Origin of the sequence: Onishia taeanensis (assembly GCF_900100755.1) — a bacterium.
GTDB classification, from domain to species: Bacteria; Pseudomonadota; Gammaproteobacteria; order Pseudomonadales; family Halomonadaceae; genus Onishia; species Onishia taeanensis.
In genome coordinates this window covers 1-115343 of sequence record NZ_FNCI01000006.1, presented here as the reverse complement: position 1 = coordinate 115343, position 115343 = coordinate 1, and the positions used below count along the sequence as shown (strand labels likewise).

Annotated in this window: 101 protein-coding genes (1 of these 101 running past the window's edge); 41 read left to right on the top strand and 60 right to left on the bottom strand. The window is 62.3% G+C overall.

Annotated features, from left to right (window positions below):
* The 3 genes from BLR71_RS09950 to BLR71_RS09940 all read left to right on the top strand — a co-directional run.
* Nucleotides 1-260, top strand: the 3' portion of a protein-coding gene (locus BLR71_RS09950) for a malonyl-CoA decarboxylase (protein ID WP_092525619.1). It extends 1102 nt beyond the left edge of the window; the window shows 260 of its 1362 coding nt (coding positions 1103-1362); its start codon lies beyond the left edge, outside the window; it ends in the stop codon at nt 258-260.
* Nucleotides 257-1780: a malonate--CoA ligase gene (locus tag BLR71_RS09945; RefSeq protein ID WP_092525617.1), complete on the top strand. Its 1524-nt coding sequence runs from the start codon at nt 257-259 to the stop codon at nt 1778-1780. The genes BLR71_RS09950 and BLR71_RS09945 overlap by 4 nt, the downstream gene beginning before the upstream one ends.
* A 181-nt stretch (nt 1781-1961) precedes the next feature.
* Nucleotides 1962-2597 carry a methylated-DNA--[protein]-cysteine S-methyltransferase gene (locus BLR71_RS09940; protein ID WP_092525615.1) on the top strand — a complete coding sequence of 212 codons (636 nt, stop codon included), beginning with the start codon at nt 1962-1964 and terminating at the stop codon, nt 2595-2597.
* Between the two features lie 64 nt (nt 2598-2661).
* On the opposite strand, the gene BLR71_RS09935 is transcribed toward BLR71_RS09940, so the two are convergent.
* Nucleotides 2662-3162: a metallophosphoesterase family protein gene (locus BLR71_RS09935; protein ID WP_092525613.1), complete on the bottom strand. Its 501-nt coding sequence runs from the start codon at nt 3160-3162 to the stop codon at nt 2662-2664.
* Nucleotides 3163-3185: 23 nt separating this feature from the next.
* Nucleotides 3186-3515 (bottom strand): hypothetical protein, encoded by a 330-nt coding sequence (locus tag BLR71_RS09930; protein ID WP_092525611.1) that lies wholly within the window; start codon nt 3513-3515, stop codon nt 3186-3188.
* Nucleotides 3516-3708: 193 nt separating this feature from the next.
* On the opposite strand from BLR71_RS09930, the gene recC reads away from it, so the two are divergent.
* From recC to recD, 3 genes are read left to right on the top strand one after another with little or no spacing between them, the layout of a single operon-like run.
* Nucleotides 3709-7365, top strand: coding sequence for an exodeoxyribonuclease V subunit gamma (gene recC, locus BLR71_RS09925; protein WP_092525609.1), 3657 nt, complete (start codon nt 3709-3711; stop codon nt 7363-7365).
* Nucleotides 7362-11420 (top strand): exodeoxyribonuclease V subunit beta, encoded by a 4059-nt coding sequence (gene recB, locus BLR71_RS09920; protein ID WP_092525607.1) that lies wholly within the window; start codon nt 7362-7364, stop codon nt 11418-11420. Before recC ends, recB begins: the two co-directional genes overlap by 4 nt.
* On the top strand, nt 11417-13669 hold the full coding sequence (gene recD / locus BLR71_RS09915) for an exodeoxyribonuclease V subunit alpha (protein WP_245696408.1): 2253 nt from the start codon (nt 11417-11419) through the stop codon (nt 13667-13669). Before recB ends, recD begins: the two co-directional genes overlap by 4 nt.
* Nucleotides 13670-13864: 195 nt before the next feature.
* Here the strand turns inward: recD and BLR71_RS17435 are convergent, their stop codons facing one another.
* From BLR71_RS17435 to BLR71_RS09900, 5 genes are all read right to left on the bottom strand, one after another.
* Nucleotides 13865-14608, bottom strand: a complete 744-nt coding sequence (locus BLR71_RS17435) for a hypothetical protein (RefSeq protein WP_139172592.1) — start codon at nt 14606-14608, stop codon at nt 13865-13867.
* A 168-nt stretch (nt 14609-14776) separates the two neighbouring features.
* Nucleotides 14777-15463 carry a DUF4145 domain-containing protein gene (locus tag BLR71_RS09910; protein ID WP_092525605.1) on the bottom strand — a complete coding sequence of 229 codons (687 nt, stop codon included), beginning with the start codon at nt 15461-15463 and terminating at the stop codon, nt 14777-14779.
* Nucleotides 15464-15541: 78 nt separating this feature from the next.
* Nucleotides 15542-15820 carry a hypothetical protein gene (locus tag BLR71_RS17430; protein ID WP_139172590.1) on the bottom strand — a complete coding sequence of 93 codons (279 nt, stop codon included), beginning with the start codon at nt 15818-15820 and terminating at the stop codon, nt 15542-15544.
* 251 nt (nt 15821-16071) lie between these two features.
* On the bottom strand, nt 16072-16515 hold the full coding sequence (locus tag BLR71_RS09905; RefSeq protein WP_092525603.1) for a GNAT family N-acetyltransferase: 444 nt from the start codon (nt 16513-16515) through the stop codon (nt 16072-16074).
* Between the two features lie 106 nt (nt 16516-16621).
* Nucleotides 16622-17503 carry a LysR family transcriptional regulator gene (locus tag BLR71_RS09900; RefSeq protein WP_092525601.1) on the bottom strand — a complete coding sequence of 294 codons (882 nt, stop codon included), beginning with the start codon at nt 17501-17503 and terminating at the stop codon, nt 16622-16624.
* 93 nt (nt 17504-17596) lie between these two features.
* Here BLR71_RS09900 and BLR71_RS09895 point away from each other — a divergent pair, with 93 nt between their 5' ends.
* Together BLR71_RS09895 and BLR71_RS09890 are read left to right on the top strand one after the other, a co-directional pair.
* The gene (locus tag BLR71_RS09895; RefSeq protein WP_092525599.1) at nt 17597-18661 is read left to right on the top strand and encodes an NAD(P)H-dependent flavin oxidoreductase; all 1065 of its coding nucleotides are present in this window, start codon (nt 17597-17599) and stop codon (nt 18659-18661) included.
* A gap of 129 nt (nt 18662-18790) precedes the next feature.
* Nucleotides 18791-19786, top strand: coding sequence for an ion transporter (locus BLR71_RS09890; protein ID WP_092525597.1), 996 nt, complete (start codon nt 18791-18793; stop codon nt 19784-19786).
* A gap of 57 nt (nt 19787-19843) precedes the next feature.
* Here BLR71_RS09890 and BLR71_RS09885 read toward each other — a convergent pair whose 3' ends face one another.
* Nucleotides 19844-20881, bottom strand: a complete 1038-nt coding sequence (locus BLR71_RS09885) for a DUF2235 domain-containing protein (RefSeq protein WP_092525773.1) — start codon at nt 20879-20881, stop codon at nt 19844-19846.
* A gap of 280 nt (nt 20882-21161) precedes the next feature.
* On the opposite strand from BLR71_RS09885, the gene BLR71_RS09880 reads away from it, so the two are divergent.
* Nucleotides 21162-22178, top strand: coding sequence for a TauD/TfdA dioxygenase family protein (locus BLR71_RS09880; RefSeq protein WP_092525595.1), 1017 nt, complete (start codon nt 21162-21164; stop codon nt 22176-22178).
* A gap of 188 nt (nt 22179-22366) precedes the next feature.
* Here the strand turns inward: BLR71_RS09880 and BLR71_RS09875 are convergent, their stop codons facing one another.
* The 4 genes from BLR71_RS09875 to BLR71_RS09860 all read right to left on the bottom strand — a co-directional run bounded on the left by BLR71_RS09875 (nt 22367) and on the right by BLR71_RS09860 (nt 26244).
* Complete coding sequence (locus tag BLR71_RS09875) at nt 22367-23002, bottom strand: LysE family translocator (protein ID WP_092525593.1); 636 nt, start codon at nt 23000-23002, stop codon at nt 22367-22369.
* Between the two features lie 139 nt (nt 23003-23141).
* Complete coding sequence (locus BLR71_RS09870) at nt 23142-24947, bottom strand: sensor domain-containing diguanylate cyclase (protein ID WP_139172588.1); 1806 nt, start codon at nt 24945-24947, stop codon at nt 23142-23144.
* 131 nt (nt 24948-25078) lie between these two features.
* Nucleotides 25079-25423, bottom strand: coding sequence for a DUF427 domain-containing protein (locus BLR71_RS09865; protein ID WP_092525589.1), 345 nt, complete (start codon nt 25421-25423; stop codon nt 25079-25081).
* Between the two features lie 131 nt (nt 25424-25554).
* Nucleotides 25555-26244: a nucleotidyltransferase family protein gene (locus BLR71_RS09860; protein ID WP_092525587.1), complete on the bottom strand. Its 690-nt coding sequence runs from the start codon at nt 26242-26244 to the stop codon at nt 25555-25557.
* Nucleotides 26245-26503: 259 nt separating this feature from the next.
* On the opposite strand from BLR71_RS09860, the gene BLR71_RS09855 reads away from it, so the two are divergent.
* Nucleotides 26504-27274 (top strand): DUF1499 domain-containing protein, encoded by a 771-nt coding sequence (locus BLR71_RS09855; protein WP_092525586.1) that lies wholly within the window; start codon nt 26504-26506, stop codon nt 27272-27274.
* A gap of 185 nt (nt 27275-27459) precedes the next feature.
* Complete coding sequence (locus BLR71_RS09850) at nt 27460-27747, top strand: sll1863 family stress response protein (RefSeq protein ID WP_092525584.1); 288 nt, start codon at nt 27460-27462, stop codon at nt 27745-27747.
* Between the two features lie 142 nt (nt 27748-27889).
* On the opposite strand, the gene BLR71_RS09845 is transcribed toward BLR71_RS09850, so the two are convergent.
* Nucleotides 27890-29371, bottom strand: a complete 1482-nt coding sequence (locus BLR71_RS09845; RefSeq protein WP_092525583.1) for an MFS transporter — start codon at nt 29369-29371, stop codon at nt 27890-27892.
* A 360-nt stretch (nt 29372-29731) separates the two neighbouring features.
* On the opposite strand from BLR71_RS09845, the gene BLR71_RS09840 reads away from it, so the two are divergent.
* The gene (locus BLR71_RS09840) at nt 29732-30259 is read left to right on the top strand and encodes a YgjV family protein (RefSeq protein ID WP_092525581.1); all 528 of its coding nucleotides are present in this window, start codon (nt 29732-29734) and stop codon (nt 30257-30259) included.
* Between the two features lie 94 nt (nt 30260-30353).
* Here BLR71_RS09840 and nfsA read toward each other — a convergent pair whose 3' ends face one another.
* Nucleotides 30354-31085, bottom strand: coding sequence for an oxygen-insensitive NADPH nitroreductase (gene nfsA / locus BLR71_RS09835; RefSeq protein ID WP_092525579.1), 732 nt, complete (start codon nt 31083-31085; stop codon nt 30354-30356).
* 166 nt (nt 31086-31251) lie between these two features.
* A complete protein-coding gene (locus BLR71_RS09830; RefSeq protein ID WP_092525577.1) occupies nt 31252-31884 on the bottom strand; it encodes an SDR family oxidoreductase in 633 nt (210 codons plus the stop codon).
* A gap of 262 nt (nt 31885-32146) precedes the next feature.
* Between BLR71_RS09830 and BLR71_RS09825 the strand changes: the two genes are divergently transcribed.
* The 3 genes from BLR71_RS09825 (at nt 32147) to BLR71_RS09815 (ending at nt 35682) form a co-directional block, all read left to right on the top strand.
* Entirely contained in the window at nt 32147-32362 is a 216-nt protein-coding gene (locus tag BLR71_RS09825) for a DUF3820 family protein (protein WP_092525575.1), read from the top strand.
* Nucleotides 32363-32641: 279 nt separating this feature from the next.
* Nucleotides 32642-34327 carry a methyl-accepting chemotaxis protein gene (locus BLR71_RS09820; RefSeq protein WP_092525573.1) on the top strand — a complete coding sequence of 562 codons (1686 nt, stop codon included), beginning with the start codon at nt 32642-32644 and terminating at the stop codon, nt 34325-34327.
* A gap of 149 nt (nt 34328-34476) precedes the next feature.
* Nucleotides 34477-35682 carry an EAL domain-containing response regulator gene (locus BLR71_RS09815; RefSeq protein WP_092525571.1) on the top strand — a complete coding sequence of 402 codons (1206 nt, stop codon included), beginning with the start codon at nt 34477-34479 and terminating at the stop codon, nt 35680-35682.
* 6 nt (nt 35683-35688) lie between these two features.
* Here the strand turns inward: BLR71_RS09815 and BLR71_RS09810 are convergent, their stop codons facing one another.
* Both BLR71_RS09810 and BLR71_RS09805 read right to left on the bottom strand, forming a co-directional pair.
* Nucleotides 35689-37899, bottom strand: a complete 2211-nt coding sequence (locus BLR71_RS09810) for an ATP-binding protein (RefSeq protein WP_175491648.1) — start codon at nt 37897-37899, stop codon at nt 35689-35691.
* Nucleotides 37900-37915: 16 nt separating this feature from the next.
* On the bottom strand, nt 37916-38425 hold the full coding sequence (locus BLR71_RS09805) for a putative pterin-binding protein (protein WP_092525771.1): 510 nt from the start codon (nt 38423-38425) through the stop codon (nt 37916-37918).
* A gap of 139 nt (nt 38426-38564) precedes the next feature.
* On the opposite strand from BLR71_RS09805, the gene BLR71_RS09800 reads away from it, so the two are divergent.
* A complete protein-coding gene (locus tag BLR71_RS09800; protein WP_092525567.1) occupies nt 38565-39272 on the top strand; it encodes a response regulator transcription factor in 708 nt (235 codons plus the stop codon).
* Between the two features lie 75 nt (nt 39273-39347).
* Here BLR71_RS09800 and BLR71_RS09795 read toward each other — a convergent pair whose 3' ends face one another.
* The gene (locus tag BLR71_RS09795; RefSeq protein ID WP_245696407.1) at nt 39348-39812 is read right to left on the bottom strand and encodes a hypothetical protein; all 465 of its coding nucleotides are present in this window, start codon (nt 39810-39812) and stop codon (nt 39348-39350) included.
* 348 nt (nt 39813-40160) lie between these two features.
* Between BLR71_RS09795 and BLR71_RS09790 the strand changes: the two genes are divergently transcribed.
* Complete coding sequence (locus tag BLR71_RS09790) at nt 40161-41060, top strand: hypothetical protein (protein ID WP_092525566.1); 900 nt, start codon at nt 40161-40163, stop codon at nt 41058-41060.
* A gap of 216 nt (nt 41061-41276) precedes the next feature.
* Here the strand turns inward: BLR71_RS09790 and BLR71_RS09785 are convergent, their stop codons facing one another.
* Both BLR71_RS09785 and BLR71_RS09780 read right to left on the bottom strand, forming a co-directional pair.
* Nucleotides 41277-42245 carry a magnesium transporter CorA family protein gene (locus tag BLR71_RS09785; RefSeq protein ID WP_092525564.1) on the bottom strand — a complete coding sequence of 323 codons (969 nt, stop codon included), beginning with the start codon at nt 42243-42245 and terminating at the stop codon, nt 41277-41279.
* A 155-nt stretch (nt 42246-42400) separates the two neighbouring features.
* Complete coding sequence (locus tag BLR71_RS09780; protein WP_092525563.1) at nt 42401-43114, bottom strand: DUF3581 domain-containing protein; 714 nt, start codon at nt 43112-43114, stop codon at nt 42401-42403.
* A 573-nt stretch (nt 43115-43687) separates the two neighbouring features.
* Here BLR71_RS09780 and nhaD point away from each other — a divergent pair.
* The 5 genes from nhaD to BLR71_RS09755 all read left to right on the top strand — a co-directional run bounded on the left by nhaD (nt 43688) and on the right by BLR71_RS09755 (nt 50849).
* Nucleotides 43688-45109: a sodium:proton antiporter NhaD gene (nhaD, locus tag BLR71_RS09775; RefSeq protein ID WP_245696412.1), complete on the top strand. Its 1422-nt coding sequence runs from the start codon at nt 43688-43690 to the stop codon at nt 45107-45109.
* 421 nt (nt 45110-45530) lie between these two features.
* The gene (locus BLR71_RS09770; protein WP_245696406.1) at nt 45531-45971 is read left to right on the top strand and encodes a hypothetical protein; all 441 of its coding nucleotides are present in this window, start codon (nt 45531-45533) and stop codon (nt 45969-45971) included.
* On the top strand, nt 45940-47154 hold the full coding sequence (locus BLR71_RS09765) for an OprO/OprP family phosphate-selective porin (RefSeq protein ID WP_245696405.1): 1215 nt from the start codon (nt 45940-45942) through the stop codon (nt 47152-47154). The genes BLR71_RS09770 and BLR71_RS09765 overlap by 32 nt, the downstream gene beginning before the upstream one ends.
* A 52-nt stretch (nt 47155-47206) precedes the next feature.
* Nucleotides 47207-50041 carry a bifunctional diguanylate cyclase/phosphodiesterase gene (locus tag BLR71_RS09760; protein ID WP_092525560.1) on the top strand — a complete coding sequence of 945 codons (2835 nt, stop codon included), beginning with the start codon at nt 47207-47209 and terminating at the stop codon, nt 50039-50041.
* Nucleotides 50034-50849: a PEP-CTERM/exosortase system-associated acyltransferase gene (locus BLR71_RS09755; protein WP_092525558.1), complete on the top strand. Its 816-nt coding sequence runs from the start codon at nt 50034-50036 to the stop codon at nt 50847-50849. Before BLR71_RS09760 ends, BLR71_RS09755 begins: the two co-directional genes overlap by 8 nt.
* Here the strand turns inward: BLR71_RS09755 and BLR71_RS09750 are convergent.
* The 12 genes from BLR71_RS09750 to ltnD all read right to left on the bottom strand — a co-directional run bounded on the left by BLR71_RS09750 (nt 50846) and on the right by ltnD (nt 63233).
* Entirely contained in the window at nt 50846-51931 is a 1086-nt protein-coding gene (locus tag BLR71_RS09750) for a DUF3541 domain-containing protein (protein ID WP_092525557.1), read from the bottom strand. The two genes, BLR71_RS09755 and BLR71_RS09750, sit on opposite strands and share 4 nt — an antisense overlap.
* Nucleotides 51932-51990: 59 nt before the next feature.
* Entirely contained in the window at nt 51991-52728 is a 738-nt protein-coding gene (locus BLR71_RS09745) for a trimeric intracellular cation channel family protein (RefSeq protein WP_092525555.1), read from the bottom strand.
* Nucleotides 52729-52813: 85 nt separating this feature from the next.
* Nucleotides 52814-53701 carry an NAD(P)-dependent oxidoreductase gene (locus BLR71_RS09740; RefSeq protein WP_092525553.1) on the bottom strand — a complete coding sequence of 296 codons (888 nt, stop codon included), beginning with the start codon at nt 53699-53701 and terminating at the stop codon, nt 52814-52816.
* An 89-nt stretch (nt 53702-53790) separates the two neighbouring features.
* The gene (locus BLR71_RS09735; protein WP_092525551.1) at nt 53791-55251 is read right to left on the bottom strand and encodes an aldehyde dehydrogenase family protein; all 1461 of its coding nucleotides are present in this window, start codon (nt 55249-55251) and stop codon (nt 53791-53793) included.
* A gap of 98 nt (nt 55252-55349) precedes the next feature.
* Nucleotides 55350-56624: a TRAP transporter large permease gene (locus BLR71_RS09730; RefSeq protein ID WP_092525549.1), complete on the bottom strand. Its 1275-nt coding sequence runs from the start codon at nt 56622-56624 to the stop codon at nt 55350-55352.
* Nucleotides 56621-57181, bottom strand: a complete 561-nt coding sequence (locus tag BLR71_RS09725; protein WP_092525763.1) for a TRAP transporter small permease — start codon at nt 57179-57181, stop codon at nt 56621-56623. Before BLR71_RS09725 ends, BLR71_RS09730 begins: the two co-directional genes overlap by 4 nt.
* 64 nt (nt 57182-57245) lie before the next feature.
* Nucleotides 57246-58247, bottom strand: coding sequence for a TRAP transporter substrate-binding protein (locus BLR71_RS09720; protein WP_092525547.1), 1002 nt, complete (start codon nt 58245-58247; stop codon nt 57246-57248).
* 59 nt (nt 58248-58306) lie between these two features.
* Complete coding sequence (gene denD, locus BLR71_RS09715) at nt 58307-59269, bottom strand: D-erythronate dehydrogenase (RefSeq protein WP_092525545.1); 963 nt, start codon at nt 59267-59269, stop codon at nt 58307-58309.
* A gap of 124 nt (nt 59270-59393) precedes the next feature.
* Complete coding sequence (gene otnI, locus BLR71_RS09710) at nt 59394-60188, bottom strand: 2-oxo-tetronate isomerase (protein ID WP_092525543.1); 795 nt, start codon at nt 60186-60188, stop codon at nt 59394-59396.
* Nucleotides 60189-60280: 92 nt separating this feature from the next.
* Nucleotides 60281-60928, bottom strand: coding sequence for a 3-oxo-tetronate 4-phosphate decarboxylase (gene otnC, locus BLR71_RS09705; protein WP_092525541.1), 648 nt, complete (start codon nt 60926-60928; stop codon nt 60281-60283).
* A complete protein-coding gene (gene otnK / locus BLR71_RS09700; RefSeq protein WP_092525539.1) occupies nt 60925-62283 on the bottom strand; it encodes a 3-oxo-tetronate kinase in 1359 nt (452 codons plus the stop codon). The genes otnC and otnK overlap by 4 nt, the downstream gene beginning before the upstream one ends.
* Nucleotides 62280-63233 (bottom strand): L-threonate dehydrogenase, encoded by a 954-nt coding sequence (ltnD, locus tag BLR71_RS09695; protein WP_281241766.1) that lies wholly within the window; start codon nt 63231-63233, stop codon nt 62280-62282. The genes otnK and ltnD overlap by 4 nt, the downstream gene beginning before the upstream one ends.
* A 348-nt stretch (nt 63234-63581) precedes the next feature.
* Between ltnD and BLR71_RS09690 the strand changes: the two genes are divergently transcribed.
* Nucleotides 63582-64610: a LacI family DNA-binding transcriptional regulator gene (locus BLR71_RS09690; protein ID WP_092525537.1), complete on the top strand. Its 1029-nt coding sequence runs from the start codon at nt 63582-63584 to the stop codon at nt 64608-64610.
* A 56-nt stretch (nt 64611-64666) separates the two neighbouring features.
* Here the strand turns inward: BLR71_RS09690 and BLR71_RS09685 are convergent, their stop codons facing one another.
* From BLR71_RS09685 to BLR71_RS09670, 4 genes are all read right to left on the bottom strand, one after another.
* The gene (locus tag BLR71_RS09685) at nt 64667-66244 is read right to left on the bottom strand and encodes a glycoside hydrolase family 32 protein (protein ID WP_092525535.1); all 1578 of its coding nucleotides are present in this window, start codon (nt 66242-66244) and stop codon (nt 64667-64669) included.
* A 118-nt stretch (nt 66245-66362) separates the two neighbouring features.
* Nucleotides 66363-68387, bottom strand: a complete 2025-nt coding sequence (locus BLR71_RS09680; protein ID WP_245696404.1) for a DNA recombination protein RmuC — start codon at nt 68385-68387, stop codon at nt 66363-66365.
* A gap of 55 nt (nt 68388-68442) precedes the next feature.
* Nucleotides 68443-69414, bottom strand: a complete 972-nt coding sequence (cysK, locus tag BLR71_RS09675; protein ID WP_092525533.1) for a cysteine synthase A — start codon at nt 69412-69414, stop codon at nt 68443-68445.
* Between the two features lie 57 nt (nt 69415-69471).
* Nucleotides 69472-70815, bottom strand: coding sequence for a DUF2252 domain-containing protein (locus tag BLR71_RS09670; protein ID WP_092525531.1), 1344 nt, complete (start codon nt 70813-70815; stop codon nt 69472-69474).
* A gap of 185 nt (nt 70816-71000) precedes the next feature.
* Here BLR71_RS09670 and BLR71_RS09665 point away from each other — a divergent pair, with 185 nt between their 5' ends.
* From BLR71_RS09665 to BLR71_RS09640, 6 genes are all read left to right on the top strand, one after another.
* Nucleotides 71001-71210: a hypothetical protein gene (locus tag BLR71_RS09665; RefSeq protein ID WP_092525529.1), complete on the top strand. Its 210-nt coding sequence runs from the start codon at nt 71001-71003 to the stop codon at nt 71208-71210.
* Between the two features lie 124 nt (nt 71211-71334).
* Nucleotides 71335-71808 carry an NfeD family protein gene (locus BLR71_RS09660; protein ID WP_092525527.1) on the top strand — a complete coding sequence of 158 codons (474 nt, stop codon included), beginning with the start codon at nt 71335-71337 and terminating at the stop codon, nt 71806-71808.
* A gap of 2 nt (nt 71809-71810) precedes the next feature.
* Entirely contained in the window at nt 71811-72860 is a 1050-nt protein-coding gene (locus BLR71_RS09655) for an SPFH domain-containing protein (RefSeq protein WP_092525525.1), read from the top strand.
* A 447-nt stretch (nt 72861-73307) separates the two neighbouring features.
* Nucleotides 73308-74732: a sensor domain-containing diguanylate cyclase gene (locus tag BLR71_RS09650; RefSeq protein WP_175491647.1), complete on the top strand. Its 1425-nt coding sequence runs from the start codon at nt 73308-73310 to the stop codon at nt 74730-74732.
* 193 nt (nt 74733-74925) lie between these two features.
* Nucleotides 74926-75375 (top strand): DUF2946 domain-containing protein, encoded by a 450-nt coding sequence (locus tag BLR71_RS09645; RefSeq protein ID WP_281241765.1) that lies wholly within the window; start codon nt 74926-74928, stop codon nt 75373-75375.
* Between the two features lie 98 nt (nt 75376-75473).
* A complete protein-coding gene (locus BLR71_RS09640) occupies nt 75474-76862 on the top strand; it encodes a PepSY-associated TM helix domain-containing protein (RefSeq protein WP_092525519.1) in 1389 nt (462 codons plus the stop codon).
* Between the two features lie 19 nt (nt 76863-76881).
* On the opposite strand, the gene zapE is transcribed toward BLR71_RS09640, so the two are convergent.
* From zapE to BLR71_RS09610, 7 genes are all read right to left on the bottom strand, one after another.
* Nucleotides 76882-78048, bottom strand: coding sequence for a cell division protein ZapE (gene zapE, locus BLR71_RS09635; RefSeq protein WP_092525517.1), 1167 nt, complete (start codon nt 78046-78048; stop codon nt 76882-76884).
* Between the two features lie 188 nt (nt 78049-78236).
* Nucleotides 78237-79592, bottom strand: coding sequence for an N-succinylarginine dihydrolase (gene astB, locus BLR71_RS09630; RefSeq protein ID WP_092525515.1), 1356 nt, complete (start codon nt 79590-79592; stop codon nt 78237-78239).
* On the bottom strand, nt 79589-79714 hold the full coding sequence (locus BLR71_RS18005) for a hypothetical protein (protein WP_281241764.1): 126 nt from the start codon (nt 79712-79714) through the stop codon (nt 79589-79591). The genes astB and BLR71_RS18005 overlap by 4 nt, the downstream gene beginning before the upstream one ends.
* 32 nt (nt 79715-79746) lie before the next feature.
* Entirely contained in the window at nt 79747-81216 is a 1470-nt protein-coding gene (gene astD, locus BLR71_RS09625; RefSeq protein ID WP_092525513.1) for a succinylglutamate-semialdehyde dehydrogenase, read from the bottom strand.
* A 115-nt stretch (nt 81217-81331) separates the two neighbouring features.
* Nucleotides 81332-82378 (bottom strand): arginine N-succinyltransferase, encoded by a 1047-nt coding sequence (gene astA, locus BLR71_RS09620; protein ID WP_092525511.1) that lies wholly within the window; start codon nt 82376-82378, stop codon nt 81332-81334.
* The gene (locus tag BLR71_RS09615; RefSeq protein WP_092525509.1) at nt 82378-83442 is read right to left on the bottom strand and encodes an arginine N-succinyltransferase; all 1065 of its coding nucleotides are present in this window, start codon (nt 83440-83442) and stop codon (nt 82378-82380) included. Before BLR71_RS09615 ends, astA begins: the two co-directional genes overlap by 1 nt.
* A gap of 65 nt (nt 83443-83507) precedes the next feature.
* Nucleotides 83508-84722 carry an aspartate aminotransferase family protein gene (locus BLR71_RS09610; protein ID WP_092525507.1) on the bottom strand — a complete coding sequence of 405 codons (1215 nt, stop codon included), beginning with the start codon at nt 84720-84722 and terminating at the stop codon, nt 83508-83510.
* 259 nt (nt 84723-84981) lie between these two features.
* On the opposite strand from BLR71_RS09610, the gene BLR71_RS09605 reads away from it, so the two are divergent.
* Nucleotides 84982-85776, top strand: coding sequence for an SDR family NAD(P)-dependent oxidoreductase (locus BLR71_RS09605; protein WP_092525505.1), 795 nt, complete (start codon nt 84982-84984; stop codon nt 85774-85776).
* A gap of 51 nt (nt 85777-85827) precedes the next feature.
* Here BLR71_RS09605 and BLR71_RS09600 read toward each other — a convergent pair whose 3' ends face one another.
* Nucleotides 85828-86748 carry a LysR family transcriptional regulator gene (locus BLR71_RS09600; protein ID WP_092525503.1) on the bottom strand — a complete coding sequence of 307 codons (921 nt, stop codon included), beginning with the start codon at nt 86746-86748 and terminating at the stop codon, nt 85828-85830.
* A 149-nt stretch (nt 86749-86897) separates the two neighbouring features.
* Between BLR71_RS09600 and BLR71_RS09595 the strand changes: the two genes are divergently transcribed.
* From BLR71_RS09595 to BLR71_RS09565, 7 genes are all read left to right on the top strand, one after another.
* Nucleotides 86898-88880, top strand: a complete 1983-nt coding sequence (locus BLR71_RS09595) for a ligand-gated channel protein (protein WP_092525501.1) — start codon at nt 86898-86900, stop codon at nt 88878-88880.
* Nucleotides 88881-88974: 94 nt separating this feature from the next.
* A complete protein-coding gene (locus BLR71_RS09590) occupies nt 88975-89292 on the top strand; it encodes a DUF2218 domain-containing protein (protein WP_092525499.1) in 318 nt (105 codons plus the stop codon).
* Nucleotides 89292-90221 carry an ABC transporter substrate-binding protein gene (locus BLR71_RS09585; RefSeq protein ID WP_092525497.1) on the top strand — a complete coding sequence of 310 codons (930 nt, stop codon included), beginning with the start codon at nt 89292-89294 and terminating at the stop codon, nt 90219-90221. Before BLR71_RS09590 ends, BLR71_RS09585 begins: the two co-directional genes overlap by 1 nt.
* A gap of 23 nt (nt 90222-90244) precedes the next feature.
* Nucleotides 90245-91294 carry a FecCD family ABC transporter permease gene (locus BLR71_RS09580; protein WP_092525495.1) on the top strand — a complete coding sequence of 350 codons (1050 nt, stop codon included), beginning with the start codon at nt 90245-90247 and terminating at the stop codon, nt 91292-91294.
* A gap of 81 nt (nt 91295-91375) precedes the next feature.
* Nucleotides 91376-92515: a FecCD family ABC transporter permease gene (locus BLR71_RS09575; protein WP_092525493.1), complete on the top strand. Its 1140-nt coding sequence runs from the start codon at nt 91376-91378 to the stop codon at nt 92513-92515.
* Complete coding sequence (locus BLR71_RS09570; protein WP_092525491.1) at nt 92515-93393, top strand: ABC transporter ATP-binding protein; 879 nt, start codon at nt 92515-92517, stop codon at nt 93391-93393. The genes BLR71_RS09575 and BLR71_RS09570 overlap by 1 nt, the downstream gene beginning before the upstream one ends.
* A 42-nt stretch (nt 93394-93435) precedes the next feature.
* Nucleotides 93436-94065: a class I SAM-dependent methyltransferase gene (locus BLR71_RS09565; protein ID WP_092525489.1), complete on the top strand. Its 630-nt coding sequence runs from the start codon at nt 93436-93438 to the stop codon at nt 94063-94065.
* 7 nt (nt 94066-94072) lie between these two features.
* Here BLR71_RS09565 and BLR71_RS09560 read toward each other — a convergent pair whose 3' ends face one another.
* The 3 genes from BLR71_RS09560 to rluF all read right to left on the bottom strand — a co-directional run bounded on the left by BLR71_RS09560 (nt 94073) and on the right by rluF (nt 96909).
* Nucleotides 94073-95050: a GlxA family transcriptional regulator gene (locus tag BLR71_RS09560; RefSeq protein ID WP_245696403.1), complete on the bottom strand. Its 978-nt coding sequence runs from the start codon at nt 95048-95050 to the stop codon at nt 94073-94075.
* The gene (locus BLR71_RS09555; RefSeq protein ID WP_092525487.1) at nt 95034-95591 is read right to left on the bottom strand and encodes an isochorismatase family protein; all 558 of its coding nucleotides are present in this window, start codon (nt 95589-95591) and stop codon (nt 95034-95036) included. Before BLR71_RS09555 ends, BLR71_RS09560 begins: the two co-directional genes overlap by 17 nt.
* A 109-nt stretch (nt 95592-95700) precedes the next feature.
* Entirely contained in the window at nt 95701-96909 is a 1209-nt protein-coding gene (rluF, locus tag BLR71_RS09550; RefSeq protein ID WP_092525485.1) for a 23S rRNA pseudouridine(2604) synthase RluF, read from the bottom strand.
* On the opposite strand from rluF, the gene BLR71_RS17425 reads away from it, so the two are divergent.
* Entirely contained in the window at nt 96908-98119 is a 1212-nt protein-coding gene (locus tag BLR71_RS17425) for a LysR family transcriptional regulator (RefSeq protein WP_175491646.1), read from the top strand. The genes rluF and BLR71_RS17425 overlap by 2 nt on opposite strands.
* Nucleotides 98120-98138: 19 nt before the next feature.
* Here the strand turns inward: BLR71_RS17425 and BLR71_RS09535 are convergent, their stop codons facing one another.
* The 3 genes from BLR71_RS09535 to fabV all read right to left on the bottom strand — a co-directional run bounded on the left by BLR71_RS09535 (nt 98139) and on the right by fabV (nt 101745).
* The gene (locus BLR71_RS09535) at nt 98139-99170 is read right to left on the bottom strand and encodes an aldo/keto reductase (RefSeq protein WP_092525481.1); all 1032 of its coding nucleotides are present in this window, start codon (nt 99168-99170) and stop codon (nt 98139-98141) included.
* Between the two features lie 223 nt (nt 99171-99393).
* Complete coding sequence (locus BLR71_RS09530; protein WP_175491645.1) at nt 99394-100368, bottom strand: GlxA family transcriptional regulator; 975 nt, start codon at nt 100366-100368, stop codon at nt 99394-99396.
* A 177-nt stretch (nt 100369-100545) separates the two neighbouring features.
* The gene (fabV, locus tag BLR71_RS09525; protein ID WP_092525479.1) at nt 100546-101745 is read right to left on the bottom strand and encodes an enoyl-ACP reductase FabV; all 1200 of its coding nucleotides are present in this window, start codon (nt 101743-101745) and stop codon (nt 100546-100548) included.
* Between the two features lie 139 nt (nt 101746-101884).
* Between fabV and BLR71_RS09520 the strand changes: the two genes are divergently transcribed.
* The gene (locus BLR71_RS09520) at nt 101885-102280 is read left to right on the top strand and encodes a DUF7079 family protein (protein WP_092525477.1); all 396 of its coding nucleotides are present in this window, start codon (nt 101885-101887) and stop codon (nt 102278-102280) included.
* 115 nt (nt 102281-102395) lie between these two features.
* Here BLR71_RS09520 and BLR71_RS09515 read toward each other — a convergent pair whose 3' ends face one another.
* From BLR71_RS09515 to BLR71_RS09495, 5 genes are read right to left on the bottom strand one after another with little or no spacing between them, the layout of a single operon-like run.
* Nucleotides 102396-102890, bottom strand: coding sequence for a glutathione peroxidase (locus tag BLR71_RS09515; RefSeq protein WP_092525475.1), 495 nt, complete (start codon nt 102888-102890; stop codon nt 102396-102398).
* Between the two features lie 19 nt (nt 102891-102909).
* Nucleotides 102910-105234: a transglutaminase TgpA family protein gene (locus BLR71_RS09510; RefSeq protein ID WP_092525473.1), complete on the bottom strand. Its 2325-nt coding sequence runs from the start codon at nt 105232-105234 to the stop codon at nt 102910-102912.
* Nucleotides 105231-106394 (bottom strand): DUF58 domain-containing protein, encoded by a 1164-nt coding sequence (locus BLR71_RS09505; RefSeq protein WP_092525471.1) that lies wholly within the window; start codon nt 106392-106394, stop codon nt 105231-105233. The genes BLR71_RS09510 and BLR71_RS09505 overlap by 4 nt, the downstream gene beginning before the upstream one ends.
* Nucleotides 106395-106397: 3 nt before the next feature.
* The gene (locus BLR71_RS09500; RefSeq protein WP_092525470.1) at nt 106398-107327 is read right to left on the bottom strand and encodes an AAA family ATPase; all 930 of its coding nucleotides are present in this window, start codon (nt 107325-107327) and stop codon (nt 106398-106400) included.
* Nucleotides 107324-107863 carry an NUDIX hydrolase gene (locus BLR71_RS09495; RefSeq protein ID WP_092525468.1) on the bottom strand — a complete coding sequence of 180 codons (540 nt, stop codon included), beginning with the start codon at nt 107861-107863 and terminating at the stop codon, nt 107324-107326. Before BLR71_RS09495 ends, BLR71_RS09500 begins: the two co-directional genes overlap by 4 nt.
* Nucleotides 107864-108028: 165 nt before the next feature.
* On the opposite strand from BLR71_RS09495, the gene BLR71_RS09490 reads away from it, so the two are divergent.
* Nucleotides 108029-109681: an acyl-CoA dehydrogenase family protein gene (locus BLR71_RS09490; RefSeq protein ID WP_092525466.1), complete on the top strand. Its 1653-nt coding sequence runs from the start codon at nt 108029-108031 to the stop codon at nt 109679-109681.
* Nucleotides 109682-109754: 73 nt separating this feature from the next.
* Here BLR71_RS09490 and BLR71_RS09485 read toward each other — a convergent pair whose 3' ends face one another.
* The 4 genes from BLR71_RS09485 to BLR71_RS09470 form a co-directional block, all read right to left on the bottom strand.
* Complete coding sequence (locus BLR71_RS09485; RefSeq protein WP_092525464.1) at nt 109755-111014, bottom strand: EAL domain-containing response regulator; 1260 nt, start codon at nt 111012-111014, stop codon at nt 109755-109757.
* Nucleotides 111015-111120: 106 nt separating this feature from the next.
* On the bottom strand, nt 111121-111729 hold the full coding sequence (locus BLR71_RS09480) for a LysE family translocator (RefSeq protein WP_092525462.1): 609 nt from the start codon (nt 111727-111729) through the stop codon (nt 111121-111123).
* Between the two features lie 202 nt (nt 111730-111931).
* On the bottom strand, nt 111932-112753 hold the full coding sequence (locus BLR71_RS09475) for a DODA-type extradiol aromatic ring-opening family dioxygenase (protein WP_092525460.1): 822 nt from the start codon (nt 112751-112753) through the stop codon (nt 111932-111934).
* A 127-nt stretch (nt 112754-112880) separates the two neighbouring features.
* Nucleotides 112881-113351, bottom strand: a complete 471-nt coding sequence (locus BLR71_RS09470) for a DoxX family protein (RefSeq protein WP_092525458.1) — start codon at nt 113349-113351, stop codon at nt 112881-112883.
* A gap of 161 nt (nt 113352-113512) precedes the next feature.
* Here BLR71_RS09470 and BLR71_RS09465 point away from each other — a divergent pair, with 161 nt between their 5' ends.
* Complete coding sequence (locus tag BLR71_RS09465; protein WP_092525456.1) at nt 113513-114457, top strand: LysR family transcriptional regulator; 945 nt, start codon at nt 113513-113515, stop codon at nt 114455-114457.
* A 119-nt stretch (nt 114458-114576) separates the two neighbouring features.
* Here the strand turns inward: BLR71_RS09465 and BLR71_RS09460 are convergent.
* On the bottom strand, nt 114577-115343 hold a 767-nt coding region (locus BLR71_RS09460), incomplete at its 5' end, for a methyl-accepting chemotaxis protein (RefSeq protein ID WP_245696402.1).

Sequence of the window (115343 nt, the reverse complement as noted above, 5' to 3'; positions counted from 1 at the left end):
AGGGATTGCCACTCAACCCCGTGGCCCGTTTCCACCTCGGCAACGGCGCCCAGCTACACCGCATCAACTGGCTGGGCGACACCTCGGGCAAGGGCCTTCACCAGGCCGCGGGTCTGATGGTCAATTACCTCTATGTGCTTGAAGACATAGAGCGCAACCACGAGAAATACACCACCCAAGGCACGATCGCCTGCTCGTCGGGCGTGCGCGACCTCGACCGGCGTGCCCGCAAACTGCTCAAGGGAGACACCGTAAAATGAGCCACAACCTGTTCGACATCTTCGCTCAACGCATGCGGGCGCGCGGCGACGCCGATTTCATCACCACCCGCGACGGCCGCGGCTACAGCTATGCACAGGCCCTCGAGGTCAGCGCTCGACTGGCGGGCGCGCTGGTCGCACTCGGCGTGAGTCCGGGAGACCGGGTCGCCGTGCAGGTCGACAAAAGTCCCGAAACCATTCTGTTGTACCTGGCCACCCTGCGTGTCGGCGGCGTCTACCTGCCGCTCAATACCGGCTATACCGGCGAGGAAATCCGCTACTTCCTCGGCGATGCACAGCCGGCGCTATTCGTCTGTCGCCCGGCGGTCGAAGGCGAAGCACGACGCATCGCCGGCGAGACCGGCTGCCCGCAGGTGGCCACCCTGGGCATTGAAGCCGACGGCAGCCTGATGACGGCCGCCGCCGCGGCAACCCCATACGAGGATATTCAGGCCCGGGAAGGCGAAGATCTGGCCGCCATTCTCTATACCTCCGGCACCACCGGGCGCTCCAAGGGCGCGATGCTTACCCACGACAACCTGGGCTCAAACGCCAAGGCGCTGGTCGACGCCTGGCAGTTCTCTGAGGCCGACCGGCTGATTCATGCCCTGCCGATCTTCCACACCCACGGGCTCTTCGTGGCCTGCAACGTGGTGCTGATGTCCGGCGCCAGCATGTGCTTCCTGCCACGCTTCGACGTCGAGGCGATCATCGACGAGCTGCCAGCCGGCACCACCATGATGGGCGTCCCGACCTTCTATACCCGTCTGCTTCAGGACCCGCGCCTGACTCCTGAACTGACCGCCAAGATGCGACTATTCACCTCGGGTTCGGCACCGCTGACCGCCGACACCCACCAGGCCTTCGAAGCCCGCACCGGCCATGCGATTCTCGAGCGCTACGGCATGACCGAAACCAACATGAACACCTCCAACCCCTACGAGGGCGACCGGATCGCCGGCACCGTCGGCATGCCGCTGCCTGGGGTGGAGATTCGCATCACCGACCGCGAGAGCCACACCGCCCTGCCTCAGGGCGAGATCGGCATGCTCGAGGTCCGCGGCCCCAACGTCTTCGTCGGCTACTGGCGCATGCCGGAAAAGACCAAGGAAGAACTGCTCGAAGATGGCTTCTTCGTCACCGGCGACCTGGCGATGATCGACGAGCGCGGCTATGTGCATATCGTCGGGCGGGACAAGGACCTGGTGATCTCGGGAGGCTATAACGTCTATCCGAAAGAGGTCGAGCAGGTCATCGACGAGCTGGATGGCGTGGTCGAATCGGCCGTGATCGGCGTGCCGCATCCTGACTTCGGCGAAGGCGTCACGGCGGTGGTGGTAAAAGAACCCGGCGCCACGGTCGATGAGGCCGCGGTACTCGGTTCGCTGAGCGGGCATCTCGCCAAGTACAAACAGCCCAAGCGGGTACTGTTCGCCGACGCCCTGCCCCGCAACACCATGGGCAAGGTGCAGAAGAAGCAGCTGCGCGACGACTACCGCGACCTGTACAACAACGCCTGATCGGCTCCGCCCCGAATCGGGATATAAAAACTCACCGAGGCCGCCCCATGAGGCGGCCTCGTTGGTTGTCGAGAGGAAAGACGCGAGCCAACCACCAGCAGCCAAGGCCAGTTTCCGCTATGGTCTCGGTAGCGCTTACCCAAGATCCTTCTCAAGAACGATCCTCTCAGGAGCCACTGTCATGTCCTCTGCCCCCACTGCCTCCCGCTCGCTCTTTGATCAACCGGATGCCCGTCTGGACGAGCATCCGGAAAAGCCCAGTGATGAGCGTGACGATGATCGTTCCAAGGGCCAGGGCATAGACGCCCGCAGTGACCTCTTTGCAGGTCAGGCCCTCGACTACTATCGACCGCCGGAGAGCGAAGCCCTGGGGCTGGTCCGGCTGCGCGCCAGCGACACCGGCCTCACCGAGATCGTCTTCGTGACCGAGGCAGATGCAAGCGAGACGCCCCGCCCCAATGCCCTCACCGATCGCGCCCGTGCCCAGCTCGAGGAATACTTCGACGGCCTGCGCCAGACCTTCGACCTGCCCTTGGCACCCAAGGGCACCGACTTCCAGCAGCGAGTCTGGCAGGCGCTTGCCACCATTCCCTTCGGCGAGACCCGCTGCTATGCCGAGATCGCCGAGCAACTGCGCTGCAAGGGCGGCCAGCGTGCGGTGGGCCGCGCCAACGGCCAGAACCCGCTGGCAATCGTAGTGCCCTGCCATCGGGTAATCGGCAGCGACGGCCGCATGACCGGCTACGCCGGCGGCATCGGCCGCAAGCAGTGGCTACTGGCGCACGAGGCCGGCGAAATTCCCTTCGACTTGGGGTGAGGGTCTGCCGCCCCAATAGGCACCTGTCGGCGAGAAGGCGAGGCATCGCCACGGGAGGTGACGGCTACAGCGGCAGATGCAGAATGGCGCCGCGCAGGGCCGAAGCATCGGCCCACAGCTTGCCAAGCGTCAGCGGCAGCGAGAAGCGGCGCCGGCCGGCGCCGCCAGGATTGAACAGCAGCCGGCCGTCGCGCCACTCGTTGCGCGCCTTGTGGGAATGGCCGTGGAGTACGGCATCGCATGGCGTATCGGCATCGAAATCGGCGATGTCGTGCACCAGATGCAAGCGCCAGCCGTTAACCGTGAGATCGCGGTACCAGGGAATCCCCTCGGCCCAGTCCGCCGTGTCGACGTTGCCGCGCACGGCGAACACCGGCGCCAGTTCCTCCAGCCGCGAGAGGATCGCCGCATCACGGTCGCGACTCCCCACGTCGCCGAGATGCAGGATCAGTCCACAGCCCTCGAGCATCGAGAGCGCCTCATCGCGCAGCGTGCCATGGGTGTCAGCGATCACACCGATAGGGACGTCGGTAGAAGTATCTAGCTCAACGTGATCGTTATCCATGCATCCGCGTCCCGTCAGACAATTCAAGTGCGCTCCAGCGCCACATACCAATCAGCATAGGGCGTGTTCTCCACCTTGCACTGGGTATAGTCCGGGGCTCCATCCTGCCACCACACCGGCCCGCGCTCGCCCAGTGCTCGCTTGGCCTCATCGACCTGATCGCGAGCCTTGCGTTCGAGCTCAGCGTCCCGCTCACGCTTCGCCTGTGCCACGCTGCGTCGTGCCCCCATCAGGCGCTGTACCCAGTGCTGACGTTCCACCTCGGGAAGATCGGGATTCGTGCACCGCCACAGCCGGCCTCGAACCACGATGTAGCGGCCATCCGGCGTAGTCAGTGGCTTCGATGGGCTCATGAGGGGACTCCCGGTCAGTTTGAGAAAAAAGCAGGTGAAAAACGTCGCTCACGCGCTAGGCTCGCCAGGCAATGCAGGCATGCCTTCTCGACGCCTAGCCAGCGTTGATGTTCATCCGAAACTCGCCCCGCTTCATACCCCCGGCGATTTACGGCACCATTGACCTCCGTCTCACCGCCGCGAAGGAATCGCCATGCCCCTTAGTCTCTCTCAGGGAACCGAGCTCAGCCCCGGCTTCATGGTGATCCACGGCAACCGCCTGGAAACGCTGCGCGACCTGGCGGTGGAATGGCTGCGGACCCATCCGCTGGGGCCGCTGGAAGACGAAGTGATTCTGGTGCAGAGCAATGGCATCAGCCAGTGGCTGAAGCTGGCGCTGGCAGCCGACCCGCCCGCCGGGGCCGGCATCGCCGCGGCGATGGACGTCACCCTGCCGGCCCGCTACTTGTGGCAGGCCTATCGTGCAGTGCTGGGGGCCGAGGCCGTGCCACCGGCCTCGCCCCTGGACAAGCCGCGCCTGATCTGGCGGCTGATGCGCCTGCTGCCAGAACTTACCGATGACGCCACCTTCGCGCCTCTGGCGCGCTTCCTGGCCGACGACGATGACCTGCGCAAGCGCCACCAGCTCGCCGAGCGTCTGGCCGACCTGTTCGACCAGTACCAGGTCTACCGCGCCGACTGGCTCGCCGCCTGGGCCGAGGGCCGCGACGAGCTGATCGACGCCCGCGGCCAGGCGCGGCCGCTCGCCGAGGACCAGCGCTGGCAGCCGGCACTGTGGCGGCGGCTGCGCGATGACATTTCTCAAGGACTGGGCGAAAACGGCCTCGCCACCAGCCGTGCCTGGGTGCATACCCGCTTCCTCGAAGCCTGCCGCGAACTGACGCCCGACGCGCTGAACAAAGAGACGCGCCCCGCCGGGCTGCCGCGCCGGGTAGTGGTATTCGGCATTTCCTCGCTGCCGCGCCAGACACTTGAGGCCCTGGCCGCGGTGTCGAGGGTCACCCAGGTGCTGCTCTGCGTGCACAACCCCTGCCGCCACTACTGGGCGGACATCATCGAGCACAAGGACCTGTTGCGGGCTGCCCGCCGGCGCCAGCGCCATCGCCCCGGCATGCCGCTCGAACTCGACGACACCCAGCTGCACCTGCACGCCCAGCCGCTGCTGGCCGCCTGGGGCAAGCAGGGCCGCGACTATCTGCGCCTGCTCGACGAATTCGACGACCAGGACGCCTACCGGGCGCTGTTCGACGCCGAGGCGCTGCGTATCGATCTGTTCGACTCCCCCGCCGAAGATGAGACCCCAGGGCTGCTGCAGCAACTGCAGGATGACATCCTCGAACTGCGGCCGCCTCAGGAGACCCGCGACACCTGGCCGGCGGTAGACCCGGCCCAGGATCACAGCCTGCGCTTCCATGTCGCTCACAGCGCCCTGCGCGAGGTCGAGATCCTTCACGATCAGCTACTGGCCGCCTTCGACGCCGACCCCACGCTGCGCCCGCGAGACGTACTGGTGATGGTGCCGGACATCGACACCTACGCCGCCGCCGTGCAGGCGGTATTCGGCCGCCTGCCTCAGGACGACCCGCGCCACATTCCCTTCACGCTCTCCGACCAGACCAGCCGCCACCGTCAGCCGCTGCTGGTGGCACTGGAAGCGCTGCTGCATCTGCCGGAATCGCGGCTCACGGTCAGTGACCTGCTCGACCTGCTGGAAGTCCCCGCCCTGCGCGGGCGCTTCGGCCTGGCCGCCGACGACCTATCGGTGCTGCGCCGCTGGATCGAAGGCGCCGGCATCCGCTGGGGGCTCAATGCCGAGCAGCGCGCCCGGCTCGACCTGCCCGGCGGGCTCACCGCCAACACTTGGGCCTTTGGCCTGCGCCGGGTGCTATTGGGTTATGCCGTCGGCGATACGTCAGACGGTCCCTGGCACAACATCGAGCCGTTTGGTGACATCGGCGGCCTGGAGGCGGCGCTGGCCGGCCCGCTGATGGACCTGCTTGACGCGCTAGAGGCCCAGTGGCGCGCGCTCTCCGAGCCCGCCGACGTGGCCACCTGGTGCCGCCGCCTGCGCGACCTGCTGAGCGAGTGCTTCGCCGCCGAGGACGAGGCCGATCTCGCCACCCTCAACCGCCTGGGCGAGCTGCTGGAAGACTGGCAGGAGACCACCGAGGATGCCGGCCTTCATGAGGCGCTGCCGCTCTCGGTGGTGCGCGAGCACTGGCTCGGCCAGCTCGACGAGGCCAACCTCTCCCAGCGCTTCCTGGCCGGCGCAGTGAACGTCGCCACCCTGATGCCGATGCGCGCCATCCCCTTCCGCCACGTCTGCCTGCTGGGCATGAACGACGGCGAATACCCACGCGTGCAGCGCCCGCTGGACATCGACCTGATGGGCCGCGACTACCGCCCCGGCGACCGCTCGCGCCGCGAGGACGACCGCTACCTGTTCCTCGAGGCACTGCTCTCGGCCCGCGACAGCCTGATGATCAGTTGGGTCGGCCGCAGCATTCACGACAACGAGCCGCGCCCGCCCTCGGTGCTGCTCGGCCAGCTGCGCGATCACCTCGCCGCCGGCTGGGAACTGGCAGGCGTGGACGAGTACGCCGGCCAGGCCCTGGTCGACGCCCTGACCACCGAGCATCCCCTACAGCCGTTCAGCAGGCACTACTTTACGGGGGAGCGAGGCCTGTACACCTACGCCCATGAATGGAGAGCGATCCACGCCGGCCGGCCATCTGCCGAAGCCGCCGTCGACGGCGAGCTACCACCGATAGAGATCGATACGGCACTGCCCCTGGCGCGCCTTTCCGGCTTTCTCAAGGACCCGGTCAAAGCCTTCTTCACCACCCGGCTCGGCGTCTACCTGGAGCGCGAAGCGCTGGAAAGCCCCGACCACGAACCCTTCGCCCTGGACGGCCTGGACCACTGGCAGCTTCAGCAGGCGCTGATCGAGTCCGGGCGCCGTGCCGTGGACGCAGCCGAACCACCGACTCCGGCCATCCACGACACCCTGGAGCGCCTCACGCGCGAGGGTCGCCTGGCCATGGGCGGCTTCGCCGAGCTGATGCGCGAGCAACTGGTCGAGCCGCTGGACAAGGTGCTTGGCGACTACGCCGACCAGCTCGAAGCCTGGCCCCACGCCTGGGAGACGCCGGCCGCCGTATCGCTGGAGCTGGCCACCAACGAAGGCACGCTGGCCGTGGAGGACTGGCTGGACGGCCTGCGCGAGAACGAAGAAGGCGAGCGCTGCCGGCTGGTGCTGATGACCAGCAGCCTGGTCAACAAGGGCAAATACAACTGGAAGCACTGGCTGGCCCCCTGGGTCGCGCATCTGGCCGGCCAGATCGCTCTTGGCCCCATGACCACGGTGCTCATCTCCCGCGCCGGCGGCGGCACCCTGGCACCGCTGGACGCCGACACCGCCCGCAAGCATCTGGAGGCCATCGCCCGCGCCTGGCGCGCCGGCATGACCGCCCCGCTGCCGCTGGCCCGGGATACCGCCTTCGCCTGGCACGAGAAGGGCGGCGACGAGAGCGCTATGGCCCGGGTTTTCGGTGATGAAGGCTCTTCACAGACAGACAAGGCAGAAGAAGCCGACCTCAAAGCCTGGAAGGCCGCCATTCAGGTGTTCGAGGGCAACGACTACACGCCCGGTGAGCGCGACCGCGACCCGTATCTAGCCCGCCAGTGGCGCGACCTCGAATGCCTGGTGCGCCACCGGGCCGCCGGGCGGCACTTTACCGAGCTGACGAATGCGCTCTACGCCCCGCTACACGATGCCGTAAAGGCCAAGGGTGGCGGCGATAAAAAGAACGAAAAGAACGGTGGCAAGGGCCAGGGAGGCACAAAATGAGCCATATCGTCACCCAGGCCGCCGAGACCCCACGCCTCGACCCGGTCGCTCTGCCGCTGACCGGCAGCCGACTGATCGAAGCCAGCGCCGGTACCGGCAAGACCTTCACCATCGCCCTGCTCTACCTGCGCCTGGTGCTTGGTCCCAGACTCTCAAACAAAGAGCACGAAGCCGACGCGGCCAGCTTTCCCCGGCCGCTGACGCCGCCGGAGATTCTGGTGGTCACCTTCACCAACGCCGCCACCCAGGAGCTGCGCGACCGCATCCGCGCGCGGCTGGTCGAGGCAGCAGACGCCTTCCAGCCAATCGACGAAGACGGGGCGCCGGGGGCAGGTCAAAGCGGAGGTCATTCGACAGGGATGTCGAATGTAGCGTCCAGGGAAGGATTCACAGCGCCTCCGCGAGGACCTGCCACCGACATAGCGCCGCAAGAGACAGGCGACCTCTTCGCCGAACCGGCGGTGGATAACTCGCAACCTGAAGAAGATGCGCCTCCCAGCAGCGATCCGCCGGGCGGCGACCCGCCGGGCGGCGATCCGCTGATCGCCCTGCGCGACAGCTACCCCCGCGAGAGCTGGCCAACCTGCGCCCGCCGCCTGCGGCTGGCCGCCGAATGGATGGACGAGGCCGCCGTCTCCACTATCCACGCCTGGTGCCACCGCATGCTGCGCGAGCACGCCTTCGATAGCGGCAGCCTGTTCGCCCTGGAAATGTCGCTGGACCAGTCGGAGATGGACCTGGAGATCGCCCGGGACTACTGGCGCAGCTTCTACTACGACCTCGACCCCGAGGCGCTGCAGATCATCGCCCGCTACTGGACCACCCCGGACACCCTCAACGACACCGCCGGCCGGCTGCGCACTCACGCGAGCGCCCTGCCCGCCGCACCGCCGCCCTTCGAGGCACTGGCCAACTACCGCGAGCAGCGCGCCGCGGCACTGGCCGAGCTCAAGGCGCCTTGGCCGGCCTGGCTCGACGAGCTGGAAGAACTGCTCGAGGGTGCCGCCAAACGCAAGGCGTTCAACGGCCAGAAGCTCAACGCCCGAAGCCGCGCCAACTGGCTCGCCGCCCTACGCGACTGGGCGAATGACCCGGAACTGGCCAAGCCGGCGCTGACCGATGCCGCCTGGAAGCGGCTGACGCCCGAGGGCATCGCCGAGATATGGAAGGCTGACTCTTGGGAAAAAGACAGGGCACCGATCCTGCCGGCGTTGGAGGCCCTGGAAGCGCTGCCGGACAAGCTCGCCGAGCTACCCGACCCCTTCGCCGACCTGCTCGCCCACGCCGTGCACTGGATGGCCGCGCGACGCGAGACCGTGCAGCGCCGCCGCGCCGAGCTCGGCCCCGACGACCTGCTGCATCGGCTGGATGCCGCCTTCGCGGGTGAGGCCGGCGAGACCCTGGCCAAGCGCATCCGCGAGCAGTTCCCGGTCGCGCTGGTCGACGAATTCCAGGACACCGACCCGGTGCAATACCGGCTGTTCGCCCGCGTCTATGAGCTGGCCCAGAATCGTGGCGCCGCTGATGACGGTGAAACGAGCGCGGCTTCGGGCGCTGACAAAAGCGCGGCTTCGGGCGCTGACGAAAGCGCATTGCTGTTGATCGGCGACCCCAAGCAGGCCATCTATGCCTTCCGCGGCGCCGATATTCACACCTACCTTCAGGCCCGGCGCGACACCGCCGGCCGCCACGTCACCCTGGGCACCAACTTCCGCTCCGCCACGCCAATGGTCGAGGCAGTCAACCGAGTGTTCGAACATGGTGAGCAGAGCGACGCCGGCGCCTTCCTGTTCAGGCGCGGCGACGACAACCCGGTGCCGTTTGCCCCAGTGGACGCCAACGGCAGGAAGGATGCCCTCACCCGACACGGCGCGCCCCAGCCGGCGCTGACGCTCTGGCATCTGAACACGGAAGACGCCCTGTCGAAGTCGGCCTACCTCCACGAGCTGGCCGGGCGCTGCGCTACCGAGATGGCCAGCCTTCTGCGCGAGGGCCAGGCCGGTCAAACGGGCTTTATCCAGACGAACACCAAGCAAGACGGAGCGCTTAAGCCGCTGGCGCCGTCGGATCTGGCCGTGCTGGTCAACAACGCCGGCGAGGCTCGCGCCATCCGGGCCGCCCTGCTGGCCCGCGGCATCCGCAGCGTTTACCTCTCCGATAAGGAAGGCGTGTTCGAGACCGAGGCCGCCGCCGAGCTGGAGGTGTGGCTGGCCGCCTGCGCCGCGCCGGACGACGAGCGCTGCCTGCGCGCCGCCCTGGCCACACCCAGCCTCGGGCTGTCGCTTGCCGAGCTCGACGCCCTGAATGGCGGCCCCCAGCAGGACGAGCTGGCCTGGGAGGCGCGGGTGATGCAGTTCCGCGACTACCACCGCCAGTGGCAGCGCCGTGGCGTGCTGCCCATGCTGCATCGGCTGCTGGCCGACTTCGCGGTACCCGGCCGTCTGCTGGCGGTGCCCGAGGGCGAGCGACGGCTCACTGACCTTCTCCATTTGGGCGAATTGCTGCAGGAGGCCAGCACCGAGATCGACGGCGAGCATGCCCTGCTGCGCTTTTTGGCCGAGTCCCGCGCGCACCCGCAGGCGCAGTCCGACACCCACCGCCTGCGCCTGGAGAGCGACGCCGACCTGGTGCAGGTCGTGACCATCCACAAGTCCAAGGGGCTGGAGTACCCGCTGGTGTTCCTGCCCTTCATCGCCGCCTTCCGCCCGGTAAAGGCCGGCGACCTGCCGCTACGCTGGCACGACGATGATGGCCACCTGCGCCTGACGCTGTCCGCCGACGAGGCGACCCTCGCCCGCGCCGACCACGAGCGCCTGGGCGAGGATCTGCGCAAGCTCTACGTCGCCCTGACCCGCGCCCGCCACGCCACCTGGCTCGGCCTGGCGCCGTTGGAGGCCATTGAGCGCAGCGCCGTTGGTCATCTGATCGCCGGGGGCGAGACGCTGACGCCGGATAACCTACGAGCGGCCCTCGAAGCGCTGGCCGACCAGACCCCTGGCGATGGCGCCCAGAGAGTCACGGTGCAGGACGCTCCCGAGGCCGATGCCACGCCGGTGGAGCTCGCCAGCGATGAAACGCCGCTGGGTGAGGCCCGCGCGCCCACCCGAAAGATCCGCGAGCACTGGTGGATCGCCAGCTACTCGGCGCTGCGTACCGGCGCCACCCCGGATGATGGCAACGCAGAAGCCACCGACGAGGCCGAGCCCTCGCCCGAGCCCACCACCGCCGATGAGGCGACGGCCATGGAGGTGATCCACGAGCCCTTCGATGCCAACGCCGCCACGGTGAGCGAAGGCTCGCTTCACCGCTTCCCCCGCGGGCCCTCGGCGGGCACCTTCCTGCATGGCCTGCTGGAATGGGCCGGCGAAGAAGGCTTCGCCAAGGTGGCCGAGGACGAGGCGCTGCGCGCCGATACCCTGGCCCGGCGCGCCAACCGTCGCGGCTGGGAAGGCCAGATCGAGGCGCTTTCGCAGTGGTTGCCGGAGCTTTTGACCACACCGCTGCCAGTGCCGGCCCCGGGCGATGGCGAGGCCGCACCGCTGCGCCTCGCCGCCCTGAACGGCGCCACCGACTACCGCGTCGAGCTGGAATTCTGGTTCGCCGCCCATAAGGTCGACACCCGCAATCTGGACGCCCTCGTAAGCGCTCACACACTCGGTGGGCGCCCAAGGCCCGCGCTGGAGCCCGATACGCTGAACGGTATGCTCAAGGGCTTTATCGACCTGGTGGTGGAACACCAGGGGCGCTTCTATGTGCTCGACTGGAAGTCCAACCACCTGGGCGCGGACGATGCCGCCTACACCGAGGCGGCGATGGCCGATGCCGTGCTTGAGAAGCGCTACGACGTGCAGTACTGCCTCTACCTGCTGGCCCTGCACCGGCTGCTGAAAGCCCGGCTGCCGGACTACGATATCGAACGCCATCTGGGCGGAGCGCTTTACGTCTTCCTGCGCGGCACCCGCGCGCCCTCTCGCGGCGTGCACGCCGAATGCCCGCCAAGCGAGCTGATCCTCGAGCTCGATGCCCTGTTCAGTGCCGAGGAGGCCGCCGCATGATGCCGACATCTTCCAACACCTCCCCGATCACTACCGACGCCCCGGAGACCGCGCTTATTCAAGCGCCCGAAAACGCGCTTATTAGAGCGCCCGAAAATGCGCTAGCCGATCACGCGGTGCTGTTCGCCCTGCTCGACCGCTGGGTGGAGCGCGGCTGGCTGCGCTCACTGGACCGCGCCTTCGCCGCCTTTCTGCATCGTGAGGCGAACCGCGAAAGCGGGAATGATAAGGAAAGCGGAGTGAGTGAGGCCTCACCTCTGCTATTGCTCGCAGCGGCACTGGCCAGCCATCAGCTCGGCCGTGGCCATGTCTGCCTGGACCTGGCCCAGACGCTGGCAACGCCGGACCTGGCGCTCTCGCTGCCGCCGGAGGGCGACAGCCTGGAAGACCCGCCGCCGCTGCCCAGCCGGGTGATGGCCGCGCTCGACCTCGCCGCCTGGCGCGCGGCGCTGGCACAGCCCGAGCTGGTGGCCGAAGGCCCCGGCAGCACGCCGCTGGTGCTCGCGGGCAGCCGAGAGCGCCCACGCCTCTACCTGCGCCGCTACTGGCAGCACGAGCAGGATATTCACAGCCGGATTGTCGCAAGGCTCGGGGGAACGGACAACGACGACGCCCCGGACGCGGCCCGCCTTCGCCCGATTCTCGATGCACTGTTTCCCGAGCCGACACAGCCCGCACCCATCGATTGGCAGAAGGCCGCCTGCGCCCTGGCCGGCCGCTCGCGCTTCGCGGTAATCACCGGCGGCCCCGGCACCGGCAAGACCACCACCGTGGTACGCCTGCTCGCCCTGCTTCAGGCTCAAGCCTTCGGAGAAGGTGAGGGTACAAGAGAGCAGGCCCTGCGCATCCGCCTGGCCGCGCCCACCGGCAAGGCCGCCGCGCGGCTTAACGAGTCCATCGCCGGCCAGGTAGCCAGGTTCAACCTCAACGGCCTGGCCGATGACCCCGAGCGGCTGCGCGAGGTGATTCCCAAGGAGGTTTCCACCCTGCACCGGCTGCTCGGCTCGCGCCCTGACACCCGCCGCTTCCGCCACGACCGCCACAACCCGCTGCCGCTGGACGTGCTGGTGGTAGACGAGGCCTCGATGGTGGACGTGGGCATGATGGCCGCGATGCTCGAAGCGCTGCCGCCCTGGGCGCGGCTGGTGCTGCTCGGCGACAAGGACCAGCTCGCCTCGGTGGAGGCCGGTTCCGTGCTCGGCGACCTGTGCGCCCGGGCCGAAGGCGGCCACTACACCCCGGCCACCGCCGAGTGGCTGGCCCAGGCCACCGGCCAGCCGCTGCCCGAGAACACCCTGGACGCCGACGGCCAGCCGCTGGATCAGGCCATCGCCATGCTGCGCGTCAGCCACCGCTTCACGGCAGATAGCGGCATCGGCCAGCTGGCCGCCGCCATCAATCTGGAAGCCGAGCCCGCCGACAAGCGCAAAGCCATCGGTGACGCCCTCAACCACGGCTTCGCCGACCTTTCGCACCTGAAGCTTTCCGCCGACGACGAGCGCGGCCTGGCACGCCTAGCAGTGACCGGCTGCCCCGAGCGTTTTCCCCATGCCGGCCAGGGGCGACTAAGTCGCGACGGAACGCTGCCGCCACCGGTGGGCTATCGCCACTTCCTTAGCGTGATGGCCGAGCGGCGCCCGACCGACGACGCCACTCAGGAAGCATTCGATGACTGGGCCCGCGCCGTGCTGGCAGCCCACGGCGACTTCCAACTGCTGTGCGCATTGCGCCGCGGCCCCTGGGGCGTGGAAGGCCTGAACGAACGGGTGCGCCAGGCGCTGGAGCGGGAGAAGCTGATCGACAGCCAGGACGGCCGCCAGCGCTGGTACCCCGGCCGCCCGGTGCTCGTCACCAAGAACGACTACGGCCTGGGGCTGATGAACGGCGATATCGGCATCACCCTGGATATGCCGCGTCCAAGCGCCGCGAATGGCGAAACCAACCGCCGCCTGCTGCGGGTGGCCTTCCCCGCCGGTGATGGCACCGACCGCATCAAGTGGGTGCTGCCCTCGCGCCTGCAATCGGTGGAGACGGTGTTCGCGATGACGGTGCACAAGTCCCAGGGTTCGGAGTTCACCCACGCCGCCCTGGTACTGCCCGACGCCCCGAACCCCATCCTCACCCGGGAGCTGGTCTACACCGGCATCACCCGCGCCCGCCACTGGCTGACGCTGGCAGAAACCGGCCGCGGCCAGCTGATGGACGCGGCGCAGCGAAGAGTGATGCGGGTGAGTGGGCTGGGGGGCTGATAGCAAGGGTTCCTTGCCCAGGCCAATGTTTAGGTCAGTTTTCGGCCAATAGCAGTCGTTGATACTTCGCTAATATTAACGCCCTGTTAAGGTGTGGGCTATGCAATGCCGATGCCCAGACCACCTCAAAAACGAAACGCATAGTAAAAATGCCAAGCATTGCGAATTACTCTTAAGCAGTTTGTTAGGTTTGGCTCAACGCAGTTCGCCAGAAAGTTCTTTCCATGCCTCCTCAGCGGATATAGGCAACTTCAGTTGATGCTCTACTTCGGACGAAAGGCTAATAAACCTAGAGCCCAAGTCTTCGGGCTTTACATTAAGTTCTTTACACATTTTTTCTATGTAGCCCAGTACGCCAGGAGCTAAAAAAGCAGATTTAGGGTCGAATGGAGGAAGCATCTTCAATATCTCAGGGTCCTTTGTACCGCAATTATTCGGACCATTCAGATCTATAAAGCAAACCTCAAGATATGTATCCAAAGCTTCAGATAGCTTGCCTTGTTTCTTTAGAACATCTCCCATTCCCAACCGAGCATTGCGATATAGCCCCCATTTATACTCTGATGCTAATTTAGGTAATGAAGCCTTTAATTGCTGCCACTTTACATCTAAGTCTGTTGGGGAATCGATGCCTTGGCTCATGAGCTGATTTTTTATTGCTTCTCTATCGCGATTTTCCGCCAAGAATTGTTCATGAGCTCCATTCTCAATTGCCCACTTTTTTTCTATAAGTTCAATTTGGTCTTCACGCACTAAAACCTTAACTCGTTCTTCAGGACAAGTTCGAACAAATATAAATTCGCTGCAGCTAGGGCATTTTTTCTTTCGTCCTGGCATCTTATCCAAAGCAATACTGCAATGCGGACAAACTGGCTCTTTGTTTCCTACTCGAGGTATCTCTATCGTCTCATTTCCCTCAGTACGACTATTGCCAAACACTCTAAATATCCTAGATAAGAAACTCATAACTTTCCCTCAAAAAGTCTGACGCCCGCTTAAGTGGTGAGCAACGCTACCACTGCATCCAATCATGCGCCGTAAACACAAAAGCTAAGTAAAGCAAAAACCGCCGAGCGTTGCGAATCCATCTTAAAGCGTTTTTTATGTTTATTCTGGCATAGACTCAATATATTGCTTTGTTAGCACGTCACTAACTATCCAATTACTAACGAGCTCTATCAAAACCTTTAGGTCACTAATATCTTGAGATGCCCATTTACGAACATAGTGCGCTTCATCGTTCCCTAGCCAAGTTGCTCTTTTTGCACAAGCTATAACATTGGCATCTTTTACAAATGATGTAATGCAGTTCATGAGCTGTACTTTCTGAATTGATTCACTCTTTTCGGGATTTGCATGAACACAATAGTCTTTAATTAAGTGTTCTAAAGCTTTTCTGTAGCCAATACCACAAACCTGACTCAGCCCTAAGTTTTCAGCATGAGCTGCTTGACTGAATATTTCTACAAACAACGGAGATATATTCTCTATTTCTTCGTGTTGTGCTACCGGCTTTAAACCTGTCGGCACTACCTCAGAAAGACTATAGAAACCATTAATAGCTCCCTCTGTTTCTGATTTCATAGAGTATCGGGCTATTATTAGCCTCTTACACATTTGGGCAGGGCACTGAAGCACCCACTCAAATTCAGTTGCCATCATATATTTAGCATTTTGAATCCAGTTCACTAAGCCTGTATCTACAGGCTCAATTTGTGCGCCACATTCTGAGCACGATGATACAAACTCATTGATTCGAATATTCTTATTACCAATATTGGCTTGATGTATCATACTTCTCAATTTCCTCGATAAACATAACTGTTAAGTATTTCAACGAGCACGCGCGTTCAATATTCTTATGCTGCCAAATCAACCCATTGATTTTTTGTGCATTTTCGTTGGCGTGGCTATATAACACCAATAGTCGCGCTTGCTGCCTTTGCCGGCATGTCCGCTTTGGGTCGATAGCAGACCTAACCCTACATTCTCTCGCGGCAACTTTTTTGAAAGTTCAGGCCGGTGTGGATAACCACGCTCGCACAGTTCGATTGCGTTGCGGGAATCAGTAATCAAGGAATCGCCAGCAAGGTTTCGCACCCGCAGGAAATGCGAATGAAAGGTAATGCGAGGTTCGGTGTGATCGGCCATCGGCAGTTCCCTTGCGAATCGGCTGATCCATCAGCCTAGAACGAGGGAGTCAGAATGTCACCGTTTGGCGACAATTTCACTTAGGCTTTTGATCAACGTCAGTCTCATGAGAATAGCCCGCGCAACATCAACCGAGGCATCGGAAGCTTTGCGCTAACGCCACTTGCGCATCATGAGGGTGGCGATAATGGGCTGTGGAAGATTATCGGGATGAGCAAGGCGCAGTGCAGCGGCGCCGCTGACGCGGCACATCACGGCGTATTTTCGAGTTCCATATGCAGCAATGGGTAGGGCTTATCCAGGCCGTCGAGCGGGGAGCGGTCGGTGACGGAAAACCCCTTGTGCCGGTAGAAGCCCAGCGCCTGTGGGTTCTGTTCGTTGACGTCTACCTTGGTGGCGCCCTGGGCTGTCACCGCGTCATCCAGTAGCAAAGAGCCGATGCCCTCCCCGCGGGCCTGCGGTGCGATGAACAGCATCTCGATATTGCCATCGTGCACGCCACAGAAGCCTAGGATTTCACCACCCCCGTCTTTGACGCACGTTAAATCGACCGCGCCGAAATACTGCTCGTAAATAAGCGGCTTCAGCTCCAGCAGGTCCTGTTCGCGCAAGAAATCATGGGTTGCCCTGACCGATGCCTCCCAGACATCCAGCAACTCACGATAGTCTTTTTTCCCTACGCTCTCGACGTTCATCAAACATTCCCTTGTTGCTTCTTTTACCGCTACTGCGCCAATAAAAGACGCCATGCCGCCTGCCGGTGTCAAATAATGGCGGAGCGCAGCCAAGCCGACGCGCGCGTCATGCGTCCCCCAAGAGCTGACCCGCGAACGCGTGGAACGCAGGCGTCTCGTAGCCGCGCCGCCACAGCAAACGAGTGGTGATGGTACCCATCTCCAGCGTGGTCAGGTCATCCGAAACGCCGCTCAGCTCCAGCACGCTGCGAGGCAGCAGGGTGACGCAGGCGCCCGCGGCCACGGCCGCCACCATCGCGTGGTAGGACCCGAGTTCCTGGATGCGCCACTCGCTTCCGGCGACGATGCCGAGCCGTTGCTCCGCCATAGCCCGATACGTGCAGCCCGGCTTGAAGGCCGCCAGGGTGCGGGTGCGAATACGGGTGCTCAGCTCCGCCGTCGAGTTGGCCCCGGCATCGGTGGGCGGCAACAGCAGCAGCAGCGATTCCTCCCATACCAGCGCGCTTTGCAGCCCCATCTCGATCAGGGCTTTCTCATTCTCGAGCTCGGTGGGCAAAGCCACGAAGGCGCAGTCCAGCCGCCCGTCGCGCACCTCTTCCACCAGCAGGCCGGTGGGGCCGGTGCTGACCTCGAGCCGGGTCGCCGGATGGGCGCGGTTGAAAGCTGCCAGCGGCGCCGGCAGCCGGCTAGCCGCCGTGCTCTCCATACTGCCGATACGCAGGCTGCCGCCACTACCGGCGCCCACAGCCTGCCGGGCCTCGTCCTCCAGCGCCAGCAGGCGCTGTGCGTAGGTCAGGAAACGCTGGCCCGCCGTCGAAAGCGTGATGCGCTTGCCGAGGCGAATGAACAGCGCCGCGTCCAGCTCCGCCTCCAATTGCTGGATGCGCGTCGTGACGTTGGAGGGGGCACGCCCGAGCCGCGCGGCGGCGCGGGTCACGCTCAGCTCACCGGCGACGGCCTCGAATATTTTCAGGGTTTCCAGGTCCATATGATTCGCCTTTTGGAATCTATTAACCTATTTTATTCTTAATATGAGAATGAATAAAAGCCATCGTTTCTCGCGCTCGTGGAGGCCGTTCACATGACATCGTCGAATCCCCTGACCGACCGGCTGGGCATCCAGCCCATCATCCAGGCGCCCATGGCCGGCGTGGCCACGCCGGAACTGGCGGCAGCCGTGTCGAATGCCGGCGGCCTGGGCTCCCTGGGCATCGGCGCCAGCGGCGTCGACCAGGCCCGGACGATGATCGAACAGACCCGGGCGCTGACGTCACGCCCGTTTAACGTCAACGTCTTCTGTCATGCACCCGCACAGCGCGATGCGGCCCGGGAGTCGGCCTGGCTCGCGTATCTGGCGCCGCTGTTTCAGGAAAGTGGCGGTGAGCCGCCAGCCGAGCTCGATGAGATCTACCGCAGCTTCGTGGAGGATGATGCGGCCTTCGCGATGCTGCTCGAGACGCGGCCCGCCGTGGTCAGCTTTCACTTCGGCTTGCCGTCCGAGGCGCGAATACGCGCGCTGCGCGAAGCCGGCATCTACACGCTGGCGACGGCGACCAACCTGCAAGAGGCTAGAGCTATTCAGGCGCGTGGCGTCGACGCGATCGTGGCCCAGGGCTATGAGGCGGGCGGGCATCGCGGCTGCTTCGATCCGCAGGCCGAGGATGAACGGCTAAGCACGTCTGTGCTCGTTCGCCGGCTGGTCAGCGAGACGACACTACCGGTCATCGCGGCCGGCGGTATCATGGACGGCCAGGGCATTCGCTCTGCCCTGGCGCTGGACGCCTGTGCCGCCCAACTGGGAACTGCTTTTATCCTGTGCCCCGAATCAGCAGCCAACGAAGGCTATCGCTCGACCCTCAAGAGCGAACGTGCCGAAATGACCCGCATGACGTCGGCGCTGTCGGGGCGGCCGGCACGTGGCATCCTCAACCGCCTGATTCGCCATGCCGAAGCCACACCCGAGGTAGTGCCGCCCGCTTACCCCGTGGCGTACGACGCGGCCAAGCGGCTCAACGCGGCGGCGGCCGGCCTCGGCCATCATGAATTCGCGGCGCACTGGGCCGGACAGGGCGCGCCATTGGCGCGCGAACTCCCCGCCGGCGAGCTCGTGAATCGGCTGCTTCAGGAATGGCGAAACGGCACCTGACGTCATGGGCACGGTGAACGCCTGAATACGATGCGGCGTTGGCTTCGAGGAGCACGCCTAGGGTGTAGACGGCAGGCGGAGGCTATAGGATGGGCAACAACCCCTCGGCATCGAGTTCAAGGAGGCACCATGCCTGCCACCCGCACGACCTCGCCGGTCCTGGAACGGGCCCACCTGGTGTGGGATCTGTTCATCATCGCGCTGGTGATCGTCAACCTGTCGCTGCTGCTGTTCGATAGCCTCTTCCTGCTACCGCCGCTGAATGCTGCCTTCGAGGCCGTGGCACCGGGCCTGCATGGCGCTTATGAACAGAACATCCACGCCAACTTCCTCAGCATCGACCTGGCATTCGTGAGTATCTTCTTGCTCGATGTATTGCTGGGCTGGGCGGTGGCCATCGCCGAGCGGCACTACCACCGCTGGTTCTTCTATCCCTTCGTACATTGGTACGACGTGCTGGGCTGCATCCCGCTGGGTGGCTTTAGGTTGCTGCGTATCCTGCGCGTCATCTCGCTGCTGCATCGGCTGCAACGCATGGGGCTGATCGATGTGCGGCGCTGGTATCTCTACGGCGTGGCCGCCAAGTACGTGGATATCCTGATGGAGGAGCTGACCGACCGTATTGCCATTCGCATGCTCGATAACGTGCAGCAAGAGCTGCGTTCCGGCGATGGTCTCTCATCTTCGGTGGTCGAGCGTGTGGTAGAGCCCCGCAAGCAGGCGCTGATCCGCGAGGTCAGCCAGCGGCTGGAGGCCATGGCGGGCGATGCCTACACCAACAATCGAGACGACACCCTGCGCTATGTGCGCGGTCTGGTCAGCCGCACCCTGGCGGAAAGCCCAGAGCTCAAGCGGCTCTCGCGGCTGCCGCTGGGCAGCCAGCTAACGCGCGGCCTCGAAGGGTCGATTTCCGATCTGGCCTGCCACCTGATCGACGAGGCGCTGGCGGGGCTGAAGTCGGCGGAGTTTTCATCGCTGGTGGAGCACCTGGCCGAGAGCGGCTTCGATGCCTGGCTGCGCACCGATCCCAAGACCGAACAGATCACCGAGCAGGTGCTGGTGGATATGCTGGAACTGCTCAAGGAGCAGATCGCGGTGAAGCGCTGGCAGCAGCATTACGAATAGCGATGCGGCCTGACCTGGCGAGCGTGGCATGGCCGCGTGCCATCGTCACGCCCGCGGTCAGGCGCCCACGTCCAATTGATCCCAGCCGTAACGGTCGACCAGTATTTTCAGTTGGGGAGGCCTATAGCTGGGGTCGGCTTCGTAGCGGCGCCTGACACTGGGATGGATGAGGGTGGGCTTGTCTGAGACGATCAATTCCCGCTGCAACGGGGGCTTCAGCCGATAGACGTGTTTGCGGGATTTGTGGAGCTTGCCCTGCTCCCCTGGCGTTAGGCTATCCCGTAGATGCCGCTCCACCATCAGGCCAGCACCTTCGGCTTCGGTTAGCATCCACTCGAGGGGCGTATCAGAGGCGCGAATGCCCGTTTCCTTGTCTGGCGGGTAGGAGCCCCCAACGTCGGTATGCACGCCGGCAAACCAGACCTGCTTCATGTCGACCCCCGCTCTGGGCAGCCAGATGGTGGGCTCGAAGTCTTCGCGCTTCTCATCGATGGCCAGGGCCTGTCGCACTATCGAGGCGTTGGCACCGATCTTGGTATCGTAGAATTCGTCATCCCGCTCGAAGAGCCCCATCAGGCTATGGGGAATGCCCAACGCGCCTACGGTGTCCCAGGCGCCGATGAAATGCACCTGCCGCGACGCATGGCTATGGCGGGCCCGAAACGCCATGGCGGCTTCTCCGCGGGGATGGTTCTTCGCGCTGGGGCTCTTGTAGATCTTCCAGGCTTCTGTCACCAAGCGCGCATCCTGGCGTTTGAGAATGCCGCAGTTGTTGATCAGCCCGCTTATGGCTCGCACGGTGTAGGCACCACGGCTGAAGCCAAACAGAAAGATTCGGTCGCCCGGAGCGTAGTTATGCAGGATATAGCGATAGCCATCCATGATGTTCTTCTGGATGCCCTTGCCGGTCACTCCCGCGCTCAGGCTATCGTGGTATGAGCCAAGCCCCCAGTCGTAAAAGACATGCTGCTTCAGGTCATCGCCTTCCGGCTTGATGGCTCGGGAGAGCCGCAGCACATTGGTGGGAAAGTCCTGTTTCAGGTCATCCTCGGGGCGGTTCCAGGTGCCGTCTGCGCAGACCACAATATTCGCCATCTCCCCATCCTCGCTGGCCACTGTCTCCTTCAGTGTAATTTGCCCATGAAAATCGCCAGTGCCGGTCACGGATCGCGAGTCACCGGTGGCCATTCACTCTCTATCTGCCGGTCGTTTGGTACTGCTGCAGCACTCTGAGAGAATAAGGCCACATTCATCCCGTGCGGCCTTTAATGGTTGGCCTAAAATGGTTGCCCTGCCCTAGCGAATGGGCTCATCGCGCCAGGTCGCTTTCGTGACCCAGCGACCGCCGCGCGGGAACAGTGATAGGAGGTTAGCCATGACGACTAACCCATCGACCATTGCGCCCCTCGATCCCACCCGCATCGCCATCATCGAGCAATTCGGTGGCTCCATCACACCACTCGACCCGCTAGGCGCCGAGGTGCGCGGCATCGACTTATCGGCCCAGGACGCGCCGCCGCAAGAGGTGATCGAGGCGCTCGAGCAGGAAATGGCCAACCGCGGTTTTCTGGTGTTCAAGAACGACACGCCGCTTGAGCCCGATGACTTCCTGCGCGCCAGCTGCTGGTGGGGTGGTAAGGAGCTGCACAGCACCCATGGCGTGCACCCGGCCACCCCCAAGGGCAATCGGCATATCTTCCGCCTGTCGAACGATGAGCGTCATGGCATTCCTGGCGTGGGGCCACAATGGCACAACGACGGCAGCTTCAACCCGGATACCTTCTCGCATTCGGGCTACCACATCATCCGGCCGGCCGAGAAAGGCGGCGGCACCTACTTCGCCCATCAGGGTGCCGCCTATGACGCCCTTCCGAAGGATCGGCAGGCCTACTGGAGCCGCCTCGCCTCAGTGAACTCTTCTTCTGGCGTGGTGCACCCCGTGGTACACGAGCACCCCATCTCCAAGCGCAAGTGCATCTGGCTGCACCTGGGCATGACGGGAGCGGTGATCGAAAAGCTCCCCGACGAGGAGGCCTTTCGTCTGCTGACCGCCGATGAACTGACGCAGCTGTGCCATGAATACAACGACATCCTGAATGCGGGGCTTGAGAACGGCTACGCCGCCGAATTCGAGTATCAGGAAAACGACTGCGTGTTTATCGACAACCTGGCCGTCGCGCATCGGGCGGCTCCCGGCGCCCACCTACCCGCCGAAGAGCAGGGCCTGCGCATCATGCACCGCAGCACCGTTCGCGGCACCCAGGACCTCGCCCCCGGCTTCGGCTTGCCGCAGCATGTCGACATCCATGGCCCCAGCCCGCTGGATGACGGCGTTTGGCAAGGCGGCGGCATCGGCTTTCGCTGGGAAGATGGTATTCCCATGCAAAACTAGCCCACCCTTGCGGCGTTCAACGCAGGGCGGGCTAGTCGGTGTCTCGGATGTGAAGGTGAGCTCTTTGACGTAGCGCTTATCGCTCTTCTGGGCAGCCTTGAGCAGGTAACGCTGACTCAAGGCTGCCCAATGGCGGGCAGGAGACCAGTGCACTGGTCATGCGAAAGAGCGATCACCTGTCCTTGGTATCACTGCTTACTCGCGGCGAGGCGCATCCCCAGAGAGATAAATACAGCGCCGAGGCCTCGGTCCATCCACAAACCGACCTGGCGGTTGCGTTTCAAGAAGTCGCCTAACCGTGCCCCCATCATAATCAGCGGCGGTTCTATAAAGGCGGCCACAAAGATGATCAGGCTGCCATGCAGGAATAGCTGGGCGCCAACGGGTCCGGCCCCTTCAACGACGAACTGGGGCAACAGGGCGAGGAAGAAAATCGCCACCTTGGGATTCAGGGCGGACACCAGCACGCCTTGCCAATAGATCGAGTGCTTGCTTACGTCACCAGCGCCTTCTTTTGAGATGAAGGCATCACCGCGCGACAGCAGCATTCTGATGCCAAGCCATATCAAATAAACCGCACCCACCCATTTCACGATGGAAAACGCCAACGCGGATGTTGCAAGGATCGCCGAAAGCCCGGCAGCGGCCATCACCACATGCAACGACGCGCCTGTCCAACTGCCCAGCATCGCCACAAGCCCCTTCTGGCGCCCATGGCGCAGGGTCTGGCCCAGAATGAAGGCGATATCCGGCCCTGGCGATAAATTGAGCAATACCGCCGTTGATAAGAAGGCCATCCAGTGAACAACCGTGTAGTCAAACATCCCGCCCTCCCCTGGCTATTTCTGTGCTTATGTCAGCAACAGTAACACCAGTGCTACAGGCTCTGCAGGACGTCGTTCCAGCAGCCGGCTTAAAGCGGCACGATATAGAGTGCACAAACCGTGGGCGGGCCTAATGAGATTAGTGCGACAACGGGCCGGCCTGCTGGACTTGGTGACGACCGCCCACCTTGGCTTTGTATAGCGCCTCGTCAACGCGTCGTACGAAGTCCCGCTCGGCTTCTTCTGGATCGAACGCTGCCACCCCAAAACTTGCACTGATTCGCCCCACGGCCGCGTAGGGGTGTTCATACAACGCCTGGCGCAGCCGCTCTGCGAGAGCCAAGGCATCCTGCAATGAGGTTTCCGGCGTCAGGATGGCGAACTCTTCCCCTCCCCAGCGACTGACGATGTCACTGTCGCGAACCTCGTTTTGCAAGGTCTTTGCCACACCGCGGAGGACGTCATCGCCCACGGCATGTCCGTGGTTGTCGTTAATGGACTTGAAGTGGTCCAGGTCCAAGAAGATTAGTGATAACGGGCGGCTGTAGCGTCGAGCCGTCGCACAGGAGATAGCAAGCCGATCATCAAACCCCTGGCGATTGAATGCCCCCGTCAAGTAGTCCTGCTCGGCGCGCTTGAGGTCGCTGATATCACGAACCATTGAGAAAAAGCCCTGAACATCGCCTTGGGCGTTGCGCACCGGCGTATAGTCCACCTCTACCGGCGTAACGGTGCCATCCGGATGCGTATAGCGATTCTCAAATGTGACTCGCTCGCCTGCCAGTGCCGACAGCATGTAAGGACGGTTTGATTCGAATGCCTCTTGGCCCATGACCTCAGCCACTCGCCTACCGACCAACTGCTCGGTCGGGAGGTTATACCAGCGGTTGTAGGCGACGTTGATCTCGACATAGCGCAATTGATTATCGACGTACGAAATCATAATGGGCAGCGAATCCACCAGCAGGCTGCGCCGGTCGCGCTCACCCTTGAAGAGGCGGGCATCGGAAAGCGAAGAAGCAAGCACGTGGCTTGCCATATTGAGCAGTTGCAGGTCGCCCTCGTTAAAGGCGTGTGGACGACCTGAATAGACCTTGAGCACACCGAAGCAGTGCTCCTGATGGACAAGTGGTACCAGAAAGCCTGAACGGAAGCCGACTTGGTCGGCGGCGTCCCTTGCCACGCGAGTATCCTCATGGGTATCGCGACAGTAAATCGATTCGCCCTGGCGATAGCAGAGGCCGGATAGGCTGCCCGAAATCGGCAAACGTATCCCCGGTGAGCCGGCGACCCTACCGCTGGTGGCGGTATACACCATCTCGCTATCTTCGGGTTCCTCAATCGCGGCGCCATCTGCGCCTGTCACCGCTCGCGCTATATCGGCCACCCGATCGCGCAGCGCCTGTAAATCCAAACCGGCGGTGCTCACGCGGGTCTGGATCTCGGCCAGGGTCTGCAGTTGCTGGCGTTGCTGCTCGAGGTTGCGGATTGCCGACACATCGCGCAGAGAGGCAATGAAATAGCGCGGCTCGCCCTCAGCGGGAAAAGGGCGAATAGTCCATTCCATACGAAACGGACGGCCGTCCTTGCGGTAGTTCACGGCCTCGCCTTCAAGCACTTCACCCACCGAACCCGCCGACAGCCGCTGTCGCAGGGTTTGCATCACGCCGCCGTCGGCTTCCTCGCCCTCAAGCAGCGCTGGCGTTTGCCCCAATAGCTCCTCAGCGGTATAGCCGGTTAGATCAAGAAAGGCGTGGTTAGCGTAAAGGATGGCCGGGCCAGGATGTGCCTGTCGACTATCAGTAATCAGAACCGCTTCACGAACGGTTTCGACGGTGGTTTTCAACAGCTCCTGGTCGTTTATAACGAAATTCATTGCCTGCCTATAGCCTGTCTGGACCGGATTTTGGATGGTAGCACCGCCCATTGAGTACTTGTTCGACAAGGGCTTCCAGGAAGCAGTTTCCTATAGCGATTCGATGCTGTTGCGCGTTTGGCGCTCGATATCGGCTAACAAACGACCGATTGCGGCGTATTTATCGGAAGTTGCGCTTAGAAATTGCGGCCAAGCAGCCATCACTCAGTCTGCTGCGTCACTTTCTTAGTATCAAACGCCAAGCGCCCGGCAATTGCCTGCATTTGCTCAACCGGCTGGTCATAGCTCCAGGCAACGTCGGTAATGCTCGAAAGCGAATAATAGGTGGAATCCCCCTTGAAGGGGCAATGGGTCACGGTGGAGGACGTCGACAGCTGCGACATGTCCACATCCTCTTCCGGGATGTAGTGGCGGTTTGGATAGCCACGCTCACGCAGTTCGATGGCATCTTTCGTGTCAGCGATCAGGGTGTCGTCTGAATAGATGCGTACCCGGCGAGTGTGGGGGTGCAGGGTGATGCGGGCAGTGTTTGCGGTATCCAGCACTACGCAGGCCCTCTGTGAGATTTCGGTAAGCCTCTAGGCTATCAGGATGTCTGCCTCTGTCACCCCGTGCCTTAGCATGGCGTTATCAACTCTCTAGTCGTTACCAACTCTCTAGTTCATGCCAGGCTGATTCAGGAAAAGAGGGCCAAGTCGACTACCTGGTCGATATCCAGATGTATGCCGGGATCGTCGACTTCAAGCGCAACGTAGTGCTCACGATGTGCGCGGATCACATCTTTCGCGCCCTCGTGACGGTTCTTGCCTGCCATGAGGTTGGCAAGCTCAGGCCAGAAAGCGCGGCCGAACAGCACCGGATGACCGGGCCTGCCAGCATGAACCGGACGCAGGATAAGCTCGCGCCCGGCTTCACGCTGCAAGGCCTTCAGTGTGGCGAAACGCAGGGCCGGCATGTCGCCAAGTAGGATGGCGGCAGCCTGAACGTCAGCCAGTTCAGCATCTTGCTCTAGCGCTGCGAAGGCGTCACCAATGCTCGCGCCCAACCCTTTGCTGGCATGAGGCGCGCGTAAAATGGAAGTTGTGGCCGCAAGCCCGAGAGCTCCAGGGTCATCGTCTTCACGCAGCACCACTCTAATGTCCGGGAAAACGGCCGCAGTAGAGGCCAGGGTAGCGGCGAGCAGACCTTGGCCATTCGGCAGGCTGGCCAAGCGCTTGTCGGCGGTGCCGAAACGGCTTGAGGTGCCGGCGGCCATGATCACGGCAACGCTCTTCCTGGCGTTTTGCTTTTCCCTCTGCCTTCCGCTCTGGTCGGTGCGCTGGGTGCCCGGATCGTTGCGCGGATGCGAGTCTGGCGTGGCATTCATGGCAGCTTGGGGGTGTCTCCATCAGTCAGGAATGGCAGGGGCTAGCAGCTAGACTAGCGCGCTGGAGTTTATACTGGCCGAACCGCTGACTAGCGCCAAGCAAACCGTCACCGGCAGGTGAATAGGCGTAGGAGCATTCCTGCACGTATGCTGAAGCCGTTGATACATCAGCAATTACACGAACACCATGACATCGCCCACAGCGCATAGCTAAAGCATCATCAATGCGTTGCGGGTGACAAACCGACAAGGAGTCATTATGGCATCCTCGACATTCAAGTCGCGACCGCGCGGCGGAGCTTGGCCGGTAAGGATCGCCTGGCTGGGGGTGGTGCTATTGGTGGCCGCGGCGGCGCTGATGGCGGGCTCAGGCAGCGCTTACCGCTGGGACTGGGTGTCGCTTGGCAGTTCGTTCTCGATGCTGCGACAGGGCGCACACCTGGCGATAGGCGCAGGCGCGTTGGGGCTGGTCACAGCGCTGGTTGCGGCCTTCTGTCGACGCTGGCGGCCGGCACTGGTGGGGCTACTGACCAGCACAGCGGTGGTGGCGATGATCGCCCTACCCGCCCAGATGATGCAGCAGGCACAATCGGTGCCGCCGATCCATGACATCACCACCGATCTCGAGCACCCGCCCGCCTTCGAGGCACTGGCCGCAGCGCGGGAAGCCGCTCCCAATGGAGTGGCCTATCCGCAACGCTTTGCCGACCAACAGCGCGCCGCCTATGGCAGGCTGCACGCCATTATCCTTCCCGTACCGATGTCGGATGCCATGGTGGCGGTCGAGGCCACGGTGGCGGCCAAAGGCTGGAAGGTCGCGGCTGCAAGCGACTCGAGGCTAGAGGCCACCGCCACTACGCGCTGGTTTGGCTTCAAAGACGACGTGGTGATCCGCCTGACACAGGAAGCCAACGGGATACGGGTCGACATGCGCTCGGCCTCACGGGTCGGCCAGAGTGACCTGGGTACCAATGCCGCGCGCATCCAAGACTTCCTACACGACCTGGCAGCGCGAGTAGCGGCGAACTAGCCCCAGCGGTGCCACGTCGTAGAGCAGTCCAGGCAACCGGCACGACATGGGTAGCTGGCCGTGGGACACATCGTTGGCCTTGCCATCACCCGGGCTAGGTATGTCACTGTAAATGGTCACCGCCTTGTCGCCTGAACGCGCTATCTTCAAGGTTCTCTATACCGGCAAAAGGAAAGGAGTTTCCCATGAGCGAGAAAAATGCCTACGAGCAGAAGCTGCGTGCCAAGCTGGATGAGCTTCAGGCCGAGCTGGACAAGATGAGGGCAAAAGCCCGCGGCGCCGAGGCCGACGCACGCATCGATCAAGAAAAGGAGGTCGACCGGCTAGAGGCAAAGCGCGAAGAAATGCGCGAGAAGCTGGATGAGCTTCGCAACTCGAGCGACGATGCCTGGGACGACGTCAAAGCCGGTGCGGAACGCGCTTGGGACTCTCTTAGCGATTCCCTGGAGAAGGCGCGCTCACGCTTCAAGTAATCCGCACCCTACTTGCGGTAGCGCCCCGTGTGGCGCTACCGCCCCTCCAGGCGCTTCCGCCACGACAGCCAAGGCCACATCGTGATGCGAATGTAAGCAGCACGAGCATGCTGCTGGCCGCTTCCACCAGTGCCTAAAACCGCTAGGAGCTGCCTTTGTCGGTGGTCCTCTGCGAACCACCGGCTTCTTCGTCTGAAGAGGGCTGGGCCGAGGCGGATGGTGCTTTCTTGGCGTCGGCCTCATCGGTACTTGCCTCTGGTTGAGCAGAGTCAGCATCACCGCTAGTAGCGCTGGCTTCTTCCTCGGCTTCCGCAGCGGCAGCTTCCTCAGCGGCAGCTTCGGCTTCAGCCTCTTCGGCTTCCTCGACAATATCCGCCTCGGGATGCAGCGGCTCGCCCTCTTCGTCTTGCAGCTGGTAGTCGTAGGCGGCCTGGAGGCCGGTGTCTTCATCGCCTTCCTCCTCTTCTGCCTGGGCAATGTAGCCCGGGTAGAAGGGGGAAAGAATGGCGACCAGAATGCCGAGCGCAGCGAGCATGGCGAATGCATTGGCGTAGTCAAATGCATGCACCAACATACCGACAACGGGCGAGCCGGTGGCCTGCCCCACAGAAACGGCCATGAACGGCAATACCGGCCCCACCGACAGTCGGCCAGGCAACAGGCGAATGCCGGTCATCAAGTAGAGGCCCGTCAAACTCATATAGGCCAGGCCGAAGACCAGTGCAGAAAAGGCCGCCAGCAATGGCTGACCTGGACTTGCTGCGAGCAAAGCGAGGCTGGCCGCCAGCATCATCAACATTAGCGCATGGGTGATGGGAGGATTGTTACGGTCGGCCAAGTCGGCCACCACGGCTCCGCCCAAGCCAGCAACACCCACCGCGAACCACAGCCACCCGGTGACGCCTGACGACAGGCCACCCAGGGTGACCACCAGATCGGGCGCGAAGATCCAGTAGGCCGCTGAGACGAAGCCCATAAGGAAAGCGAACAGCGAGAGCCTTATCAGCCGCGACCAGGGTAATTCGTTGACCGGCGGGGGCGGTGCGGCATTCGCCGGCATGATCCGTGATACCGAGGGCAGCAGAAACCATGCGGCGATTACGCCGATGGCTGCCAACACCGCGAAGGAGATATAGGCGAGGCGCCAAGCGCCGGTCAGAAACAGCACCGTGGGTACGGCAACGACCACACCGATGCTGGTGCCCGCATTCATGACAGAACTGACACGCCCGTGCAGCGAACGCCTGACCAGCGCCTGCATGGCCGCCGTGAGCGCCGGCATCATCAAGCCGGTACAAATACCGCACGCAAACACCCCTGCTCCCAGCATCAGCGCACTATTCGACTGACTGATCAACGCCAGCCCGGCGACGCCAAAGGTCCCGGACAGCACCGCCGCGTTGCGGGCACCGAGGTGGTCGGCCGCGAACGGGGCAACCAGCGTGGCCAGCAGAAAGCTGATGAGGGGCAGCGAGCCGATGATACCGATCACGGACGCCGAGAGTTCCAGCTCATCGCGAATGGGCGGCACGAACAGACCAAAGGCAAAACGCGCAAGCCCGAAGCTGATCGCGATCAGCGCTGCACCAAAGAGCGCAAATCCTGTACTAGAAAGCGGCTTCATTCGGACTCCTTTTGGCAAGCATCAACAGTGGCGGCTCTCTGGCTTCAGCGTCCGCGACTGCAGCGCTGATCACCCGCTCTAGTCAAGCAGCATACGCAGCGACCGACTATCGCAGGCCCGACGGTAACAGACTTACTTCCGCCTTGGCCCGAGGCTAAACCAACGATTGGGCTATTGCCCCTGGCGTTAGCCCATGCATCGATGCCAAGCGTGCTCTCTCAGACCCAGCAGGCCCCATCATCTCTTCGTCTAGTGACCGCCAAGGCCCACACCATCTCGCCATCAGCGTGATAGCATGGCCTCGCTTTTATTACCCAGAACACTCCCCGCTTCGGAAGCGGGGGTTGCTTGGAAGGTTGCATGGAAGAGATCAGCTCAACATGGCTATTGGGTCAAGGCGTCAGCCTGGTGGCCTTGGCCCTCTGTCTCGTCGCTTTTGCCAGCAAACGCGATGACAAACTGTTCGTGTTGCTGCTGTTCGCCAACGTCGCCTTCGCCGCCCAGTTCGCGCTGTTCGGAAGTTGGGTAGCGGCAGGCATTTCGGCGCTGATCGTGCTGCGCATCGCACTGGTGCGCCGTTTTCCACGCAACGTCAGGCTGATGCTCGGGATGCTAGCGGCCACCTCGGCGGTGGCTCTGCTGACCTGGAGCGGCCCGCGCGACATCCCCGCTCTGATGGCGGGACTGCTGGGTACCTGGGGAATGTTCATGCTAAGCGGCATCGCCATGCGCGCCGCCCTGGCGGCGGCCGCATTATGCTGGGTCGCCAGCAACCTGCTGGCGGGCTCGATTGGCGGCACCATCGCCGAAAGCCTGATCTTCGTGACCAACGTGGTCACCATTATCCGCCTGCGGCGAGATGCCCATCTGCGCTATATCCACGGCTGACGCTGAGGCCCTTCAAGACCCTGTCTCATCCAGTCGTGGATACAATCGCTAAAACAGTCACTAAGGCTGTTATAGAACCGTCGCTTAGCAAGCCTCACTTCATCTCGAAGCCGCGTTCGATCAGGAAGTCGCGCATGTGGGGGCGCAGCTTGGTATCGAAGAGCGGCGTAAGGTTGTGGGACCAGTCGGCATCCTTGTTACCGCCGCTGCGCTCGCGGTAGTAGCGATGCATGGTGTCGTCGAAGGCCGCGACTTGCTGCTGATCATCGTCGTAAACATCTTCCTTGAGAATCGCCTCGACCGGCAGCCGCGGCTTGATATCCGGGGTCTGGGCCGGATAGCCAATGCACATGCCAAATACCGGATAGACGTGCTCGGGCAGGTGCAGCAGATCGCTAACGGCCTGGGGATTGTTACGGATACCGCCGATATAGCAAATGCCCAGCCCTTCGGATTCGGCGGCGACCGCTACGTTCTGAGCCATCAGGGCAGTATCGACGCTGGCCACCAGCAGTTGCTCGGTCATGCCGCGCACGACATTGGCACCGGTGCGCTCAGAGGCTTCAGTGGGTCGTTTCATATCGGCGCAGAACACCAGGAAGTCAGAGGCGTCGGCGACATAGGCCTGTCCGCCGGCCAGTTCGGCAATTTTTTGGCGGTTGGTAGGGTTCTTCACATGGATAACGCTGTACGCCTGAACATGGCTGGAGGTGGCGGCACTCTGGCCAGCACGGACAAGCTCCAACAGCAGCTCGTGGGGGATCTTCTGCTCGGTGAACTTGCGGATCGAACGGTGGGATTTCAGCAGCTCGATGGTAGCGTTCATGGGACCTCGTGATAGGCGATCAGGGATTGGGTAGACCCATAGTGGCAGCAAACGCATGTGAAAATAAATAGCATGCTTATTATATTCTGACACCAATCTCAGTAATCCAGCGCTTACTTGGCGACAAGCCTCCTCCGACCAGGCAAGCAGATGACGTAACTCGCGACTAGCGGAGTGCGGCGCCGATCTCGCGCTCGCCGTCGAGCAGATAGAACTCGCGATCGATAAGGTCGCTTGCCTTGACCAGGTGCACCAGCGCATGGGCGACATTGGCCCGCGAGACAGTGTTCTCACCGCCGGTTTCCTCGAGCGAGGTAGCCACTCGCTCGCTGGCGGCTTCATCAGTCAACCGCCCGGGTTTGAGAATCAGGTAGGGCACGCCGGCACTTCTCAAGTAGGCATCGGCGGCGAACTTGGCGGCCATGTAGGGGCGCAGCTTCTCCGGGGCTTCCTGCGGGTTTTCGGCACGCAGGGCGCTGACCATTAGAAAGCGCTGGATGCCGAACTCACGACTGGCGTCAACGGCGCGAGTGGCCGCGTACAAATCGATCAGCAGGGTTTTGTCGGGCCCCGTATGGGGGCCGGAGCCGGCCGTGAACAGCACCTGATCGCAGCCTTCGAAGGCATGGCGAAAGTCACCTTCTAGATCGGCGATCACGGTGTCGATGCCCTGTTCGGTAAACCAGGCACGCTGGTCTTCATGGCGGATCATGGCCTTGATGGGCAGGCCGGCCTTGGCGGCAATCGCGCAGAACTGGTGGCCGATCTGGCCGTTGGCACCGATCACTAAGGTGGTCATGCTAATCTCCTATCGGTTCTTGTGCTCGCTAGGTAGCGACTATTAGGTTCCTAATCGTCGCTATTATCAGCATTCTCAACATGCGGGTGCCTGCTGGCAACAGGTCGGCAAGACACGACGAAGCTGGAGAAAGAAGGCTCGCTGACGTAAGCTCGCCGCTCGCTTAGGTGAGCCAAGGCCTTATCCCAGCTAAGCCTGTTCCCGCCCCTGCCACGCCTTCATGGGCACCGCACCCCATCGCTGGCCTTTCGAGGAAAATGCCGTGAACCCCGAAGATCTGGAACGCTTGGTGACACTGAAAATGCCCTTTGGCAAGCACCAGGGCACCCTGATCGCGGACCTACCCGGCGGCTACCTCAACTGGTTTGCCCGGGAGGGTTTCCCTAATGGCGAGATCGGTCGCCTACTTCAACTGATGCAGGAGATTGACCACAACGGGCTCAGCGGGCTACTCGATCCGCTGCGTCGCCAAGGCTGATCCAGCAGCTGTAGCACTCATACCGATACGTAATAGTGACGGCCAAGGTGGCGTCGAAAACGCAGCCTAGCACTCACCTGCCTCAGGTTTTTCATCACGTCAGACTAATGCCCACACCAGTTGCCGGCCGAGGCCCAGGAGTGGCAATACCCCCCAAATGTAAACAAGCGTCAAAGATAAGGTCAGTATGTAGACGGGTTGCAAAGGCCGCAGTACTTTTCACCGGGTAGTCGCACCCAAAAGGCTTACTTAAAAGCCAGACTTCTCGAGATACATAAAATGAAAAAAGCCTTAAACCGTATTAGCGTCAAATACTCCGTTGCCTTTACTGCGGTAGCAATATCCCTGCTAATCGTTTTCGCCCTTAACTTCTTCCTCGTAAGCTCGATGAAGAAGCATATGGTAGAAATCGGTAACGACTTTACTCGCGCCATTTTCCTCATCACCAATGCGGATCGCGACCTGTATCAGGCCCAGATGAGTGTACTGGAGTACATGCGAGAAGAGCCGGGTACTGAAAATGCTGAAAAATCCATCAGCGACTTCCAAGAAAACACGCAACAGGTTCAGGACCGCCTCAATGAGTTCTCAAGCGTCATGGTGAACCATCCTGAGATCACCCAATTATTGAACGGTAGCGAAGAGAAGTTCACGCAATGGTTGGCGCAAGCCAAGAATGTCATCACGCTTCATGCACAAGGTAATGATAGGGCCGCCGATAGCCTTCTGGATGGACAGGCCGCTGCCTCCTTTGCGGATTTCAGAGGTTTCTTGAATTCTGCTGGCGAATCCATCATGCCGCAGATCCTGGAAATGGAAAAAAGCGCCATCAGTAAGATAAATACTCATCAGACTTCCACATTCACGTTCGTCCTGCTGGTCTTCATCGGTGCCGTTTCACTAGCGCTCATTGGGCCGCAGATGATGTCGAAAGCGATTCGCCAAATTACCGGGCGTATCAAAGAGATTGCTGAGGGCGATGGGGACCTGACTGCCCGAATCAACACCAAACGCAGCGATGAAATCGGCGATCTAGCACTACAGTTCAATGCCTTCGTCAGTCGCATCGATAAGACTCTTCAGGCCGTGAGCACCAGTACCAAGAGCGTACATTTTGCATCGGATGAAATTGCCAAGGGCAGTCAGGATCTTGCATCACGCACCGAACAAGCGGCTTCAAGCCTGCAGGAAACATCGGCTTCTATGGAAGAAATCACCGCAACCGTTGCTGTCACCTCAGATGCTGCGACAGAGGCGAATCAGCTGGTCCTTTCAACCGTAGATGTCACTCGCCGGGGTCAGGAAGCCATGGACCAGGTTAAGAAAACCATGGAGGAAATCAGGACGTCGGCCTCTCAGATCAGCGAAATCATCACGCTGATCGACGGGATTGCCTTCCAAACGAACATTTTGGCACTCAACGCTTCGGTCGAGGCGGCACGCGCCGGGGAGCATGGCCGAGGATTTGCGGTTGTTGCTCAGGAAGTACGTACGCTGGCCAGTCGCTCCAGTGACGCCTCCCGAGACATTCGTGAATTAATCGACACCTCGGTCACTCGTACTCAAACAGGGGTCGACCTAGTCCAAAGTACCGGCAAAACAATGAATGAGATCGTTGACAGCATCGAGCGCGTGACTCACGTGATCGGTGATATTACGGCCGGCGCGAAAGAGCAAAGCTTGGGTATCATGCAGATCAATACTGCAATCAACCAGCTCGATAACATGACACAACAGAATGCATCGCTGGTTGAAGAGTCCAGCGCCGCGGCGGGCGAAATGCGAGAGCAAGCCGAGCGACTCAATAGTTTGATTGCCTCCTTCAAGCTGAGCAATGATCAAGTCGACACCCTGCCAGTACCGTCGGTCCCAACGGTGTCACAGCGTCACAGTGCACCGCAAACTGTGCGCCGGCCCACCCTGCCTCAGGCAAGAACATCCGAGCTAGAGTGGGAGGCATTCTAATCGATAACAGATATCATGTTGTCGCCAACCTCGAAGTGGGTTGGCGTCAACATGTCACTACAGTGGAACATAAATATTAGTATCGCCCATATAGCCCGCGCAGTAATGGCTCTCTCTTCCAGAGGCAGCATAAAGAAAGGATCTATCTAGTGATCAAGCGTGCCGTAATCGTCGATGACGATATCGAAATACAGATGGTCAGCAGTCACTTGCTAAAAAAGAGAGAGTACGAGGTGGCAACTGCCAGCGGTCTGGGCGATCTCGTCTGCCACCCCGAGCTTCTGGAGGCTGACTTGATGTTGCTGGATTACGACTTAGGTGATTTCAATGGATTGGATGTCATTGATTATCTAAGCAACCTTAGGTTAGACATGGCCATCATATTAATTAGCAGCTGTGATCCTGAGATGGCTAGCCACATCTTGAAAGAAGGTGCGAGGAAACGGCTCAATATCCTCGGTTTCTTACCCAAGTCAAAATTGCTGACCGAACTGGATCACTTTATTGGCCTCCCACACAACATGGCGCGACAAGTCACCGCCAGCGACCTCGCACTAGCGATGCAGAGTGGTCACCTATTCACAGCTTACCAACCAAAGTACGACCTGGCATCGCGGAAAATAACGGGAGTGGAAGTGCTGGCAAGATGGAAAGACCCAGTTCTTGGCATCATTCCCCCCGACTGCTTCATCCCCCTGGCCGAACAGAGCGGTCAGATCGTCGACCTCACCTGGTACGTGATCAAGCGGGCCTTCGCGCAGCAGGAGCGCTGGCGTAGGAATGGCTCGGAGTTGAATATCGCCATCAATATTCCTGCACAGCTACTCAAGGTGCCCAATCTACTTGATACCTTCGATCGTATGGTGGCATCGCGGGCCAAAGGCCTAGAGGGTGTAACGCTGGAATTGACAGAAAACACCGGCATCGAGTGTTACCGATATGCTCGCCACATTTTGCAAGCCTTACGGGAGCGGGGGTGCCGTTTGTCGCTGGATGACTTTGGTACCGGCCATTCATCACTGACCCAGCTTCACCAGCTTCCATTCGATGAACTGAAGTTGGACCGTAGCTACGTGTCACATTGTGATGAAGAGCACGACGCTACCGCTATCACCCTATCCGCGATAGAGCTGGCTAAGCGCTTGGGTCTGAAGGTGGTGGCAGAGGGCATAGAGACACCTGGTCAATTAGAGCGCCTGCGGCTGGCGGGCTGTGACGAAGGACAAGGTTATTTATGGGCGCCAGCAATGCCAGAGGCAGAATTCAACGCTTGGCTGAGCAACCAGTCTATTGAACAACGCCCGCTGGCAGTCAAGGCCAACGCCGTCACCACAGCCCTTGGCGGGCAGCGATGAATCCTCTTAAGCAGATAGCAAGTTGGCTTCCATCAGCGCTTCATAAGCCCCGTCTTTTAGACTACGCAGCGCATCGAGTTGACACTGCAGCTCTTCGCGCGAGGTGTCAGGCGGGGCCTCTTCCAGCCCCCCTGCCACCTTAGCGATAGCCACGAACCCCAAGGCCGCGGAGGCGCCTCTTAACGAGTGCGCCTCACGCTCCAACGCCTGCCGATTACCGGCATCGAGGTAATCTTGCAGGTCCTCGAGGCGCGCTTCGAGTCTCATCAAATAGGTTCGCATCAAGCCCTCGAGAGCAACGGGATCCAAGGTGTAACGCAGTTCCTCACAAATCGACGCATCCAGCAGGTCGCCGTTTAATGGTGCCTCTTTATCCACGTCGCGCGCCTCGCTGGCCGCTTCGGCCGCAGGCATCGTTGATGCCCGCTCAAGATACTTGCTCAACATCGTCAACATGGCTTCACGAGTAAAGGGCTTACTGAGTACGTTATCCATCCCGCTACGAAAACAGCTTTCCAAAGCGGCAGGCATTACATTTGCCGTCATGGCGATAATAGGTAAGTGTTTTCCGTTCTCTCGTGACCGCCAACGGCGCGTTGTTTCCAGGCCATCGAGAACCGGCATTTGCATGTCCATCAGGACGAGATCAAAAGCCTCTTCTTCCATCCTCATTAGCGCTGCAGCGCCATTATCCACCACCACTACGTCCTGCCCCATTTGCTCAAGCATGGCCTCAACCAGCGTCTGGTTGATGGGGTTATCTTCAACGACCAAGATCTTATGCCGAAGCAGGCTGAGCTCGTTTAAATCGCTACGTTTCTCCGTATCGCTGCGCGGCACTTCAGGTAAGACAACGTCGAACCAAAACTTGCTGCCTATATCGAGCTGACTCTCGACATGTATGGTTCCGCCCATGGCAGTGACAAGCCGCTGGCAAATTGCGAGCCCCAGCCCTGTGCCTTCATGACGACGACTAATCGATGCATCTACCTGCGTAAAAGGTGTAAACAACCGCGCCTGATCCTCCGGCGCAATGCCGCATCCCGTATCTCTTACTTCAAAACGAATCGAGGAACCGGCGCCAGCCATGACCGAAAGTGTGATCGCCCCCTCCTGGGTGAACTTCATGGCGTTATTGCATAAATTCATCAAAACCTGGCGAAGGCGATTGACGTCGCCGCTAACATATTGCGGAACGCTATCATCGATATGATAGTTGAAGGTCAACGATGGGCAATTACAGCGTAGCTGATAACCAGCACAGAGTTGTGCCAAGAAATTCTTTAGATCAAAGGGTTGCTGGTCAAGCTCGAGTGGCCCCGATTCCATCTTGGTGTAATCGAGGACATCGTTGATAACCGCCTGCAGCCCATCGGCACTTTGCTTTAGTGCCATTAGATAGTTGCAGCCCCGAGCAGACATAGGCTCGTCAGAGAGCAGGTCGGCCATGCCGATCACGCCGTTAAGTGGCGTGCGAACCTCATGGCTCATTATCGCCATGAACTCCGACTTGGCACGGCTCGCCTCTTGGGCCAGCATGGCGACTTCATTCAATTCGTGAGTCTGTCGCTGCAACAGCCAAGCCTTCTCACCACGTGCCCGGCCTTCGCGTATTAGAGCATGGACGAGAACACCACCCGAGACGAGCAACAACAGAGCCAGCGCTATCACCAGCGCATAGAGCCGTAGCAGTCCCCTTTGTTGATGCGCACGCGTCGCCACCACCTCGTCGCTGACATCAAGAAGAATACGGGAGGAAATATCCTGAAGCGACACGCTTTCTTGCCGCAGATGATAGAGCAAATCTTCGGAAAGTGAGGTGGCACTATCTGGAAGCGAGGCAAGCCGATCATCCATGGACTCAATCAGTGAGTAGGCCTTACTCACCAACTCAGGCAAGCCGTCCATGGCCCTTATTTCCTTGCCAATCTCGCCGTACTTAAACAGTCTGACACGACTAAAAAGTATGTCGAACCGGAGCATTACATCATCTAGGTCGAATGCACCCACGCCGCCTATAGACAGCCGAAACTCTCGCACTTCTCTATCAAACTGGTAGGACGCCCAGGTAAGGTTTTCGTCCAATCTATTCTGCAGTGTTTGATGACGCTGGAATATAACACCACCCGCAAACAACAGCAGGAAAAAGAAAATAACTGCCGCCACGGTGGCCACCCTGTATCGCCTGGAAAAAAGCGACTGCATGGTGATGGCCATTTTGGGCGGCACTAGATCATTTGAGGTCAATGCGCTTAACCTGCCAAACTGAACGATGTACCGTAATATCGTTGCGTAGTTCAGGTCTCTCATCGAATGGATAAATAATAAAGATCGGCCCCTGATCGCGTACTCTCAATGCACGGCCATTGGCTGACATGGCCAACAAAACATCATACGTCATGAAATCGTCTACTGGGACGTCGACTGCATAGTCGTTCAGCGCCGTAATGTGCATGTTAGTTGCCTCGGCGCCCACGGCCTCGAGAAGATCACGCCCAAGTGGACCCACAAAGCTTACTTCCCCGTCATGCCAAGGCGTGTGCGTCACGGTTTCATGCTGTGGCAGCGCCTTGAGCATCTCACGGTCGAAGTGAGCCTCATCCCCCACATTGGTATTGCCGAGTTTGCCACTGACGACGAGAATGACAGGGCCAGTGGGCGCCTCAAGGGCCTGGACGTCTTCGGCAAAGATAACGGAAGCGCTTAGCGCAGCAGAAAAAAAGAATTTTGTTAGGATTTTCATTGATTTATGTCTTTTCCCTAGGAAAGATATTTTCAATATCGGCACTAAGATGAAAAACTTTAAAGCGACCTGCCAACGTATCAACCAGCGCTCCTTACACTAGAATGCTCTATCAAAGCTATGTCATAGGAAGTGACCGATGCGCATTGGCGTTCTAGAAGATGACGACATCCAGCAATCCTTCATAGAACTGTGTTTGGCCAAGGATGGGCACGAGATATCGCTTTTCCAGCGTGCCAGCGAGCTGCGGCGCGCCTTGCAACACCAGTCCTTCGACCTCCTGATCATCGACTGGCGGCTACCTGATGCCTGCGGTATGGATGTGACCAAGAACCTCCGCCAGCATGATGGTTGGCGCGGCCTCATCCTGTTCATCACGGCCAGTCAGAATGAAGAAGACGTCGTAATGGCCCTGGAGCATGGCGCAGACGACTTCATTGCCAAGCCACTGCGGCCAAGAGAGTTAAGTGCCCGCATCAATGCCCTAGGCAGGCGCGCGGGAATAATAGCGGAAGATACTGCCGCTAAGGTCGGGAGCTATCACTTGGACCACCAGCAGCGCTGCATACGCTTTGAAGAGCACGCCGTTACTCTGACCGATAAGGAATACCGTTTGGCAACGCTGCTGTTCACACATGCCAACGAGTTGCTCTCACGTGCACATCTGCTCGAAGTCGTCTGGGGTATGCAAGGCGATATTTCGACCCGCACCATCGACACGCACATCAGCCGACTCCGCCGCAAGCTCAGCCTGGACGGTAGCCACGGTTTCCGACTCCGGAGCATTTATCAGTGCGGCTATCGAATGGAGTCGGTGTCTGTGTCATCGGTGGGCAATCCTGCCTAGATAAGCCTCCCAATCTCCACATACGAGGTCGGCCGACCCGGGCCGGTACCCGGGACGGCAAAGAGAATACAGCGGTTATTCGAAGCTTGCGCAAACCGGGGACATGGCAGAGGGATTATGGCTTTCGACATGTGTCGTTGACCCATCACCCACCTCGATGGGGATATGCCACTGATGATCATGCTGCATGCCGTCGCAGGTGCCGACGGTGCCGCCACCAAAGTTCGAGTCAATCCAGTAGTCGACTGCATAGCTATCGCCAGCCTGCAGCGCATCGGGGTAGGTAAACGAGAAGGCCGGATCGCCGTCGGCGGAAACGGTGCCGGACTGCACGGCAAGCACCTCGCCCGACACGGTATCGACGAGGGCAGCCTTGATCGCCTGGCCGCCGTGTGGTCCGTTGAAGCTGGCATCTCCCTGGAAGGTGAGACTTTGACCATCGGCGGCCAGCGCTGACGTGGCGAACGAGGCAGTGGCCATGACTATCGCGGCGATCAGCAATGAAGCGGCTGAGCCCAGCGTGAGATAATTCCTATCCATGATGCAAATCTCCCGAAGCATGAGGACATGAGGAAGAGGCCCGAACGGGCCTGTCCACAGCATAGTGGCTTACCCGGCCTCTTGCCGGTCCATAACTGTCCGCAGGTACAGGGCGAGAGATGCAAGATGAGTAAAATGATGGAGGCCACAAGTGGACCAGTGGTGCGCCACCCTTCAATGGCTTAGAAAGCCCAACTTCGGGTAATCGTTAAGGCTAGGGATTCAGGTCATTGATTGGGAACAATCCATCACGAAAAGCCTTGCAAAGCGTGACATTCTCAGCATTTCTGACCATATTATCCCCCGGTGTGCCTCGTCATCACTCTCTCATTGCAAGGAAATGCATTCATGATGTCCGCTTCACGTTGTGCCGTCTTCGCCGCCGTCCCGCTCCTGTGCCTGGCCAGCTCCGCCCAGGCCCTGAACTGGCAGGCAGCGCCGCTCTACGAAACCATCGAGTTGAAATCAGGTTTCCAGCCTGATCCTCACCAGGTCAGTATCAGTGCGGGCGGCGACACCGACGCCTCCGAAGCCGGCCCCAACTGCAGCGGCTTCGTGAACGGCGAAACACCGGATTTGGACATCAATTTCGAAGCTGGCGAGTACCCACTCACCATCTATGTCGAGTCCGCATCGGACACGACGCTGGTAGTCTATGACGCCAACGGCAACTGGCACTGCAACGACGACTACTCGACTGCCAGCGGCAATAATCCGGCGCTGCAGTGGAATTCAGCGCCGTCCGGCAACTATAACGTCTGGGTTGGCACCTTTAACCCCGGCGAAATGCCCGAGGCGGTCGTCAAGATCTCCGAGCGGGACCCGGAATGGACGGACATGTCAGGCGGTTCTGCTTCGAGCACTGCGCAGGTCAACAATAGCGGCGACATCGAATGGGGCGACAATACCAGCCGGTGGGCGAATGATGGCGAATGTGATGATCCACGCTTCGTAGGCGAAGGCGCTCATTCACTCAACGTCGACGAGGATCGCTATCACGATGCCGTCGATTGCCAGAGCCTCTATGAACAGGGACGTATTACGCTCGCGTCGAGCGGCGATACGGTCAACAGCTCAAGCGACATCCAATGGGGTGACAACACCAGCCAATGGTCCAACGACGGTGAATGCGACGACCCGCGCTTCGCCGGCCCCGGTGTGAATTCTAACAACCTCGCCGAAGATCGCTATCACGACGCCGCCGACTGCCAGAGCCTCTATGGCCAGGGCCAGATCTACTTGAAATAACATAAGCACCGGCCATGTAAAGCGGCCGTGCCTTGATGCTACCCGCGCCAGGTCCCCGGACCTGGCGCTTTGCTTTTACGCCGGTTATTGCAGCCAGATCCATCTACTGTCAGAGCTTTTTTTCAAAACTATTTCCAGAACTTATTCCAGAACTTTCCCACGACTCTCTTCACGACTTTTTCAGGATTCTGCTTCTGCTTCCAGAACCCAAAAGAACTACATCCAGCCCTTGCGGCGGAACAGCCACACCAGACTGGTCGCAATCACGGCCATCACGCCAAGGAGAGCGAAATAGCCATAGCGATAACCAAGCTCGGGGATATAGGAGAAATTCATCCCATAAAGCCCCGCCAGGAAGCCCAGTGGAACAAATATCGCCGTGATAACGGTGAGTACGCGCATGGTGATGTTGAGCTGGTGTGACGAGATGGAAATATAGCCGTCTATCAGGTCGCCGCAAATGTCGTAATACATCTGCGTCAGGCTATATAGGCGCTCGAAACGCTCATGAACATCGTTGACGGCGTGAAGGGTGTCGGCATCTTCCCGAGGCAGATGATCGTAATCATAGGCCATCACCTCCTGGGTGATCGCCTGGTGATAGTTGAAGATTCGCCGCATCTTCAACAGCCGCGACTTGTAGCTGATGATCCGCTTCATCAGGGTATCGTTGCCCGCTTCGATCAGGTCATCCTCGAGATCGCTGAGCTGGGTTTCGAACTCGAGCAGGCTCTCGAGATAGAACCCCGCCGAAAGGTGCATGATCTTCAACGCCAGTTGCCCGGGTGATTGCCCCAGCAGCTTACTGCCGTCCTGCCCCCACATGCGGTCAATGCTCATGGCAAGGCTTGGGTGCAGGCTGATCAGGGAGCGATCACCGATAAAGAAGGAGACCTGCTGAGGCGCATAGTTAAGCTCGGCGTCAAAAGACGATATGCCCCGATAAATGATCAGGGTATGCGTCTCGAATTCCTCGACCTTGGGAGGATGACGCTCCCGCTGGGCATCGATGATCGCCAGCGGATGGCAGTCAAAATCCTCGAGCAGGACTCGCTGCTCCTCAGGTGACACACCCTGTAGATCAACCCAGATGCGACTGTTCGGTTGCTCTCGCCAATCGGCGATTAACTCCTCTCCTCCCGTGCGTGAATGACCGTCGGTGTCGAGCAGTAGCGTGCGAATCATGAGACACGATCCTTCCTGGAGAATGGAAAGGTGCCAAGATAAGCCAGTCCTCATGACTTTGCACTGTATGACGAACGCGCCGACAGCCCGGCGCGCAATCGTGAAAGAAGGTGCTCGCCCCTTTACAGGGAAACTTCACCTGAGAGGCAGTCTTATCAGACGGCTGCCTCGTAAGCCGCCTTGAGGCGATAGAACTCGCAGACGATCTCATCCATGGCGGCGGTGTCGTAATCACGTAGACCGCTGACCACCAGCTTCTTGGAGCCCCTACCAATATTGTGGCCGCAGGCAGTGAGTCCGAACTCCAGGAGGGCCTCACCGCGTTTGCCGAGTACTTCGAAAGACGAGTCCTGAAGCTCAAGGCCCGGATCTTCGACGTCGAGGCGATCCAGCGAAAAACCCATGCTGTCGTAGATCACCAGCGGACGCTGGGGGTTGAACATGACGCCGTGCGTCTGCATCAGCGGCTTGAGGTAATGCGGGAAATTCTTGCCGGAAAATGCCACATACCGCCGCGTGAAGGCGGCGATCACCTCTTCGTCGTGCGTCAAACCTCCGCTGCGCTCGACTTCCAGGTACACCTTGCCCTGCTGGTCGGTGACGCGAATAGAGCCATCATCATGCTCCTGGAAATCCAGCGCGACCTCTGCCCCCACCATGCTGCGAAAATGAAAGGTCATGCATTGAGACAAGCCGAACTTCGACAAGACCAACGCAAAGAGCAGATCCCCCGGCACACAGAAGCGCCGCGCATCCGGGTTGTGGATCGGGTTGTAGTCTCCGGCGACCTGCTTGGCAAAATGGCTGGCTTGCTCCGCACTGATGCTAATGCGGCCGTCGTGGACCTGATGGAATTTGTCGAGAAACATGCGTCGTCTTATTACACCTCAAGAAAAGATTAGGCTTCGCCCTTCCCGGGGCGATAGCGGTCACGACAGTCCAAGGACAGCGGACATCCTGTTTACCTGACGCCATTGGCCGTCAAATTGTCGGTGATGAGCGACACCATTGTCTCACCTAGTCCCATGCTGCGCAGAAGCCCGCACGCTGTACCGTATCACTAGACTTCGCGGGGGCTAACGTAACATGTTGTCAAAAATTCGCCTATCGCCGCGATGCAAGTTGACCACCGACCCGCCAACCCGCCCCTTCTTCAACACCGCTATCACCGACATGGTTAGCGAAAATGCACAAAAACAGTGCGCTAGGGATCTCTGGTATTCAGAATTCCCGTTCGAATGTTGTTTTGCCACCCGAAAGCTTGCGCAGAATCGTGACGTAGATCATGCACGCAGGTTAATTGCCGCTATGCATCGAAGGTCTCTAATTGGTAAGGCTACGGGGCATGATAGCATCGTACAGAATCGTTATTTAAACCAAAGCCGATACAATAAATTATGAACAATAAATCGCCTTTTTCTTGGCAGTACTACCTTCCCATCATGGCATTCGCCCTGCTTTGCCTGGTCTTCAGCCCTTCGGTGCTGGCCATGTCCGGTGAGCTGGATTTAACCGATTCGGCCGTTGGCATGTTCACCGTCGCTATTTTCATTCTTGCGTATGTGCTTGTCATGCTTGAAGAAAAGCTGCACATGCGCAAGTCGAAGCCTGTACTGGTGGCCGCAGGCGTCATCTGGGGGCTCATCGGCTGGGTCTACGTCAGTAACGGCATGCCGGACGCGGCCGAACATGCATTCCGGGCCACGCTACTCGAATTCTCGGAATTGATGCTGTTCCTGCTGGTTGCGATGACCTACATCAATGCCATGGATGAACGCGGGGTATTCGATGCGCTGCGAGGTTGGATGCTGGAACGCGGCTTCAGCTACCGCAGCTTGTTCTGGCTGACGGGCGGCCTGGCCTTCGTGATTTCTCCTGTCGCCGACAACCTGACTACCGCCTTGTTGATGTGCGCCGTTGTCACCAAGGTAGCCGAAGGCAATCACCGCTTCATCAACCTGTGCTGCGTGAATATCGTGGTGGCCGCCAATGCCGGTGGTGCCTTCAGCCCATTTGGTGATATCACGACCCTGATGGTTTGGCAGGCCGGGCTGGTGGAGTTTTACGAATTCTTCGAGCTATTGGGGCCGTCGCTGACTAACTTCCTGGTACCGGCAGTGGTGATGAGTTTCTTCGTCCCGAAATATCACCCCAAGGCTCACGGTGAGCACATAGAGATGAAGCGTGGTGCGCGGCGAATCGTGCTGCTGTTCCTGCTGACGGTGGCAACAGCAGTGGCCTGCCATACTGTCCTACACCTGCCGCCCGTGCTTGGCATGATGACTGGCTTGGGCTATCTGCAGTTCTTTGGCTATTACCTACGCCGCACTCTGCCTCGCGAACTGGAACGCCAACGCAGTCATTACCGACAGCGCGGGGACCTCCAAGCACTGGAACGCCTGGGCAGTGTCGTGCCATTCGACGTATTCAACCGTATCGCCCGAGCCGAATGGGATACGCTGCTGTTCTTCTACGGGGTAGTGATGTGCGTTGGAGGCCTAGGCTTCATGGGATACTTGGCGATGCTTTCGGAAGTGCTCTACAGCCAGTGGGATGCCACCTGGGCCAATGTGTTTCTGGGCCTGATCTCAGCAGTGGTCGATAACATTCCGGTCATGTTTGCGGTACTAACCATGGAACCAGAGATGTCGCATGGTCACTGGCTACTGATCACCCTGACCGCTGGCGTCGGCGGCAGCCTGCTGTCAGTCGGTTCGGCCGCTGGGGTAGCGCTAATGGGCCAGGCCCGTGGCTCTTATACCTTCCTTGGGCACCTGAAATGGTCGCCCATCATTTTCCTGGGTTATGTGGCTAGCATTCTCGTCCATCTGTGGCTAAATTCTGGCAGCTTCGCTCTCCAGTAAGCGGCTCAGGCCGCCAGCCCTCGCTGGCGGCCTCTTGCTCCTACCACCTTCCCTTTCCATGATGCACTTTTCCGTGTACTGATGTGCCAGTGGACTCTCCAGCTCAGGCTGCGGTCGACATAGCCAATCCATCAGGCGTGCTTTAAGATGCCAGGGTGGGCATCATTAATGAAAAAAATAATATTTCAAGTTGTAACAGAACCTGATCGCCAAAGCCTGACCAATGCGATATGAGGAGTGAAAGGTTTATCAATCAGTCGACGTTACATTTAGCTCGCTGTACAAGCCTTCCTCCCGGTCCAATCACTTGTTCTTTCGGCAACCACAAGAGTGACGCTGCCAAGGCAGTGCTTGAACAGCAAAGTGCTCGACCAGGTTCCATTAACCATTCGGGTGAACCATGTCGCGAATGAGGTCTGGTATGGCGCTCAGCTTGGTGCGTTGGGGGCTAACGTGCTTGACCATGATACTCGCCCCTAGCTGCATTGCTGAGGATGAACAGCCCGATATCGTCATGGTCGCGAACCAAGACGTCAGAACGACATCGCTGAACCAGGATACTGCCCGAGCCATGTTCGCCATGCGTCAACGCACCTGGCCAAACGGACAGGCATTGAGGGTCTTCGTGCTGCCAAACGGCCATCCGGTGCATGACCGCTTCGCTAAGCAGAGCTTGTCGGTTTACCCTCACCAACTTCAACTGTCCTGGGATCGTGTGGTGTTTTCAGGAACCGGACAGGCCCCCACGCAGGTAATGTCACAATCGGAAATGCTAGAGCGCATCGCCACTACCCAGGGAAGCCTGGGGTATCTCGATAGGGAGCATCTGGATGATCGTGTCCACGTCATATCAATGGAGTAACGTAGGGGCACGACTCCTGGGTGTCATCGGCATTTTGAGTCTCCTCGCAACAGCTAAAAATGCAGATGCCCAAGATATAGGCGATACGCTACAAGTACATGGCTTTCTTAGTCAGGCGCTAGTGATTACCGATGACAACAATTTCTTTGGCCCCAGTAGCGAAGGCGGTGGTAGCACCCAATTTACCGAGGTCGGCGTCAATTTTTCCGTGCGTCCCCACGAGGATATTCTGGTCGCCGCGCAGGTGCTAAGCAGGCGCGCAGGCGGCAATGGCAGTGAGGGTCAACCGAAGCTTGATCATGGGGTAGTAGACTATCAAGCCCTGTCTGGTCAGGAACGAAGCGCTGGAATACAAATTGGTCGCTTCAAGAACCCATTTGGCTTCTACAATCAAACGCGCGATGTGTCTTTCACGCGGCCCAGCATACTTCTTCCACAATCAATCTATTTTGATAGGACCCGTTCACTCGGTTTGGCAGCGGATGGCATAAGTTTTTACGAAGAAGAGAGACTTTCAAAGGGAGTTGTAAGGCTACAAGCTGGCATTGGCGTTCCACAAACCGATAATGACCTCGAAAGACAGGCTTTTCCAAAAAGCAATAGAACATCGATTGATGGCAACACATCATTTATCGGGCAAATTCTATATGAACATAATGGAGGCGGATTTCTAGCTGCCTTAAGCATAGCTGACGTATCAGGTGATGTTAGAGCATACAGTGACAGAGGAAAGTTATTTTTCCAGCCCACTGTACTGTCAATACAGCTAAATCGAGAAAAATGGAGCATCACCTCAGAATATGCCATCAGAAAAATTGAGTCTCGAAACTTCGATAACGAAATAATAAACTCAAAAGTTATAGGTGAGAGCTGGTACCTACAGTACACCAGAAGATTTAACAGCAATTGGAATGGCTTCTTACGCTACGACACCATGGTCGCAAACCGTAATGATCCTTCTGGACGCGACTACGAGGAAGCTGGCTCTGGGCCCGGACACTCACAATACGCCAGAGATTGGACTATGGGGGCACAATGGAAGCCGCATCCACAACTACTGCTATCCGCAGAATATCATCATGTAGACGGAACAGGCTGGTTATCCGTTCAGGAAAACCCCAACCCAGTTGACACAGACCGATACTGGAATATGTTTCTGATGCAGTTATCGCTGCGATTCTAAATCAGCCGGCACTGCAAATTAGCATATTATGCAAGGATGACATTGCCCCCTTATGGACAGCTTGAAGAAAATTCGACCCAAGCTTGGACTGACATGGCGCGTCATTGCCTTGACCAGCCTACTGTTGCTCGGTTTGACAACGGCCTTTACCTTCGTAAGCCGAGACAACTTACTGCGACAATTTAATGATTCTCGGAATGACCAAGTTCAGCGCCAAGCCAGGGAAATTCGTCAAGCCCTCAACCATTCTATGGATAGCTTGCGACAGATTGCAGCATTAAACGCCTCTCTCACCTCAGGTCTTGGAAATGCTCTAAAGCAGGCTGATAGAGCAACCATCGCCAGCTCTTTCAACAACAAATGGCCAACGCTGCAACTGGAAGCAGGCATCGACGAACTAGTTATACTAGACGAGACTGGCCAGCAGCTTGTTAAATGGGGATATAGTCAGGCAGGCCATAACTTACCCTTCGCAGAGTGGGGGAAAAATGTGATTGCCTCCGACATGCCTTTCACGACATTACGTTGCTTCGCCGACTGCCGGCAGTATGCAGTGGCTCCTATTCTAGTAGATGGCAAAAGTCATGGTGCCGTCCTGATATCACGCTCACTAGCTGATGTAACTCGGCAGGCTCACGAAGTGTCGGGAAGTGATGTAGCCTTGCTAATAACAGGTCAATATGCCCAAGACCAATTGGACATTACACGCAGTGTCAGTGCTTGGCATGGAAAACTAGCCACACTCACAAACCAAGAAAATACTTTGCCATTAATACATCAAGCTGCGTATCTTTTTACATTAGAAGAGCTACAAAACAAGCCCGCAAGATTAAAGCATAGCAACAAATATATAGAAATTAGTACTATAAAAATAAGCCGAAACAATAAACAAGGTGAAACTGGACATTTTATACTGATATCCGACATTACATCACAAATTTATGCCATCAACCGAGATACTGGTACGATATTAGCTACTGGCTTGATTGGATGGCTGGCTGCCGAAGTAATGCTTCTCGTCATCCTTTGGAAGCCTATGGCACGCGTTCGCCGTTTATCAAGTGTATTGCCAGCACTTGCAGAAGGTGGTTTTGCGAAGGCTAAACAGATGATACCCATGCCGAAACGGCGTCTTTTGGACGAAATCGACTTGTTAGATGCTACTGCATTGGATCTTGCATGTCAGCTGGAGACACTTGAAGGGGAGGTTAAGTCTCGTGGCGAGCTTCTGAATGCACGCTTGGAAGAACTGGCTAGAGAGCGTGATTTTATCGAGAACCTTCTAGACACGGCACATGTTCTAATTTTGACACAAGATAATCAGGGTAAAATAAGCTTGGTCAATCAGTACTGTCAAGATATCTTTGGACAGCCATATGATATTATCCTTGGACAACGATTCGAAGCACTTTTCCATAAGCCAAGTGACTCGCGATTTGAAACTAGCGACCATCAAGCTGAGGAGCGTCTACTGCGCGGAAAAGATGAAGAACAACGCACCATTGTCTGGTATCACGCTCGCCTTTCTGATAGCAATGACCCCTCAATGCATACCATTTCAGTTGGCATCGATATAACCGACCGAAAAGCAGCAGAATCACGCCTCGCTTGGTTAGCAAGCCGTGACTCTTTGACAGGCTTATACAATAGACGCGCATTCCAGGAAAGAATTGAAGAAGTCTTCGAAAAAGAGGAAGCAGGTGCTGTTCTTTTCATGGACCTTGACCAATTCAAGGATGTCAACGAACTTAGCGGGCATCCTGCGGGCGACAAACTCTTACAACTTGTAGCGAGGAATATCGAGAACGTAATTGGCGAGCGAGGCTTTATTGCGCGGTTAGGTGGCGATGAATTTTCGGTATTATTGGAGAACGCTAGTGAAAACGAAGCCGTTGAAATTGCGCAAAATATAGAAAATAATCTTGATGAAACTAGTTTACTTTTACACGACGGACGCCTTCATCGCGCTAGTGTAAGCATTGGTATCGCCTGTTATCCACTCCATGGGCCTACACCTGCTGAGCTAATGGCAAATGCAGATGTAGCCATGTACAAGGCAAAAGAGAGCAGTCTAAAACGCTGGCATATGCTTTCTACAATTGACGAAGCCAAGAATGAACTGCAGAAGCGTGTATATTGGATAGAAAGAATTAGACATGCGCTACAAAACAACGAATTTGAGCTAATGACTCAGCCAATAATAAAATTATCAGATGGCAGCGTTAAACATTACGAAATACTTTTACGCCTTCGTGGAGATGGAGGTGAACTTATATCACCAGGAACCTTCATACCCATAGCAGAACAAAGTGGTCAAATTATTCAAATAGACAGGTGGGTCCTACATCATAGTCTTATTCTTCTAAAAGAAATACAGGAAGATGGTGTCTCTTTATCAGTAAACCTGTCTGGACAATCACTTCATGAACCTGGGATTAACAGCTTCCTTTCCGAGGAATTAAAAAGAAGTGGTGCAAACCCAAATCAGCTTATTCTAGAGGTAACAGAGACGGCAGCCGTTACAGACTTCTCTACCGCAAACAATGTATTACTTAGAATGAGGAACCTCGGTTGCCAAACTGCACTAGATGACTTTGGCGTTGGATTTAGCAGCCTCCATTATTTAGGCCAGCTACCAATGGACTTCATTAAAATAGATGGATCATTTATTAAAGACCTATCTTCAAACTATAAAAACCAGCTTATAGTCAAAGCAGTCACTGAAATAGCAAAAGGTTTTGGAAAGGCTGTAATTGCTGAATTCGTAGATAGCACAGAGACCGCCAATATACTTAAGGAATATGGAGTAACATTTGGCCAAGGTTACTTTTTGGGCGAACCCAAAGAGATCTCAGACACAAAAACTAGACACAAAAACCATGAATAACTGGAAAAAAGACGAAGATATATACGAGACGTTCTCCCGCGAATTCTCGTTCAAGATAGCTTCAAATAATGAAGAAAAAATGAAAGCTTATGCCATTAGGCATCAAGTTTACAGGGAAGAAATGAAGTGTGACATCGGGGAAAAAGGTACTCCATATGAATACGATGAATATGATGAGAACTCCACACTTTGCATCATTATCCACAGAGAAAGCGGCTTACCAGCAGGCTGCCTAAGGTTGGTCTCACCCGACAATACGCCATCATCGCCCTGCTACTTCTTACCATTAGAAAAACACTGCATGGCAAGCCTGACCAACCCAACAGTACACCCTAATAATTTTAAAAAAGAACAGACCTGTGAAATCTCCAGACTAGCCGTCATAAAAGAATTCCGAAAAAAGAAAGACAAACAATGCATTTCCAGCAGAAAAAATCAAAAAATCAAAGAGATCCAAGAAAAACACGGTCATCTTTTCCCCCTAATAGGTGTAAGCCTTTTCTTAGCATCCACTGCTATCGCAGGAATCTCAGAAAGACATCATGTCTTCGCCATGATGGAGAAAAGATTTGCCAGACTTCTCGGCGTTTCAGGTATAAACTTCCGAACTGCAGGTTCAGAAATCCACTACCATGGAGAGAGAACACCTTTTTACATCGACCAACGAGATGCAGAAACTTCTATTAAGCCAAATTTGCAAAAACTTTACCTCTCTATAAAAAAGGACTTAGAAAAACAGAGGGCATTGATATTAAGGCTCAGCAACCAAAGAACAGCAACAATAGCAGCCAAAGAGGGATCAAGCTAATTACCATATTTAGTAATATCCGGCCCCGCGTAAAACCTCTCGGGCCCATCCAGCAGCATGATGGCCAGCACATTGCGGTGCTCGCCTCGTGCTAGATCAGTGCTGCCAAACTCACCGGGAATCATGCTTGCCTCGGGGTCATAGGCACTCATCAGTGCTTGCTGGGTACGCGAGACGACCGGATGATCGGCCAGCCCTGCCAGTTGGAAGCTGATACCGACCTCGGTGTAGATGTCTTCCTTGGTCTCGGCCAGGATGCGCTCAATTTGGGCATCGAACTCATCGAGGATCCAGGCGTTGTCTGTAGCAGACACGCGATACTGATAATAGTCACTGGCGGCAATCACGAAGTGCGTCATGCCATAGATCTTGTTGCGAAAGGACGCTTGGGACAGCGCGGCATCGCGTGCCGGCGGATAGTGAGCACGAAAGGCGGCCTTGGCTTCATGACGTAGATCGGCTACTCCCAGTCCGTAGAGATCATAGGCCAGGTTTGCGACCTGGGCGGCATAGACCTCGAGTACCTCAGGAGACGTCAAGAAATCGCGATACGGCTGCTCGTCGAGATACGCCATCGCCCTATCGACTCCCGACAGTTGCTGCTCATTCAACAGGCCGTGAGCGCGCGCCTGGTTCAGACGGAAGGCGAGATATTTGGCGAAGATCATCTCACCCCACTCCCCCAGCATCTCTTTGCGTATGCGCTGCTTTCGCGTGCGTTCGGGATAGCGCTCTAGCATTCCGGCGGCACGCTGAGCGGCATATCCCGGCTCGGCCAAGCCGGCGATATCCTTTTGCAAAGACGCGACCAATCGCCTGCCATAGTCCTCAAGTGGCGGAAGATAACGCTCATCTCCGGTAATGCGGTACAGCCGCTGCGCATAGTGGCGCTGCTTGGCGGCAGGCAGGGTGTCGAAGGCAGTGTCGTAGCGGGCACGTATCTCGGCCGCGATGTCTTGCTGTGAAAGCGGAGCGGCTGTCGCACATCCAACAACCAGACAGTAGAGCAGCCATAGTAGAACCCAGCGCAGGCGATGCTGTACCGGATGATAGGCCTCATACCCAAATGCCTTCGACCGCATGACGCCCCCTTACCGGAATATGGCTGCAGCCACAGTATAGGCACACTCTGGAAGTCGTTTCAGCGCCGACGTCGTGCCGCTTTGGGGCTGATCAGCTTGACCCTGACTTTAGGACGCCGCCGTACGTGTGCCGGGGGCTTAACGTCACGGGATTTCGTCTCAGAGGGCTCTGGTGGTGGCGTCACTACCCAGGCGAAGGTGGGCAGGCTCAGTTGCCAGTAAATGGCCGCAAGTCGCAGTGACAGGGTCAGCCCTAGCGCCAAGCCAATGGAAAGGACAGTATTCATCTGGAGTTCGAGCAGCAGCACATAGCTCGTGCCACCAATGATCGACGCCGTCGCATAGATCTCCTGGCGCAACACCATCGGTACCCGCCGCGCCAGCACATCGCGCAACATGCCGCCGGCAACCCCGGTCATCATGCCCATTAGCACCGCCACCACGCCGGCATTGCCCAGCATCAGCGCTTTATGGGTGCCGATCACGGTGAACAGCGCAAGTCCGCAGGCGTCGGTCACCGGCAGGAAAGTGCGCGTCAGGCGATGAATGTAGTGAAAGCCGAGAATCGAGAGAGCCACGGTGGCCAGCACCACCCACAAATAAGTGGGATCTGTGACCCAAAACACCGGGCGTACGCCCAGCACCAGATCTCGAATGGTGCCGCCACCGATGCTGGCTACTGCCGCCAGCACCAGCATGCCGAAGGGATCCATGCGCGTACGGCAGGCAAGAATCACCCCCGACAGCGCAAAGACGATTACCCCTGCCATGTCCATCCAATAGACCAACGCCGCCACGTCATCGCTCCTTACTCATGTTCCCGCTAAGGATACGCGATTTGTGACGGCGCTGAGGCTGTTCCGCTTGGAGAATCCTCCTGCCCTAACGAGATGCCTCGGCCAGCAGGGCGACAAGCTCCGGTACCGCCGCCTGCCCGTGTCCCTGCTCGATAGCCTGCCGATACAGGCCGGCGATACCATCGGCTGCTTGGTGGCTGGCCCCCAATTCCTCGACCATCTGCTGGTAGTAGCCAATATCCTTATTGGCATTGGACAGCGAGAAACGAAAACTCGAGGGATCATCGGCAAGGATGAAGGGCTTCAGGCGCTCGAAGACCACCCCTGCACCACCGCCATTGCCGAGCACTTCGATCAGCGCCTGCGGCGCGACACCGGCGCGACGTGCGGCAGCTGACGCCTCGGCGAGCACCGCCGAGAAACCCAGGGAGACGAAGTTGTGCAGGAGCTTGACCCGATGCCCGCTACCCACCGGCCCGACATGGGTAATCGCCTCGGCGAAACTCTCGAGCAAGGACCGAATCTCGCTGAAGAGCTCATCCGGCGCGCCGACGATCAGGTTCAATCGCCCTTCTTCGGCTTCCTTGGGCGTACGAGTCATGGCCGCATCGCAGAAACGTCCACCCCGGTCGACGACCCGCTCGGCGATCGCCACCGTCGAGCTGGGAATGGCCGTGGAACAGTCGATGACGATGCTACCGGGCGCCAGGCCCTCCAACACGCCGCCGGCCTCGTTGAGCACGGCTTCCACCTGCGGCGAACCGGTCACGCACAGGATCACCACATCGGCCGAAGCAGCGACCTCGGCGGCGCTCGACAGGCGCGTTGCGCCCTCGGCCAACAAGTCATCCACCGGCTGATTGCCCGGATGATCGAGAAAACTCAGTGCGTGGCCATGGCGCAGCAGATTACGGGCGATGCCATGTCCCATTAGGCCAACACCGATCAGCCCTACCCGTCGGGAATCCGTCATGCTCTTGCTCCTTGCAAGCCTTGATGAACAGGCCATGATAAAAGGGGAATAAATAAGCCAATGTCAGTCTGCGCTCTCCTAGGCTTTGCTTAGCCGTGGCGGATGGCAACGGTCTTGAGGCGGGTATAGCTTTTCAGACCCTCGAAGCCTTTTTCACGACCATGACCCGAGCGCCCCACCCCGCCGAAGGGCAGCTCGACGCCACCAGCGGCGCCATAGTTATTGACGAATACCTGACCGCTGCGAATGCCCTTGGCCAGGCGCAGCTGACGCCCACCGTCGCGTGTCCAGACGCCGGCACAGAGACCGAAGTCGGTGGCATTGGCAAGCCGCAGGGCATCAGCCTCGCTGTCGAAGGACTGCACCACCAGCACTGGCCCAAACAGCTCCTCGCGGGTCACTGCATGCCCGTCGGGCACATCCACCAGCAGCTGCGGCACCACGAAGTAGCCACTCTCGGGTGCACCCGGGGCAAGCTGTCCTGCCGCGGCCACGCGTATGCCGTCGGCCTTCGCCGCCGCAAGCCGCGTTTCCAGCAGCTCGCGCTGGCGGCCGTTGATCAGCGGCCCACAGTCCGCATCACGCTCGCCCTCATCGCAACGCAACGCCGAGAACTGATCGGACAATCGCGCCACGACCTCATCGAAGCAGGCGGCCTCGACCAGCAGACGGCTCCCCGCCGAACAGGTCTGGCCCGCATTCTGGATAATGCCGCGCAGCACCGCCGGCAGCGCCGCGTCCAGGTCGGCATCGGCGAACACCAGCTGCGGCGACTTGCCGCCAAGCTCCAGGGTCACCGGCACATGGTGCTCGGCGGCCGCCTGGTTGACTCGAGTGCCGGTCTCGGGCGAACCGGTAAACGACAGATGATCGATGCCCGGGTGCGCCGCCAACGCCGCCCCCGCCTCGCGCCCCAGGCCCGGTACCACGTTGAGCACCCCAGGCGGCAGCTCCGTGCGGCTGGCAAGCGTTGCCAGATGCAATACGCTCAGGCAGGCGTCCTCGGCGGGTTTCAACACCACGGTGTTGCCGGCCGCCAGCGCTGCGGCCACGCAGCGACCGAATATCTGGGAGGGATAGTTCCAAGGAATGATCTGCGCGCAGACGCCGAAGGGCTCACGCAGCGTCATCACCGCATAGTCGGTCTCGAAGGGAATCGTTTCGCCGTGCAGCTTGTCGGCCCCGCCGGCATAGAAGCGGAAATAGCGTGCGCAGGCTGCGATATCTGCCCGGGCCTGGCTGATCGGCTTGCCGGTATCGGCACATTCGAGGGCCGCCAGCGTCTCGGCATCCGCCTCGATGGCGTCTGCGAAGGCCGAGAGCCACTCACCGCGACGACGCGCCGGCCAGGCAGGCCAGCTGCCGGTCTCACCATCGAAGGCACGGCGCGCCGCCGCCACGGCAGCGTCGATCTCGGCCTCACCGCCGCGGCCAATGCGCGCCAGCGGCTCCGCACTGGCCGGGGCCTCGACCATCAGCGTCTCGGCAGTATCCACCCAGCGGCCATCGATCAAGGCACCCGCGGGAGGCATGATAGGCAGCTCACGCATCGTTTCACTCTCCTTTGTTTGTCGTTATATCCGAGTGTTGCGCGCTCGTACTTTAGTCGTGCGCCATTGAATGATGTCTTTCAAATAACGTACGCCGCTCAATACAGCAGGTCGACCAACCCCAGCGAGATCCAGGGCATATAGGTAATGGCGATCAAGCAGGCCAGCACTACCAGCACAAAGCGCATCAGCCAGGGCAACAGCTGGTCGATCGACAGCTTGGCGACCGCACAGGCGGCGAACAGGTTGACGCCCAGCGGCGGCGTGAACATGCCGAGTGCCAGGTTGACCACCACGATCAGGCCGAAGTGCACCGGGTCGATGCCGTACTGGATGGCGATCGGCGTGAAGATCGGGGCCAGCACCAGGATCGCCGCCGAGGTCTCGATGAACATGCCGACGACCAGCAGCATCACGTTCACCGCCAGCAGGAAGGAGATCGGGCTATCGAAGACCTGGGTTACCCAACTCGCCACCTCGGCCGGTAGCCCCGAACGGCTGATCAGGAAACTGAACAGCGCCGCGGCCGCGATGATCAGCATCACCGCCGCCGTGGAAATCACGCTCTGCTTGAGGATCGGCACCAGCTCATCCATGTTCAGCTCGCGATAGACGAGCCCGCCGACGATCACGGCGTAGACCACCGCCACCGCGGATGCCTCGGTGGGCGTAAAGACGCCGCCGTAGATACCACCGATCACCACGACCGGCATCAGCATCGCCGCCCAGGCGCGCTTGAAGGCCGTGGGCAGATCATGGCGATCCTCACGGTCTCTCAGGCCATAGCCGCGGATCTTGCAGAAGAGATACAAAAACAGCAGCAGCGCACCGCCGATTAAAAGCCCAGGGCCGATACCGGCGATGAACAGTTTGCCGATCGAGGTATCGGTGCTGACGCCGTACAGAATCAGCGGGATCGAGGGCGGGATCAGCACCCCGAGCTCGGCCGACGAGGCCTGGATGGAGGCCGCCAGCGGCCGCGGGTAGTCGTGCTTGACCATCGCTGGAATCAGGATCGAGCCAATGGCGAAGGTCGTCGCCACGCTTGAGCCAGACACCGCGGCGAACATCATGCAGGTCAACACGCAGGTCATGGCCAGGCCACCCTGCACCCCGCCCACCATCGCCTTGGCCAGATCGACCAAGCGCCGGGAAATGCCACCGGCGGCCATCAGGTTGCCGGCAAGAATGAAGAAGGGAATCGCCATCAACGGAAAATTGTCGATGCCGACGAACATCTGCTGTGGCACCAGCAACAAAGGCAGGCGCGAGAAGAACTCGATGCCAATGATCGAGGCCAGCAGAATCGAGATGGCAATGGGCACCCCGAGGCTGAACAGGATGATCAACGACAGACCAATGGCCGCATTCATGAGCGCACCTCGTCTTGCGGATGGGTGTCAGGCGTGGGAGCGGCGACCTTGGGTGTCTCGCTTTCCTCGGGACCGATGGTCTCCCGACCGGTGATCTGAGCAAGCAGGCGCGCCAGCACGGCGATCAGCGCGAAGCCAGCCCCTACCGGCATGGCCGCATAGGCCCAGGCGATCGACACTTCCAGCCCGGAAAGCATTTGCGTCCGCACCCTCAGGGTCATGGACGTGCCGTACTGGATCAGCACCACGAACACGATCAGGCAGCACAGGGCCACGAAGACCTCGAGCCAGATCAGCCGACGGGCAGGCAGCAGCTTGTAGATGACCTCCACGGACATCATGAAGCCGCCACGGAAGCCGGCCGCCGCGCCTAGGAACACGCACCAGATCATCGATGAGCGGGAGATCACCTCCGACCAGGTCGAAGGCGCATCCAGCACGAAGCGAGTCACCACCTGGTAGAAGCCCAGGGTGACCGAGATGATCAGCATCGCGATCGCCGCCAGCAGGGCGATCCGGGTGGTCAGGCGCTCGAAGCGCAGGAAAAGCTCCACCATCACATCCACCATACTTTAGGGAGAATCCGGCGCCGGGCGGCGCCGGATCAGGGTGTCGCCAGCGTTAGCAGTCGCTGGCACGGATACGGTCGAGCATCTCGCTGCCGTACTGGTCGGTGTAGATCTGGTAGGCGGGCTTGACGGCTTCCTGGAACGGCGCCTTGTCGATGTCGGTCTCGACGGTCATGCCGTTTTCACGCAGCAGTTCCACGCCGTCACGCTCGAGGCGCGAGACTTCCTCGCGAGTGGCCTGGGCAGACGCCTGAGCGGCCTGTTCAAACCATCCCTGCTCTTCTTCGCTGAGGCCATCCATCAGCACCGGAGAGCCCAATACGATGGCCGGCGAGTAGACGTGGCCGGTCAACGACAGGTTATCCTGCACTTCCCAGAACTTGCTTGCCACGATCACCGTGATGGGATTCTCCTGGCCGTCCACGGTGCCCTGTTGCAGCGCCGTGAAGACCTCCGGGAAGGCCATTGGAGTCGGGTGCACGCCCATCTGCTCGAAGGCCGCCATATGCACCTTGTTCTCCATGGTGCGGATCTTCAGGCCCTCGGCGTCCTCCGGCGAGGTCACCGGGCGCTTGCTGTTGGTCATGTGACGGAAGCCGTTCTCCGACCAGGCAAGACCCACCAGATTATGCTCGCCCATCTTGTCGAGCAGATCCTGGCCGATCTCGCCGTCCAGCACGCAGCGCGCCTGATCGTAGTCCTTGAACAGGAACGGCAGGTCGAGCACGTAGGTCTGCGGTACGAAGTTGCCCAGCGGGCCCGTAGAGGTGATGACCACATCGACGGTGCCGATCTGCAGCCCCTCGATCATCGCCCGCTCGCCGCCCAGGGCGCCGGAAGGATGCTCGACCACCTCGAACTCGCCGTCGCTCAGGCGCTCTAGGGTTTCCTTGAAGGCATCCGCGCCCACCGAATAGTGGGAGCTGTCGGAGAGGGTATGCCCCAGGTTAATGGTCTGGGCCGCCTGGGCATTCATGGCGCCGAGCGCCAGGGCCGCGGTGGTAAGGCTGCCGATGGCAACGGACAGGCTGTGGCGTGCAAACTTGGCTTTCATTGTTATGACCTCTTGGGTTGCAGAGACACGCTGGGGTGTTCCTCGACGGAATCGAGGACTCAGTCACGCTCGCCGAGATAGCTCTCGACAATGTCGCGAAGGTTGGCATCGCCCTGGAAGCCGAGCTCCCGGGCACGTGCGTTGATAAAGCGAGCTGGCCAGCTGGCGACGATGGCCTCGATGCGCGGGTCCGGCTCATGGCGTACCCGGGCCAGGGCCGCCTCGCCCCCGGTCTCGCGCAGTGCCTCGAGCATCTCGGCGACGCTCACCGTGATGCCCGGCAGCATCAGCGCGCGGGAGGGGCCGAAGGCCTCGCCGGCCACCTCGGCACCGTGAATCAGCGCCTCGGTGACCCGGCGCGGCGACATCACGAATAGCTCCAGATCGGTGGGCACCGGGCAAACGGCATCCTCGCCGTTGAGCGGCTCGCGCAGGATGCTGGATGCGAAGCTCGAGGCCGCGGCATTGGGCCGCCCCGGGCGGATAACGATGGTTGGCAGACGCAGCACCCGGCCATCGACCAGGCCACGGCGGCTATAGTCGGTGATCAACAGCTCGCACATGGCCTTCTGGGTACCGTAGGAGCTTTGCGGCGTCAGCGCGGTCATGTCCTCGACCACATCCGGCAGATCACCGCCATAGACCGCCACCGAACTGGCCATGATCAGACGAGTGCTCGAGAGCTTGCGGGCTCGGCAACCTTCGAGCAGCGCCCGCGTGGCCTCGAAATTGACGGTGGTGCCCAAGTCCAGATCGGCCTCGGCGGCCGAGCTGACCACCGCCGCCAGATGGAAGATGACCTGCGGGTGCTCGTCGAGGCTTGCGTCCAGCGCACCGGGCGCGGCGATGTCGACGGCCCGAGCGACGCACTCGACACCTGCAATCTCGGGTGCGGGGGCCTCCACCTGATCGACCAGAGTCAGGCGCGAGAGCGGCTGACCGTCCAGCTCGCGGCAGGCGGCAAGGGCGTGAACGAGGCGTTGGCCGAGGAAACCGGCGGCACCGGTGATCAGAACGTGCATGGCAGCTACCTGGTTGTTGTATAAATCGTTGTTGTATAAGGCGTTGTTGTGTGAACTTTCGTGGTGCGAAATCGTGATCGTCGAGCACGCCGCTGTTTACCACACAGCGGGTTAGCGCCTGGCATTAGGCGCGCAGCCCGTAATCACGCCCCCAGGCCAGCCCTGCGCGGGTATCGCCGGCCGGCCGATATTCGCAGCCCACCCAGCCCTGATAGCCCAGGGCATCCAGGTGGGCGAGCACCGCCGGGTAATTCACCTCACCCAGGTCCGGCTCATGGCGCTCCGGCACCCCGGCGAGCTGCACGTGGCCGATATTCGGGAACTGCGCCTCCATGTTGCGGATCAGGTCACCCTCGACGATCTGGCAGTGATAGAGATCGAACTGCACCTTGAGATTGTCGGCACCGACCCGTTCGAGCACCTCGCGGGCCTGCCCCTGGCGCTGCAGGAAGAAGCCCGGCATGTCGCGGCCGTTGATCGGCTCGATCAGCAGGGTCTTGCCGACCTTCTCGAGCTCGCCCGCCGCGAAGCGTAGATTCTCGATATAGGTCGCCAGGTGCGCCTCTCGGGTCGCCGCATCGGCCCCTTCGGGCAGCAGGCCCGCCATGGCGTGCAGTCGCGGACAGTCCAGCGCCTGTGCATAGCGAATGCCCTCGACGACGCTATCGCGGAATTCGGCCTCGCGGCCGGGCAGACTCGCCAACCCCCGCTCGCCGGCGTCCCAGTCTCCCGGCGGCAGGTTGAACAGCACCTGGCTCAGGGCGTTGTCATCCAGCGCCGCGCGCAGTTCCCGGGCCTCGAAGGCATAGGGAAAGAGGTATTCGACGCCTTGAAAGCCCGCTGCGGCGGCGGCCGAGAAGCGCTCCATGAAGGCCTGTTCCGGAAACAGCATGCTGAGATTGGCGGCCAGTCGGATCATGTCGATTCCTGTTGTCTCGTTGTTATCTCGTCGTTATCACGATCGTGTCGCTCATTACGTCCACCGCAAGCAGCGGCGCATCGTGCTCTGTGTCAATCGCGGGGAAACCGCGCCTCCAACTCGGCCACCTGCTCATCGGTCAGGCCGCGAGGGTTCTGGCCACGCAGCAGCAGATAGAGCTTGGCGGTCTCTTCGAGCTCTTCGGTGGCATAGACCGCGGCTTCCAGTGACTTGCCGGCCACCACCGGGCCGTGATTGGCCAGCAGCACGGCGCTGTGCTTGCCGGCCAACCCCTTGACCGCATCGCCCAGCGCCGGGTCACCCGGCATGTGGTAGGGCACCAGCGGCAACCGCCCGACCCGCATAACGTAGTAGGCGGTCAGCGGCGGAATGCAGTCGCAGGGGTCCACCTCGGGCAGGCAGGAGACCGCCACCGAATGGGTCGAATGCAGGTGCACGATGGCCTCGGACTGAGGTCGCTCGCCGTACATGGCCATGTGCAGCACGCTTTCCTTGGTCGGCTTGGCGCCGTCTAGATGGCGGCCATCGCGGTCGAGCCGCGAGATGCGCGCCGGGTCGAGCCGCCCCAAGCAGGCGTTGGTGGGCGTCATCAGCCAGCCGCCGTCATCGAGGCGCACGCTGATATTGCCGCTGGAGCCCATGGTCAGGCCGCGATCGAACAGCGACTTGCCGTAGACGGCAATCTGCTCGCGCAAGCGGTTGTCGTCTCGGGTGCTCATGCGCCCACCTCTACCGCATTCGACTGCTCGATCAGGACGTCGAAGGCGCGGGTGAAGAAATCGACGCCGCCGAAATTGCCGGACTTGAGCGCCAGCGACAACGGCGCTTCGCGGCCAGCAAGCTGTGTCTGGGTCCAGGGCACGCCAGGATCGATCTGCTCGCCGATGCGCAGCTCGCCAACGCCCAGCGCCGACACCACCGCACCGGAGGTCTCACCACCGGCGACCAGCAGCTGCCCCACGCCTTCGGCGACCAGCGTCTGGGCGATGGTCGCCAGCGCCCGCTCGACCAGCTCGCCGGCCCGGGCCGCTCCCAGCGTCGCCTGAGCGGTTTCCACTGCCTGCGGCGCCGCCGAGGCATAGATCAGCACCGGGCCTTTAGCAGCGCCGAATAGCCGCGTACGGGCGAACTCGAGCGCATCGTCGATCGGTGCGTCGCCCTCGGCCAGCGCCAGCGGGTCCAGTGCCAGGCCTTCATGACGGCCGAGAAAATGTTCGACCTGGCCAAGCGTCGCCCGGGAGCAACTGCCGGAGAGCACCAGCGCCGCCCCGCTGGCCGGCGCCAGTCGCCCAGCGTTTTCCACCGGAGCCAGCCAGGCTTTCTGGCGATACTGCGCCGGCAGCGCCTGGCCGAGGCCGGAGCCACCGGTGACCAGCGGCATCTCGACCACGGCCGCGGCGATCACCTCGAGATCCGCTTCATCCAGGCTGTCGCAAATTACATGGCGAACCCCGGCCTGCTGCAACTCGGCGAGATGAGCGCTGGCCGCCGGCGCTCCCTTGGCAAGGGTCGCCCGATTGAGCAGGCCCACCCGATGCGATGTTTGACGAGCGAGCACTCGCACCAGGTCGGCGTCACGCATCGGGTTCAAGGGGTGATGCTGCATGCCGCTGTCGTTGAGCAAGCGGTCGCCAACGAACAGATGGCCCTGATAAACGGTGCGGCCATTGATCGGGAAAGCCGGCACCATCACCGTCTGCGGAAGCTCCTGCGCCTCTGGCTGAGCGGCACCCAGCCTCTCTAGCAAGGCATCGGCCACCGGGCCGATATTGCCGTCATCGGTGGAATCGAAGGTCGAGCAGTATTTGAAGAAGATCTGACGAGCGCCCTGAGCCTGAAGCCAGTCGAGGGCCGCCAGGGAGTCGCGGATGGCATCCGCCGCCGGGCAGGAGCGTGATTTCAGGGCTACCACCACCGCATCGATATCGTCCAGCGCCACGTCGGCACTCGGCACGCCGATCACCTGCAGGGTGCGCATGCCTGAGCGCACCAGGTTGTTGGCAAGGTCCGTGGCGCCGGTGAAATCATCGGCGATGGCGCCGAGCACGATCTGGGAGGCTTGCTCACGGCTCATGACAGCCCCTCCCCCGCGTCGCCGTCGTTGGCGGCCGGCAGATCGATGCCGGACAGGCGCTGGTAGACCTTGATCACCGCCGAGTCATCTTCGCGGCCGAAGCCCGCGCTGCTGGCGGCAGTGAACTGTTGCAGGGCGCTGCCCGCCACCGGCATGGAGAAGCGCAGCTCGCGGCCGGTCTGGTGCACGATGTTCAAATCCTTGACGAAGATGTCGACCGCCGAGAGCGGGGTGTAGTCGCCCTTGAGGATGTGAGGCACCCGGTTCTCGAACATCCAGGAGTTACCCGCCGAGTGGGTGATCACCTCATACAGCACCTCGGGGTCGATGCCCATGCGGATGCCCAGCGCCAGCGCCTCGGCGGCCGCGGCGATATGCACCCCGGCCAGATGCTGATTGACCAGTTTGACGCTGGAGCCCGGCCCCGGCGCACCGCCGAGGCGATAGACCTTGGCCGCCATGGCGTCGAGTGCCGCCTGACCCTTGGCGTAGGCGGTCTCGGCGCCGGAGGCCATCACCGACAGATCGCCGCTGCGCGCCTTGGCGGCACCGCCGCTGATCGGCGCGTCGAGCATCTCGAGGTTCAACGCCGCCAGCCGCTCACCGAGCGCCGTGGCATAGCTAGGGGCCACCGTGGCGCACTGAATCACCAGGCTGCCCGGCGCCAGACTCGCGGCCAGAGCCGCCTCACCCGAAGCCGGGGCATCGAAGAGCACACTCTCGACCTGCTCCGCATTGACCACCACCAGCACTACCACGCGGCACTCGGCAGCAAGCTCGGCGGGAGTGGACACGCAGCGCCCCCCCCTTGCCTCGAAGATCTCGCGGGCCTTGGCCGAAATATCGCAGCCAATGACCGGCAGACCGGCTTCGAGCATGGCCGTGGCCGAGCCGAGACCCATGGCACCAAGGCCGACGACACCGATGGATGAGGCGTTTTGTGAGGACACGGAAGACTCCTAGCTGAGTGGATCATGAGCGAATATGGCGCTCGCCTGGCGGGACCGAAGTGGCACTGAATGGCCGCCGAGTACCGCTGGCGATGCGCTAATGTTAGCGCTACCATTCATTCTTAGAGTAGGATTCAAGTCAGAGCAAGACGCAGCGCACAAAGCGAGACCAATGTCTAAGCACACGCCTCGCCCAAGATAGCCGCCCTCGTGTGTGGCCGTATCGAAGGCTAGAATCCGGCCGGAAAGCGCACAGCGGTCGAGAACACGGCGAGGGACGACCGGTCAGCAAAGGCGCCGTCGGACAGTCAGCAAGCAGTCAGGGACTGATCACAGGAGGGAAAGCCCATGGGGGGCGACAAACAGCGGCGCAATCGCAAGAGTGTCATGCAGCCGACGCTTGCTGACGTGGCGCGGGAGGCCGGCGTTTCAGCCATCACCGTCTCCCGGGTGCTCAACTCACCGCAGGCGGTACGTCCTGCCACGCGAGCCACCGTCGAGGCCGCCATCGACAAGGTGGGCTATGTGCGCAACATGCTGGCCGGCAGCCTGGCCTCGGCCAACTCCCGCTTCATTGCGGTGATCGTGCCATCGCTTGCCAATATCGTCTTCGTCGAGGTGATCGCCGGCCTGCAGGCGGAGTTCGAGCGCCACGGCTACCAGATCCTGCTGGGCAACACCGACTACGACCTGGACCGGGAATGCGAGCTGGTGCGTACCTTTCTCGGCTGGTCTTCCTCGGCACTGGTCGTGACCGGCCTGCGCCATAGCGAGGCCTGCCAGCGCGTGCTCGAGCACTGGGAGCACCCGGTTGCCGAAATCATGGAACTTGGCGAGACCCGCGACCTGAACATTGGGCTCGATCATGCCGAAGCCGGGCGCTGCATGGCGAAACACCTGCTCGGGCGCGGTCATCGCCAGATCGTCTATGTGGCGGCGCAGCTGGAACGCGACTATCGTGCCGGCCTGCGTTTTGCGGGACACCGCGAGGTACTGGAAGAACAGGGGCTATCGGCACCGCTGCTGGATCTGGAGCATCTTGGCCAATTCGAGACCGGCGCCCAGGCGCTGGAAGAGGTGCTCACCCATCACCCAGAGGCCACGGCAATCCACTTCGCCAACGATGACCTGGCCACCGGCGCCATCCTGCACGCCCAGCGTCAGGGCATCCGGGTACCCGAAGAGATCGCCATCGCCGGCTTCAACGGCCTGCCGATCGGCCAACGCATCACCCCGCGACTGACCACCATCCTCTCACCCCGCGAGACCATTGGCCGCGAGGCCGCCCGCCGGGTGATAGCCAGGCTCCAGGGCGCCGATCGCACCCCCGAACAGCACGACGTCGGCTTCGAGCTACTGGCCGGCGAAAGCACCTGAGTTCATGAGCCAGCACTCGGCGCCGCCGGCCTGGCCATGGATAGATCACCGCGCCGCTACCAGTGCCGGCCGCTGACGGCACTTAGGCCCACGTCGCCCTGTTCGACGCTCAGCAATATCGGCAGCGGCTCATTTGGAAAGGCGAGTTCGGTGATCACCAGCCTGCCGTCATCGATGAATAGCTCCGCCGAGCAGCGGTCGCGCAGCAGCTGACAGGCGATGCGCTGCCCGGCGGGCAAATGATAGTGGCTGCGGTGAGGGAAGTGCTCGCTAAGCGCGTCCGCTTGGCTGGCTTCAGGATCACGCGGCGCAGCGCGCTCAACACTCACGACGAGGCCCGTGTCCAGATATTCCAGCCGATAGACCAGGCTGTCGTCGCCGAAGGGTCGAAGCACCACGGCAGCGCCCGGTGCGAGATCGAGCCGGAATTCGGCCAAGGCGGCTTCGGCCTCGCCGAGCTCCAGTACGCTACCGGGCGCCGGCCGACGCGGCACCACAACCGCATCGAGGGCCAGGGCGCTATCGCGAACCCGGTCCGGAATCGCCTGGCGCAGCACGAGGCCCTCGCCTTGCTCGTCACGCGTCAGGTTAAGCGCCCGGGGAATCGTCATCGCGCCGCGCCAGTCACCGGTCGGTGTCTGATGGGCGTATAGCCAGTTGCTCATCCAGCCGATCACCAGTCGCTCGCCGGGATGATCCGACCAGCTCTGGGCGGCATAGCAGTCGGCGCCGTGATCGAACCAGGTCACCGTCTCAGACGCCTGTTGAGGCGTGAAGCGAATGCCGTCGAAGTCACCGATGAACACCTGGGTGCCGGAGCCTCCGGCAGGGCCGCACTGCTGCACGCCGACCATCAACACCCAGCGCTCCTCCAAGCTCCCGGCGCCAGCGTCACGATCCGTGCCTTCATCCCCCTGCTGACCGACGCCGGCTTGGCCCTCTACCGGCAACGGGAAGAGGTCCGGGCATTCCCAGGCCAGGTCGTCATGCGCACCGTAACCGGCACCAAAGGTGGAGACCTTCTCCCAGTCCGCGCCTCCCTGGGTGCGATAGATGCCGAGCGTCTGCCCCTCGGTAAGGATCATCACCCAGTGCGCGCTTTCGGCATGCCAGAACACCTTGGGATCGCGAAAGTCCTGAAGCCCCGGATTGTCGAGAATCGCCGCATCGCGCGCCTGCCAGGTACGGCCGCCATCGCGGCTGGCGGCCATCGCTTGGGACTGATGGCCAAGCTCGGGGGAAGCGCCCGGTACATGCCGAGTGAAGAAGGCCACCAGGGGCGTGAGCATGTCGGCACGCAGGGTGCCGCACTCTGCCTTGCGTGGCGCCGTGGTGATCTCGCATTCCGGCACGAAGGCATGCTGCCAGTCGACCACCGCGCTGCCCGAAAAGCACATGCCGTGTTCATCGGGGGTGAGCGCCACCGGCCGATGGGTCCAGTGCACCAGGTCGCCGCTGCTGGCATGCCCCCAGTGCATCGGCCCCCAGACGGTGTCATGCGGATAATACTGATAGAAGAGATGGTACTGCCCGGCGTGATGTACCAGCCCGTTGGGGTCGTTCATCCAGCCCTTGGGCGGCGTGAAGTGCAACAGCGGACGAAATTCCGGCGAGGTGGAGGCGGCATCGGTCATAAGGAACTCGCGGCGCTAATAGCGGTGAACGAAAGGTCGAAGAGAGAAAGGGCGACGACAGAAAACGCGTACCCTACCACCTTGGCTCGCCGGGCCAATAGCTATCAGCCCGGATGGCCTATCGTTGCTCGTCGATTTCCCAAGCCGGCGTTGGCGATGCTGGCGACGGCTCGCCCTGTTCTTCGGCGGGAGCTCTCACTTCCCGCGACGCGTCGTCATCCACCGGGGCCGCTCCTGCTTCTACACTTGACGATGATTCTAACTCAGTCTCTGTATCGCCATCGGCCGCCTCGTCACGGACCTTGTCGGCATTTTCATCGCCGCTGTCCATGCCACCTTCCATGCCACCGGGCTCCAGCTCCAGGCGCGCCCGCTCGGTAAGCTCTCGCGGCAACTCCTTCTTCACCGCCACGCCAAGCTCACGAAACTCGTTGGTCTGCTTGATCAGGTTGCCCTTGCCAGCGCTCAACTGGTTCATGGCGCGGTCAAAGCTCAACCGAGCCCCGTCGAGTTTCTTGCCGACGTCTTCCATGCTGTTGAGGAAGACGCGCAGCTTGTCGTAGAACTTCTCGGCGCGGCTGGCAAGCTCGGCCGAATGGCGACTCTGATCCTCGAAGCGCCATAGCTGGCGCACGATATTGAGGCTGGTCAGCAGCGTGGTCGGGGTGGCCACCAGCACGTTATTTTCGATGGCACGCTGATAGAGGCTCTCGTCGTGCTTGAGCGCCTCGACGTAGGCGGACTCGACGGGAATGAACATCACCACCACTTCCGGCGAGTTGAGCCCCGGCAGGTCATAGTAGTGGCGGTCGGAAAGCTCGGTGATGCGGTCGCCCACCGCTTTGCAGTGCTCGGCAAGTGCCTGGTATCTCTCGCCGTCGCTATCACCGTTCACATAGCGGGTATAGGCAGCAAGCGAGGTCTTGGCGTCGATCACCAGATGCTTCTGCTGGGGCAGGTAGACGATGGCATCCGGCCGGCGACGCCCATCCTCGGTGGTAAAGCTGACCTCGCGATCATAGTCCTTACCCCGGCGCAGGCCGGCGCCGTCCAGCACGTTCTCGAGCATCAGCTCGCCCCAGTTGCCCTGGATTTTCTTCTGACCCTGCAGGGCGTTGGTCAGTTTGTCGGCCTGGTCGGTGATCGCCTGGTTCAGGCTCTGCAAGTGCTTGAGCTCGGTGCGCAGCTGCACGCGCTGCTCGCTCTCCTGCTGGTGGATGGACTCCACCTTCTCGCGAAAGCCCTTCATCTCACTCTGAATCGGCTGCAGCAGGCCGGTCAGACGCTGCTGCGACATGTCCGAGAAGGCCTTGCCCTTACGCTCGAGGATCTCGTTGGCCAGGTTCTCGAACTCCTGCTTCAACTGATCGCGACTCTCCTTGACCAGCGTGAGTTGCTCATCGAAGTGCTGCTGCTTCTGGGCGAGGGTGCTGGTCAGCTCGCCATGGGTGGTCTTCAGGTTGGCAAGCTCGTCGGCCAGCGTCTCGCGAGCGGCCTTCTCGCGCTCCCACCAGGCCTGATAGTTGACCAGCGACGCCTGCTTCTCGTCACGCTGAGTACTTGCCGAGCGCAGGTTCTCGCGCAGGTCGGCGACCTTCTCCTGGCTATCTTCGAGCGCCTGTTCGAGCTTGACGCGCTGCGACTCGGCCCGCTCGAGGCGCTGCTCACGCTCGGCCAGCCGCTCATGGAAACCATCCGACAGCGCCGTCTGATGCTCCCGCAGGCGAGCCAGCGACTCGGTCAGGGTCGCCTTCTCTTCGCCGAGCGCCTGAGCCCGTTCGCGGGCCTCGCCAAGCGCATCGGTCAGCCGTTCGACGTCTTGCTCGCGGGCGGCGAGCCCATCGCGCAGGCTTGAAAGCTCGGTCTCCAGACGCGCCCTGGCAAGCTCGGCCTGGGAGAAAGCCTCGGCCTTCTCGGCCAGCGTCTTATCACGCTCAGCAAGCATGGCGTCACGGGCGTCGAGCGTCTCCGTCTGGCGGGCCAAGGCCTCGCGCAGCGACTCAGCCTGCGCGTCTGCCTCGGCGTGAGCGTGCTTGAGCGCCTCACGATGGCGTCGACGGGCCAGCCAAGCAGCCGATAACGCCCCCAACACGAAAGCCGCCACGGCCGCCAGCGCGGCCATCATTATGGGATCAAGCGTCATGCATCAGTCCTTGTGTTCGGCGTGGCCGATGGCCTGTGTCTGGCATCAACCGGCCTTACTGCACCGTTTCCTGCTCGCTGAAGCGGTCGGCAAAGAGCGCGGAGCTCAGATAACGCTCGGCGCTGTCGGGCAGCACCACGACGATATTCTTGCCGCGATGTTCGGGCTGCTGGCCGATACGCACGGCGGCGGCCACGGCGGCCCCGCAGGAGGTGCCGCAGAGAATGCCTTCTTCCAGCATCAGGCGGTGGGCCATGGCCATGGCCTCTTCGTTGCTGACCTGCTCGACCTGGTCGATCATCTCGAGATCGAGGTTTTTAGGCACGAAGCCAGCGCCGATCCCCTGAATCTTGTGTGGCGCGGGGGCCAGCGGCTCGCCGGCCAGGGTCTGGCTGATGATAGGTGAGTCAGTGGGCTCGACGGCCACGCTATGAATCGCCTTGCCCTGGGTCTTTTTGATATAGCGCGAGACGCCCGTCAGGGTCCCGCCGGTGCCGACCCCAGCGACGAACACGTCCACTGCGCCGTCGGTGTCGTTCCAGATCTCGGGGCCGGTGGTGGTCTCATGGATGCGCGGGTTGGCCGGGTTATTGAACTGCTGGGGCATGAAATAGCGCGCCGGTTCAGACGCGGCGATTTCCTCGGCCTTGGCGATGGCCCCCGGCATGCCCTTGGCGGGCTCGGTCAGCACCAGCTCGGCGCCCAGCGCCTTGAGCACCTGGCGCCGCTCGAGGCTCATCGACGCCGGCATGGTCAGCATCACCTTGTAACCGCGAGCGGCAGCGGCGAAGGCCAGCGCGATACCGGTATTGCCGCTGGTCGGCTCGATGATGGTCATGTCCGGCGTGAGCAGGCCACGCTCCTCGGCGTCCCAGATCATGGCCGCACCGACCCGACACTTCACCGAATAGGCCGGGTTGCGGCCCTCGATCTTGGCCCAGATGGTCGCGCCCGCGTTGACCCGGTTAAGACGCACCAGCGGGGTATTACCGATGGACAGCGAGTTGTCGTCGTGGATATTGGCCATGAATATGTCCCTGCGGGTCTATGTATGAAATCGAATGTTGGCCGATCATAGCACCGGCTAGGGGTTGTCCGAATAGCCAGGCATGCACGCGTCGACGAAGACGCGGTAATCCTGGGCGACGCAGTCGGCATAGGTCACCGCCAGGGTGCTGACCACCTCGATGAACGGCTCCAGGCGTCCATCGAGTCGCTCGCAGACGTTGCGCGCAAAGCGCGCCGGGTCGTCCTGGTTTAGCGCACGGGCGCCGCGCAGGTGTTCGCGGGCAAGAATCCGTCCCCACTGCTTGACCAGTTGGCGATAGGGCTTGGCGCCGTCGAGTTTGTGGGTAGGAAAGTCTTCCTTGAACGGTGAGCGCTCGCGCACCGAAAACACTCTGTCGCCCAGATGCAGCCAGCCCAGATAGATGTCGGGATGCTCGGCGATAGCGCTGAAGGCGGCGGCATGGCGGGTACCTTCGTGAGGGAAAGCCGCCCTCCAGGCACGCTTCTCGGCGGCATTCATCTTGCGCCAGCCTTCGGGGGTCGTCTGCTGCTTCACATCGAGGATGACGTCGTCGTGCTCATGCTTGTGCTCGAGCCTGCGCCCGCCTTCGATCAGCACGTAGTAGCGCTCGAGTCCCAGCGAGCCGGTACCGGCGTCGAGACGCCGCGCCATGTCCTTGATCCGAAAGTGATCTTCCTCGGCCTGGGCGCGCGCTCCGCTCAGGGTGTTGCAATACTCCTCCTCGATGGCCTTGCGCAGCTGGCTACTCAGGTGCGCGGGCAACCGGGCCAGCTTCTCGGGGCGCTCTTCGACGGCAAAGCGGCGTCCGTCCTCGTCGAGAGTGGTCCACTTGTCGAGCATCTTGGCCCGGCTCTCCTTACGCGTCACCTTCTCGAGGAAAGGCGCCAGGGGGCCCTTGGCGGTCTCTAGGGTCACGGCCATCGGCGCCTCGCCGCGCACATGGCCGGCCAGTTCGTCATGATAGCTTTCGAGCAGTTTTTTCAATGCCTTGCGGATGCCCTTGCGGGAAAGGCCGACATTTTCGCGGGCGTCGAGCACCAGGCTGATGGCTAGCCGCCAGAGATCGTACTGATAGTCGCCGATCAGGGCGTCGTCGAAGTCATCCATGCCGTAGCGCACCGCATCGTCGTGGTGGCCATAGGCGCCGAAGTTGTAGGCATGGGCATCGCCCTGCAGCCAGGTCTGGGTTTCGGGCAGGCCGCCGAACAGCGCGAAGCGCCAATCGTGCCAGACATCGTCCCAGTAGAGGTGGTTGGTGCCGCGAAAGAAGCGATACGGCGACTGTGCCAGCTTGGCGAACTTGGCCTCCCGGTCGGCATCGGAAAGGCTGGCGTTGGCGGCGTCGATGGCATCGAGCACCTGCTGGGGTCGGTTATGGCGCGTCAGGGGCTGCGGCATGCGGCGTGTCTCCTCGATAAGGGGCAGTAGCCATGAGAGCGGCCTGTCCCTTCATGGTAGAGGCGGATGAGGTTCGATGATATGGCACCAAGAAGAGCGGTCGCGAAGATGTCACCGAAAGGGCTAGCAGGGTATGATCACGACATTACGCTTCGATCTTGTGACATCCCTAGAAGGCACCCGTCATGCCACGTTTCCGTCTGTGCGCCCTGCCGCTGATTGCCGGCCTCCTGCTGGCGATGCTGCTCCCTGGCTGTACCATCAACACCTACCCGGATGGCCACCGCGAGACCGTGCTCGGCGCACCCGGCGACGCAACGCCTACCCCCTACTCACCGGGCGTGATTCTCGACGAGACAGGTGAACCGCGAGCGATTTCCGACGCACCTCGCTGACCCCTCTGTCTCGATGGCGCCCAGAACGACGCAGGGCGCGGCTAAATCGCATGGATATTCGACTCTGAAACACTGCACTCGGCACACGACAGGCCACTAGCCGGCCTGCCCACAAGGAAACGTCATGGAATGGACCCCTGCGATGCTCTGGCTCGCCGCCGCCCTGGCGCTCGGCCTGGCCGAGCTGACATCCGGCGCGCTGCTGCTGCTGGCACTCGCCATCGCCGCCGCACTGACCGCCGCGACCACCGCCCTCCTCGGGCTACCCCTTAGTGGGCAGTTGCTCGCCATGGGCGTGCTGTCCGGGGTGCTGGTGCCCCTGACCATCAAGGTGATCCGGCCACGCTTCTCGCCCAAGGGCGTGGCCTATGGCACCACCGGCACCGGTGCCCAGCAGGGGCGCCATTATCTGACGCTGGATCGCGACTTCGATGGCGCCAGCGGCCTCAAGATAAACGGTGACTTCTACCGCCTGCGCGTTGCCGACAGCAGCACCACTCGTCTGCCGCCAGGTACCGACGTCATCTTCAAGGAATTCGATGGCACCACCGCCATCGTCACGCTGGCATCCGCCGGCACACCATCACAGGAGCAGTGAAAATGGAATTTCCGTTGAGCCCAGGACTTATTCTCAGTCTGATCGTGGTCGTCATGGGTATCGTGATCATCGCCAAGGGGCTGGTCATCGTCCGTCAGTCCGAGGTCATGGTCATCGAGCGCTTGGGCTCGTTCCACCGAGTCCTTGAGAGCGGCATCAATATCATCATCCCCTTCATCGAGCAGCCCCGTGCCATCACCATGATCCGCTACAAGAAGATGGGAGAAGAGTATCTGCCGCTGACCAGCGACGAAATTCGCATCGACCGCCGTGAAACGGTCATGGACTTCCCCGGCCAGCCGGTGGTTACCACCGACAACGTCACCGTGACCATTAACGGCGCTCTCTACTATCAGATCATCGATCCCAAGCGGGCGGTCTACGAAGTCGAGAACATGAGCCAGGCCGTCGAAGTGCTGGCCAAGACCACCCTGCGTTCGGTGGTCGGCAAGATGGAACTCGACAAGCTGTTCGAGTCCCGTGCCGAGGTCAACAACGAGATCCAGGCGTCGATGGAAGAGCCTGCCTCCAAGTGGGGCGTGAAGATTTCCCGGGTAGAGGTGCAGGACATCGCCATGCCCGAAGAGGTCGAGTCCGCCATGCGTCTGCAAATGGCCGCCGAGCGTAAGCGCCGTGCCACCGTCACCGAGGCCGAGGGCGAGAAGTCCGCCGCCATCGCCATGGCCCAAGGTCAGCGGGAGTCGGCGATCCTCAACGCCGAAGGCGACAAGGAATCCGCCATTCTGCGCGCCCAGGGCGAGCAGGAATCGATCAAGCTGGTACTCAACGCCATCGGCGAGAGCGAAGAGAACAAGCGCACCGTAGTGGGATATCTGCTCGGCCAGAGCTACATCAAGGCTCTGCCGACCATGGCCAAGGAAGGCGAGCGGGTCTTCGTGCCCTACGAATCCTCGGCGCTGCTTGGTTCGATGGGCATGTTCCGCGAAATGGCCGGCTCCCCGGAAGACAGCGTGCGCCAGCACCTCAACGACAATGCCAGCCAATCCGGGCTGCGCAGCGGCATGCTAGGCGGGGCCAGCAGCGCCTCCTGAGCCCTGTTCGATAGCAGCAACCTCCTAGTCTGCTTATCGCTCGTATAGAAGATCGTGCGCCTCGCCTCATTCAGGCGACAGGCGCACGATCTGCCCCTGACGCCCGCCGTTTTCCGCTCACATCGACAAGCTCGATGATGCCAGCCTCGACCTCCCCCACCATTGGCCAGACAGCTCGTTGAAGACGCACGGCGCCGTTTGAAAAAACACAGCGAATAAGCGCCAGTAAAAAGGACTTTTGTAGATTGCCCCAAGTGGATAATTGCAGCCTTTTTCCAATTGTCATGTTATGTCTGTATAAGTAACCCGACACTACGTCATGCCCAAGGCGAGACAGCAGTACAGCCCACCCCTTCCTGAGAAGACGGCACGCCTATGCCCGAAAGTGAACAGGGACGCCTCGATGCCACCAAGTTGCTGTCAGCCTTGGCCGATAGCGCAGGGTACATGGCTGACCAATCCCGCTTCACTGAGGGCGTAAAGCATCTGCTGGCCCTGATTGGCGCCGCCACCGGCGGCAGCCGGGTCTGGGTGTTTCAACTGATCGAGCTCAGTGACGATGCCATCGTTCAGGACTATGTCTTCGAATGGAATGCCACAAGCCACTATCAGCAGAGCAATCAACGGCGTTTTCGGTTTTTTTCCACGCTCTTCGACGACCCTCAATACCAGCAATTGATTGACCAACGCCTGAAGGGCCAAGGTCAAAGCATGGTCACGCACGAGCTGACGCCGGGGTCTTTGCGTACCAACTTGGAAAGTCAGGGCATCCTTTCCATGGCAACCGTGCCGATCCGCTTCAATGGCAAGTGGTGGGGCACCCTGGGAATCGACGACTGCCAGAGGGCGCTGCGCTGGGAAGGAAGCGGACTCCAGGTATTGACCATCGCCGCCGAGCTGATCGCCTCAGGGCTTTATCGCCAGCAGTTGAATAGCCGCTCCCTGCAGCTCGAGCTGCTGCACCGGGTGACCGATTGCGGCGTCTGGGAGATCGACCTGGTCTGCGGCGAGCTTTACTGCTCCCAGGGCCTACGGCGGATCCTCAACTATCCGGCGACCTATCCCCATATTCCTCTGCGACGCTTATTGGCTTGCGTGGTGGCAGAGGATCGACCGCCGCTATTCAAGCGCCTGCGCGAGGCGCTACAAGCCAAGGCCAGTGATTGGCGACAAGACGCCAGAGTGCGAGTCGCTGGCGGTGCGCTTCGCTGGAGCGAAATCGTTGCCGAAATCAGCTATGACGATAAGGGCCGCCCGCTGAGTATCGCCGGGCTGCTGATCGACATCAGCCACCGCAAGCACCAGGAACAGCAGGCGCTAACGGCCTCCAATCATGATGCCCTGACCGAACTGCTCAACCGTCGCGGCCTGGAACAGCACTTCGAGCATCTTGCCCAGCGCCCCAGCACCAAAAAAGGCGACAAGCGCTGGCCCTATCTATTGCTGATGGATATCGATCATTTCAAGCGGGTCAACGACCAACACGGCCACCCTGCAGGCGATGCCCTGCTGTGTCTAATGGCGCGACGCATTCAACAGGTGCTGCGCCGGCAGGACAGCTTCGCCCGCATCGGCGGTGAAGAGTTCGCCGTCCTGCTCGATCAAGTGACGCCCGACCAGGCAATCGAGCTTGGCGAACGCATTCGTCATGTCATCGATCAGCATCCCTTCTGCCTGACGATCCCCGATTCCCATCAAAAGATCGAGCTGCACGTTACCCTCAGCCTTGGGCTGGTAGCGCTTCCCGACAGCGACGACCCCTATGACTGCCAGGCCATTGCCATCGCCCGAGCCGACCGGGCGCTGTATGCCGCCAAGCATCATGGCCGCAACCGCATGGTGGTGTACGACAGTGCCTCCTCTATAGCCTGAGCAATCCAAGTGCGAGTGCCCTTAACTACCGGCCATGCCGCCATATTGTCGCCTGCCCACGACTCGCTGCGACAACACGTCCCATAGCCGCGCTGGGCGATGACATGATCGTGCTTTATTCTTAATGAGCTGAGCTAGCGCGCGGCATCGCGCCTGAGTCCGATTCTCCCTCTCACACCGGATACCCGCTCTCTTGCCAAGGCCTGCCCGACACGCCTACGCCCGCCGCCCGCACGGCGACACCGGGCCCCGGATAAGACCCGATCGCCGCCTGGCCTGGCTGGCGCTGGTCGCCATGCTGCTAATATTCGTCGGCCCGTTGATCAGCCAGTCGCAGCGCCTGCTCGAGCATGAACGGGCCGTTATGCCCATGGCTCAGGCTCATGTTCATTCGACGAGCATGGCTGAGACCGAGGAGCACTCAGCGCATGGCGGGGCATGCCACCACGCCGATGCTCTGGCCGCCTGCGGCTATTGCCTGCTGTTCGCCCACACCCCGGGGCTTACGCCGACGCTGGCGCTGCTGGCAGCGACACCAGCCCCCTCCCATGCCCGGCCGTTGGCCAGCACCCAACTGCCGCATGGAGAAACCGACCATCCGGCGTTCGCGCCCCGTGCCCCGCCGCTCCCTCTGATGTCGTGAGCCACTCCCCCTGATGCAAGACGGCTCCGGTCGTCTTGCCAACAGGCCTGTGCCCTGCCGCTATCGCAGGGTGCTGCTTCACCCATCAGAGATACCCCATGACCGAACACGCAACCGCGCCACCCCGTACCGCCAGCATCCTCAAGGCGCTGATCATCCGCCTGCATGGCTATATCGGCCTAATGGTCGGCCCCTTCATTCTGTTCGCCGCCCTGACCGGCACTCTCTACGCGCTGACGCCGGCCCTCGAGCAGGCGATCTATCACCAGGCCTTGACCACCGACCCGACGCAAAGCACAGCCGATGCCGCCCCCGCGCCGCTGGCAGAGCAGATCGCCGTGGCCCAAGCCTATCTGGGGGATGACCGCGCCCCCAGCGCCATCCGTCCCGCTCCCGAACCCGGCACCACCACCCGGGTGATGTTCAACGATCCAAGCCTCAAGGGCAGCGAACATCGCGCCATCTTCATCGACCCAACGAGCCTTGTCGTGCGCGGCGACATGACGGTCTACGGCACCAGCGGCGTGCTGCCGCTGCGACGCATCATCGACCAGCTGCACCGCAACCTGTTGCAGGGCGATATCGGCCGGCTCTACAGCGAACTGGCCGCGTCCTGGCTGTGGCTCGCGGCGCTGGGCGGGCTTGCCATCTGGGCCTTTTCGCCAAGCCCCAGGGTCGACGCAGGCAAGCAGACCCGGACGGCCAAGCGCCTGCGCACCCGCCGACGTCACAGCCTGCTGGGGCTCGTGCTGCTGATAGGCCTGCTTGCCCTCTCGGCCACCGGCATGACCTGGTCCAAATGGGCAGGCGCCAACTTCTTTACCCTGCTCAAGGCCGGCGGCTGGGGCACGCCCCGGGTATCGCTCGAGCTGGGCGCGCCCAGCGCCACGAATGCTCACGCCGACCATCAGGCATCGCACACCCAGAGCGCCCTGTCGAATGTGGGCGATGCCGACCGGGTGCTGGCCGCGGCCCGTCAGGCAGGCCTGGATGCCGGCAAGATCGAGCTCCGTGTGCCCGGCCCTGAGCAGGCATGGAAGGTGCGAGAAATTGACCGCGCCTGGCCCTCGCAGGTCGACGAGGTCGCCATCCATCCGCAGAGCTTTGCAGTGCTCGATCAGGTGCGCTTCGGCGATTATCCGCTGCCGGCCAAGCTGACCCGCTGGGGCATCGATGCCCACATGGGCGTGCTGTTCGGCCTGCCCAACCAACTCATGTTAGCCGCGCTGGGGATCGGCATCATCGTCATGGTGAGCTGGGGATACGCGATGTGGTGGCGCCGCCGTCAGCCAAACGCCGGTCAGGCCCTGTGGCCGCTACTGCGCCGCCTGCCACCGGCCACGCTGATCGTGATGGGCGCTACCGCCCTGGGGCTGGGCATCGCCATGCCGGTGATGGGCGTGAGCCTGCTCATACTGCTAGGCATCGACGGTCTGCGTGCTAACAGACACGCGATGGAAAGCACGGCCATCAGCGATTCGCGCTAGGCGAAACTGCCTTCTAGCTTCAGCCCTCAGCCGCCAGGTCGACACCGAAGCGGCTGAGCTGCATTTCCTGCAGGCGACTCAGGCTACGCCGGAAGGGAAAGGCCAGGTGCCCCTTGGAGTAAAGCGCTTCGAGGGGCACCTGGGCGGCGAGGTAGAGAGGAATGCCGCGGTCGTAGCACTCATCGACCAGGGCAATGAAGCGGCGCACGCCGTCATCCTGAGGTGAAAGCGCCGGTAGCGACCGGTCGCCCGCTTCGACTCGCTCTACGCCGTCCTCGGTGCCGCGGGCGATGCGCGCGGCCTCCGGCTCCCCGCTAAGGCTCGGCACCCCGTCCAGCAGGATGGCCCGAAAGCGGTCACAGAGGCCGATGAAATCCAGCGCCGATAGCGGCTGCTCGCAAAGCGCAGCGTAAGAACACCAGAGCACGTCTTTCCCTTGCCGCTTCACTTCGATTTCACGGTGCCCCAGGCTGATGGGCTCACTGGTGGTCGCTTGCCCTGAGGCCAACTCATCGAAGACCGCAGGCAGCGGGCTCGGCGCTCCTGGCTCGACTATCCAGTAACGTTTGCGGGCCTCGCCCGGATGCTGGCGATGGTCCTGACCGCCGTCGAGGTGAATCACCTTCAGATGCTGCTTGAGGGCAGCGACGGCCGGTAGGAAACGCTCGCGATTGAAGCCGTCGGCATAAAGCTGGTCAGGCGCCTGGTTGGAGGTGGTCACCAGCGCCACTCGTTGCTCGAACAGCGCGATCAGCACCCCGCCCAGCAGCATGGCATCGGCGATGTCGTTGACGTAGAGCTCATCCAGGCACAGCACCCGCACCTCGTCAGCCAGTTCGGCCGCCAGCCGCCCCAACGGGTCGGAGGTGCCCATCAGTTGGAACTGACGCTGGTGCACCCAGCGCATGAAGTGATGAAAATGCTGGCGACGCACCGGCACCTCGAGCGAGGCAACGAACCGATCCATCAGCCAGGTCTTGCCGCGCCCCACCGGCCCCCAGAGGTAGAGCCCCCTGACGCGTTCTGGGCCAGAGGGCGCTTGCTCGTCTTCTGTCCCCTTGGCGCAGGCTCCGTGCAGCGCCCGGGCACAGGCGTCCAGCGCCTCGACGGCTTGACGCTGGGCAGCATCCTCGACGAAGCCGTGCTCGAGGGCATGCTCGTAGGCGTCAAGGGGCGAAATAGTCATCGGCGGTGCCTGCGCAGTAAGATGTCGTAGTAAAAAAAGATCGAAAGAGCCTTTACTGTGCCAGCCTCACGGCAGGCTAGAAAGCGGCGCACTAAAACCTGCTGGCGTCGGGGCAGGATAAAAAACGCCCCCGCCGGCCAGGAAGGCCGACGAGGGCATGATGTTGCCAGTCACCAAGGTGCAGCGACCTATCCCAGCTGGAACGGATATACCGAGCCGATCTTGAGAAGCTGGGTCAGCTCGTCCAGGGCGGTCAGGGTCTCGACGGCAAGCTGCGGGTCGGCCAGATCCTCCACCGCTAGGCGATCGCGATAGTGCTTCTCCACCCAGGCGGTGAGATCGGCGTAGAGGCCATCGTTGAGCAGCACTCGACCGGTCACGGCGCTACGCTCGGCATCGGACAGCGCCACGCGCAGGCGCAGGCAGGCAGGGCCACCGCCGTTGCGCATGCTCTGTTTGACGTCCTTGACCAGCACCTCGTTGATCGGGTTCGCGCCAGCGATCAGCAGATCCTGAATGGTGCGCCACACTGCCTCGTTCTCCTGACACTCGCCGGGCACCACCAGGGTCATCGAACCGTCCGGGTTCGAAAGCAGCTGCGAGTTGAACAGATACGAGCCCACGGCATCCTCGAGGCTGACAGCCTCTTCCGGCACCCGCACCGGGATCAAGGGCGTGGCCATCTTGGCGCGCAGTTCGTCCAGGGTGCCTTCCTCGTCGCGGAAGGCCTTGGCGTGGTAGAGCAGCACCGGGCCGTTGCCCACCGCGATCACGTCGTTGTGGAAAACGCCACCGTCGATGGCCTCTGGATGCTGCTGGGCGAATACCGTCTGGGCGTCAGTCAGGCCATGCTGGCGGGCCACCGCTTGGCTGGCCTCCAGCGTCTGGCGGGCAGGGTAACGCTTGGGCTCGATGCCATCACCGCCGAAGGCCTGGCGGCCGTAAACGAACAAGTGCACGCCAGGCTCGCCGTAGGCACCGCACAGGCGGGTGTGGTTGGCCGCGCCCTCATCGGAGAACGCAGGAGTGGCGGGCAGCACCGGATGGTGGGCGAAGTAGCCCTCGTTCTCGAAGATCGCCGCCAGCACCCGACCCGTGGTCTGCGGCTCCAGGTAGCGGTGGAAGCTCGACTGAAGATTGGCCGGGGTGAAGTGCACACGGCCATCCGGGGCATCGACGCTCGGCGTCACGGTGCCGGCGTTGGCGGTCCACATGCTGGAGGCCGAGCAGACCGCACGCAGGATCTGCGGCGCCTCCTTGGCGGCCCGGGCCAGCACTTCGCCGTCGCTGCCGGAGAAACCCAGCGCCCGCAGCGCACCGAGGTCCGGGCGCTGCTGGGGCGGCAGCACGCCCTGGGCATAGCCCGCATCCATCAGCGACTTCATCTTGCCAAGGCCTTGCAGGGCCCCTTCCCGAGGGTTGGAGACCAGGCCACCGTGGCTCATCGAGGCCACATTGCCGTGAGCCAGCCCCGAGTAGTTATGGGTCGGCCCGACCAGGCCATCGAAGTTCACTTCCCGCACGTCGCTAATGGTCTGGCTCATAGCACCACCCCCGCCGGCAGGGTCTCGGGCAGCACCAGGCTCTCGGCCTCCATGGAGGCGACCGGGTAGGCGCAGTAGTCGGCAGTGGTCTTGTATGAGCGCACTGGGAGTGCCTTGGCCACCGATACCATCCTTTGCTGAATCACAGGCTCACTCATAGCACCACCCCCGCCGGCAGGGTCTCGGGCAGTACCAGGCTCTCGGCCTCCATGGAGGCGACCGGGTAGGCGCAGTAGTCGGCAGCATAGTAGGCACTAGGGCGGTGGTTACCGCTGTCGCCCACCCCGCCGAAGGGCGCGTCACCGGAGGCGCCGGTGGTCTGGCGGTTCCAGTTGACGATGCCGGCGCGAATCCGCAGCAGGAAGTCGTCCCAGTCGGCCCGCTTGCCCCCGATCAGCCCGGCGGAGAGGCCGTAGCGAGTATCGTTGGCCAGGGCGATCGCCTCGTCCCAATCGGCGTAGCGGTAAACCTTGAGCAACGGACCGAAGTGCTCCTCGTCCGGCACCGCGATGCCCGTGACATCGACCAATGCCGGCGACAGCAGGCTGGTGCCCTCTTCCAGGCGGCGCATGCGCGAAAGCACGCTGCCGCCCATGGCTTCCAGGTCATCCTGAGCCTTGAGCAGGCCATCGGCCGCCTCGCGGCTGACCAGGCCTCCGTAGAAGGGCGCGTCCTCGCTGAACTGGCCGGCCACCCGCAGCTTGGCGATGGCCGAGACCAACGCTTCGATCAGGCGATCACCCACCGGGCCTTCCGGCACGATCAGGCGACGCGCGCAGGTGCAGCGCTGGCCGCCGGAAAGGAACGCAGACTGCAGGATGGCCAGCACCGCGGCGCGCTCATCCGGCACGTCCTTGACCACCAGCGGATTGTTGCCGCCAAGCTCCAGCGCCAGGATCTTGTCGAGCTGGCCGGCGAACTGGCGCTGCAGGATGCCGCCAACCTTGGCGCTGCCGGTGAACAGCAGGCCGTCGATGCCGGGATGGGCGGAGAGCGCCTGGCCGACCGGGGCGGCGCCCTGGACCAGATTGATCACGCCGTCCGGCAGGCCGGCCTCTCGCCAGCACTGCAGGGTCAGATCGGCGGTCAGCGGCGTCTGCTCGCTGGGCTTGAAAACCACGGTATTGCCGGCCAGCAGCGCCGGCACCATGTGACCGTTGGGCAGGTGGCCGGGGAAGTTGTAGGGGCCAAACACGGCAAGCACGCCATGCGGGCGATGGCGCAGCACCGCCTGGGTGCCGTTGACGTCCTTACTGCGCTCGCCGGTGCGCTCGTGATAGGCGGCCACCGACAGCGCCACCTTGCCGATCATGGCGCCGACTTCGGTACGCGCTTCCCAGAGCGGCTTGCCGGTTTCCTGGGCGATGGCGGTAGCCAGCACCTCACGGCGGCCATCGAGCACGTCGCGGAAGCGCTCGACCAGCGCCTGGCGCTCGGCGAAGGGGGTACGAGCCCAGGCCGGGAAGGCGCCACGGGCGGCCTCGACCGCGGCCCCGACCTGCTCGGCACTGGCGCTGCTGCCCTGCCACAGGGTGTCATGAGACACCGGGTCGGTCTTGACGAAGCCCTCGGCCTCACCGGGAAGCCAGGTAGCGCCGATCAGGAGTTGCTGCTTGGCGTGCATGGAATCTCTCCTTGCGCGCGGCGGGACCGCCGCGCCTGCGAAGTGGGTGGCCAACCGGATAGCGCGGCGCTGCCGTGACGTCCGGTCGCGAATTGTTGTGGTGGTCCGTCGCGGCTCAGGTGCTGAGCACCCGCACGCTGTCGCCGGTGCCGACGCCAAGGCGGCGTGCCTCAGTCTCGGTCAGAGTGATGACCTCGCCCTCGGGGCCGCGACCCACCCAGCAGGCGCAGAAGCCGACCATAGCGGTGGTCGACACCAGCCATTCCGGGCGCTCGCGGGTATCGCTGCCAAGCTCAGTGGCGGGCTCGGCGCCCACTTCCACCCGGCAGAGCGTCGAGTTGCGCACCGCGCGCACATCGTCGATATAGGCCTCGACGGTCGGGCCGGCATCGAAGATGTCGATATAGCCTTCCCAGCGCAGCCCTTCCTTCTTGAGCATCTCGAGCGCCGGGCGGGTGTGCTCGTGGACCTCGCCGATGCAGGCCTGGGCCTCCTTCGAGAGGAAGGTGGTGTAGATCGGGAACTTGGGCATCAGCTCGCCGATGAAGCTCTTCTGGCCAAGGCCCGTCAGGCGGTCGGCCTGATTGAACTCGAGCGGAAAGAAGTGGCTGCCCAGGTTCTCCCAGAAAGGGCTCACGCCTTCCTTGTTGAAGACGCCGCGCATCTCGGCCAGCACCTTGTCCGGGAAGCGGTCGCGGAACTGGGCCATGAACAACCAGCGCGCCTTGGACAAAAGGGCGCCGTTGCGCTCGTGGCGACGGTCGGCACCGCGGTATTCCGGACGCAGGAACAGCGAGGCCACCTCGGCATCGCCGGTGTGATCCGAGCTCAGAAACAAAGTGTCGATGGTGCGGTGCAGATCGAGCTGCACCGAGGAATGCGCCAGGGTGCCGAGCCGGTAGTGATAGAAAGGCACCTCGCGGCCCACTTGGGCTTCGATGGCGCAGCAGCCGGCCAGCTCGCCGTTGTCCTCGTCTTCCAGCACGAAGAAGTACAGGCGATCATCGACCGGAGTGCGCTCCTCGAAGGCACGCGCCGCCGACTCGATCTTGCTTGCCAGGAATTCGCGGTTGTCGGGCAGCGAAGTGAAGCCGACGCCGGTCTGTCGGGAGAGGGCCTGCAGGCCGTCCAGGTCGCCGCGGGCAATCGGACGAATGCGCATCACAGTTCTCCTTCGTCGAGGGCATCGATGGCGTCGGGCAGCGCCAGGGGCGCGGCCAGCACGGCGCGGCCCTCCTCGACGCCGAGGATCTCGGCATGCTCGGGAGAGAGCATCAACTGCCCGGTGGGCGACAGCGCATAGCGGGCCACCACGCAGCGGAACTCGCCGAGCTTCTGGTTGGCGATCATCGCCGGTTCCGCATCGGGCAGTGAGGCGGCCGGGCGGATGCGTACCGGGTGCCAGCTGGCGCGACGGAAGGTCTCCAGACGCTCTCGCTCGCCCTTGATCACCGGGCCGGCATCGAAGATGTCGACATGGCGGCTGCGCACGAAGCCCTCGGCCAGCATCTCCTCGAGCGCCGACTCATGGTCCGGATGCTCGCGGCCGATGGCGGCCCGCGCCGGCGGCGTGAGCAGCGGCAGATAGAGTGGGAACTGCGGCATCACCTCGGCGATGAAGCTCTTCGAGCGCACCCCGGCGATATGGTTGATCTCCTGATAGCCGCGCTGGAAGAAGTGCTCGCCGACGCTCGCCCAGAACGGTGACTCGCCCGCCTCGTCGAGAAACCCCGGGAAGGCCACCGCCAACAGATCGGCGAAGCGCTCCGGGTACTGGGCGATGAACATCAGTCGCGCCCGGCGCAGCAGGCTCTCGGCGCTGGTGCCCTTGTAGCGCGGGTCCAGCGACAGCGCGCACAAAAGTGACGCTTCGGAAACCTCGTGGGACAGCGACAGGGTCTGCACCTCGCGGCGCACGTTGAGCTGCTGCGAGGCGTGAATCAGGGTTTCCTGACGGTAGGTGTAGTAGGCATCCACCGCGCCGGCCTGGGCGCGGATGGTAGCGGTACCCACCACCTCGCCGCGTTCCCGATCTTCGAGCACGAAGGTGTAGTGCTCGTCGCCGGGAAAGTCGACCGCGCGACTAAAGGAGCGCTGGGAGCGAGTGATCCGCTCTTCCAGACGATCGCGGTGGGCCGGCAGGTTAGTCAGGCGCGGCGTGGCGGTGCCGGCCAGGCGCTCAAGGGCCGGCAGATCCGCCGACCGGGCAGGACGAACGACCAGCATGGGCTGTCCTCCATCGTGGCCATGAGTGGGGGCTGAACCTTGGGCTGAGGCCGTCACGGTAGCGCTCATGCCTGGGCGACAAGCTTGGCGATGGCCCGCTCGAGGCGCGCCATGCCCTCGCGGATGTCTTCCTCGGGGATCACCAGCGACGGCGCCATGCGCAACACGTTGGGCCCGGCGATCAGCGCCATCAGCCCCTCTTCGATGGCCAGCGGCAGGATGTCCTTGGCGCGGCCCTCGAAGGCGGGCGACATCTGCGCGCCCATCAGCATGCCCATGCCGCGCACTTCCTTGAACACGCCATGCTTGTGGTTGATCTCCTCGAGCAGCTCGCGGAACAGCGCGTGGCGACGCTTGACGCCCTCGAGCACCTCGGGGGTGTCGATGAACTCGACTGCTGCCAGCGCCACGGCGGAGGCCAGAGCGTTGCCGCCGTAGGTGGAGCCGTGGGTGCCGATGCCCAGCGCCGGCGCGATGGCGTCGGTGGTCAGCATGGCGCCGACCGGGAAACCGCCGCCCAGCGACTTGGCGCTGGTCAAGATGTCCGGGGTCACGCCGTATTCCATGTAGGCGTACAGCGAGCCGCTGCGGCCGACGCCGGTCTGCACCTCGTCGAAGATCAGCAGCGCCTGGTGCTCGTCACACAGCGCCCGCACGCCCTCGAGGAATTCTTGGGTGGCCGGCACGATGCCGCCTTCGCCCTGCATCGGCTCGACCATCACCGCGCAGGTGTCGTCGCCCATCAGCTCGCGCACCGCCTCGAGGTCATTGAACTCGGCGTGCAGGATACCGCCAGGCACCGGCCCGAAGCCCTGGGAATACTTGGGCTGGCCGCCGACGCTGACGGTGAAGAAAGTGCGGCCGTGGAACGACTGGCGGAAGGAAATGATCTTGTCCTTGTGCTCGCCGTGCTCGTTGTAGGCCCAGCGACGGGCCAGCTTGAGCGCCGCTTCATTGGCTTCGCCGCCGGAGGAACACAGGAACACCTTGTCGGCGAAGGTGCGCTCGGTAAGCGTCTTGGCGAGCTTCAGGGCCGGCTCGTTGGTGTAGACGTTGGCCAGGTGCCAGAGTTTATCGGCCTGATCCTTGAGGGCGTCGACCAGCACCGGATGGCAGTGGCCGAGGGCGTTGACAGCGATGCCGCCGGCGAAATCGATATACTCGCGGCCTTCCTGATCCCATAGGCGACTCCCCTCGCCGCGCACCGGGATCACTTGCTGGGGCGCGTAGTTGGGCGCCATATAGCGGTCGAAGTCGCTGCGGGTCGGGGTATAGCTCATGGTCTGTTCCATCCTTTTGGGATCTGGGTATTGAAAGAGTATACGGGGGCGCCGTCACGCTCGGCTTTCAGCGATGGGACGGCGAATTATGAAAAGCGGCGGGCGGCCATCAGGCCATCGGCGTCGATAACCACCCTTGAAGACGGCCCTTGAAGAATCCGGGGAGCACCCCATCTTATTAGCAGGCTAAAAACATCTCCTGCCCCACCAGGGCTTTCAGACGAGCCCGCCAGGGCCTATTCCACAAGGAGTCTGCCACATGCGTATCGATCTATCCGGCAAGCATGCCATCGTTACCGGTTCCACCGCCGGCATCGGCTATTCCATCGCCAGCGGACTCGCCGAAGCCGGCGCCGAGGTGGTGATCACCGGGCGCACTCAGTCCCGCGTCGACGACGCCATTGCCAGTCTGAAGCAAGCGCAGCCCCAGGCAAGCATCAGCGGGGTTGCCGCCGACCTGGGCACGGCCGAGGGCTGCCAGGCGCTGATCGACGCCCAGCCCAACACCGACATCCTGATCAACAACGTAGGCATCTTCGCCCCTCAGGATTTCTTCGAGACCGACGACGAGACCTGGCAGCAGTTCTTTGACGTCAACGTGATGAGTGCGGTGCGCCTGTCACGCCACTACGCCAAGGGCATGCGCGAGCGCGACTGGGGGCGGATCCAGTTCCTGTCCAGCGAGTCGGCGCTGAACATTCCCAGCGAAATGGTCCATTACGGCATGACCAAGAGCGCGGTGCAGTCGATCTCTCGCGGGCTTGCCAAGGTGCTTGCCGGCACCAACGTCACCGTCAACGCCATTCTGCCGGGGCCGACCCGCTCCGAAGGCGTGCTCGAGATGCTCAAGCAGGCCGCCGATGAGGCGGGCATCTCTCAGCAAGAGATGGAAGCTCGCTTCGTGCAGGAAAATCGTCCCTCCTCGATCATTCAGCGCCTGGCAACGCCAGAGGAAGTCGCCAACATGAGCGTCTATGCGGCCTCGCCTCAGGCCAGCGCCACCACCGGCGCAGCGCTGCGGGTGGAAGGCGGCATCGTCGACACCATGGCCTGACGGCACCACTCGATGGCTTGGCTCCCTAGGCCATGATCATTCCAACCATGACTAGGCCAGCGCCGAGTGTCGGTCACGCTGCCATGCCGGTGGGACCGACTGCCGAAGCATCTCCAAAAAACTGGTGACCCGCCTGGGCTGATGGCCAAAAGGGTACAGCAGGGTGACCGGCAAATCCGCCGGTTGCCATGTCTCGAGACAGGCCATCAGCTCACCGGGATGCGCCTGCTCGCGCCCCGCCACCATCCAGTCCGGTAACACCCCAAGTCCTCTCCCCCGGGCGATGGCATCGATGTGCATGCTGTACTGGTCGACTCGCAGCCGCGACGGTGATGGCGCTACGTCGACGATGCCTTCCTGATCATGATGCAGGGTAAGCCCTTCCATGCTGTCCCCCAGCAGATCCACCCAGTCATGCCCGGCAAGCTCACGAGGATGCGACGGTTCCCCACGCCGGTTCAGATAATCCGGATGCGCGTAGAGATGGCGACTCAAGCGCCCGAGGATTTCCTGACGCAGGCCGCATTCCGGCACCCTGCCAAGCCACAGGCATAGCGTCCGGTCGTCGCCCACCGATGGCACCGCGCCCTGGGTGCGTACATCGAGCCTCACGCCCGGATAGCGCGCAAGGAACGCCTCGGCGCAGGACGTGAACCAGCCGCGCAGGAACATGCTGTGCACGTGCACAGTGATCTCACCGCTGACCGCCTCCTTGAGCTCATCCAGCGCCTGATGGCTCTGCTGGGCCAGTTGCTGAAGCTGGTGGCAATAGCGCAGGAAGACCTCTCCGGCCTCAGTGGCGATCATGCGGTTGGACTGACGGCGCAGCAGCGGCTGGCCCAGGTGGTGCTCCAGTTGATGGATGCGTCGGCTCAGGGTCGATTTGGACACCCCCAGTCGCGTGGCACTGCGCGCAAGGCTGCCATCCTCCATGACGGCCGCGAAAGCAGCCAACTCATCAAAGTCATACATGTTTTAACGTCTTCCTATCCTTCGCGTCATCCGCTGTGCAGGGCCAAACGTTGCAGAAGCTGCAACGCGGCGTCGCAGGACATCTGACCCGAGCCGATGAAATAATGCAAATCACAAGGATTCGCATTAACAAAAGCGCAAGGGACAACATGGCAATTCATTTTCAAAAAACCCTGCTCGGCTTGATGGTGGCCGGGCTTGGCACCACGGCGCAGGCCGCTTCAGCCCCACAGACCGATCCAGTCACAGCGGAAGATACCGCCACACTGGATAACATCGTGGTGACAGCAGCAGGCTTCGAGCAGCAGACGAAAGATGCTCCGGCCTCGATCAGCGTACTGACACGCGAGGACCTGGAAGATCGCTACTATCGCGACGTCACCGATGCCCTGCGCGACGTGCCTGGGGTAATCGTCACCGGCGCGGGCGCCTCCAAGGACATCAGTATGCGGGGGATGCCTGCCGACTACACTCTGCTGCTGATCGACGGCAAGCCGCAAAGCAGCCGCGAGTCGCGTCCCAACAGCGACGGTCCCGGCATTGAACAGGGCTGGCTGCCGCCGCTTTCCGCCATCGAGCGCATCGAGGTAGTGCGCGGGCCGATGTCGACCCTCTACGGTTCAGATGCCATCGGCGGGGTCATCAATGTCATCACCCGCAAGGTGGCCGATGACTGGCACGGCAACCTACAGACCCAGACGGTTCTCCAGGAAGACAGTGCCTCAGGCAACAGCCAGCAGACCAATGTCTATCTTAGTGGCCCGCTGGCACCGGGGCTGCTGGGCCTTCAGGTATACGGCCAGACCAGTGCCCGAGACGAGGATGAGATCGTCAATGGCCATGCCAAAAGCGACCTGCGCAGCCTTACCGCGCGCCTGACGCTGACCGCCAACGAGGACCATGATCTCACCCTGGAAGCCGGCCGTTCGGAGCAGGCCCGAGAGGAAAGACTAGGGCGATCCGCACCCAGCGAAGGCTGCCGCGGCGGCTGCGAGGACTCGTACAACGAGTACACCCGCGAGCATATTGCCCTGAGCCACAGCGGCCGCTGGGATCTTGGCACCAGCGAATCCTATGTGCAGCGCGAGGTCAGCGAAAACAAGTCCCGGGAGATGGAGATCACCAACACCACGGCCAAATCCAGCCTGGTGATACCACTCGCAGCACATATCGTCACCCTAGGGGCCGGCTACGAGGAAGAGTCGCTCTCCGATGACACCTCCAACCAGATCTCCGACCGGGACGAAATAGAATCCTCGCAGTGGGCGCTGTTCGTCGAAGACGAATGGATGCTCACCCAGGACTGGTCGCTCACCGGCGGGCTGCGCTTGGACGACAACGAAAACTATGGCAGCCACCTGAGCCCGCGCCTCTACAGCGTGTGGAACCTGACGCCCCGCTGGACCCTCAAGGGCGGCGTATCCACCGGCTATCGCTCGCCCAGCCTTCGCGAGATCACCGCCGACTGGGGCCAGATCAGCCGCGGGGGCAACGTCTACGGCAACCCGGATCTCGAACCTGAGACCTCATTGAACAAAGAACTCGGCCTGCTCTACTCAACGCGTGGCGGAGTCGATGCTGGCATTACCGTTTTCCACAACGATTTCAAGGACAAGATCACCCGCATCGCCTGCCCGGACGACGTCTGCACCGCCGGCCCCAACCAGTTCGGCTCCGACCCGACCTACCGCATCAACGTCGATGAAGCCGTCACTCGGGGCGTCGAGCTGTCACTGTCGGCGCCGCTTGGGGATAGCGTCGAGGCCTCGGCTAGCTATACCTACACCGACTCCGAACAGAAGAGCGGACAGTACGAGGGCGAACCGCTGACTCAACTACCCAAGTATCTGGCTAGCCTGTCGCTTGATTGGCAGGCCTCACAGCGCCTGACGCCCTGGGCTCGCGTGACCTATCGAGGCGAGGAAAGCCAGCCCAATACCGGCCCATCTCAGGATGCCATCGTCGCGCCCTCCTACACCTTCGTCGACACCGGCCTTGGCTATCAGTTGACCGAGCAGGCCAAGCTCAATCTAGGTGTCTACAACCTCTTCGATGAATCAGTCACCTACGACGATTACGGCTACGTCGAGGACGGCCGCCGCTACTGGCTGGGCCTGAACATCGACTTCTAACGCGCCACGAACGCCCGGCACGCCTGAGCGTGCCGGAAAACGTCCCGACTCAAGTTCACCCTTTCACACCCACCCAACTCGAAGGAGAGCCCTGATGCTCAAGACGCATGCACTGATTGTCACCGCGTCGCCGTCGCTCCACATGAAGAAGCTATGCCGCCATTTCTCACACAAGCTGGAGGTCTCGTTCGACGATCACCAGGGTGAGATCCACTTTCCCATGGGCCTGACCCGACTCGAGGTTCGCGACCAGACGCTGGTGCTCGAAGGCCAGGCAGACGACGAGGCGCAGCTCGAGCGACTCCAGCAGGTGACCGCCGATCACCTGCTGCGCTTCGCCCGCAAGGAGCCCCTGACAATCGACTGGCAGCCAGGCGCCCCAGCGGCCCATTCCACCGCAGGAGACGCCTGATGCGGATCGCCAAACGCCACCGGGGCAAGGCCCTTTTCACCCTGCTCGCGAGCCTCGGCCTTGGCCTACTGCTGGCAGCCCCGCCGGCAACGGCGCGGACCCTGGACACCGCCTATGGTGAGGTCAACGTCGAAGGCCAGCCAGCGCGAGTGGTCACCCTCTATGAAGGCGCCCTGGATACCGCCCTGGCCGCCGGGGTGACGCCACTGGCCGCCATCGCGACCCGAGGCGGCGATGACGTGGCCCGCTATCTACAGGAGCGCGTGGCCGGCATTGCCATCGTCGGTACGGCTCGCGAGACCAATATCGAAGCCGTCGTTGCCCAACGGCCCGATATCATTCTTGCCTCACCGCGCCTGCCCGAGACGCAGTACCGGCTGCTGTCGCAGATCGCCCCGACCCTGGTGCCCGCCGTCGAGCCCTTTTCTCAAGACGCCTGGAAACAAGAGGCCCGCTTCTTCGCCGAGGCGCTGGGCCGCGAGGCCCCCGTTGAGGCCGCCATCGACGCGGTGGAAGAACGCGCCGCAACGCTGCGCGCCAAGGCGGCGGACAACCAAACCGCCACTCTGGCACGCTGGATGCCCCAGGGAGCACTCCTGATGTCGCCCCGGCTCTTCGCCACCCAACTGCTACGGGATAGCGGCTTCACGGTTCTGGGCGGCGAGAGCGTGCCCGAGGGCCGCCCGCATAGCGATCCACTGAGCCTCGAGAATCTGTCGCGCCTGGATGGCGACTGGCTGTTCATGGCCACGCTCAATGCCGAAGGCGACGACGCCCTGGCGGCTGCCAAGAGCTCGCCGGCCTTCGCCCGCCTGGACGCGGCCAAGCGCGACCATGTGGTACCGGTCGACGGCCAGCTGTGGACCAGCGCTTCAGGGCCGCTGGCCGCCAACGCGATTCTCGATGACATCGCGTCAGCGCAGCCGTGACGGCTGCGCGGCGAGGAATGGCGATGGCCACTACCAGCGAGGACGACGCTCCTTGCGATGAGCGTCGACGTCCCCTGGTCGTTCCAGGGCTCTGGCTGCTGGGCGCCCTGTGCCTGCTGTGCCTGGCAAGCCTGGTGATCGGCGCCGGAGAGGTCGGGCCGCTGGCCTCACTGGCGACGCTTGCCGGCCACCCCTTAGGCGCGGCGGCCGCAAGCGATGAGGCGCGTTTCGTGATTCTCGAACTGCGCGGCCCACGCACTCTCATCGGACTGGCGGTGGGCGCTGCGCTGGGTGTGGCCGGGGCGCTGCTGCAAACGGTCGCCCGTAATCCGCTCGCCGAGCCCGGACTGCTCGGCGTCAGTGCCGGCAGTGCCTTCGCGATTGCCCTGGCGCTGGTACTCGGCGCCAGCGCCGCCACCCTGCGTGTCTCGGTCGCCCAACTCGGCGCGCTGGCCGGCTGTGCCGGCGTGCTGGCTGCCGGTCGTCTCAGTGCATTGGGTCAGGACCCGGTTCGCCTGGTGCTGACCGGCGCCGTGCTTTCCGGCCTACTCGGCGCCCTGACCTCGCTGCTGTTGATGATGGATCAGCGCGCCGCCGACGAAATTCGTTTCTGGCTGGTGGGTAGCCTGGCCGGACGACGTCTCTCCGACCTGCAGGCCATTCTGCCAAGCCTTTCGCTAGCCGCAGTCATCACGCTGAGCATCGCTCGCCCCCTGTCGGCACTGGCGCTTGGCGAACGGGTCGCCGTCGGGCTTGGCCATCACCCAAGCCGCGTCCGGCTGCTGGCTATCGCCGTGGTCGCCCTGTTAGTGGGCGCGGCGACCGCAGTGGCTGGCCCGATCGCCTTCGTCGGCCTAGTGGTGCCCTTCGCCGCACGAGCCCTCGCCGGCCCCGACATCCGCCGTACCCTATGGCTCGCTCTACTACTAGGCCCTATCGTGGTGATCGCCGCCGACATCGTCGCCCGTTTGGCGGTGAGGCCCTCGGAGCTCTCGCTTGGAGTGATTACTGCGCTGATCGGCGCGCCGGTGCTGGTCGCAGTGGTGCGATCGCGCCGCCTGCCATCCCTATGACGCCACACCAACAACGACGCTCGATCAAGCCCGACACCCGATGAAGCCCCGATTCCCGATCCCGAAAAATGATGAAGGCGCATGAACGCTAGCTCACTCGATTCGATCCCGCACCGCCAGGGTCTGGGCGACACTGGCTCGCCAGCGGCCTCCGGTCGTCATGCTGACGCCGTCCGGCCGCCTGCGGGCTACTGGCGACTCGCACTGCCGATGGCGGGCAAAGACGGGGCGATTCTTATCGACCGTCGTGCCCTTGTCGCCAACCTTGGCCTGATCGTCGCCCTGCTGATCCTCGGCGGGCTGTCGCTATGCCTGGGCAGCGTGACGCTGGCACCGCTGGAGACCACACGTGCACTGCTCGGCCAGGGCGATGCGATGAACGCCTTCCTGGTGCAGGAACTGCGCCTGCCCCGACTAGCGGCCGGCATCGCCACCGGCGCCGCCTTCGCCCTCTCTGGTTGCTTGATGCAGACCCTGGCCCGCAATCGACTGGCCACGCCCGGCATCATCGGCATCGACAACGGCGCCACTGCCTTCGCGGTGGCTTCGGTGGTGGGATTGGGCATGAGCCTCGCCCCACCGCCCCTGGCGCTGGCCGGGGCGGCGACCGCTACTGCGCTGACGTTCGGCCTTGCCGGCGGCGTCGGTACGCGCGGGTATCGCTTCATCGTCGCCGGGATCGGGGTTGGCGCGGTGTTCGGGGCGGTAACCCAGCTGATGCTGGCCAGGGTCGATATCGACACCGCCAACGCCGCCTATCCCTGGACGGTAGGCAGCCTGAATGCCCGCGACCCGGCCTCACTATGGGCGCTGGGCGCGGCACTTGTGATTGGCCTGGCGATATCGCGATGCATCGCCCAGGCCCTGAACGTGCTGCGCTTCTCCGACAGCGTAGCGGCGGGGCTCGGCATCAGGGTTCGGCACTGTCGCCGCGGGGCGCTGATGCTCTCGGTAGGGCTCACGGCGCTTGCCGTCGCAGTAGCCGGGCCGGTGGGCATGGTGGCCCTGATTGGCCCCGAGCTTGCCCGTCATGTCTCGTCACCACGAGGCGTACCACTAATGGGCTCGGCGCTGGCCGGCGCTCTGGTGATGGTGAGCGCCGACCTCGCCGGACGCTTGATGCTGGCACCACTGGAGATTCCGGTCGGCATCGTTACCGCCGTGATCGGCGGTCCCTTATTGCTATGGATACTGTTGCGCCCTTCCAGGAGGATCTGCTGATGCGCCAAAACAGCCAGCGATGCGCACCGCTTAGCGCCCAAAGGCTCGAACTCGGCTATGGCACCGGCCGCCGCCAGGCACGTCGTGCGGTTATCGAGAATCTCGATATCACCCTGCCCGCCGGCCAGGTGACCGCCATCGTCGGCCCCAACGGCTGCGGCAAGTCGACCCTGTTGGCCGGTCTCGCCCGGCTGCATGCTCCGCGCAAAGGCGCCGTGCACCTGGACGGTCAAGATATTCGACGCCTGCCAGCCCGAGAGCTCGCTCGGCGCCTTGCCCTCCTGCCCCAGGATACAAAGGCCCCCGAAGGTCTGACCGTGGCCGAGCTGATACGCTTCGGCCGCCAGCCCCACCAGGGCTTTCTGCGCCAGTGGTCCGAGGAGGATGAGCGCGTGGTGAAGGCGGCACTGTCGGCCGCCAATCTTACCGATCTCGCCGACCGAACGCTGGATGCCATGTCCGGCGGACAGCGTCAGCGGGCCTGGATCGCCATGGCGATCGCCCAGCAGACGCCGCTGCTGCTGCTCGACGAGCCCACCTCGGCCCTGGACCTGGGGCATCAACTCGAAGTGTTCGAGCTGATCCGCAACCTCGCCACCGACGGCAAGACGGTGGTCATGGTGGTTCATGACCTGGATAGCGCCTGCCGCTTCGCCGACCACCTGGTGGCCATGCAAGGCGGGCGCATCATCACCGCTGGCCGACCAAGCGACGTGGTCTCCGAAGACCTAGTCCGCACGCTCTACGGGATCGACTGCACGCTGCTCAGCGACCCCGCTACTGGCAGCCCAATACTGACCAATATGCGCCGCACCCGCGCAGCAGTGAAAGGCGACGGCGCTCAAGGAACTTCTCAGCGTTGCCAGACAGGCGCATGATGCGAAAATGCATGGGTGCGAGAGCCCAAGGGAGAGGTCGCGATGTTCAACACCACCGGCTGGAACCGGCTGCGCTACAGCCTCTACGCTCCGATCTATGACCTGGTCGCCGAGCGCGCCTTTCGCCGTGCCCGGCGCCAGGCGCTCGCCGAGGTGGACTGGAAGGCCGGCCAGCGGGTGTTGATCGTCGGCGCCGGCACCGGGCTCGACCTGCCCTGGCTGCCGCGCAGCGTCGAGCTGCACGGCACCGACCTCGCCCCGGCCATGGTGCGCCGCTTCCAGACCAGGGCCGACCGCCTGGGCATCGACGCCAGCGCCCGCGTCATGGACGCCGAGCACCTCGACTACCCGGACGGTCACTTCGATGTGGTGATCATGCACCTGATACTCGCCGTCATGCCACACCCCAAGCAGGGCCTGCGGGAAGCCTACCGGGTGCTGGCCGATGACGGTCAACTGTGCGTGCTGGACAAGTTCCAGCCCGACCGCCGTCCGGCCAGCATGGCGAGGCGGGCCCTGAACCTGGTGACCAGCGCCATCGCCAGCGACATCACCCGTCAGGCTCGGCCACTGCTGGAAGAGGCCGGCTTCGTGATCGAGAACGACGAGCCGGTGATGATGGGCGAGCTGTTTCGCGCCCTGCTGGCACGCAAGGGGCTAGCGTCGCACTAAGCCGGGTTCAGGCCGGCGGCGTTAAACGCTCACGCCATGCCTGAGGCGAGCCCTCAGCGAAGCGTTTCCACACCCGGCGCAGTTGGCGGTCATCGCCGAGTCCCACCTCACCGGCAATCCGGGCCATGCTCCAGGGCGTTTCCTCCATCAGCTGGCGAGCCAACTGCAGGCGCAGCCGCGTCAGGTAGTCGCCTGGCGACATGCCGGCCACGGCAGCGAAACGGCGCCGCAGGTGACGCTCACTCATCACCGCGACTTTCGCCATGGCCTCGAGGGTCCAGTGTTCCTTCAACCCTGCGCAGAGCGCATCCTGCAATTGATGGATGCGCTCGTCGACATGATTACGCCCTTCCAGCCAACTGCCCAGTTGAGGCTCGTGCCCGCTGCGCCTCAGGTAAAGGACCATTTCCCGGGCCACGGCCAGCGCCAGGCGATGCCCGAGCCGTCGGGTCAGCCAGTGCAGCATGGTATCGATGCCGGTGGAGATGCCGGCACTGGTCAGACAGGGGCCGTCCTCGATAAAGATGCAGTCGCCCTGCACCTGGGCGCCCGGTGCCAACGCCTTCAGCCGCGAAAGCAAGGTGTGGTGGGTGGTGCAGCGCCGGCCGTCCAGAAGGCCGGCCTCGGCCATCAGCAGCGATCCGGAACAGATACCCATCAGGGTCTCGGCGGACCCGGCATGGCGGCGCAGCCAGGCCACGCAGCCCGGCTGCAAATGGGGATCGATCCCCCGCCGGTACTGGCCGGGCACGACCAGCAAGTCCAGTGGCTCCAGCGTCTCCGGCAGCGGCTCGATGCCGGCAAGCGATAGCGGCCCCAGCCACTCCAGCGACGCAAGCGGGCCGAAATAGCGAATCGAGATGCCGGACACCAGCCGCTGGGCGTTGTGGAGCACCTGCAGGGGCCCGACCAAGTCCAGCGGCACCTGGCCGGGGAGCATCAGCACCCCGACCCGCAGCGTCCTGTCCTCAGGCAGCGTGTTCACGCCACTCCTCCTGTAGGGTGGCCACCTCGACGATCCGGGCGAAGCGCCCTTCCAGCACCAGCTCGGTACGGGCGCGAATCTCCTCGGCGCTCCAGGTCCTGCCGTGCCGCTGCATGGGGAAGGTCAGGGTCGCTTCGCTGACGAAATCCACCTCGTAGCCCAAGTCAGCGGCGACCCTTGTGGTGGTCTCGCAACATTGCTCGGTGCGAATGCCGCTGATCAGCAGCCGCCGGATGCCGCGCGCATCCAACCATTCGCCTAACGCGGTGTCGGTGAAAGCATTGTGGGCTCGCTTGTGAAAGGTCGCTGCCGCAGCATCATTGAATCCTTCGAGCGGACGAATCAGGCCACGCTCGGGGTCGAAAGGCGAAGCGCTTCCCGGCGCCTCATGGAAGATGCGCACCATCGGAATACCCGCCTCGCTCGCCAGGTTCAGCAGCTTTCGCTGGTGGATGCGCCAAGGGGCCGCCAGGGCCTCATCCCAGTAATCACGAGCGGGAAAGGAGGCCTGAACGTCGATCATCAACAGGGCGGTGGTCATGGCTCGGTTCTCTCAAGGGAATGGAGAGACCAGCATAGCGCTGCAGTGGCTGCAAGAACGGCGACTATCGGCTAGGAAGCGGACACTTTCGGCCATGCTGGCATGCACGTCAGGAACGCCCGCGCGGCGAGCGCTTGGCGGGCCCGCCGCCGGCCCTGTTGGGCCCTTTATTGCCAGGCCCTCTCTTGCTCGGGGCACCCTTGCTCTGGGCACTCTTACCCGCTCCTTGCTTGCCGGCGCCTGCCTTGCCCTGACCGCCCTTGCCTGTCGGCTTGCCGGCGCCGGGTTTGCTCGCCTGCTTGATCGCCCGCTTGGGCTTGGCAGCGTCACCTTGCTGGCCTTCAGCGGACTTCGCTCCCTGCCGGATGGCGCGTTTGGGCTTAGTCGACCCTGGCTTACCCTGCCCCGGTTTTCCCTGGCCTGGCTTTCCCTGAGCGGTCTTTCTCTGATTGGGCTGGGCGGTTCGCTTGGCGCCGGGCTTGCCGGCACCTGATTTTCCGGCCCCCGGCTTCCCAGACCCTTGTTTGCCAGACCCTTGCTTTCCAGGTCCTTGCTTGGCGGGCTTGGCCTTGCGCTTGGGCAACGAGGCCTCTTCGGTCTTGCGCGAATCGCCGAGCATGCCCTCCAGAGTGGCCATCTCATCGTCGCTCAGCTCTCGCCACTGGCCGGGAGACAGCCGGTTGAGATGAATATTCATCAGCCGTACCCGCTTGAGGTAGGTGACCTCATAGCCCAGGTACTCGGTCATGCGACGGATCTGGCGATTGAGGCCCTGGGTCAGCACGATAGTGAAGCTGTTGGGCCCTGTCTGGTGGACCGGACAGGGCTGGGTCACGGTGCCGAGGATCGGAATACCCGCGCCCATGCGCTCGATGAAGGCCTGATCAATGGGACGGTCGACCCGCACCTGGTATTCCTTCTCGTGGGCGTTGCCGGCCCGCAGAATCTTGTTGACGATATCGCCATCGTTGGTCAGCAGGATCAGTCCCTGGGAGGGCTTGTCGAGTCGGCCGATGGGAAAGATGCGCTCGGGGTAGTTGATCGCATCGACGATATTGGTGGGGTCGGCGGGGTCGGTGGTGCAGGTCACGCCGACCGGCTTGTTATAGAGCAGATAGACCGGCCGCGGCTTGGCCCGCAGCGGCTTGCCTCGCACCGTGACCCGGTCGACATCGGTCACCCGCATGCCCATTTCGGCGCGGCGGCCATTGACCTTGACCGCGCCTTCCTCGATCAGCCGGTCGGCCTCGCGACGCGAGACGATGCCGGTCTCGCTGATGAACTTGTTGAGGCGGGTATCGCTTGCGTCGAGAGCCATGGGGAAACCGTGGAGAGTCGAGGCAGAAGGCGGCCATCGCGACGAGGTGCGCGTCGCCGGCTACTGCGTGAAAGAATGTCGACCAATGGTAGCGCCCCGGGCCGCCCGCGCCCAGCGCCGGGGCCTAGATCGTGCTTCGCAGCAAGCGGCGTTCTCGGTTGATATACTCGACGGCTGGCATCTTGAGGTGGCTCTGTGTGGAAAGCGCCACCCGATATTTTCCCGCCTGCCGGCGGGCTCCTCGACCGACCAGGCTCATGTCATGCCTCACGTCCCGCGTCTGCCCCATTCGCCTCGCTTGCCCACCATCAAGCAGCTGCAATGCTTCGTTGCCGTGGCCCAGGAACTCAATTTCCGCCGCGCCGCCGAGCGCCTGCATATGTCGCAGCCGCCGCTGTCCCGGCAGATCCATGGCCTGGAAACGCTGCTGCGTACCCGGCTAATCGATCGTGACACCCACCGAGTCGCCCTGACCGTTGCCGGCCAGGACTTTCTGCTCGAAGCGGAGCGCCTGCTTAGCCAGCTGGAAGCGGCCGTGGCCACCCGCCTCGCACAGGTCGATGACGCCGCTCAGGATGTGCGCATCGGCCTGACCAGCGTGCTCGATTTCAGCCAGTTTCCGGCCCTGCATCAGGCCCTGAGCGAGGCTCGAGGCCATCAGCATGCCCGGCTGGAGTATGACTACTCGAAGCACCTGCTGGAGCGGCTGGCCTCCGGACAGATCGATCTGGCCATCATCGGCGAGATCGAGCGCCTGCCGGTGGGGCTGCGCATCAGCCATATCGCCACCGACCCGCTGGTCGTCGCGCTGCCGGCCCAGCATCCGGCCGCCGCGCGTGACATCGTCGACCTGCAGGATATCGCCGACACGCCTCTTTACTGGTTCCCGCGCCCGGACAACCCCGCCTTCTTCGACCGCTGCGAGGTTATCTTCAGCGCAGCGGGTTACCACCCACCGCGCCTGGCGGAACCCGCAGAGCACATCACCCTGCTGGCTAGAATCGCCGACGGCGAAGGGCTCGCCCTGCTGCCAACCTCCATGCTCGCCGCCAGCCGCATCGGCGTGGTGTATCGTGACCTCATTCCCGACCTGAAGCAGTCGTTGGCCATCAATATTCACCTCGCCTGGCGTGACAATGAACAGCGCCCTAAAGTCCGACAGCTCATCGAGGCGTTTTCCTTCCAGGTCAGGCCTGCCGGCGATAGCTGATACCGGCGCACTGGTTAGGTTAGGTGTTAACGCCCTTCATGCCTTCGGCCGTATAGCGCTGCCCATGAATGCGCTCGGGCTGCATCACCGCCTGCAGTTCAGCGACCTCTTGCGCCTCCAGGCGCAGTGACAACGCCGCCAGGTTTTCCTTGAGGTAGCGCGAGCGGCGAGTGCCGGGAATGGGCACCAGCCGTGAGTACTTGCCGAGCAGCCAGGCAAGCGCGACCTGTCCAGGCGTCGCCGAATGGCGCTGGGCGACGGCCTCGACGCTCTTCAGCAGTTCGAGGTTGTGCGCCAGGTTTTCATCCTGAAAGCGCGGGTTGTGGCGTCGAAAGTCATCGTCGGCCAGGTCCTGCGTCGAGGCGATGCGCCCGGTCAGAAAGCCCCGCCCCAGCGGCGAGTAGGCCACCAGGCCGATATCGAGGGCCTCGACCGCGGGTAGAATCTCGGCCTCGATATCTCTCGACCAAAGGGAGTATTCGGTCTGCAGGGCCGTCAGCGGATGAACGGCATGGGCCCGCTTTAGAGTACTGGCCGAGACTTCGCACAGGCCGACATGCGCCACCTTACCCTCCTCCACGAGCTGCTTCATCACGCCCATGGTCTCGGTGATATCCGCCTCTGGGTCGACACGATGCAGGTAGTAAAGATCCAGTTGCTCGACGCCCAACCGCGTCAGAGACGCCTCGCAGCAGGCGCGAATGTACTCGGGCCGGTTATTGATGCTGCGGGCATAGCTGGCATCCGCCGGCCGGTCGATGCCGCACTTGGTGGCCACCTTAAGATTACCAAGCTCGCGACTGGCGTTTGGCGAGGCCAACAACTGACCAATCAGGCGCTCGTTGTGGCCACGACCGTACACGTCCGCCGTATCGATCAGGGTGACCCCGGATTCGACCACCTCGTGCAGGATGGCCAGTGCACTCGCCTCCTCGGTATGGCCATAGAACTCGCTGAGGCCCATGGCGCCATAGCCCATGCTAGAAACGCGAAGGCCCTGGCCAAGCACGCGTTCGGGAAGCGGTGAAGAAGTCGTAGTAGAAGATGTCATCGGTTGCCTCGTGGTGATGGAGTGTCGAGGCACAGCATGGCGCGGACGCGCCAGGCCGGGAATTGCTGAATCGGTAATACCTTTAACGCATCAGCAAAAGGCCGCTCGAACATCGCCGCCAGGGATTGTCGAAAACCGCCAAGCTTTGGCCCTCATCGCTAGGAGGTTAATGCCGCACCGGCGGGGCTAGATCGACGTGCAAGGGCGTGGCCAGCGCTGCGGATCAGGCCAGGCGCTCTTCCCGGGGCGTCATGCCGAAATGGTTACGGTAAGCGGTGGAGAAGTGGGCGCCGGAAGAAAAGCCGGTCTGCAGGGCGATGTCGCCCACCGCACGGTCGCTCTCGCGCAGCAGCTTACGCGCCTCCTGCAGACGCAGATCCAGGTAGTAGCGGCTGGGTACCGCCTGCAGGTACTTCTTGAACAGGCGTTCGAGCTGACGCCGGGAAATGCCCAGATGCTCGCCCAGCTCGTGGGTGGTCAGCGGCTCCTCGATATTGGCTTCCATCAACGCCACGGCATCGATCAGGCTCTGCGGCGCGTGGCCAAGCCGCGAGCGCAGCGGCACGTGCTGAGGCTCATCGGCCATGCGGATACGCTCGCAGACGAAGTGCTCGGACACCTTCTCGGCCAGCCGCTGGCCGTGGTGCATGCCGATCAGGGTCATCACCATGTCCATGGCCGAGGTGCCGCCGCCACAGGTCAGCCGGTCTCGATCGATCTCGAATAGCTGCGGCGACAGATTGATGGCCGGATGCTCCTGGCCCACGGCATCGACCCGCTGCCAGGGCAGCGTCGCCCGGTAGCCATCCAGCACGCCTGCCCAGGCCAGCACTTCGGCGCCACCAGCGATGCCACCCAGTACCACGCCCCGCCCCGCCAAACGCTTGAGCCATTGGGCGAGGCTTGCCGGCAGTGTGGCGGCCAGCGGGCTCGGCGCACAGACCAGCAGCAAGTCGAGTTCCCGGTCGTCGTCGCCAAGCACCAACGGCGGTGAAAGCGTCATTTCGGCGGCGCTGGTCACCGCCCGGGCATCGAGGCCGAAGGCCACCGGCGCGTAGAGCCGCCGGCCAGCCAACTGGCTAGCCACCGCCAGAGGCTCCAGTGCACAGGCCTGGGCCAGCAGCGAAAAACCCGGCAGCAGCAGCACCCCGACACGACGCGGCGGCTGGGCCGAAGAATCAACAGAAAGGTCATGCATGGCGAATCGACATCATCCATCCAGCGCGGAAAGCACATCATAGGGCATCGACGCCCCGACGACAGCCGAGCGGCACGGCAAGCGGAGCGAAAATGGAAGTGTTGGCGCCTGCATGAAAAACGCCTGCCGGCATGGGGGCCGGCAGGCGCAATCAGGCAGGTAGCTAGCGCCGACCCGTTACAGATTGACGACGTCGAAGTCGGCGACGGTCGCCACGTCGGCGTCGTAGTCCACGTCATCACGCTCGAAGCCAAACAGCTTCAGGAACTCGTGCTTGTAGCCGGCGTAGTCGGTGATATCGAACAGATTCTCGGTGGTGACTTGCGGCCACAGGTCTTGGCAGGCCTTCTGCACATCGTCACGCAGCTCCCAGTCATCCATGCGCAGGCGTCCGGCCTCATCGGTGGCCGCCGGCTTGCCGGCGTAGAGCGCCTCGCCGTAAAGGCGGTTGAGCTGCTCGATGGTGCCCTCGTGCAGGCCCTGCTCCTTCATGATCTTGTAGACCATGGCGATGTAGAGCGGCATGACCGGAATGGCGGCGCTGGCCTGGGTGACCACCGACTTGAGTACCGCGACATTGGCACCGCCGTCGGTCTCTTTGAGCTTGGCATCGATAGCGTGAGCGGCACGGTCCAGGTCTTCCTTGGCCTTGCCAAGCGCACCGTGCCAGTAGATCGGCCAGGTAATCTCGGTGCCGATATAGCTGAAGGCCACGCTCTTGGCGCCCGGCGCCAGCACGCCGGCTTCGTCGAGGGCGCTCATCCACAGTTCCCAGTCCTCGCCGCCCATGACGGTGATGGTGTCCTGGATTTCCTGCTCGTTGGCCGGCTCGACCTCGGCCTCGATGATGGCGTCCTTGTTGGTGTCGATGGCGGTGGCGCGGTAGGTCTCGCCGATCGGCTTGAGCACCGAACGCTTCATCTCGCCGCTATCCGGCAGCTTGCGCACCGGAGAGGCCAGCGAGTAAACCACCAGGTCGACCTGGCCCATGTCCTGCTTGATCAGCTCGATGGCCTTCTCACGGGCCTCGTGGGAGAAGGCGTCGCCGTTGATCGACTTGCTGTACAGGCCCTCGGCCTTGGCAAACTTGTCGAAAGCCGCCGAGTTGTACCAGCCGGCGGTGCCGGGCTTCTTCTCGGTGCCCGGCTTCTCGAAGAATACGCCCAGGGTGTCGGCGCCGTAACCGAAAGCCGAGGTGATGCGTGCCGCCAGGCCATAGCCGCTGGAGGCCCCGATCACCAACACCTTCTTGGGTCCGCTCGCCTTGTCCAGACCACGCGCCTTGGTGGCTTCGATCTGCTCGAGGACGTTCTTCTCGCAGCCGACGGGATGGGTGGTGGTACAGATGAAACCGCGAACCTTGGGTTTGATGATCACAGGCAACCTCGACAGTCGGTGATAAAGTGCAAGCAAAATGACAGTGGTGCATATTCTAGCGGCTTGGCGCGCGAGTGTCCGCCCCTTGAGTCGGCTGCGCCCATCACCGAAGATGCCCTCCTCAACCGAGAGGATAACCATGGACACTCAAGCCCTGGTCGACCTGCGCGCCGAACTCTGGCTCGCCCTGGCGCCGCTTTGGCTCGAACGCGAGCCCCGCGAGAGCGACTACGCACGCATGGTCGAGGTGATCGAACGCCACGATCTGACGCTCAAGGAGCTGGAATGGATCTTTCGCCTGGAACTGGCACCGGTGCTATCGCGCCACCAGCTGTCGGTGGCCGGCGAATGGCGACGCTTCGATGATCGCAAGCTGGTCGGCCAGCTGGTCGCCCACTACAAGCGGCTCACCGGCTGGCGCAAGAAGATGTGGATGCTGTTCTCGGGCCTGACCACCATGATGGCCCGACACCGCTGGAACGAGCTGATGATGCGAGTGATGCTGGCGATGGGCGAAGCACCGGACTCACGCTGACCCACCCCAGCACCATGATGGTGAGTTGCAGCACCTGGCCTTGGGTTGAAGAACCTGGGTGGAAGAACCCGGGTGGAAGAACGTAAGCCGAAGAAGGTGACCTGAAAGCGGCGCCTCAGGCAGAAAAAGGCGCATCCAACGCCGCTTCCAGGGCCACGCGCATCTCCCGCGCGCCATCCCGGGGGCCGAAGCGACGCAGCACCTGCCCCTCGCGACCCACCAGGAACTTGGTGAAGTTCCACTTGATCATCTTGGTACCCAGTAGCCCCGGCGCCTGGCGGCGCAGCTCGATGAACAGCGGATGAGCGCCCGAACCGTTGACCTTGACCTTCTCAAGCAGCGGGAAGGTCACCCCGAATTCCTGCTCACCGAAGGTGCAGAAGGCGCCTGCCGATTCCGGCGACTGGCGGGCAAACTGGTTGCAGGGAAAACCGAGCACCGTAAAGCCTCGGTCGCGATAGCGCCGATAGAGGCTTTCGAGCTCCTTGAGCTGGGGCGTATAACCGCAGCGGCTGGCGACGTTGACCACCAGGAGTACCTGCCCGCGCAGGGCCAGCAGGTTGAAGGGGTCGCCCGCGGCAGTCTGACAGTCTATGTCGTGGATATGCATGGCGAGCACCGGTCCGGCTTTAGCGTCCAAGATGCCATGTCTGTCGCCAACGCGCCAGCCTGCCGGCGCCTCTCCCGCGACATCGATTCACACGGCGAAAAGCACGTCGCCAGCGCCGGCGCCGCGCATGAAACGCCTCATGCCAGCGGCGGCGCTCGCGCTCGTCGAGAGGCGCGTAATAGACCCGCTCGATGGCCTCGGCCAAGGCTTGACTGGCCGCCTTAAGGTCGCGCTGACGCTGCTGAAGGTCAGCCGCCCGCCCCCTGGCCAAGCCCGGCTCATCAGGTGACGGCTCATCACCTGAAGACGCTGCCGCCAAACGCCGCAAGTGCGCTGCCGGCGATTCCCCGGGCCGCGGCGGATAGCCATGGCGGGCGAGCCAGGCCGCATCCTCGAGCAGCAGCTCGCGCAGCGTCGACGGTCGGCGCCAGCGCCTCGCTCCCGCCTGCACACCGACAACCACCAGGGCAGCGAGCATCAGCACGCCCAGCACCTCGGCGCCCAGGCGCAGGGCCCCGGCGCCACTCGAGGCCAGCGATGAAATCCGCTCCTTCAGCGCCTTGAACGACTGCCAGGGCGTCTCCAGCGCCTGCAGCAACTGCGACAGCAGGGCCTCACGGTCGCGACTCTCATAGCCCACGACCTGGAGTTGCCAGCGATACTCGAGCCGCTCCCAGGCAAGCCTGGCCCGATTCACCCAGGCGACATCGCGAAAGCGCAGCGGCGATAGGCCGGCATCGGCCAGGAAGGCCTGGCTTCCGGCACTCAGGGCGGCCGTGCCCTGTTCGATGCGCTCAGGGGCGATCACCGCGGTGGGGTCCAGCCGGCGCCAGGCGCCGTCATGCCAGACCTCGACCCAGGCGTGGGCATCGTAATCCCGCACCGTCAGGTGGCCGTCCGGATGGCGCTCGCCGCCCTGAAAGCCGGCGACTACCCGCGCGGGGATGCCCACCGCCCGCGCCAGCACCGCGGTGGCCGAGGCATAGTGAGAGCAGTAGCCGGCCTGGCTATCGAACAGGAAGTCATCGACGCGATGCTCACCCGCTAGACGCGGCGGCTCGAGGGTATAGCGATAGGGTGCCTCGCCGAAGCGCGCCATGACGGCGGCCATATAGGCCTCGGGGTCGCCTTCGGCGTCTTGCCATAGCCGCTTCGCCAGCGCCAGGGTGCGCGGGTTGCGCCCACGGGGCAGCAGCGTATGCCAGGCACGGCCGGCCGGGGAGGCAAAAGCCGGCGCCTCGCCGCTACTTGCAAGGCTCATCAGGCCCCGCGAGGAAAGCGCGGCCACGCCCTCGAAGGTGCCATCACCCAAAAAGCGCTGTCGTTCAGGGCTTGCCAGCGGCGTCCCCAGCGAGGGGCGCCAGGGCCGGCTGTCCGGCTCCAGCAGGAATTCCGTCCGGTAGCGAGACGAACCGCCTGACGTCGAGCCTGAGCCGGTCACGCCGCCGGATCGATCGGTGGCCGCACTTGTAAACGTATCCGCCGCAAAGGGGTTGCGCCGCGCGGTCTTGGCGAAGTCGCTGAGCGGTCGCTCCAGCATCGCGGCCAGGGCTTCCGGCGTCTCCCGCGACCAGCGCTCACCGTCGAAATGCGAAAGGGTATAAACCCGCCAGTAGCGCTCGGCCGGCGCCGGCACCGGGCCGGCGAAACTGACCCGAAAGGCCCGGGCATCGCTTCTAGACAGCTTGGCGATATCGCCGGGGGCCATGCTGTCGGAGAGCCCCGTCGAGGCGCGCTCGAGCGTCGGCAGACTCCACAGCGGCCCGAGCCGCGGCATGACGATGAAGAGCGCCACCATCAGCGGCGCCGACAGGCCCAGTAGCCAGGCGGTCTCACGCCAGGCGACACGGTTGGGACGCGCCTGCGCGCCGCCCGACAACATCACCAGCGAGTGCACCAGCCAGGTCGCCGCCGCCACCGCGCCCAGCGCCATGAAGATGCTCTGGTCATGCAGGAAGCTCGCCGTCAGCACCACGAAGCCAATACCGACCACCACCCGCGCATCACGCCGGGTACGGGTCTCCAGAAGCTTCAGCAAGTAGATGCCAATCAAGACCCCGAGCAGCGCCTCGAGATCGCCAAAGCCACCGTATTGGGCCCACAGCGCCACGCAAAGCAACGCAATCGCCGCCAGGCGCAGGGTCACGCTGGCTCGCGGGGCCCGCGCAATGAGCTGACGATGACGACGCCAGGCCACCAGCGCGGCCACCGCCAGCAACCACAGCGGCATGAAGGGCAGATGCATGATCAGCACCAGACACTGGCCGATGAACAGCCGGCGCAGCATGGCTGCCGACAGGCTCTCGCCATCGGCCAGCAGGACGGGCGTGGCTGATTCGCTCATGCGCCCTCCTGCCGTGCATCGCCGGCCGTCACACCTGTCGCAGGAGCGAACGCGCCATTGGCAGAGGCACTGTCGTCCACAGCGTCGTCTAAACCGTCATGGACAGTGCCTGTCGATTCGCTGCCTGGGAGAGAAAAGCGCGCCAGAGCGCTAAGCGCGCGGCGACGCTGGACGGAGCCGCTGGCTGGCGGCAGCGTCAGGCCGGGCAGTCGCAGGCCGAAGGGCTCGCCGCGGCCATGGTAGGCGTTCACCTGATAGCAGAGCCAAGACAGGCGCGTTTCCACATCGCCGGTCACCGCCGCGTAATCGAGCCAGGTAGGCGCCACCGGAGGCTCGCTGAAGTGCTTGGTGGCCAGCACCCCGGTGCGGCTCCACTGCTTCCAGGCCAGCCGCGAGGGAGCATCCCCGGGCACATAGCGCTTGAGGCCGGCGAACTCCTGGGTATCGCGCGGCGTTTTCGGCGTCGCCGATGGGGGCGACGACTCATCCAGCGGGCGAGACGCCGCCATGGCGGGATCGCGGCTCGACCAGGGGCGGGGATAGACCAGCAGCGTCTCTGGGCTCTCGACCCAGGCCAAGGCCCGCACCAGTCCCAGCGGCCAGTCGCTTTCCAGGCGTAGCCGTGGCAGTGGCTGGTCACCTCGCAAAGTGACCGGCCAGCCAATGGTCAGGCTAGCCTCACCATCGACGAGATCGGCCACCGCACAACGACCCTCACGTTCCGAGCGGCGAGTCCTGCTGCGTCCGGCACGCCGCCCCAGACGCCGCCCCAGGCATACCGCCAGCGCCTGGCGGTCCCGGGAGGCGGCGAGGGTCACGCGCAGTCGCGCCTCGTCGCCGGCGAAGGCCTCGCCTTCAGGGGTGATCGTTACACGCACGCCCAGCAGATTCCGCCAGCCGCGCACCAATGCCACCAGGGCGATGGCGAGCAACCAGAACGCCAGGCCATAGGCCAGATTGTTCTGATAGTTGGTGCCGAACAGAAACAGGATCACGATCAGGCCCGCCCAGGCCAGCCCGAAGCCGGTCGGCACCACGAACAGCCGGTGCTGAGAGAGCGGCGTCTCGGTAGCGGTTGAGCGCCGCGACCAGCTCCAGGCACGCAGCCTGGCCCAGCCGCGAGTCAGTGGCCCGGCCAAGGGAGCGCCCCGCTTGGACATTGGCTAGCCCAGCACCGGCACGGCGGCGAGCAGCTCGCGCGCCACCCGTTCATCGGCCTCGCGGTCGCCGCTGCTCAAGCGGTGGGCGACCACCGGCACCCATACCGCCTGGATATCCTCCGGCAGGACATGATCGCGGCCTTCGAGCAGCGCCCAGCCCCGGCCGGCCTGGAGCAGCGCCAGCACACCGCGGGTGGAAAGCCCCCAGGGCAGGTCGCGATGACTGCGGCTGGCCGACGCCAGCGCCTGCACGTAGTCGAGCAAGGGGTCGGCGACATGCAGGCTTGCCAGGCGCGACTGCATGTCTCGCAAGGTCGTGGCATCGAGCAATACCGGCAAGTCATCGAGACGCGAGCGCCCGGCTTCGCCGCGCAGAATCTCGCGCTCGGCCTGGCGGTCGGGGTAGCCAAGCGACAGGCGCATCAGGAAGCGGTCGAGCTGGGATTCCGGCAGCGGAAAGGTACCCGCCTGATCCTGGGGGTTCTGGGTGGCGATCACGAAGAACGGATCCGGCAGCGCTCGCGTCTCGCCCTCGACGGTCACCTGCCCTTCCTCCATGGCCTCGAGCAATGCGCTCTGGGTCTTGGGCGTGGCACGGTTCACCTCGTCGGCCAGCACCAGGCCATGAAAGACCGGCCCGGGATGAAAATGAAAGCGCCCCTGCCCCGGGTCGAATACCGATACGCCGAGCACGTCGGCGGGCAGCAGGTCGCTGGTGAACTGCAGCCGCTGCATATCGAGCCCGGTCACCCGGGCCAGCGCCTGGGCCAGGGTGGTCTTGCCAAGCCCAGGCAGGTCCTCGATCAGCAGGTGGCCGCGACACAGCAGGCAGCACAGTGCGAGCCGTACCTCTCGCGGCTTGCCGCGCACCACCGTCGACAGCGTCGCCATGACCTCATTGAAGCTTGCCTGACGCTGCGCGAGCTGATTCATGCCGCCTCCTCGAGCCAGCCACCCGCATGCAGCATGCCCAAGGCGCAGCGGGTATCCGGCGTGGCGGTATCCAGGGCCAGCGCCTGCTTGAGCGGCATCCAGCGCACTGAATCGACTTCCTCGGGCTGCAGGCAGAGCGGCCCATCGTAATCGACCAGATAGACACTGCCGTAGATATGGTTACCGCCTTCTGAATAGCGAAAACCGCCACAGGGGCGAAGTGGCTGGCCGCGAATGCCAAGCTCTTCGGCGAGTTCGCGGCGGGCGGCCAGGTGCACTGCCTCGCCGGCGCCGACGACACCACCGGCGGCCAAGTCGTCGCCGCCGGGGAAGACCTCCTTGATCAGGGTGCGACGCTGCACGCAGATCTCGCCCTGGGCGTTGCGCACCACGATATAGGTGGCCCGATGCCAGAAGTGGAAGCGACGCATCAGCGCCCGGGGGGCACTGCCACAGGGGCGATTGCGGGCATCGACCAGCTGAATATGTTCATCGGCGATCACCGGCGTCGGCAGCGTGGAATCATCGGCGGTCATCGGGCTCTCCCTATCGGATCAGCCCTGTAGCCTAACCAGTCCACCGGGCCGGGGCCAGCCTGGCGACGTTTGACCGATCACCGCTCGCTGACCATGCTCAAAAGACCAAGAGGTTGAGTCCTATCGTCAGCGCCTGCCTCGAGATGCCGCCTGGAGCCCACCGCCATGGCCGATAGCGCCCCACGCGAACACGTCGCTACCCATGAGGTCATCAATCAGCCGCCCGTTCCCGGCGATGAGGACTGGCTGGCCGACGATATACCGCTGCGCGAAGCGCTGGCGCGAGAGGCCCCCGCCTGGGTCACCGACAGGCTGGCTCCGCTCGGCCGAGCGGTGGGCAGCCAGCGGCTACAGGCGCTGGGCGAGGCCGCCAACCAGCACCCGCCGAGCCTGCGGCTCTTCGATCGATACGGGCGGCGGTTGGATGAGGTCGAGTATCACCCCGCCTACCATGCGCTGATGCATGAAGCCTTCGACCCCGGCTGGCAGGCCGTGGCCTGGCAGGAGGAAGGCCGCGGCGGCCATCAGGCCCATGTCGCCGCCCTCTACCTGCTGACCCAGGCCGAGCCCGGCATCTGCTGCCCGCTGACCATGACCCATGCCGCCATGCCGGTGCTGCGCCAAGATGAGAGGCTGCTGGCGCACTGGGGGTCGCGGCTGCTGGCCTGGGGCTACGATCCCCGCCCCTGCCCAAGCGATGAAAAAGCCACGGTGACGCTGGGCATGGCGATGACCGAGAAACAGGGCGGCAGCGACGTGCGGGCCAACACCACAAGCGCGCAGATAGACGCGGACGGCGCCTGGCTGACCGGCCACAAGTGGTTCTGCAGCGCGCCGATGTCGGATGCCTTTTTGACCCTGGCGCAGACTGCGGACGGCCTCGGCTGCTTTCTGGTGCCGCGCTTTCTTCCCGATGGCCATCGCAACCCCATCGAGATTCAGCGCCTGAAAAACAAGTGCGGCAACCGCGCCAACGCCTCTGCGGAGATCGAGTATCGCCACGCCTGGGCCACGCCCATCGGCGCACCGGGCCGCGGCATCGCTACCATCCTGGAGATGGTCCAGCAGACCCGCCTCGACGCCGCCGTGGCCCCGGTGGGCATGATGCGCCAGGCTCTGCGCGAGGCCTGGCGCCATGCCCGCCATCGCCATGCCTTCGGCAAGCCGTTGGCCGAGCAGCCCCTGATGCAGATGGTGATCGCCGACCTGGCGCTGGAAGTCGAGGCCGGCGTGGTTCTTGGCCTAGGTGCCGCCCGTGCCTTAGACGGCGCCGCCAATGGCGACGCGCACGCCCGTGCCCTGGCACGCCTGCTACCGACACTGGCCAAGTACTGGCACAACAAGCGCGGGCCCGGCTTCATGGCCGAGGCCATGGAGTGCCTGGGCGGCATCGGCTATGTAGAGGAATTGCCGCTGGCAAGGCTTTATCGGGAGGCTCCGGTGAACTCGATCTGGGAGGGCTCGGGCAACGTCATCTGCCTGGACGTGCTGCGAGTGATGGCCCGCCACCCGGAAAGCATCGAGGCGCTGATGGGCGAGCTCCAGGCGGCGCGTGGCCAGCAGGCCGACTTCGACCGCGCCCTGGCCGAGCTCGACCGGACGCTGACCCTGCCCGAGGAGAGCCTGATGCTGCGCGCTCGATGGCTGGCCCAGCGCATGGCTCAGGCCCTGCAGGCGGCCCTGCTGCTGCGCCACGCGCCCGCAGCGGTGTCGGAGACTTTCTGCCGATCACGGCTCGGCGAGGCACCGAGCCCGGCCTATGGTGTCCTTCCAGCGGATGCGCCCTTGGTTGCTATCCTCGAGCGAATCACGCCCTAGGCACCACGCAAGGCGCCTGCTGCCGTCCATGGATGTGGGCCAGGTCGTCGTTGGATAAGGCGGGGTGACGCGCTCAGGGCACGCTTTTGGCGGGCTTGGCGGTACGCGGCGCCCAGAAGGGATAGGCCTCGGACGCAGCGGCGTCCTGAGACCCGGGTTGGGCGTTGCCCAGGCTCGAGATCAGCACCAGCAGGTCATCGACCGGCATGGGCCTTGCCAGCGCATAGCCTTGAACATGGGTGCAGCCAAAGCGCGACAGCTGCTTCAGGCTCTCTAGCGTCTCGACGCCCTCGGCCACCACCCGGATACCGAGTCGCTGACCGAGCAAGGCCACGGCTTCGACGATGGCCGCGTCCTCAGGGTTGTCATGCAGGTGGCGCACGAACCCTCGGTCGATTTTCACTTCACTGATCGGCAACAACTGCAGGCGTGCCAGAGACGAGAAGCCAACACCGAAGTCGTCGACCGACAGTTCCATGCCCAGCAGGTGCAGCCGAGCCGCCACCTCGCTGCTGAGTAGCTCGTCATGCATGGCATCGTTTTCGGTGATTTCCACCACCAGCGACAGGCGACGCCCCAGCGACTGCTGCAGTTCATCCATCAGCGGCACGAGATCATCGTGAAGGAGTTCATTGGGGGAGACATTGATGGAAACCGATAGCTGCTGGTCTTCTACGCCCCAGAGCTGAGAATCGCGCGCCACCTGCGCCACGATGTGGCGAGTCATCAGCCGCGTTTGGTCAAGGGTCATCAGTTTGAGGAAATGGCCCGGCCAGATCAGTCCCAAGTCGGGATGCTGCCAGCGTACCAGCGCTTCGACCCCGCTGAGCGTCTGAGAGGTCAAATCGAACTGCGGCTGGTAATGAACCACCAATTCATTCTCCACCAGGGCACGAGTGATCTCCTCTCGGCCCCAGTCTCGATCACGCTGGCGGGTAGTTTCGCCCTTTGACGGCATCCCAATGGCACCGAGGCTGTCGTTCAATGCGCTCAGCTCATACGGCTTGCCCAACGAATCCAGCATGTCCAGGCCAAGGGTCTGACCTACCCGCTCGGCAATCCGCATAATCTTGGGGTCCACGGCGCTGAGCAACAGCACCGAACCGCGATAGCCGACGTCCGCCATATAACGCAGGGTATCGATTCCCTCTACCCCGTCGATTTCCAGGTCGAGGATCACTAACCGCGGCCTAAGGACGGTGAGGCATGCACGCAGGTCGGTAGGCTGGTGGTGAGTCTCGAGCCCCAAGGTACGTAACAGGGACGTCAGGTCCGCCAAAACCCCCGGATCCCTGTCGACGACGACGGCCAGTGGCGCAGTATCCAGCGGCATCAGAGCTCTCACACGATTAAGTTATCGCAGGCCAAATGAGCCTAGCTCTTAACTTATACACCCAACTGATGCGGCCCACGAGGTGAATAGCGAACAAATATCTGCGCTACCCGATGAGCACCCTGGCAGCCAACCCCAGCAAGATCACGCCGGTAACACGGTTAAGCCAGTGAGCCCGGGCCTGAAGCCAGGGCAGCACGGAAGAATGCGATAGCGCCACCGCCACCAGCACGTACCAGCCACCGTCGATGATCATCGCCGTGGCAACGATCAACGCCTTGGCCGCCGCGCTCATATCAGGGCTGACGAACTGACTCAGCAGCGCGACGAAGAACAGGATCAGCTTGGGGTTGCCAAGCGCCACCAGCACCCCGTCGCGGGCGGCCTGTACTTGGGTCGTGGCCACGCCACTGGCCTGCAGGGCTGATGCCTGGCCGGCCCGCAGCGCCTTCACCCCAAGCCAGGCGAGATAGGCGGCGCCGGCCCAGGTAATCGCCTGGAAAAGTACCGGATGGCGGGCGATCAAGGCGCCGAGCCCCCAGACAGTCAACAGCGCATAGAGCCCCACGCCCATGGCATGCGCAAGCGCGGCCGCCACGCCCGGCAGGCGACCACCGCCCAAGGTATGGCGCAACACCAGCGCGAGACTAGGCCCAGGCGACATGGCGCCCATGGCACAGACTGCCGCAAGCGACAGCCACAGGGTGAACGGCATGAGTATCTCCTTATTTCATGATTGGCTGGCCCTGAGTGTTCGCCGACCGCCCTCCTTGGCAATGCCGGTTCCTGGCAACCTTGCCCCCGCTATAGCGGAATGGCGACCCGAAGGGCGGTAGCGGAACACTATCTTAGGCGCCGGTTCCACCCCGGCCAAGACGACATTGGATACAGTCTTAACCTGCCCTTCTGACGGCGAATCAAGCGCCGAAAACGAAGGCCGACTGCACGCTGCCCATTACCTCATCCTCAAATACCTTCTTGCCAGCGGCTTCACCGCCGGCCCCTGCCACCACAAACAGCGGCAGCAGGTGCTCTTCTTCCGGGTGGGAGGCGCGCGCGCCAGGCGCTGACGCCCAATTCATAAGACGCGAAGAGCGGGCCGAGTCGGGAAGCGCCACCGTCTCAGCAAGCCAGCTATCGAAGGCGCGGGAATCCGGATCGACATCCGCACCGCCACGCCTCAATCGCGCCATGTTGTGATAGCTCATACCGCTGCCGATGATGAGCACGCCCTGGTCGCGCAGCGGCGACAAGGCGCGCCCCAACGCCAGATGCTCGGCGGGGTCGAGCCCCTTCTTCAACGATAGCTGTACCACCGGCACCTCAGCCTCGGGGAACACCAGCTTGAGCGGGATGAAGACGCCATGATCGAGCCCGCGCTGACCCTCTTCACTTGAGGAAAGCCCGGCCTCGGTCAGCCGCTTGCGCACCTCGGCAGCAAGCTCAGGGTCACCCGCCGCCGGCCAGCTCAGCCGATAGGTGTGATCGGGAAAACCGTAGTAATCGAAATAAAGCGATGGCGACGCCTGGGTATTAACGGTGAAGGTGTCAGCCTGCCAGTGCGCGGAGATCACCAAGATCGCGCGAGGCGTCTCCTCTAGCGTTTTGGTCAAGCCGCTCAACCAGGCAGCCATGCGATCCCAAAGCCCGGCCGGCTGCCAATCCATGAAGAAGCAAGGCCCGGCGCCATGGGGCAGAAACACTGTCGGCAAGGAAGTAGCAGCAGCGCGATAAGACATGGTCGAACCTCCGAGACGCGAGGGCGGCAACATTGCCGCCAGCCGGCTTTTTCAAGCCGGCGCGAAGTAGTAAGGATGAAGTAGTCGGGGGTGAAGCCCAAGATAAGGGGTCACTCAGGATGACGGCTTAGATCTTGAGGCCAAGCTTGGCATCCAGCGAGAAGCGATCACCGCCGCGCAGGAAGATACCCAAGGCCACCAGTCCCCACATCAGCGGATACTCGAGCCCCCCGTTGGTCCAGAAGAAACCGTTGGGAATATGCACGCTCAGCGCGACGCCCATCAGCACCATCACGCCCAGTGCCGCAGGGCGTGTCAGCAGACCAAGCACCAAGGCTAGACCTCCGAAGAACTCGACCAGGCCCGCCATTAGCGCAAACAGCACGCCGGGCGTCATACCGAGACTGTCGGCGAAGAACTGACCGGTCGCTTCGAGACCATAGCCGCCAAACCAGCCAAACAGCTTCTGGGCGCCGTGAGGCATCAGCAGCAAGCCCGCGGTCACGCGAATCAGCGGATAGGACAGCACCGACAGGCGCTGGAAGATCGCCGGACCGGGGGTGGCAGTGGAAACGGCGGTATCGGTATTCTGGCTCATGAGCGTGTCCTCGAATCGTCTGTGGTCGTAGCGCCTGTGACTTGCAACGTCTGGCGTTGCGATGCAAAAGCTAGTGGATCGCAACAGGCGCTTGCGCCCTGTGGATGGAAGACAGCATATTGGGGTTTCCGGTTTTTCGGGAGATAGCGGAATGGCAACGCATGGTTGATGAATTGGAAACCCTGAACAGTGTCACGCTGGGCGGCGCCATTGAGGACATCCGCGCGTTCTGTGCCGTAGTGGAGTTTGGCTCCATCTCCGCGGCGGCTCGGGAGCTCGATGAAACCAAAGGCGGCGTCAGTCGGCGCATTTCACGCCTGGAGGGCCGGCTCGGTGCAGCGCTTCTGGCCCGCACCCCGCGGGCGGTATCGGCTACCGAAGAGGGGCTCTTGTTCCATGCCAAGGCCCGGGAGGCGCTGCAGCTGTTGGGAGATGCCACCGAAAGCGCCCGCGCGTCGCGCTCGGTGCCAGAAGGCAACCTGCGCGTCACCGCACCGGTCGATATGGGCATCGACCTGTTGCCTAGCCTGGTAGTGGCCTTCCAGGAGCGCCACCCGCAGATACGCATCGAACTCTTGATGACCGATACGCCGCTGGACCTGGCCGCCAACCGCATCGACCTGGCACTGCGCGCCAGCGCCGACGACCTGCCCGATATGAACTACCGTGCCTCTGGCATCGCCGACTTCTGCATGCGCCTCTATGCGGCCCCCGGCTACCTGGAAAGGCACGGCACACCGGCAGATCCTGGCGATCTGCAGCATCACGCGCTGGCGATTCGCCGCGGCCTGGAGGGCCCCACGCCATTGGTGCTCACCGACCGACGCGGTAAGCGAAGCGAAGTCAACGTGCAGCCTCGCTTGCGTACGACCGACTACGCCAGTCTCGCCCGACTGCTGGCCGCGGGTGGGGGTGTCGGCGTGCTGCCCGACCTGATCGCTCAGCCTCTCGTCGATGAGCACAAACTAGTGCCCGTCCTGCCGGACCATAGCGTCACGCAGGCAAGGCTCTATGCCATCACGCTATCTGGGCTTCAAGCACCGGCGAGGGTGCGGGTATTTCGCGAGTTTCTGCGCGAGGCACTCACTAACGGCTGCGTCCTCTGACAGGCAAGGTGCTGGGAACATAAAAAAGGTCGAAGAAGCGGGGCACTCCTTCGACCAATCAACTGAGGCGTTCGATCTATTTCGTTAGCCACCGACCACCGCTGGCCGGAGCCGTACCGTCAGAAAGCTTCCCACTCTTCCTCGGCATGGGCCGCCGACTTGCTGCGAGCGGGCGCCTGTTGACGCGATGCTAGGCTCGACGCCGAGGGCAGCGCAGGTGCTGTTGGCTCGTCGTACTGGTGAGACGAGGCGTCATCGCCACCCAGCACGAAGGTATCGAGCAACCGCTGCAGTTGCTCGGCTTGATCGCGCATCTGGCTCGCCGTGGTGGTCGACTCCTGGACCATGGCCGCATTCTGCTGCGTCATGGTGTCCATTTCGGTAACCGCCGTATTGACCTGGCCGATACCGGTGCTCTGCTCCTTGGCGCCGGCCGAAATTTCACCGATCACGTCCGTCACCTTGGCCACGCTCTCGGCGATCTCCTGCATGGTGGTTCCCGCATTGCGCACCAGCTTGGCACCCGATTCGGTATGCGCGGCAGAGGTATCGATCAGCCCACGAATCTCCTTGGAGGCATCGCTCGAGCGCTGCGCCAGGGTGCGTACTTCTTCAGCGACCACGGCGAAGCCACGCCCGTGCTCACCGGCACGCGCGGCCTCTACCGAGGCGTTGAGGGCCAGAATATTGGTCTGGAAGGCGATCGAGTCGATCATGGTGACGATGTCGCTGACCTTGCTGGACGAGTCGTGAATATCCGCCATGGTGCGCTCGACATCCTGCATGGCCGTCTCGCCGCGGCGCGCCACTTCACCGGTGCTCAGCACCAACTGATTGGCCTGCTGGGCAGACTGGGCGCTGTGATCCACGGTAGAGGTAATCTCCT

Coding starts and splice junctions, on each gene's coding strand:
- BLR71_RS09945 (WP_092525617.1), top strand. CDS start 257: ATGAGCCACAACCTGTTCGACATCTTCGCTCAACGCATGCGGGCGCGC.
- BLR71_RS09940 (WP_092525615.1), top strand. CDS start 1,962: ATGTCCTCTGCCCCCACTGCCTCCCGCTCGCTCTTTGATCAACCGGAT.
- BLR71_RS09935 (WP_092525613.1), bottom strand. CDS start 3,162: ATGGATAACGATCACGTTGAGCTAGATACTTCTACCGACGTCCCTATC.
- BLR71_RS09930 (WP_092525611.1), bottom strand. CDS start 3,515: ATGAGCCCATCGAAGCCACTGACTACGCCGGATGGCCGCTACATCGTG.
- recC (WP_092525609.1), top strand. CDS start 3,709: ATGCCCCTTAGTCTCTCTCAGGGAACCGAGCTCAGCCCCGGCTTCATG.
- recB (WP_092525607.1), top strand. CDS start 7,362: ATGAGCCATATCGTCACCCAGGCCGCCGAGACCCCACGCCTCGACCCG.
- recD (WP_245696408.1), top strand. CDS start 11,417: ATGATGCCGACATCTTCCAACACCTCCCCGATCACTACCGACGCCCCG.
- BLR71_RS09910 (WP_092525605.1), bottom strand. CDS start 15,463: ATGATACATCAAGCCAATATTGGTAATAAGAATATTCGAATCAATGAG.
- BLR71_RS17430 (WP_139172590.1), bottom strand. CDS start 15,820: ATGGCCGATCACACCGAACCTCGCATTACCTTTCATTCGCATTTCCTG.
- BLR71_RS09905 (WP_092525603.1), bottom strand. CDS start 16,515: ATGAACGTCGAGAGCGTAGGGAAAAAAGACTATCGTGAGTTGCTGGAT.
- BLR71_RS09900 (WP_092525601.1), bottom strand. CDS start 17,503: ATGGACCTGGAAACCCTGAAAATATTCGAGGCCGTCGCCGGTGAGCTG.
- BLR71_RS09895 (WP_092525599.1), top strand. CDS start 17,597: ATGACATCGTCGAATCCCCTGACCGACCGGCTGGGCATCCAGCCCATC.
- BLR71_RS09890 (WP_092525597.1), top strand. CDS start 18,791: ATGCCTGCCACCCGCACGACCTCGCCGGTCCTGGAACGGGCCCACCTG.
- BLR71_RS09885 (WP_092525773.1), bottom strand. CDS start 20,881: ATGGCGAATATTGTGGTCTGCGCAGACGGCACCTGGAACCGCCCCGAG.
- BLR71_RS09880 (WP_092525595.1), top strand. CDS start 21,162: ATGACGACTAACCCATCGACCATTGCGCCCCTCGATCCCACCCGCATC.
- BLR71_RS09875 (WP_092525593.1), bottom strand. CDS start 23,002: ATGTTTGACTACACGGTTGTTCACTGGATGGCCTTCTTATCAACGGCG.
- BLR71_RS09860 (WP_092525587.1), bottom strand. CDS start 26,244: ATGAATGCCACGCCAGACTCGCATCCGCGCAACGATCCGGGCACCCAG.
- BLR71_RS09855 (WP_092525586.1), top strand. CDS start 26,504: ATGGCATCCTCGACATTCAAGTCGCGACCGCGCGGCGGAGCTTGGCCG.
- BLR71_RS09850 (WP_092525584.1), top strand. CDS start 27,460: ATGAGCGAGAAAAATGCCTACGAGCAGAAGCTGCGTGCCAAGCTGGAT.
- BLR71_RS09845 (WP_092525583.1), bottom strand. CDS start 29,371: ATGAAGCCGCTTTCTAGTACAGGATTTGCGCTCTTTGGTGCAGCGCTG.
- BLR71_RS09840 (WP_092525581.1), top strand. CDS start 29,732: ATGGAAGAGATCAGCTCAACATGGCTATTGGGTCAAGGCGTCAGCCTG.
- nfsA (WP_092525579.1), bottom strand. CDS start 31,085: ATGAACGCTACCATCGAGCTGCTGAAATCCCACCGTTCGATCCGCAAG.
- BLR71_RS09830 (WP_092525577.1), bottom strand. CDS start 31,884: ATGACCACCTTAGTGATCGGTGCCAACGGCCAGATCGGCCACCAGTTC.
- BLR71_RS09820 (WP_092525573.1), top strand. CDS start 32,642: ATGAAAAAAGCCTTAAACCGTATTAGCGTCAAATACTCCGTTGCCTTT.
- BLR71_RS09810 (WP_175491648.1), bottom strand. CDS start 37,899: ATGGCCATCACCATGCAGTCGCTTTTTTCCAGGCGATACAGGGTGGCC.
- BLR71_RS09805 (WP_092525771.1), bottom strand. CDS start 38,425: ATGAAAATCCTAACAAAATTCTTTTTTTCTGCTGCGCTAAGCGCTTCC.
- BLR71_RS09800 (WP_092525567.1), top strand. CDS start 38,565: ATGCGCATTGGCGTTCTAGAAGATGACGACATCCAGCAATCCTTCATA.
- BLR71_RS09795 (WP_245696407.1), bottom strand. CDS start 39,812: ATGGATAGGAATTATCTCACGCTGGGCTCAGCCGCTTCATTGCTGATC.
- BLR71_RS09790 (WP_092525566.1), top strand. CDS start 40,161: ATGATGTCCGCTTCACGTTGTGCCGTCTTCGCCGCCGTCCCGCTCCTG.
- BLR71_RS09785 (WP_092525564.1), bottom strand. CDS start 42,245: ATGATTCGCACGCTACTGCTCGACACCGACGGTCATTCACGCACGGGA.
- BLR71_RS09780 (WP_092525563.1), bottom strand. CDS start 43,114: ATGTTTCTCGACAAATTCCATCAGGTCCACGACGGCCGCATTAGCATC.
- nhaD (WP_245696412.1), top strand. CDS start 43,688: ATGGCATTCGCCCTGCTTTGCCTGGTCTTCAGCCCTTCGGTGCTGGCC.
- BLR71_RS09770 (WP_245696406.1), top strand. CDS start 45,531: ATGGCGCTCAGCTTGGTGCGTTGGGGGCTAACGTGCTTGACCATGATA.
- BLR71_RS09765 (WP_245696405.1), top strand. CDS start 45,940: ATGATCGTGTCCACGTCATATCAATGGAGTAACGTAGGGGCACGACTC.
- BLR71_RS09760 (WP_092525560.1), top strand. CDS start 47,207: ATGGACAGCTTGAAGAAAATTCGACCCAAGCTTGGACTGACATGGCGC.
- BLR71_RS09755 (WP_092525558.1), top strand. CDS start 50,034: ATGAATAACTGGAAAAAAGACGAAGATATATACGAGACGTTCTCCCGC.
- BLR71_RS09750 (WP_092525557.1), bottom strand. CDS start 51,931: ATGCGGTCGAAGGCATTTGGGTATGAGGCCTATCATCCGGTACAGCAT.
- BLR71_RS09740 (WP_092525553.1), bottom strand. CDS start 53,701: ATGACGGATTCCCGACGGGTAGGGCTGATCGGTGTTGGCCTAATGGGA.
- BLR71_RS09735 (WP_092525551.1), bottom strand. CDS start 55,251: ATGCGTGAGCTGCCTATCATGCCTCCCGCGGGTGCCTTGATCGATGGC.
- BLR71_RS09730 (WP_092525549.1), bottom strand. CDS start 56,624: ATGAATGCGGCCATTGGTCTGTCGTTGATCATCCTGTTCAGCCTCGGG.
- BLR71_RS09725 (WP_092525763.1), bottom strand. CDS start 57,181: ATGGTGGAGCTTTTCCTGCGCTTCGAGCGCCTGACCACCCGGATCGCC.
- BLR71_RS09720 (WP_092525547.1), bottom strand. CDS start 58,247: ATGAAAGCCAAGTTTGCACGCCACAGCCTGTCCGTTGCCATCGGCAGC.
- denD (WP_092525545.1), bottom strand. CDS start 59,269: ATGCACGTTCTGATCACCGGTGCCGCCGGTTTCCTCGGCCAACGCCTC.
- otnI (WP_092525543.1), bottom strand. CDS start 60,188: ATGATCCGACTGGCCGCCAATCTCAGCATGCTGTTTCCGGAACAGGCC.
- otnC (WP_092525541.1), bottom strand. CDS start 60,928: ATGAGCACCCGAGACGACAACCGCTTGCGCGAGCAGATTGCCGTCTAC.
- otnK (WP_092525539.1), bottom strand. CDS start 62,283: ATGAGCCGTGAGCAAGCCTCCCAGATCGTGCTCGGCGCCATCGCCGAT.
- BLR71_RS09690 (WP_092525537.1), top strand. CDS start 63,582: ATGGGGGGCGACAAACAGCGGCGCAATCGCAAGAGTGTCATGCAGCCG.
- BLR71_RS09685 (WP_092525535.1), bottom strand. CDS start 66,244: ATGACCGATGCCGCCTCCACCTCGCCGGAATTTCGTCCGCTGTTGCAC.
- BLR71_RS09680 (WP_245696404.1), bottom strand. CDS start 68,387: ATGACGCTTGATCCCATAATGATGGCCGCGCTGGCGGCCGTGGCGGCT.
- cysK (WP_092525533.1), bottom strand. CDS start 69,414: ATGGCCAATATCCACGACGACAACTCGCTGTCCATCGGTAATACCCCG.
- BLR71_RS09670 (WP_092525531.1), bottom strand. CDS start 70,815: ATGCCGCAGCCCCTGACGCGCCATAACCGACCCCAGCAGGTGCTCGAT.
- BLR71_RS09665 (WP_092525529.1), top strand. CDS start 71,001: ATGCCACGTTTCCGTCTGTGCGCCCTGCCGCTGATTGCCGGCCTCCTG.
- BLR71_RS09660 (WP_092525527.1), top strand. CDS start 71,335: ATGGAATGGACCCCTGCGATGCTCTGGCTCGCCGCCGCCCTGGCGCTC.
- BLR71_RS09655 (WP_092525525.1), top strand. CDS start 71,811: ATGGAATTTCCGTTGAGCCCAGGACTTATTCTCAGTCTGATCGTGGTC.
- BLR71_RS09650 (WP_175491647.1), top strand. CDS start 73,308: ATGGCTGACCAATCCCGCTTCACTGAGGGCGTAAAGCATCTGCTGGCC.
- BLR71_RS09640 (WP_092525519.1), top strand. CDS start 75,474: ATGACCGAACACGCAACCGCGCCACCCCGTACCGCCAGCATCCTCAAG.
- zapE (WP_092525517.1), bottom strand. CDS start 78,048: ATGACTATTTCGCCCCTTGACGCCTACGAGCATGCCCTCGAGCACGGC.
- astB (WP_092525515.1), bottom strand. CDS start 79,592: ATGAGCCAGACCATTAGCGACGTGCGGGAAGTGAACTTCGATGGCCTG.
- astD (WP_092525513.1), bottom strand. CDS start 81,216: ATGCACGCCAAGCAGCAACTCCTGATCGGCGCTACCTGGCTTCCCGGT.
- astA (WP_092525511.1), bottom strand. CDS start 82,378: ATGCGCATTCGTCCGATTGCCCGCGGCGACCTGGACGGCCTGCAGGCC.
- BLR71_RS09615 (WP_092525509.1), bottom strand. CDS start 83,442: ATGCTGGTCGTTCGTCCTGCCCGGTCGGCGGATCTGCCGGCCCTTGAG.
- BLR71_RS09610 (WP_092525507.1), bottom strand. CDS start 84,722: ATGAGCTATACCCCGACCCGCAGCGACTTCGACCGCTATATGGCGCCC.
- BLR71_RS09605 (WP_092525505.1), top strand. CDS start 84,982: ATGCGTATCGATCTATCCGGCAAGCATGCCATCGTTACCGGTTCCACC.
- BLR71_RS09600 (WP_092525503.1), bottom strand. CDS start 86,748: ATGTATGACTTTGATGAGTTGGCTGCTTTCGCGGCCGTCATGGAGGAT.
- BLR71_RS09595 (WP_092525501.1), top strand. CDS start 86,898: ATGGCAATTCATTTTCAAAAAACCCTGCTCGGCTTGATGGTGGCCGGG.
- BLR71_RS09590 (WP_092525499.1), top strand. CDS start 88,975: ATGCTCAAGACGCATGCACTGATTGTCACCGCGTCGCCGTCGCTCCAC.
- BLR71_RS09585 (WP_092525497.1), top strand. CDS start 89,292: ATGCGGATCGCCAAACGCCACCGGGGCAAGGCCCTTTTCACCCTGCTC.
- BLR71_RS09580 (WP_092525495.1), top strand. CDS start 90,245: ATGGCCACTACCAGCGAGGACGACGCTCCTTGCGATGAGCGTCGACGT.
- BLR71_RS09575 (WP_092525493.1), top strand. CDS start 91,376: ATGAACGCTAGCTCACTCGATTCGATCCCGCACCGCCAGGGTCTGGGC.
- BLR71_RS09570 (WP_092525491.1), top strand. CDS start 92,515: ATGCGCCAAAACAGCCAGCGATGCGCACCGCTTAGCGCCCAAAGGCTC.
- BLR71_RS09565 (WP_092525489.1), top strand. CDS start 93,436: ATGTTCAACACCACCGGCTGGAACCGGCTGCGCTACAGCCTCTACGCT.
- BLR71_RS09555 (WP_092525487.1), bottom strand. CDS start 95,591: ATGACCACCGCCCTGTTGATGATCGACGTTCAGGCCTCCTTTCCCGCT.
- BLR71_RS17425 (WP_175491646.1), top strand. CDS start 96,908: ATGGGGAAACCGTGGAGAGTCGAGGCAGAAGGCGGCCATCGCGACGAG.
- rluF (WP_092525485.1), bottom strand. CDS start 96,909: ATGGCTCTCGACGCAAGCGATACCCGCCTCAACAAGTTCATCAGCGAG.
- BLR71_RS09535 (WP_092525481.1), bottom strand. CDS start 99,170: ATGACATCTTCTACTACGACTTCTTCACCGCTTCCCGAACGCGTGCTT.
- BLR71_RS09530 (WP_175491645.1), bottom strand. CDS start 100,368: ATGCATGACCTTTCTGTTGATTCTTCGGCCCAGCCGCCGCGTCGTGTC.
- BLR71_RS09520 (WP_092525477.1), top strand. CDS start 101,885: ATGGACACTCAAGCCCTGGTCGACCTGCGCGCCGAACTCTGGCTCGCC.
- BLR71_RS09515 (WP_092525475.1), bottom strand. CDS start 102,890: ATGCATATCCACGACATAGACTGTCAGACTGCCGCGGGCGACCCCTTC.
- BLR71_RS09510 (WP_092525473.1), bottom strand. CDS start 105,234: ATGAGCGAATCAGCCACGCCCGTCCTGCTGGCCGATGGCGAGAGCCTG.
- BLR71_RS09505 (WP_092525471.1), bottom strand. CDS start 106,394: ATGTCCAAGCGGGGCGCTCCCTTGGCCGGGCCACTGACTCGCGGCTGG.
- BLR71_RS09500 (WP_092525470.1), bottom strand. CDS start 107,327: ATGAATCAGCTCGCGCAGCGTCAGGCAAGCTTCAATGAGGTCATGGCG.
- BLR71_RS09495 (WP_092525468.1), bottom strand. CDS start 107,863: ATGACCGCCGATGATTCCACGCTGCCGACGCCGGTGATCGCCGATGAA.
- BLR71_RS09490 (WP_092525466.1), top strand. CDS start 108,029: ATGGCCGATAGCGCCCCACGCGAACACGTCGCTACCCATGAGGTCATC.
- BLR71_RS09485 (WP_092525464.1), bottom strand. CDS start 111,014: ATGCCGCTGGATACTGCGCCACTGGCCGTCGTCGTCGACAGGGATCCG.
- BLR71_RS09480 (WP_092525462.1), bottom strand. CDS start 111,729: ATGCCGTTCACCCTGTGGCTGTCGCTTGCGGCAGTCTGTGCCATGGGC.
- BLR71_RS09475 (WP_092525460.1), bottom strand. CDS start 112,753: ATGTCTTATCGCGCTGCTGCTACTTCCTTGCCGACAGTGTTTCTGCCC.
- BLR71_RS09470 (WP_092525458.1), bottom strand. CDS start 113,351: ATGAGCCAGAATACCGATACCGCCGTTTCCACTGCCACCCCCGGTCCG.
- BLR71_RS09465 (WP_092525456.1), top strand. CDS start 113,513: ATGGTTGATGAATTGGAAACCCTGAACAGTGTCACGCTGGGCGGCGCC.